107 protein-coding genes and 1 riboswitch (2 of these 108 cut by a window edge) are annotated in these 113378 nt (G+C 64.3%); of the genes, 39 read left to right on the top strand and 68 right to left on the bottom strand.

Going from position 1 to position 113378, the window contains the following annotated elements:
• On the bottom strand, positions 1-782 hold the 5' portion of the coding sequence (locus F7R11_RS02190; RefSeq protein WP_064805969.1) for an FAD-dependent oxidoreductase. Its footprint begins 355 nt before the window's first position; 782 of the gene's 1137 nt are visible here — the first part of the coding sequence; its start codon is at positions 780-782; the stop codon falls past the left edge of the window.
• A 24-nt stretch (positions 783-806) separates the two neighbouring features.
• Positions 807-2702: a phosphomethylpyrimidine synthase ThiC gene (thiC, locus tag F7R11_RS02185; protein WP_021197003.1), complete on the bottom strand. Its 1896-nt coding sequence runs from the start codon at positions 2700-2702 to the stop codon at positions 807-809.
• 93 nt (positions 2703-2795) lie between these two features.
• Positions 2796-2897: riboswitch (TPP riboswitch) on the bottom strand.
• 238 nt (positions 2898-3135) lie between these two features.
• On the opposite strand from thiC, the gene F7R11_RS02180 reads away from it, so the two are divergent.
• Positions 3136-4284 carry an NAD(P)H-dependent flavin oxidoreductase gene (locus F7R11_RS02180; RefSeq protein ID WP_064805968.1) on the top strand — a complete coding sequence of 383 codons (1149 nt, stop codon included), beginning with the start codon at positions 3136-3138 and terminating at the stop codon, positions 4282-4284.
• A gap of 109 nt (positions 4285-4393) precedes the next feature.
• Here F7R11_RS02180 and F7R11_RS02175 read toward each other — a convergent pair whose 3' ends face one another.
• Positions 4394-9988 carry a putative Ig domain-containing protein gene (locus tag F7R11_RS02175; protein WP_231973129.1) on the bottom strand — a complete coding sequence of 1865 codons (5595 nt, stop codon included), beginning with the start codon at positions 9986-9988 and terminating at the stop codon, positions 4394-4396.
• A 669-nt stretch (positions 9989-10657) separates the two neighbouring features.
• On the opposite strand from F7R11_RS02175, the gene F7R11_RS02170 reads away from it, so the two are divergent.
• The 3 genes from F7R11_RS02170 (at position 10658) to F7R11_RS02160 (ending at position 14496) form a co-directional block, all read left to right on the top strand.
• On the top strand, positions 10658-12319 hold the full coding sequence (locus F7R11_RS02170) for an acyl-CoA dehydrogenase family protein (RefSeq protein ID WP_064805963.1): 1662 nt from the start codon (positions 10658-10660) through the stop codon (positions 12317-12319).
• A gap of 117 nt (positions 12320-12436) precedes the next feature.
• Positions 12437-13333: an amino acid ABC transporter substrate-binding protein gene (locus tag F7R11_RS02165; protein WP_064805961.1), complete on the top strand. Its 897-nt coding sequence runs from the start codon at positions 12437-12439 to the stop codon at positions 13331-13333.
• Between the two features lie 257 nt (positions 13334-13590).
• On the top strand, positions 13591-14496 hold the full coding sequence (locus F7R11_RS02160; RefSeq protein ID WP_064805959.1) for an amino acid ABC transporter substrate-binding protein: 906 nt from the start codon (positions 13591-13593) through the stop codon (positions 14494-14496).
• Between the two features lie 284 nt (positions 14497-14780).
• Here the strand turns inward: F7R11_RS02160 and F7R11_RS02150 are convergent, their stop codons facing one another.
• Entirely contained in the window at positions 14781-16499 is a 1719-nt protein-coding gene (locus F7R11_RS02150) for a GMC family oxidoreductase (protein ID WP_064805957.1), read from the bottom strand.
• A gap of 181 nt (positions 16500-16680) precedes the next feature.
• On the opposite strand from F7R11_RS02150, the gene F7R11_RS02145 reads away from it, so the two are divergent.
• Positions 16681-17589, top strand: coding sequence for a LysR substrate-binding domain-containing protein (locus F7R11_RS02145; protein ID WP_064805954.1), 909 nt, complete (start codon positions 16681-16683; stop codon positions 17587-17589).
• A 17-nt stretch (positions 17590-17606) separates the two neighbouring features.
• On the opposite strand, the gene F7R11_RS02140 is transcribed toward F7R11_RS02145, so the two are convergent.
• From F7R11_RS02140 to F7R11_RS02120, 4 genes are all read right to left on the bottom strand, one after another.
• Entirely contained in the window at positions 17607-18263 is a 657-nt protein-coding gene (locus F7R11_RS02140; RefSeq protein WP_064805952.1) for a VOC family protein, read from the bottom strand.
• Between the two features lie 629 nt (positions 18264-18892).
• Positions 18893-19114, bottom strand: coding sequence for a hypothetical protein (locus F7R11_RS02130; protein ID WP_021197014.1), 222 nt, complete (start codon positions 19112-19114; stop codon positions 18893-18895).
• Positions 19115-19242: 128 nt separating this feature from the next.
• Positions 19243-19683 carry an acyl-CoA thioesterase gene (locus F7R11_RS02125; RefSeq protein ID WP_048935238.1) on the bottom strand — a complete coding sequence of 147 codons (441 nt, stop codon included), beginning with the start codon at positions 19681-19683 and terminating at the stop codon, positions 19243-19245.
• Between the two features lie 59 nt (positions 19684-19742).
• Complete coding sequence (locus F7R11_RS02120) at positions 19743-20531, bottom strand: IclR family transcriptional regulator (protein WP_048935239.1); 789 nt, start codon at positions 20529-20531, stop codon at positions 19743-19745.
• 204 nt (positions 20532-20735) lie between these two features.
• Here F7R11_RS02120 and F7R11_RS02115 point away from each other — a divergent pair, with 204 nt between their 5' ends.
• From F7R11_RS02115 to F7R11_RS02095, 5 genes are all read left to right on the top strand, one after another.
• A complete protein-coding gene (locus F7R11_RS02115; protein WP_064805949.1) occupies positions 20736-21500 on the top strand; it encodes an ABC transporter substrate-binding protein in 765 nt (254 codons plus the stop codon).
• A 28-nt stretch (positions 21501-21528) separates the two neighbouring features.
• Entirely contained in the window at positions 21529-22200 is a 672-nt protein-coding gene (gene ehuD, locus F7R11_RS02110; RefSeq protein ID WP_064805947.1) for an ectoine/hydroxyectoine ABC transporter permease subunit EhuD, read from the top strand.
• On the top strand, positions 22197-22970 hold the full coding sequence (locus tag F7R11_RS02105) for an amino acid ABC transporter ATP-binding protein (protein ID WP_064805945.1): 774 nt from the start codon (positions 22197-22199) through the stop codon (positions 22968-22970). Before ehuD ends, F7R11_RS02105 begins: the two co-directional genes overlap by 4 nt.
• Complete coding sequence (locus tag F7R11_RS02100) at positions 22967-24286, top strand: NAD(P)/FAD-dependent oxidoreductase (RefSeq protein WP_064805942.1); 1320 nt, start codon at positions 22967-22969, stop codon at positions 24284-24286. Before F7R11_RS02105 ends, F7R11_RS02100 begins: the two co-directional genes overlap by 4 nt.
• 84 nt (positions 24287-24370) lie before the next feature.
• Entirely contained in the window at positions 24371-24772 is a 402-nt protein-coding gene (locus tag F7R11_RS02095) for a hypothetical protein (protein ID WP_064805940.1), read from the top strand.
• 29 nt (positions 24773-24801) lie between these two features.
• On the opposite strand, the gene F7R11_RS02090 is transcribed toward F7R11_RS02095, so the two are convergent.
• On the bottom strand, positions 24802-25431 hold the full coding sequence (locus tag F7R11_RS02090) for a DUF1963 domain-containing protein (protein WP_064805938.1): 630 nt from the start codon (positions 25429-25431) through the stop codon (positions 24802-24804).
• Between the two features lie 172 nt (positions 25432-25603).
• On the opposite strand from F7R11_RS02090, the gene F7R11_RS02085 reads away from it, so the two are divergent.
• From F7R11_RS02085 to F7R11_RS02070, 4 genes are read left to right on the top strand one after another with little or no spacing between them, the layout of a single operon-like run.
• Positions 25604-26392, top strand: a complete 789-nt coding sequence (locus F7R11_RS02085) for a COG4705 family protein (protein ID WP_064805936.1) — start codon at positions 25604-25606, stop codon at positions 26390-26392.
• A gap of 10 nt (positions 26393-26402) precedes the next feature.
• A complete protein-coding gene (locus F7R11_RS02080; RefSeq protein WP_064805935.1) occupies positions 26403-27167 on the top strand; it encodes a COG4705 family protein in 765 nt (254 codons plus the stop codon).
• Between the two features lie 18 nt (positions 27168-27185).
• A complete protein-coding gene (locus tag F7R11_RS02075; protein ID WP_064805932.1) occupies positions 27186-27851 on the top strand; it encodes a response regulator transcription factor in 666 nt (221 codons plus the stop codon).
• Positions 27827-29182 carry an ATP-binding protein gene (locus tag F7R11_RS02070; RefSeq protein WP_064805930.1) on the top strand — a complete coding sequence of 452 codons (1356 nt, stop codon included), beginning with the start codon at positions 27827-27829 and terminating at the stop codon, positions 29180-29182. Before F7R11_RS02075 ends, F7R11_RS02070 begins: the two co-directional genes overlap by 25 nt.
• A 20-nt stretch (positions 29183-29202) precedes the next feature.
• Here the strand turns inward: F7R11_RS02070 and F7R11_RS02065 are convergent, their stop codons facing one another.
• The 3 genes from F7R11_RS02065 to F7R11_RS02055 form a co-directional block, all read right to left on the bottom strand.
• Positions 29203-30063, bottom strand: a complete 861-nt coding sequence (locus F7R11_RS02065) for a DMT family transporter (RefSeq protein WP_064805927.1) — start codon at positions 30061-30063, stop codon at positions 29203-29205.
• Positions 30064-30426: 363 nt separating this feature from the next.
• Positions 30427-30828: a hypothetical protein gene (locus tag F7R11_RS02060; protein ID WP_064805925.1), complete on the bottom strand. Its 402-nt coding sequence runs from the start codon at positions 30826-30828 to the stop codon at positions 30427-30429.
• A gap of 38 nt (positions 30829-30866) precedes the next feature.
• The gene (locus F7R11_RS02055) at positions 30867-31139 is read right to left on the bottom strand and encodes a metal/formaldehyde-sensitive transcriptional repressor (protein ID WP_064805923.1); all 273 of its coding nucleotides are present in this window, start codon (positions 31137-31139) and stop codon (positions 30867-30869) included.
• A 102-nt stretch (positions 31140-31241) separates the two neighbouring features.
• Between F7R11_RS02055 and F7R11_RS02050 the strand changes: the two genes are divergently transcribed.
• Both F7R11_RS02050 and F7R11_RS02045 read left to right on the top strand, forming a co-directional pair.
• Complete coding sequence (locus tag F7R11_RS02050) at positions 31242-32363, top strand: nickel/cobalt efflux protein RcnA (RefSeq protein ID WP_064805921.1); 1122 nt, start codon at positions 31242-31244, stop codon at positions 32361-32363.
• 230 nt (positions 32364-32593) lie between these two features.
• Positions 32594-32965 (top strand): hypothetical protein, encoded by a 372-nt coding sequence (locus F7R11_RS02045; protein WP_064805919.1) that lies wholly within the window; start codon positions 32594-32596, stop codon positions 32963-32965.
• 64 nt (positions 32966-33029) lie between these two features.
• Here F7R11_RS02045 and F7R11_RS02040 read toward each other — a convergent pair whose 3' ends face one another.
• Positions 33030-33929 (bottom strand): LysR family transcriptional regulator, encoded by a 900-nt coding sequence (locus tag F7R11_RS02040; RefSeq protein WP_064805917.1) that lies wholly within the window; start codon positions 33927-33929, stop codon positions 33030-33032.
• A 101-nt stretch (positions 33930-34030) separates the two neighbouring features.
• Between F7R11_RS02040 and tam the strand changes: the two genes are divergently transcribed.
• The gene (gene tam, locus F7R11_RS02035) at positions 34031-34810 is read left to right on the top strand and encodes a trans-aconitate 2-methyltransferase (protein ID WP_064805914.1); all 780 of its coding nucleotides are present in this window, start codon (positions 34031-34033) and stop codon (positions 34808-34810) included.
• A gap of 70 nt (positions 34811-34880) precedes the next feature.
• Here the strand turns inward: tam and F7R11_RS02030 are convergent, their stop codons facing one another.
• Positions 34881-35717 carry a bifunctional allantoicase/(S)-ureidoglycine aminohydrolase gene (locus F7R11_RS02030; RefSeq protein ID WP_021197035.1) on the bottom strand — a complete coding sequence of 279 codons (837 nt, stop codon included), beginning with the start codon at positions 35715-35717 and terminating at the stop codon, positions 34881-34883.
• Positions 35718-35876: 159 nt separating this feature from the next.
• Positions 35877-36797, bottom strand: coding sequence for an N-acetyl-gamma-glutamyl-phosphate reductase (gene argC, locus F7R11_RS02025; protein WP_064805911.1), 921 nt, complete (start codon positions 36795-36797; stop codon positions 35877-35879).
• A gap of 134 nt (positions 36798-36931) precedes the next feature.
• On the opposite strand from argC, the gene F7R11_RS02020 reads away from it, so the two are divergent.
• Entirely contained in the window at positions 36932-37828 is an 897-nt protein-coding gene (locus F7R11_RS02020) for a LysR family transcriptional regulator (RefSeq protein WP_064805909.1), read from the top strand.
• A 20-nt stretch (positions 37829-37848) separates the two neighbouring features.
• Here F7R11_RS02020 and F7R11_RS02015 read toward each other — a convergent pair whose 3' ends face one another.
• Positions 37849-38364, bottom strand: a complete 516-nt coding sequence (locus tag F7R11_RS02015) for an RNA polymerase sigma factor (protein ID WP_021197038.1) — start codon at positions 38362-38364, stop codon at positions 37849-37851.
• A 17-nt stretch (positions 38365-38381) separates the two neighbouring features.
• Positions 38382-38609 (bottom strand): YgaP family membrane protein, encoded by a 228-nt coding sequence (locus F7R11_RS02010; protein ID WP_021197039.1) that lies wholly within the window; start codon positions 38607-38609, stop codon positions 38382-38384.
• 294 nt (positions 38610-38903) lie between these two features.
• Here F7R11_RS02010 and F7R11_RS02005 point away from each other — a divergent pair, with 294 nt between their 5' ends.
• Positions 38904-40202 (top strand): MFS transporter, encoded by a 1299-nt coding sequence (locus F7R11_RS02005; RefSeq protein WP_064805906.1) that lies wholly within the window; start codon positions 38904-38906, stop codon positions 40200-40202.
• An 18-nt stretch (positions 40203-40220) separates the two neighbouring features.
• Here the strand turns inward: F7R11_RS02005 and F7R11_RS02000 are convergent, their stop codons facing one another.
• From F7R11_RS02000 to F7R11_RS01975, 6 genes are all read right to left on the bottom strand, one after another.
• A complete protein-coding gene (locus tag F7R11_RS02000) occupies positions 40221-40646 on the bottom strand; it encodes a hypothetical protein (RefSeq protein WP_021197041.1) in 426 nt (141 codons plus the stop codon).
• 161 nt (positions 40647-40807) lie between these two features.
• Entirely contained in the window at positions 40808-41245 is a 438-nt protein-coding gene (locus F7R11_RS01995; RefSeq protein WP_064805904.1) for a cupin domain-containing protein, read from the bottom strand.
• A 10-nt stretch (positions 41246-41255) separates the two neighbouring features.
• Positions 41256-41693 carry a carboxymuconolactone decarboxylase family protein gene (locus F7R11_RS01990; RefSeq protein WP_021197043.1) on the bottom strand — a complete coding sequence of 146 codons (438 nt, stop codon included), beginning with the start codon at positions 41691-41693 and terminating at the stop codon, positions 41256-41258.
• Positions 41694-41772: 79 nt separating this feature from the next.
• The gene (gene pdxR / locus F7R11_RS01985; RefSeq protein WP_064805902.1) at positions 41773-43230 is read right to left on the bottom strand and encodes a MocR-like pyridoxine biosynthesis transcription factor PdxR; all 1458 of its coding nucleotides are present in this window, start codon (positions 43228-43230) and stop codon (positions 41773-41775) included.
• A 70-nt stretch (positions 43231-43300) separates the two neighbouring features.
• The gene (locus tag F7R11_RS01980; RefSeq protein WP_064805899.1) at positions 43301-44512 is read right to left on the bottom strand and encodes an NnrS family protein; all 1212 of its coding nucleotides are present in this window, start codon (positions 44510-44512) and stop codon (positions 43301-43303) included.
• Positions 44513-44535: 23 nt separating this feature from the next.
• On the bottom strand, positions 44536-45741 hold the full coding sequence (locus F7R11_RS01975; RefSeq protein WP_064805897.1) for a globin domain-containing protein: 1206 nt from the start codon (positions 45739-45741) through the stop codon (positions 44536-44538).
• 221 nt (positions 45742-45962) lie between these two features.
• Here F7R11_RS01975 and F7R11_RS01970 point away from each other — a divergent pair, with 221 nt between their 5' ends.
• Together F7R11_RS01970 and F7R11_RS01965 are read left to right on the top strand one after the other, a co-directional pair.
• The gene (locus F7R11_RS01970) at positions 45963-46445 is read left to right on the top strand and encodes an RrF2 family transcriptional regulator (RefSeq protein WP_021197047.1); all 483 of its coding nucleotides are present in this window, start codon (positions 45963-45965) and stop codon (positions 46443-46445) included.
• A 234-nt stretch (positions 46446-46679) separates the two neighbouring features.
• Entirely contained in the window at positions 46680-48347 is a 1668-nt protein-coding gene (locus tag F7R11_RS01965) for a hypothetical protein (RefSeq protein WP_064805895.1), read from the top strand.
• A 30-nt stretch (positions 48348-48377) separates the two neighbouring features.
• Here F7R11_RS01965 and F7R11_RS01960 read toward each other — a convergent pair whose 3' ends face one another.
• Positions 48378-49835 carry a sensor histidine kinase gene (locus tag F7R11_RS01960; RefSeq protein WP_064805893.1) on the bottom strand — a complete coding sequence of 486 codons (1458 nt, stop codon included), beginning with the start codon at positions 49833-49835 and terminating at the stop codon, positions 48378-48380.
• Complete coding sequence (locus F7R11_RS01955; protein WP_064805891.1) at positions 49813-50493, bottom strand: response regulator; 681 nt, start codon at positions 50491-50493, stop codon at positions 49813-49815. Before F7R11_RS01955 ends, F7R11_RS01960 begins: the two co-directional genes overlap by 23 nt.
• Positions 50494-50645: 152 nt before the next feature.
• Here F7R11_RS01955 and F7R11_RS01950 point away from each other — a divergent pair, with 152 nt between their 5' ends.
• Positions 50646-51707, top strand: a complete 1062-nt coding sequence (locus tag F7R11_RS01950) for an ABC transporter substrate-binding protein (protein ID WP_064805889.1) — start codon at positions 50646-50648, stop codon at positions 51705-51707.
• Positions 51708-51725: 18 nt separating this feature from the next.
• Here F7R11_RS01950 and F7R11_RS01945 read toward each other — a convergent pair whose 3' ends face one another.
• Positions 51726-52856 (bottom strand): porin, encoded by a 1131-nt coding sequence (locus tag F7R11_RS01945; protein WP_021197052.1) that lies wholly within the window; start codon positions 52854-52856, stop codon positions 51726-51728.
• A gap of 287 nt (positions 52857-53143) precedes the next feature.
• On the opposite strand from F7R11_RS01945, the gene F7R11_RS01940 reads away from it, so the two are divergent.
• Positions 53144-53578 (top strand): PaaI family thioesterase, encoded by a 435-nt coding sequence (locus F7R11_RS01940; RefSeq protein ID WP_031330039.1) that lies wholly within the window; start codon positions 53144-53146, stop codon positions 53576-53578.
• A 64-nt stretch (positions 53579-53642) separates the two neighbouring features.
• On the opposite strand, the gene F7R11_RS01935 is transcribed toward F7R11_RS01940, so the two are convergent.
• The 3 genes from F7R11_RS01935 to F7R11_RS01925 form a co-directional block, all read right to left on the bottom strand.
• Positions 53643-55148, bottom strand: coding sequence for an MmgE/PrpD family protein (locus F7R11_RS01935; protein WP_064805887.1), 1506 nt, complete (start codon positions 55146-55148; stop codon positions 53643-53645).
• Positions 55149-55191: 43 nt separating this feature from the next.
• Complete coding sequence (locus F7R11_RS01930) at positions 55192-56277, bottom strand: porin (protein ID WP_064805885.1); 1086 nt, start codon at positions 56275-56277, stop codon at positions 55192-55194.
• 64 nt (positions 56278-56341) lie between these two features.
• Positions 56342-57232, bottom strand: coding sequence for an HpcH/HpaI aldolase/citrate lyase family protein (locus F7R11_RS01925; protein WP_064805883.1), 891 nt, complete (start codon positions 57230-57232; stop codon positions 56342-56344).
• Between the two features lie 221 nt (positions 57233-57453).
• On the opposite strand from F7R11_RS01925, the gene F7R11_RS01920 reads away from it, so the two are divergent.
• The 5 genes from F7R11_RS01920 to F7R11_RS01900 all read left to right on the top strand — a co-directional run bounded on the left by F7R11_RS01920 (position 57454) and on the right by F7R11_RS01900 (position 62746).
• Positions 57454-58203, top strand: coding sequence for an IclR family transcriptional regulator (locus F7R11_RS01920; RefSeq protein WP_064805880.1), 750 nt, complete (start codon positions 57454-57456; stop codon positions 58201-58203).
• 48 nt (positions 58204-58251) lie between these two features.
• Positions 58252-59529: a CaiB/BaiF CoA transferase family protein gene (locus tag F7R11_RS01915; RefSeq protein WP_064805878.1), complete on the top strand. Its 1278-nt coding sequence runs from the start codon at positions 58252-58254 to the stop codon at positions 59527-59529.
• 43 nt (positions 59530-59572) lie between these two features.
• Positions 59573-60592, top strand: coding sequence for a cyclase family protein (locus F7R11_RS01910; protein WP_064805876.1), 1020 nt, complete (start codon positions 59573-59575; stop codon positions 60590-60592).
• Between the two features lie 19 nt (positions 60593-60611).
• Positions 60612-62060, top strand: coding sequence for an MFS transporter (locus F7R11_RS01905; protein WP_064805874.1), 1449 nt, complete (start codon positions 60612-60614; stop codon positions 62058-62060).
• Positions 62061-62152: 92 nt separating this feature from the next.
• A complete protein-coding gene (locus tag F7R11_RS01900; protein ID WP_064805872.1) occupies positions 62153-62746 on the top strand; it encodes a hydrolase in 594 nt (197 codons plus the stop codon).
• A 4-nt stretch (positions 62747-62750) separates the two neighbouring features.
• Here the strand turns inward: F7R11_RS01900 and F7R11_RS01895 are convergent, their stop codons facing one another.
• A complete protein-coding gene (locus F7R11_RS01895; protein ID WP_064805870.1) occupies positions 62751-63596 on the bottom strand; it encodes a helix-turn-helix transcriptional regulator in 846 nt (281 codons plus the stop codon).
• A 124-nt stretch (positions 63597-63720) separates the two neighbouring features.
• Between F7R11_RS01895 and F7R11_RS01890 the strand changes: the two genes are divergently transcribed.
• Positions 63721-65187 (top strand): MFS transporter, encoded by a 1467-nt coding sequence (locus F7R11_RS01890; RefSeq protein WP_064805868.1) that lies wholly within the window; start codon positions 63721-63723, stop codon positions 65185-65187.
• Between the two features lie 132 nt (positions 65188-65319).
• Positions 65320-66108 (top strand): aquaporin, encoded by a 789-nt coding sequence (locus F7R11_RS01885; protein WP_082932891.1) that lies wholly within the window; start codon positions 65320-65322, stop codon positions 66106-66108.
• A gap of 10 nt (positions 66109-66118) precedes the next feature.
• On the opposite strand, the gene F7R11_RS01880 is transcribed toward F7R11_RS01885, so the two are convergent.
• The 14 genes from F7R11_RS01880 to F7R11_RS01825 all read right to left on the bottom strand — a co-directional run bounded on the left by F7R11_RS01880 (position 66119) and on the right by F7R11_RS01825 (position 82151).
• Positions 66119-66766: a response regulator gene (locus tag F7R11_RS01880; RefSeq protein ID WP_021197065.1), complete on the bottom strand. Its 648-nt coding sequence runs from the start codon at positions 66764-66766 to the stop codon at positions 66119-66121.
• 290 nt (positions 66767-67056) lie between these two features.
• The gene (locus F7R11_RS01875; RefSeq protein ID WP_031330048.1) at positions 67057-68271 is read right to left on the bottom strand and encodes an EAL domain-containing response regulator; all 1215 of its coding nucleotides are present in this window, start codon (positions 68269-68271) and stop codon (positions 67057-67059) included.
• 925 nt (positions 68272-69196) lie between these two features.
• Positions 69197-70015 (bottom strand): MetQ/NlpA family ABC transporter substrate-binding protein, encoded by an 819-nt coding sequence (locus tag F7R11_RS01870; RefSeq protein ID WP_021197068.1) that lies wholly within the window; start codon positions 70013-70015, stop codon positions 69197-69199.
• A gap of 191 nt (positions 70016-70206) precedes the next feature.
• Positions 70207-73062 carry a sensor histidine kinase gene (locus tag F7R11_RS01865; RefSeq protein ID WP_064806503.1) on the bottom strand — a complete coding sequence of 952 codons (2856 nt, stop codon included), beginning with the start codon at positions 73060-73062 and terminating at the stop codon, positions 70207-70209.
• A gap of 551 nt (positions 73063-73613) precedes the next feature.
• Positions 73614-74231, bottom strand: coding sequence for a potassium-transporting ATPase subunit KdpC (gene kdpC, locus F7R11_RS01860; protein ID WP_064805865.1), 618 nt, complete (start codon positions 74229-74231; stop codon positions 73614-73616).
• A 15-nt stretch (positions 74232-74246) separates the two neighbouring features.
• The gene (gene kdpB, locus F7R11_RS01855) at positions 74247-76448 is read right to left on the bottom strand and encodes a potassium-transporting ATPase subunit KdpB (protein ID WP_021197071.1); all 2202 of its coding nucleotides are present in this window, start codon (positions 76446-76448) and stop codon (positions 74247-74249) included.
• A 34-nt stretch (positions 76449-76482) separates the two neighbouring features.
• A complete protein-coding gene (kdpA, locus tag F7R11_RS01850; RefSeq protein ID WP_064805863.1) occupies positions 76483-78255 on the bottom strand; it encodes a potassium-transporting ATPase subunit KdpA in 1773 nt (590 codons plus the stop codon).
• A gap of 19 nt (positions 78256-78274) precedes the next feature.
• The gene (gene kdpF / locus F7R11_RS01845; RefSeq protein WP_004628487.1) at positions 78275-78364 is read right to left on the bottom strand and encodes a K(+)-transporting ATPase subunit F; all 90 of its coding nucleotides are present in this window, start codon (positions 78362-78364) and stop codon (positions 78275-78277) included.
• Positions 78361-78486 carry a hypothetical protein gene (locus tag F7R11_RS27405; RefSeq protein WP_021197073.1) on the bottom strand — a complete coding sequence of 42 codons (126 nt, stop codon included), beginning with the start codon at positions 78484-78486 and terminating at the stop codon, positions 78361-78363. Before F7R11_RS27405 ends, kdpF begins: the two co-directional genes overlap by 4 nt.
• A 27-nt stretch (positions 78487-78513) precedes the next feature.
• Positions 78514-79329 (bottom strand): TorF family putative porin, encoded by an 816-nt coding sequence (locus tag F7R11_RS01840; RefSeq protein WP_021197074.1) that lies wholly within the window; start codon positions 79327-79329, stop codon positions 78514-78516.
• Between the two features lie 214 nt (positions 79330-79543).
• Positions 79544-79693: a hypothetical protein gene (locus F7R11_RS26975; protein WP_156669027.1), complete on the bottom strand. Its 150-nt coding sequence runs from the start codon at positions 79691-79693 to the stop codon at positions 79544-79546.
• Between the two features lie 949 nt (positions 79694-80642).
• Entirely contained in the window at positions 80643-81434 is a 792-nt protein-coding gene (locus F7R11_RS01835) for a hypothetical protein (RefSeq protein WP_021197077.1), read from the bottom strand.
• Positions 81435-81536: 102 nt separating this feature from the next.
• Entirely contained in the window at positions 81537-81803 is a 267-nt protein-coding gene (locus tag F7R11_RS01830; RefSeq protein ID WP_021197078.1) for a hypothetical protein, read from the bottom strand.
• 99 nt (positions 81804-81902) lie between these two features.
• Positions 81903-82151 (bottom strand): hypothetical protein, encoded by a 249-nt coding sequence (locus F7R11_RS01825; RefSeq protein ID WP_064805861.1) that lies wholly within the window; start codon positions 82149-82151, stop codon positions 81903-81905.
• A 503-nt stretch (positions 82152-82654) separates the two neighbouring features.
• On the opposite strand from F7R11_RS01825, the gene F7R11_RS01820 reads away from it, so the two are divergent.
• Together F7R11_RS01820 and F7R11_RS01815 are read left to right on the top strand one after the other, a co-directional pair.
• Positions 82655-84001 carry a GGDEF domain-containing protein gene (locus F7R11_RS01820; protein ID WP_021197081.1) on the top strand — a complete coding sequence of 449 codons (1347 nt, stop codon included), beginning with the start codon at positions 82655-82657 and terminating at the stop codon, positions 83999-84001.
• 89 nt (positions 84002-84090) lie between these two features.
• Entirely contained in the window at positions 84091-84657 is a 567-nt protein-coding gene (locus F7R11_RS01815) for a nucleotidyltransferase family protein (RefSeq protein WP_064805859.1), read from the top strand.
• A gap of 196 nt (positions 84658-84853) precedes the next feature.
• Here F7R11_RS01815 and F7R11_RS01810 read toward each other — a convergent pair whose 3' ends face one another.
• The 13 genes from F7R11_RS01810 to F7R11_RS01745 all read right to left on the bottom strand — a co-directional run bounded on the left by F7R11_RS01810 (position 84854) and on the right by F7R11_RS01745 (position 93487).
• Positions 84854-85093, bottom strand: a complete 240-nt coding sequence (locus F7R11_RS01810) for a hypothetical protein (protein ID WP_064805857.1) — start codon at positions 85091-85093, stop codon at positions 84854-84856.
• An 81-nt stretch (positions 85094-85174) separates the two neighbouring features.
• Complete coding sequence (locus F7R11_RS01805; protein ID WP_151180497.1) at positions 85175-85519, bottom strand: hypothetical protein; 345 nt, start codon at positions 85517-85519, stop codon at positions 85175-85177.
• A gap of 102 nt (positions 85520-85621) precedes the next feature.
• Entirely contained in the window at positions 85622-86071 is a 450-nt protein-coding gene (locus F7R11_RS01800) for a hypothetical protein (RefSeq protein ID WP_064805852.1), read from the bottom strand.
• 59 nt (positions 86072-86130) lie between these two features.
• Entirely contained in the window at positions 86131-86643 is a 513-nt protein-coding gene (locus F7R11_RS01795; protein ID WP_064805850.1) for a DUF2199 domain-containing protein, read from the bottom strand.
• A 106-nt stretch (positions 86644-86749) separates the two neighbouring features.
• On the bottom strand, positions 86750-87157 hold the full coding sequence (locus F7R11_RS01790; protein WP_064805848.1) for a hypothetical protein: 408 nt from the start codon (positions 87155-87157) through the stop codon (positions 86750-86752).
• Between the two features lie 55 nt (positions 87158-87212).
• The gene (locus F7R11_RS01785) at positions 87213-87743 is read right to left on the bottom strand and encodes a GNAT family N-acetyltransferase (protein WP_231973250.1); all 531 of its coding nucleotides are present in this window, start codon (positions 87741-87743) and stop codon (positions 87213-87215) included.
• 64 nt (positions 87744-87807) lie between these two features.
• Positions 87808-88236, bottom strand: coding sequence for a GNAT family N-acetyltransferase (locus F7R11_RS01780; RefSeq protein WP_064805846.1), 429 nt, complete (start codon positions 88234-88236; stop codon positions 87808-87810).
• A 20-nt stretch (positions 88237-88256) separates the two neighbouring features.
• Positions 88257-89033, bottom strand: coding sequence for an alpha/beta hydrolase family protein (locus tag F7R11_RS01775; RefSeq protein WP_064805844.1), 777 nt, complete (start codon positions 89031-89033; stop codon positions 88257-88259).
• Positions 89034-89577: 544 nt separating this feature from the next.
• Complete coding sequence (locus F7R11_RS01770) at positions 89578-90141, bottom strand: hypothetical protein (protein ID WP_064805839.1); 564 nt, start codon at positions 90139-90141, stop codon at positions 89578-89580.
• 315 nt (positions 90142-90456) lie between these two features.
• Positions 90457-91710: an Hsp70 family protein gene (locus tag F7R11_RS01760; RefSeq protein WP_064805837.1), complete on the bottom strand. Its 1254-nt coding sequence runs from the start codon at positions 91708-91710 to the stop codon at positions 90457-90459.
• 239 nt (positions 91711-91949) lie between these two features.
• Positions 91950-92654: an NAD(P)-dependent oxidoreductase gene (locus tag F7R11_RS01755; RefSeq protein WP_064805835.1), complete on the bottom strand. Its 705-nt coding sequence runs from the start codon at positions 92652-92654 to the stop codon at positions 91950-91952.
• 22 nt (positions 92655-92676) lie between these two features.
• Entirely contained in the window at positions 92677-92976 is a 300-nt protein-coding gene (locus F7R11_RS01750) for a 2Fe-2S iron-sulfur cluster-binding protein (protein ID WP_064805833.1), read from the bottom strand.
• Between the two features lie 187 nt (positions 92977-93163).
• A complete protein-coding gene (locus F7R11_RS01745; protein ID WP_064805831.1) occupies positions 93164-93487 on the bottom strand; it encodes a hypothetical protein in 324 nt (107 codons plus the stop codon).
• A gap of 256 nt (positions 93488-93743) precedes the next feature.
• Between F7R11_RS01745 and F7R11_RS01740 the strand changes: the two genes are divergently transcribed.
• Entirely contained in the window at positions 93744-94736 is a 993-nt protein-coding gene (locus tag F7R11_RS01740) for a DUF2804 domain-containing protein (protein WP_064805829.1), read from the top strand.
• A gap of 15 nt (positions 94737-94751) precedes the next feature.
• Here F7R11_RS01740 and F7R11_RS01735 read toward each other — a convergent pair whose 3' ends face one another.
• Together F7R11_RS01735 and F7R11_RS01730 are read right to left on the bottom strand one after the other, a co-directional pair.
• Positions 94752-95993 (bottom strand): serine hydrolase domain-containing protein, encoded by a 1242-nt coding sequence (locus tag F7R11_RS01735; RefSeq protein WP_064805826.1) that lies wholly within the window; start codon positions 95991-95993, stop codon positions 94752-94754.
• A gap of 44 nt (positions 95994-96037) precedes the next feature.
• Entirely contained in the window at positions 96038-96946 is a 909-nt protein-coding gene (locus tag F7R11_RS01730) for an alpha/beta fold hydrolase (RefSeq protein ID WP_064805824.1), read from the bottom strand.
• Between the two features lie 561 nt (positions 96947-97507).
• Between F7R11_RS01730 and F7R11_RS01725 the strand changes: the two genes are divergently transcribed.
• Positions 97508-98506 carry a lysozyme inhibitor LprI family protein gene (locus tag F7R11_RS01725; RefSeq protein ID WP_064805821.1) on the top strand — a complete coding sequence of 333 codons (999 nt, stop codon included), beginning with the start codon at positions 97508-97510 and terminating at the stop codon, positions 98504-98506.
• Between the two features lie 76 nt (positions 98507-98582).
• On the opposite strand, the gene F7R11_RS01720 is transcribed toward F7R11_RS01725, so the two are convergent.
• On the bottom strand, positions 98583-99101 hold the full coding sequence (locus tag F7R11_RS01720) for a GNAT family N-acetyltransferase (protein WP_064805819.1): 519 nt from the start codon (positions 99099-99101) through the stop codon (positions 98583-98585).
• Between the two features lie 535 nt (positions 99102-99636).
• Here F7R11_RS01720 and F7R11_RS01715 point away from each other — a divergent pair.
• The 3 genes from F7R11_RS01715 to F7R11_RS01705 all read left to right on the top strand — a co-directional run bounded on the left by F7R11_RS01715 (position 99637) and on the right by F7R11_RS01705 (position 102857).
• The gene (locus tag F7R11_RS01715) at positions 99637-99942 is read left to right on the top strand and encodes a hypothetical protein (RefSeq protein ID WP_021197094.1); all 306 of its coding nucleotides are present in this window, start codon (positions 99637-99639) and stop codon (positions 99940-99942) included.
• Between the two features lie 141 nt (positions 99943-100083).
• A complete protein-coding gene (locus tag F7R11_RS01710; protein ID WP_064805817.1) occupies positions 100084-101049 on the top strand; it encodes a hypothetical protein in 966 nt (321 codons plus the stop codon).
• Between the two features lie 671 nt (positions 101050-101720).
• Complete coding sequence (locus tag F7R11_RS01705; protein ID WP_064805814.1) at positions 101721-102857, top strand: DUF8189 domain-containing protein; 1137 nt, start codon at positions 101721-101723, stop codon at positions 102855-102857.
• A gap of 114 nt (positions 102858-102971) precedes the next feature.
• On the opposite strand, the gene F7R11_RS01700 is transcribed toward F7R11_RS01705, so the two are convergent.
• The 5 genes from F7R11_RS01700 to F7R11_RS01680 form a co-directional block, all read right to left on the bottom strand.
• Positions 102972-103511 (bottom strand): peroxiredoxin family protein, encoded by a 540-nt coding sequence (locus F7R11_RS01700; protein WP_064805812.1) that lies wholly within the window; start codon positions 103509-103511, stop codon positions 102972-102974.
• Positions 103501-104562 (bottom strand): hypothetical protein, encoded by a 1062-nt coding sequence (locus F7R11_RS01695; protein ID WP_064805810.1) that lies wholly within the window; start codon positions 104560-104562, stop codon positions 103501-103503. Before F7R11_RS01695 ends, F7R11_RS01700 begins: the two co-directional genes overlap by 11 nt.
• 130 nt (positions 104563-104692) lie before the next feature.
• Positions 104693-105130: a DUF2946 domain-containing protein gene (locus tag F7R11_RS01690; RefSeq protein WP_231973127.1), complete on the bottom strand. Its 438-nt coding sequence runs from the start codon at positions 105128-105130 to the stop codon at positions 104693-104695.
• A 268-nt stretch (positions 105131-105398) separates the two neighbouring features.
• Positions 105399-106760 (bottom strand): ABC transporter ATP-binding protein, encoded by a 1362-nt coding sequence (locus F7R11_RS01685; RefSeq protein ID WP_021197101.1) that lies wholly within the window; start codon positions 106758-106760, stop codon positions 105399-105401.
• A 43-nt stretch (positions 106761-106803) separates the two neighbouring features.
• Positions 106804-108576, bottom strand: coding sequence for an ABC transporter permease (locus tag F7R11_RS01680; protein ID WP_021197102.1), 1773 nt, complete (start codon positions 108574-108576; stop codon positions 106804-106806).
• Between the two features lie 274 nt (positions 108577-108850).
• Between F7R11_RS01680 and F7R11_RS01675 the strand changes: the two genes are divergently transcribed.
• Together F7R11_RS01675 and F7R11_RS01670 are read left to right on the top strand one after the other, a co-directional pair.
• On the top strand, positions 108851-109138 hold the full coding sequence (locus F7R11_RS01675; protein WP_021197103.1) for an acylphosphatase: 288 nt from the start codon (positions 108851-108853) through the stop codon (positions 109136-109138).
• 138 nt (positions 109139-109276) lie between these two features.
• Positions 109277-110863, top strand: a complete 1587-nt coding sequence (locus tag F7R11_RS01670) for an inorganic phosphate transporter (RefSeq protein WP_064805808.1) — start codon at positions 109277-109279, stop codon at positions 110861-110863.
• A 40-nt stretch (positions 110864-110903) separates the two neighbouring features.
• Here the strand turns inward: F7R11_RS01670 and ppk2 are convergent, their stop codons facing one another.
• From ppk2 to F7R11_RS01655, 3 genes are all read right to left on the bottom strand, one after another.
• Positions 110904-111803: a polyphosphate kinase 2 gene (ppk2, locus tag F7R11_RS01665; RefSeq protein WP_021197105.1), complete on the bottom strand. Its 900-nt coding sequence runs from the start codon at positions 111801-111803 to the stop codon at positions 110904-110906.
• A gap of 130 nt (positions 111804-111933) precedes the next feature.
• Positions 111934-112791, bottom strand: a complete 858-nt coding sequence (locus F7R11_RS01660) for a 23S rRNA (adenine(2030)-N(6))-methyltransferase RlmJ (protein ID WP_021197106.1) — start codon at positions 112789-112791, stop codon at positions 111934-111936.
• A gap of 66 nt (positions 112792-112857) precedes the next feature.
• Positions 112858-113378: the final stretch of a CoA transferase gene (locus F7R11_RS01655; protein ID WP_064805806.1), read on the bottom strand. The gene runs 910 nt beyond the window's last position; 521 of the gene's 1431 nt are visible here — the last part of the coding sequence; the start codon falls outside the window, past its right edge; its stop codon occupies positions 112858-112860.

Below are 113378 nucleotides of genomic sequence, written 5' to 3'. Positions count from 1 at the left end.
ATTACGTAGACGTTGCCCGGCTTGGGCGCGATGTACAGCGGATAGCGCGGATGCAGCATGCGCACCGGCCGCGTGAGCGACACATCGGGTGCGTGGATGCGCGCGACCTCGCCGCGCAGACCACGCAGGCGCGGCCATTGGGGCTTGGCACCGAGGCCACGGCAATCGAGCACGAGACGTGCGCCAAGGCCATTGGCCGCGAGGGCATCGGGGCGCGGATCCGCAACGTCCGTGTTCCAGCGCAGTTGCACGCCCACGGCTTCCAGCTCGGTCGCCATTGCATTCAGCAGGGTGCGGTTGTCGAGCTGGCCTTCGCCCGCCAGATACAGCCCTTGCGTAAAGCGTTGGGCGAGCAGCGGCTCCAGCGTGCCGATGCCCGCAGCATCGACCGCGCGCAGATCTGCGGCCACACGTTCCGGCGGCGCAACGGCGCGCACGCGAGAGGCGAATAGCGATGCCTCACCGCGGTCCGCCGCGTGCCACACGACCAGCGTGCCGGCTTCCTGGAAGAACACCGGCGTACGCAGCTTCGGCAGCCACGCGCGCCACAGCGCCAGGCTTGCCAACCCCAGATCGACGACAAAACGATCCGCCACGGCGGCTTCGGCCAGCGGCGCCAGCATGGCTGCCGCTACGTACGCAGCGGCACTGCTGCCGTCGCGCGCGCCGCGCTCCACCACGGCAATGCGCGCTGCCGGCACACCGGCTTGCACCAATTGCCAAGCACACAGGCGGCCAGCGAGGCCGCCACCGAGGATCGTTACGTCGAAAGGCGTTGGCATTGCGCCAGTCCAGTTGGTTATGGGTTAGCTGTAGATCTTGCTGCCCGTCTTGCGGAACTCGATCGACTTCTCTTCCATGCCCTGGGTTGCGGCCGTGGCGTTGGCGTCGAGCGAAGCCGCGTAATCGCGCACTTCCTGCGTGATCTTCATCGAGCAGAACTTCGGACCGCACATCGAGCAGAAGTGCGCAATCTTGGCGCCCTCGGCCGGCAGCGTTTCGTCGTGGAAGGCGCGTGCCTTTTCCGGATCGAGGCCGAGGTTGAACTGGTCTTCCCAGCGGAATTCAAAGCGCGCCTTGGACAGTGCGTTGTCACGCAGCTGCGCGCCCGGCCAGCCCTTCGCCAGGTCAGCCGCGTGCGCAGCGATCTTGTAGGTGATGATGCCTTCGCGCACGTCTTCCTTGTCCGGCAAGCCCAGGTGCTCCTTGGGCGTGACGTAGCAGAGCATGGCCGTGCCGTACCAACCAATGTTGGCCGCGCCGATGCCGCTGGTGATGTGGTCGTAGCCGGGGGCGATGTCCGTCACCAGCGGGCCCAGCGTGTAGAACGGCGCTTCGAAGCAGTGCTTCAGCTCTTCGTCCATGTTGGCCTGCACGCGCTGCAGCGGCACGTGGCCCGGGCCTTCGATCATCACCTGCACGTCGTGCTCCCACGCCTTCTTGGTGAGCTCGCCCAGCGTGTGCAGCTCGCCGAATTGCGCAGCGTCGTTCGAGTCGGCAATGCAACCCGGACGCAGACCATCACCCAGGCTGAACGACACGTCGTACGCCTTCATGATTTCGCAGATCTCGTCGAAGTGCGTGTACAGGAAGTTTTCCTTGTGATGCGCGAGGCACCACTTGGCCATGATCGAGCCACCGCGCGAGACGATGCCCGTGATGCGGTCGGCCGTCAGCGGCACATAGCGCAGCAGCACGCCGGCGTGGATGGTGAAGTAGTCAACGCCTTGCTCGGCCTGCTCGATCAGCGTGTCGCGGAACATCTCCCACGTCAGGTCTTCGGCCACGCCGCCGGTCTTGTCCAGCGCCTGGTAGATGGGCACCGTGCCGATGGGCACCGGCGAGTTGCGCAGGATCCATTCGCGCGTTTCGTGAATGTGCTTGCCGGTGGACAAGTCCATGATCGTGTCGGCGCCCCAGCGGATTGCCCACACCATCTTTTCCACTTCCTCGGCCAGCGACGACGTGACCGCCGAGTTGCCGAGGTTGCCGTTGATCTTCACGCGGAAGTTGCGGCCGATGGCCATCGGCTCCAGTTCCGTGTGGTTGATGTTGGCGGGGATGATCGCGCGGCCGGCGGCGATTTCTGCGCGCACGAATTCCGGCGTGATGTCTTCCGGACGCTGCGGCAGGTTCGCGCCGTACGAGAAGCCCGGATGCTGCTTGAGCAGTTGGCGGTACTCGGGCTTGTCTTGCAGCGCTTGCAGGTTCAGCGATTCACGCAGCGCGACATATTCCATTTCCGGCGTGATGATGCCGCGGCGCGCGTAGTGCATCTGGCTCACGTTGGCGCCCGGCTTGGCGCGGCGCGGGTTGGTCAGCTGTGCAAAGCGCAGGTGAGCCGTAGCCGGGTCATTGGCACGCGTGCGGCCGTATTCGGACGACAGCCCCGAGAGGATTTCCGTATCACCGCGCTCGTCGATCCACTTCGCGCGCAGCGGGGCCAGACCGGCCTTCAGGTCGATGTGCACGTCCGGGTCCGAGTACGGGCCCGAGGTGTCGTACACCGGCACCGGCGGGTTCAGCATCTCGCCCTTGTCGGTGCGCGTGGCGGTCTGCTTGATGGTACGCATCGGCACGCGGATGTCCGGGCGGCTGCCGGCGATGTAGGTCTTGCTGGAGGCCGGGTAGGCAAACTTCTGGTCGAGCTCGGACTGCAGCGAGTCGAATGAGGCGGCGGGGGCGTTTTTGGCTTGGGGCATGGTCTCGTCCTTTGATTCTGTGGCCTGGTGGAGCAGGCTGTGGACGAAACCGGGAGGAGAGGCGGGGCCCGAAAGATCGGGTTGCCAGAGGCTCGGTGTTCTGAAGAAACTTCCCACGCCGGTACGAACCGGATCGGGTGCTAAGGGACTCTCTCAGCCGCACGGCCCATCCGTACGGCACCCCTGTTTCATCCAACGAGGGTGCATTTAAGCACAGCCGGATCGACGTTGCCAGCAAGAAAACCCGGCAGGTGACGGTCAGCCAGTCATTTCAGTCCAAACCCCCATGCAACGCGCTGCAAATGTGCTGCCTTCCGCACGGACACCGCCTGCCTTGATCTGGCGCAATCCAGCCGCGTTTCACCTATGCGACGCTCGAACCCATTTTCTATTGCATCGCATTATGTTGCGGTTGAGCCGCAGGGGAGTTGTCATGCTGGAACGTCGGTTCACACTCGCGGGGCGCAGCCTCGTGCCCATCGTGCAGGGCGGGATGGGGGTGGGTATTTCGGCGCACCGGCTGGCCGGCGCCGTAGCGCGCGAAGGCGGCGTGGGCACCATCGCCAGCATCGACTTGCGGCATCACCATGCGGATCTCGTCGCTGCGACTGAGAAATCGCATGACAAGGACGCCATCAACGCGGCCAACCTCGTCGCACTGGATCGGGAGATCCGGGCCGCGCGCGAGGGTGCGCAAGGCAACGGCCTGATCGCAGTGAATGTGATGAAGGCCGTGGAATCGCACGCGGCGCTGGTGCGGCAGGCGTGTGAAAGCGGCGCGGATGCGATTGTCATGGGCGCGGGCTTGCCGCTCGATCTGCCGGAGATGACGGCGGAGCACCCGAAGGTGGCGCTCATTCCGATTCTTTCCGACGCACGTGGCGTGGGCGTGGTGGTCAAGCGGTGGATGAAGAAGGCACGGTTGCCGGATGCAGTGGTGATTGAACATCCCTCGCATGCGGGTGGGCATCTGGGTGCGGCGCGCATCGAGGACTTGCGTGACGAGCGGTTCTCGTTCGCGCGCGTGCTGGACGAATGCCGCGAGCTGTTCGTCAAGCTGGGGCTGGCGGCGGAGCAGATTCCGATCATCCTGGCCGGCGGCATCGATTCACATGCGAAGGTGCGGCATTGGCTCGACAAGGGCGCGGCTGCGGTGCAGCTCGGCACGGCGTTTGCGGTGACAGAGGAAGGCGATGCGCACCCGCGCTTCAAGCGTGTGCTGACGGGCGCGGAGGATGGCGACATTGCCGAGTTCGTCAGCGTGGCAGGGTTGCCTGCACGTGCGGTGATGACGCCGTGGTTGTCGCGTTATCTGTCGCGTGAGAGCGCCTTGCAGGCCAAGGCCAAGGTGCGGGATTGCCTGCAGGGGTTCGATTGTTTGCAGACGTGCGGGCTGCGGGATGGCATCGGCAAGGTGGGGCAGTTCTGCATTGACCTGAAGCTGGCGCAGGCGCTACGGGGGGATGTGGAGCGGGGGTTGTTTTTCCGCGGCGCAGGCAAGCTGCCGTTTGGGGAGGCGATCCGGCCGGTGCGGGAGTTGATGCACTACTTGCTGACTGGGGAAAAGCCAGCGATGGGTTGAACCGGTGCGGCTCAGCCCTTATTTCATCCCCTGCCGGGGCCGATACAGGGGATGGACCACCAACAAAAAACCAGCCCGAAGGCTGGCTCTTTGCCAAACACACACCGCGTCAGAACGGCGCACTAAACGTCAGCCGCACCCCCTGCTGCAGACCACCCATCCCCAGCATCACGTTGTAGTCGAGACCGAACGTGAGCGGCCCGGTACGGAACTTCGTACCCAGCCCGATCTGCATGCGATCACGACCAAACGGCGTGCCCGGCACGTAGTACGCTGGGCCAGCCGACGCCAGATCCGCATACGCCAGCCCCGCATTGCTCTGCCCGTTGAAGTCGTGCTGATACTCCACGCGAGCGAACGGCAGGAACGTGCCCCACTTGGTCTTTTGCGCGTACTCCGCGCGCAGGCCCAGCGTGCCCGACACCGTCGTCACCGTCTGCTCGAAGTACGTCAGCGCGTTGATGCCCGCCCCCGATTCGCTGAACTGATCCAGCGTCGATTGCGACACCGACAGGCGGCCGTACGGCGAGATCAACCACGTGCGATCACGGTGTTCATAGCCGGCTGAGACCGACGCGAACATCTGGCGGCCGTTGCGCTTGCCGGTGGCGAAATCGCTGGCGTCCGTCACCCAGCGGCGCGAGTCGAAGCTGAGCGTGCCGATGCCTGCCACGCCATCCACGAACAGCGACGGCTGCGGACGGTAGCTGCCGTAGAGCGCCAAGCTGTAGCTGTCACCCGTGCTCTTGGTGCCGGCGTTGCCGATGTCGGTGGAATCACGTCCGTAGCCGAAGCCCGCACCGACCGAGAGCTGATCCGACACACGGTAGTCCGCACCCGCCGTCACCCCACCGGTGGTAAAGCGGAAGCCCGAGCGCTGCGCCCCCGCGTTGGCAAAGCCGAAGTCGAGCGTACCGGCGCTCCAAAACGCGAGGCGCGGGTCGGTGCTGTCTGCACCGGTGCTTGCGGCATCGGCACCCGGCAGGTCGGGGCCGGTGTCGGCGTTGGACGGGTCGTCTTTGTTGGCCGTCGCGTCGGGGTCGCGCTTGCCGCGTGTGAGCGAGCGGCCCGGGCCGTCACCGCGCAGGCAGGCGTCACGCGCGGCAATGCCGGCTACGTCCTGGCAACGCGCCTGCGCATCGGCTGCGCGTACACCCGGCAGGGCCACCGTCAGACCGTTATCCGACGGCGCGCGGCCGGTGCCGTGCAGCGCTTCGAGACGGCGGTTGTAGTTGTCGATCTGCGTGGTGGCAAAACGGCGTGCCGCCTGGACCTGCGCGTTGATAAGGCCCGCCACATCCGGATCGGCCGACGGATCCTTACGCGCCGTCACACTCACCTGCAAGGAGGCCGGCATGGACGTGGCGTACGCGTTGGACAGGGTGTACGTCAGCACGGCCGGGCCGCTGTAGGTGCTCGACGGCGTGAAGTTCAGCAGGTAGGTCGATGTGGCGGCGGCCGGGGTCTTCACACCGGCCGGGGCCTGCACCGCCTTCTGCACGATGCTGGCCGTGCCCGCGTTGGACGGCACCACCGACACCAGCGTCGCCCCCGTGAACGGGCCGCCCGTGGCGCCTTCGGTCAGGTCCACGCTCACCGCCTGGCCAGATGCCGTGGTGGCTTGCTTCTGCGGCGCCGCAACCGGCACCCCGTTGACGTTGACCGTGACCGGAATCGGCGCCGACGTGCCCGCCGTGTTGATCAGCGCGTAGGTGAAGTTGACCGCGCCCGAGGTGGTCAGCGCCGGCGTATAGACGATGTCCAGACCGTTGATGACCACCGAGCCGCTGGGCGGCGCACTGACGATGGCGATGGACGAGAACGGCCCGCCTGTCGCATTGGCCGTCGCGTGCACGGTGACGGGCGTGCTGGACAGCGTGGTCACTGTCACAGCCGGCGCGGTGCCGATCACCTGGCCCACCACGATCGCGTAGCTGCGTGTGCCGCGATACGGCGCACCGGTGCCGGTGCTGCTGTCGGTGGCCTGCACGGTGAAAGTGTTGGTGCCCAATGCGGTGGGCGTGCCCGAGACCACGCCGGTGCTGGCGTTCAGGCTCAGGCCCGCCGGCAGCGTACCGGTGGACACCGCATACGTGTATGGCGCGGTGCCGCCCGTGGCGCTGAAGGTCTGGCTGTAGGTCGTGGTGACCTGGGCGGCCGTCATGGCGGCGGGGCTGACCGTCACCGTCGGTGCGCCGATGTTGAAGCTGTAAGCGCGACTGGCCGTGAAGCTGTTGGCGTCGGTGGCCGTGACGGTGAAGTTGAACGTACCCCCCGCGGTAGGCGTGCCGGTGATGGCACCGGTGCTGCCGTTCAGGTTCAGGCCCGCCGGCAGTGCACCGGCACTCACCGTATAGGTGTAGGGCGCCGCACCGCTGCTGGCACTCACGGTCTGGCTGTAGGCCGTGGCAATCGCGGGGGACGGCAAGGTGGCCGGCGACACCGAGATGGTCGGTGCCGACACCGTCAGCGCATACGTGCCCGTCACAACATACGGGCCGCTGCCGGTGCTGCGGTCGGTGGCGGTCACCGTAAAGTTGACCGTGCCGGCCGTGGTGGGCGTGCCCGACAGCGTGGCCGTACTGGCATTCCAGGTCAGGCCCGCGGGCATCGTGCCGGAGGAGACCGCCATCACGTAGGTGTAGGGGCCAACGCCGCCGTTCGCACTGAAGTTGCGGTTATAGGCCGTGCCTGCCACGCCGTTGAGCGCGCCGGAGGCGGGCGTGATCGTCATCGTGGGCGACGCTACCGTCAACGTATAGGCATGGTTGCCGGAGTACGGCCCGGTGCCCGTGCTGCTGTCGGTACTGGTGATGGTGAAGTTGAAGGTGCCGCCGGCCGTGGGTGTGCCCGACAGCATGCCGGTAGACGTGAGCATCAAGCCCGCCGGCAGCGCACCGGCCGTGATGGCGTACGTATAGGGCGCCGTGCCGCCGCTGGCCGTCACGCTCTGGGAGTAGGCCGTGCCGACCGTTGCACCGGACAGGCTGCCCGGGCTCACAGTGATTGCGGTGGCGGCGATGCTCAGGCCCAGGTTGCGTGTGCCGGAATAGCCGTTGGCATCAGTGGCCGTGACGGTGAAGCTGAACGTGCCGCCCGCCATGGGCGTGCCGGCGATGGCGCCGGTACTGCCGTTCAGGCTCAAGCCGGCCGGCAGCACGCCGGTGGTCACCGTGTAGGCGTAGGGCGCCGTACCGCCGCTGGCCGATACCAACTGGCTGTAGGCCGTGGCGATCGCCGGGCTGGGCAGCGTGGCCGGCGACACCGAAATGGTGGGCGCAACGGCGGTCAGCGTATACGTGCCGGACGTGCTGAACGGCCCGGCCCCCGTCGAACTGTCGGTGGCGGTAATCGTGAAGTTGACGGTGCCTGCGGTCGTGGGCGTACCGGCCAGCGTGCCGGTGGCTGCGTTGAACGCCAGGCCGGTTGGCAACGTGCCGGTGTTGATGCTGATGCCGTAGTGGTACGGCGCCGTGCCACCGCTGCCAGCGAAGACCTGGCTGAAGGCTTGGCTGAGCGTGGCGTTCAGGCTGCCGGACGACGGCGTGATCGACAGCGTAGGCGAGCCCACAACGATCGCGTACACACCGGAGGACGAGAAACCGTTGGCGTCCGTCGCTTTGATCGTGAAGTTGAACGTGCCGCCCGCGGTTGCCGTGCCCGACAACGTACCGCCGGATGACAGGGTCAGGCCGGCCGGCAGACTGCCCGCCGTGATGGCATACGTGTACGGCCCGGCGCCGCCGCTGGCGGTGATGGCTTGGCTGTAAGCCGTAGCAACCACCGGATTGGGCAGCGTGGCCGGCGACACCACGATGGTGGGCGCAACGGTGGTCAACGTATACGTGCCGGACATACTGAACGGCCCGGTCCCCGTCGAGCTGTCGGTGGCAGTCACCGTAAAAGTCGTCGCACCCAGGGCAGTGGGCGTGCCGGACAGCACGCCCGTGGCGGTGTTGAACGACAGCCCGGGCGGCAATGCGCTGATGGTGTAGCCATACGGCGCTGTACCACCGCCGGCAGTGAAGGTGCGGCTGTAGGCCTGGCCAGCCGTGGCGCTCAGCGCGCCCGAGGTCGGCGCAATCGACAGCGTGGGCGTAGCAACGTTCAGCGAATACGCCCTGCTGCCCGTATAGGGGCCGATGCCGGTTGAGCTGTCCTGGGCTGTCACGGTGAAGTTGAACGTGCCGCCCGCCGTGGGCGTGCCTGACAGCGTGCCATTGGACGACAGCGTCACGCCCGCCGGCAAACTGCCCGTCGAGACAGTAAAGGTGTACGGCGAGGTGCCACCGCTGGCCGACAGGCTCTGACTGTAGGCAGAAGCAACCGTCGCGTTGCTGAGCAACGCGGGCGACACGCTGATCGTCGGCGCATTGATGGTCAGCGTGAGCGGGCCGCTCGTGGCCGAGAACGGACCGGTGCCGGTGCTGCTGTCCGTGGCTGCGACCGTGAAGTTGAACGTGCCGGCCGCCGTGGGCGTGCCCGACAGCGTGCCGTTGCTGTTCAACGTCAGGCCGGCGGGGAGCGCCCCCGTGGCCATCGCATAGGTATACGGCCCCGTGCCGCCACTGGCCGCCGGGGCCAGCGTCTGGAGATAGGACGTGCCCACCGTGCCGGCTGCCGGCGACGATGGCGCATAGGTGACCGTTGCACTCGACACGGTGACTGTGACGGTGGCCGGCGCGGACGTGCCGCCCGCATTGGTGACCGTGTAGGCAAACGTATCGGTGCCCGAATACGACGCGTTGGGCGTGTAAGTAATGTTCAAGCCCGAAGCGGTGGCCGTGCCGTGGGTGGCCTGCGTGGAGACGGTCGAACTGGTCGGCACACCCATGACGCTCAGTGGAACGGTGTTGTTGGTGCTGCCGTGTGCCACGGTGGTGCTGGTCGGGCCGGCCATCGGTGCCGCCGTGTAGGTAAACCGGTCCGCCGCGCTGATGCTGCTGGTGCCAACGGGCGTCCCGACCGCCACGTCGACAACGTTGTTGCCGGACGGCGCCACCGCCGTGATTTGTGTGGCGCTGTCGATATTGAAGCTCGGAGCGCTCTTGGCACCGAAAAAGACCACGGTGGCGCCGGTGAAACCGGTACCGGTGATGGTGATGGGAATCCCGCCGGCAAGCGGTCCGGCGCTCGGGCTTACGGCCGTCACGGTGGGTGGTGGGGGCGTCGTAACGTTGACGAGCACGAAGCTGTTATAGGGGTAGCAAGAGTTGCCGCTCGAGCACCCGTAGAGGGTGAACGTCCATGGCCCCTTGTTGCCGGCCGCGGGCGTGAACACCAGATATTCGTGATCAAGGGCACGCACGTCGACGAACAGCGACGAACCATCCAGCGCAGTCACCGGAAAGGTATCGCCCTGGGAGTTGGAAAAGATGCCGTTGGACGCGTTCGGATCGCACGCGGCGTATTCGGCGGACGTCAGTTCCCGCCTGTACACGCCGTTCCCCTGCTTTTCCGAGTCCTGGATGTTCCAGTTGATGTTGCAGATCGCCCAAGCCGCGGAGGCGGGCGCCCACAGTACGAGCATCACCATCAGCGCGCGCAGCCATCTCCACCCCGTGCGGCGATGCGCTCGCGCAAGCCACGGGGACACGGTACGGCTCCCTCCCCACACCGGCGCCGTCATGCCCAGGCGCCAGAAGATCGACCACCTGGCATCCCCACGCCGGCCCAACGGGCTGTGTTGTGTCAGCACGCGCATGACTCCCTCGTTCGCCCGCTGTGTTGCGGGCTGATTTCTTTTGCGTTCGGGGAAACTCAGACCTGATTGCCATCAGGCTCCCCCGTTGCAGGGGAAAGGCATGCGGAATTCAACACCGACAACCCATTGTGTAATACACCACGACACAATCGTTGTTCGCTGTGAATGACCCGTTAAAAATCCCCCGTGAATCGATGCGGCCTTTTTATTTTCACGTGCACATCCATTCCGGACGCGATACTAGAAAAAGCCACTTACCCAGTCAACACAAGCGCCCCGCAAAAACCCTTATCAGACAATGATTTATGCGGTTTCGATGACCTTTTCAGGGTGTCATGACCGCATGAAACAGCGCATATTGAGACAGCGTGACCAGCGCTTGAGACGCCAGGACCATTGTTCGCAAAAATATCCATCCCCCATTATTTTTTATTTCCTGAGTAAATCGATGCGACATATTGCAACGCGAATGCGATTCCTCAGCAGACCTTCGGCACCAAACGGGGGGCTTGGGTCAACCCGTCGCAACACGGCAGCGGCGACGTGTATTGCGCAGTCACGTGTAAGCGGTGAAGAGCGGGCAGGGCTGAGATGGGCCGGTTTCCAATCGCTTCACGAGAGGCCTACCATGGACCCACAACCGACAGCGACACCCCAGGAGACCCCCCAATGCCCACCGAGGCCACGCACCGCGTCTTCAACCAGGTCCCGGACCTGACCGGCTTCAATCCCTTCACGTCCGACACCACGCTGCAAGGCGCACTCGAACGCCTGGGTGGCGGCTGGAACGCCAGCGCGCTGCAAGCCTTCGGTGACCAGCTCGGCGCCCCCGAGACCCTGCGGTGGGCCACCGAAGCCAACCAGTACCACCCCGAACTCCACACCCACAGCCGCACCGGCGAGCGCATCGACAGCATCCGCTTCGACCCCGCGTGGCACGCGCTGCTCGGCCTGATGCGCAGCCAGGGCCTGCAAGCCCTGCCGTTTGCCAACCCGCGCCCCGGCGCATGGGCCGCGCGCACAGCGGGCTACTACATGCAGGCGCAGATCGAATCCGGCACGCTATGCCCGGCGACGATGACGTTCGCCAGCATCCCCGTGCTGCAGAAAGAGACCGCGCTGTTTGCCGATCTCGCCCCGCGCCTCTTCGCCCGCGAACACGACGCACGCGACCTGCCGTGGCGCCAGAAGACAGCCATCCTCATCGGCATGGGCATGACCGAAAAACAAGGCGGATCGGATGTGCGCAGCAACACCACGGTGGCCACGCCTTTGCGCGGCGAGGGACGCGGCGCCACCTACGCCATCACCGGGCACAAGTGGTTCTTCTCCGCACCGATGTGCGATGCGCACCTGGTGGTCGCGCGCATGGGCGCGGAAGACGGCCCGCTGTCGTGCTTCTTCGTGCCGCGCTTTCGCGATGACGGCAGCAAGAACCCCATCCAGATCCAGCGCCTGAAAGACAAGCTCGGCAACCGCTCCAACGCCAGCAGCGAGGTGGAATTCCGCGGCGCGGAGGGCATCCTCATTGGCGAGGAAGGGCGCGGCATTCCGACCATCATCGAGATGGCGACACACACGCGGCTTGACTGCGTGATCGGCAGCGCAGGCATCCTGCGCCATGCGCTGATGCAGGCGCTGCACCACGCGCGGCACCGCATGGCGTTCGGCCGCTTGCTGGCCGATCAGCCGCTCATGCGCAACGTGCTGGCCGACCTTGCGCTCGAGTCACAAGCTGCGACCCTGCTCATGATGGAACTCGGCAGCGCCTTCGAGCGTGCGGAGGCCGACCCGTTGGCCGCCGCCTGGAAACGCATCGTCACACCCGCCGCCAAGTTCTGGGTCTGCAAACGCGCCATCGAAGCCACGGGCGAGGCGATGGAAGTCTGGGGCGGCAACGGCTACGTGGAAGAGGGCCCGATGGCGCGCCTTTACCGCGAGGCACCGGTCAACTCCATCTGGGAAGGCTCGGGCAACGTGATGTGCCTGGACGTGCTGCGCGCCATCGCCCGCACGCCGGACGATGCGCTGCGCCTGCTGCAGGACATTGGCGAGCGCGCGCAGGGGCACCGTGCCGTGCGCGCCGAACTGGCCGCGCTGCAGGCGATGCTGCATCAGCCGGGCGACATCCAGGAGACCTCCGCACGCCGCATCGCGCAGGGGTTGGCACTCACGGCGCAAGCTGCGCTGATGCTGTCTCACGCCCACCCGGAGGACGCCGAGCGCTTCATCGCCAGCCGCTTCCACCATCAGCATGGCCGGGTGTTCGGCACGCTCGATGGGCACGCGCAGGAACTGGGCGCCGTGCTGCAACGCGCGTGGCCCGTGTGAAGAATCCGTGAAGCACAAACCGCGTGAAAGCACGATGAAAGTCTGCATCGCCTAGGGTAGGTGGGCCGTGCGCCCACGCCCGGCACAAAAAGAACAAACAAACAGGAGACATCCCACGTGCCGCACCCGACCCGCGCCTTGCTCGCGGCCGGCCTGGCGTTGTGCGCATTCCAGGCGTTGGCTGCATCCCCCGTGCTTGACCGCATCCGCGACACCGGCATTGTCCGGCTGGCGTATCGGGAGAACTCCGTACCGTTTTCCTATCTCGACGGCGGCAAGCCGATGGGGTATTCGATCGACCTGTGTGCGCGGCTGGTCGACGCGATCAAGGTGGCGGTCAAGCGACCCGACCTGAAGGTGCTGAAGGTGGAATACGTGGCCGTGACACCCGCCACGCGCATCGCCGCCATCACCGAGGGCAGGGCGGACCTGGAATGCGGCTCCACCAACAACACGCGTGAGCGGCGTGAAAAGGTAGCGTTCACTATCCCGCATTACATTGCCAGCAGCCGCATGCTGGTGAAGACCAGCTCGGGCATCCACCGCTGGGAAGACCTCAACAACAAGACGGTGGTGTCCACACGCGGCAGCACCAACGGCGGGCAGATCAAGGCGATGGCCGATGCGCGTGTGCTCAAGGTCAACGTGATCGAGGCCAAGGACCACGCCGAGGCCTTCGGCATGGTGGCCGCCGGCAAGGCTGACGCCTTTGCGATGGACGACGTGCTGCTCTTTGGCTTTCGGGCCACCTCGCCCAACCCGGCGGACTACGTGGTGGTCGGCAGCAACCTGGCGGTGGCGCCGTACGCGATCATGCTGAGCAAAGACGATACCGAGTTCAAGAAGGTGATCGACCTGGCAATGTCACGCACGATCCTCGATGGCGAGGCCGAGAAGCTCTACAAGAAGTGGTTCCAGCAGCCCATTCCGCCCAACGGCGTCAAGCTGGAGATTCCGATGAGCTTCCTGCTGCGCGACTCGTTCAAGTTCCCGACCGACAAGGTGGCGGACTGACGCAACACCCGGAATCCATGCACCGCGAAGGTGCTTGAGGGTATACCCGCAATCAGGCCATAATGCGCGCCCATGGCGGCGCGTGACATTGCTTCACGTTTTGGCATTCCCCGGGGGAGTGGCGGCGCGCAAGCCAGTTCTGCGCAATCGAGCCGGGCCCCGCCCAGCAAACGATTGCTCAGATGGCCGCGTCGACAGGGCAGCGACACGGTCAGCCGTGCCCAGATAGCCCTAACCCTCTCCTAGGACCTTTGACGATGCTGTTCCCTGCGCGCACGTGGCTGCTGGCCGCGCTTGCCGTTCCTGCGGCGTTCTTTGCTGTTTCTGCTTCCAACGCAATGGCCGCTACCCCGACGCTCGATCGCATCCGCGATTCCGGCACGGTGCACGTGGCCTACCGTGAAGACTCCATCCCGTTCTCGTACCTCGACGGCAGCAAGCCGGTCGGCTACACGATCGACATCTGCTCACGGCTGATCGATTCGCTGCGCACCTCGCTCAAGCGCCCGGACCTGAAGGTGCAGTACGTGCCGGTGACGGCCGCCACCCGTATGGACGTGATCGCCTCGGGCAAGGCCGACATGGAATGCGGCTCGACCAACAACTCGCCGGATCGCCGCGAGAAGGTGGCCTTCACCATTCCGCACTACATCACCAAGGGCCGCATGCTGGTCAAGGCGAATTCGGGCATCCAGCAGTGGGAAGACCTGAACGGCAAGACGGTGGTGGCGGCGCGTGGGTCGACCAATGCTGAACTGGCACGCAAGCTCAACGAGAGCGGCATGACGGTGCGCGTGGTGGATGCCAACGATCTGCGCAGCGCGTTCGCCATGCTGGCGGATGGCCGTGCCAATGCGTTTGCGGGGGATGACATCCTGCTCTCGGGCATGCGTGCTACGTCGAAGAACCCGGCGGACTTTGCGGTGGCTGGCAAGACGCAGCTGGTGTCGTCGTACGCGATCATGCTCAGCAAGCAGGATCCGGAGTTCAAGAAGATGATCGACCAGTCGATGACGCGGCTGATCGTGGATGGTGAGGTGCCGAAGCTTTACAAGAAGTGGTTTCAGCAGCCGATTCCGCCGAATGGCGTGAATTTGGAAGTGCCGATGAGCTATTTGCTGCGGGACTCGTTCAATACGCCGACGGATAGTGCTGGTAACTGATCCGAGCGGGGATGGATGTTGTTGGTTCATCCCTTGTTTCATCCCCTGCCGGGGCTGACTCACTTTCTCTGTCTTGCCAGAGAAAGTAAGCAAAGAGAGGCGCGCCCGAGATGGCGACTTCCCCTTGAATTTATGTCGCAGGGAGGGAAGGGAGGCAAACTCGCTGCGCTCAAACAGCCTCCCTTCTTTTTCCTCCCTGCAACAGAAATTCAAGGCGCCATCTAGGGCAGGGTACGGCCACACCGTCGGTGTGCGAGCCTCACCGCCAAGGCATGTTCTGTTGCTTAGTGCACCGCGGCCGGCGTGGTTTGCGCAGAAGTCCCTGCCACTACATTCAGCGTCGGGCGCCCGCCTTGGCGGATCAGGTCTGCCACGCGCTCGGCAATCATGATGATGGGCGCGTTGGTGTTGCCGCCAATCAGCGTCGGCATGACCGAGCCGTCGATCACGCGCAGGCCGCTCACGCCGCGTACGCGCAATTCCGGATCGACCACGGCCATCGCATCGTCTGCACTGCCCATCTTGCAGGTGCCGACCGGGTGATAGATGGTGTCTGCGTGCTGGCGGATCAGTGCGCGCACGGCTTCGTCGTCGGAGCCGTCTCCACGGATGTCTCCCGAATACAGTTCCCGCCCGCCCAGCTCGGCCAGCGGCTGCTGCGCGAAGATGCGCTTCACCGCGCGGAAGCCTGCCAGCATGCCATTCATGTCGTCCGGGTCGGAGAGGAAGCGCGGGTCGATGAGTGGTGCGTCACGCGTATCGGTGGTCGCCAGGCGCACCTCGCCGCGGCTCTTCGGGCGCAGCACGCAGACGTGGCACGAATAGCCGTGGCCGTAGTTGAACGTGCGGTTGTGGTTGTCGGCCATGGCGACCACGAAGTGCAGTTGCAGATCGGGTTCGGCCAGATCGGGGCGGCTCTTGATGAAGCCGCCGGCCTCGGCAAAGTTGGTGGCGATCATGCCGCGCCGCTCGCGGCGATAACGCAGGATCTCGCCCAGCATGTGCACGCTGCCGCGCAGTGAATAGCCGATCAGATCCAGGTTGAAGGTCTTCTTGTGCAGGATGATGTCGAGGTGGTCTTGCAGGTTCTGGCCGACGCCGGGCAGGTCCTGCACCACCGGAATGCCGAGTGAGCGCAGGTGCTCGGCCGGCCCCACACCCGAGGCCATCAGCAACTGCGGTGAGCCGAATGCGCCGGAAGACACGATCACCTCGCGCCGCGCCTGCAGGGTCTCGGTGCGGCCACCGCGATCCACCACCACGCCCGTCGCGCGCTTGCCTTCGAACACGATACGTAGCGCCTGCGTGTCGGGCAGCACCGTCAATTGGCGGCGGCCACGGTTGTAGGTGGCATCCGTCTTGTCGCCACCATGCAGATAGGCGCGTGCAGCGTTCCAGCGCTCGCCGTTGTATTGCGTGACTTGGTATGGGCCCACGCCTTCCTGGTCGGGACCGTTGAAATCGTCGTTGCGGCGATAACCCGCGGCGGCGGCGGCATCCACAAAGCGGCGGGCGATCGGGTTGCCGGTGCGCAGGTCGCTCACGTGCAGCGGGCCGGTACCGCCGTGCAGTGCGTCGTCATCGCGGCCGGCAACGCGCTCGTTGCCCTCGGAGCGTTTGAAGTAGGGCAGCACGTCGTTCCAGCCCCAGCCGGTGCAGCCGAGCGCAGCCCAGTGGTCGTAATCGTTGTGCGTGCCGCGGATGTAGATCATCGCGTTGAGCGACGAGCTGCCGCCCAGCCCGCGTCCACGCGGCTGGTAGCCCTGGCGCCCGCCCAGGCCGGGCTGGGGCACGGTCTCAAACCCGTAGTTGCGCTTGTTCTTGAACGGCAGCGATGCGGCACACCCCGCCGGCACCCACACTGAGAAGTGGTGGTCGTGCGGCCCGGCTTCGAGCAGGGCAACCGTCACTTCCGGGTCTTCGGTCAGGCGAGCAGCCAGCGCGCAACCAGCCGAGCCGGCGCCGACGATGACGTAGTCGAAGGTGAGCGAATCGTTGGCCATGGATGTCTCCGGAGCGGTCTTTTTTTTTGGACTCGACCTCACATCGTAGACGCCATGGGTTGTTTCAAACGGTGGGGGTTACCCCGCATTAGAGGCATCGTTCGGTGGCAGGCTGTGCACCGCCAAGGCATTAGCAACGGTAAGATTTTCGTGCCGATGCATTAGCACCTAGAATGCATTGATGGCCAAGAACCTCGACATCACCCTCGTCCGCACCTTCGTTGCCGTGGCGGAAAACGCCAGCATGACGGTGGCGGCCAACGCGCTGCACCTCACGCAGGGCGCCGTCAGCCAGCAGATCAAGCGGCTCGAAGATGCCTTCGAATGCCGCCTGTTCGAGCGCGACGGCCGCCGGCTCGAACTTACCCACGCGGGTGAGCGCTTCCTCGGCCGGGCCAAGCGCCTGCTCGCCCTCAACGATGAAGTCTGGGCTGATATGGCCGCACGCCCGCTGCAGGGCCCGGTGCGTTTGGGCGTGCCGTATGACCTGGTCGGCACCGTCTTCCCACCCATCTTCAAGGCGTTTACCGAAGCGTGGCCATCGGTGGAGTTGACCATCGTGTGCGGCACCTCACCCGAGCTTGCGGAGGGCATCACGCGCGGCGAACTGGACGTCGCCGTGGTCGAAGCCCCGGTGGATGAAGCCACCGGTGAATGCCTGTGCGTGGAGCGTCTGGTGTGGGTGGGCGCGCGCGGCGGCAACGTGCATGCGAAGCGGCCGCTGCCCCTGTCGATGGTGGATGAGAGCTGCGCCTTCCGCGCCCGCGTGCTCAAGGTGCTGGGCGAGCACGGTATCGAATGGCGCACGGTGTTTGAGAGCGGCAACATCGAAGCGACCACCGCCACGGTGCGCACCGGCTTGGCGGTAACGGCATGGCTGACGCCGACGGTGCCGGCCGATCTCGACATCCTCGGGCCGGAAGCCGGCCTACCGGAACTGCCGATGTTTGCGATCAGTCTGCTATTGCCCGCGCAGGGCGCGAGTACAGCGGCGCAGGCGTTGGGGCAATGTATTCGTGAAGGGTTCTCTACGCGGCACCGGGTCGGAGAGCGGCGCGTGGTCGGAACCGGTTGGGATCGCGCGGCCTGACCGGCCCGCGCGTGCTCTTACACGCCGCCGCCTTCGATCTGCACGCGCCCATTCGGCGTGTCGAGCACGAGCGTCAATGCGGGCCGCGCCGCATCGGCAAATGCGACATACCGATTCTCCGGGCAGGCAGCATCCCAGCCCAGTCCATCCAGCTTTGCGCGAATGGCGGCCATCTCCGGATGGGCGAGCTGGAACTGATTCAGGTGGAGGCCGACATCCTGCATGTTGTCGACGGGGCTTTTGCCTCCGGCCCAGTCGATCATGGCCGGCAGGCATCCACCGGCTTCTGCCTCGCCATCCTTGCGATGAAAGAAGTGCCATCGCAAATCACCGCGAGATACCTCAAGCAACTCGTGTTGCGATAGATCGGTCGCGTTGCGCGCCAAACCGGGAAGGCTGGCAACCCAGCCGAACAATCGGGGCCCGTCTTCCAGCTTGCCTTCCTGCATAAGGCGGTCCAGCGCAAACCAGCGGGTGCGGTTTGGCACAGGCGCCTCCGGGTCAATGGCAATGAATTCGAGGAAGATGCCCGGCGCAATCCGCGTCACCAGGTTGTGCGTTCCCATCAAGGGATGCTTGCCGCCGGCTGGCAGCTTCACGCCGAACCTCTGCAAAGCATACGCGCGCGCCTGGTCGAGAGATTGCGCAGCGAAGGCGATGTGGTCGATCTTCAAGACAGCTCCCGTTGGATTGCGTCAGAAATCTGCGGGGCTCAGGATGCCACAGGGCACTGCATGGCGTTTCTTGGGAAGCCGTTTTGGCCAGCGAATAGCTCGCCGAGCGAGCTTACGAAGACTCCCCGCCCCCGAACCCTGACGCCCCCACTGAGGGCGATTGATTTCCCCAACCCAGGCTCGGAGAATGTGCGCGGCTTTCTCTCAACCACCTCGCACAGCAGTGCCCGTACACACCTACATTCACCCCGTCCTTTCGGAACGCAAGGTCAAGACCGGCCTCCACTGGCCCGCTCTTGCGTGCGGCACGTTCTGGGCATTCTCAGAGGGCTTGGTCGAGCAGGGTGGCCGATTGACCGCTATTGACGCCACCGCTGGACTGCTGTGGACCCTGGGACAGCCTATGGTTGCGGCGCTCCTTTTTCTGGTGAAGAACATCTATTGCGGGGTTCGCGGAGGTGCATGGCTTGAGGCTTCGCTTGTGCGTACCGGATATCGGCGACTGGCTTGAGCGGTTAAACGCAACGCAATATAGCTAGTCGCAGGGCACTGTTAGAGACCGTCTCCACACAAACAAAAACCCCGCCAACCGGCGGGGTTCCCCAAATCCTTTCGAGCCTGCAAGCGCATCAAGCCTGCGGCGCAGCCCCATCTTCCGGAGCAGCCTCGGCGCCATCGGCCTTGGCTTCGTCTTTCTTTTCCACCATCTCTTCCAGTGCGCCCGCGCCCTTGAAACCGGCAATGGCGGCGATGCCCTTGGTCAACAGACCAGCATCCGGATCGACTTTTTCAGCGGCTTCAACAGCGGCGACGGCGCCGGCGATCTTGCCCACTTCATCCAACAGTCCCATGGTCACCTCCGCATGTTTGAACAGGGAGAGCCATCTTCCCACCGGCGAGTGACAGAAGCGCAAACAAAGTTAAAAATTTTCGCGCGCTGTCGTTTGCGTCGACCGGGCGTCACGCAGCGCGCGTTCGCTTACTCGGTTTCCGCGCCGGCCGGGGTCACAACCAGGGCGGCCAGTCGTGCCCGTGCGCTATCGGTAATCGCCGCCGATTGGCGCGTGGCGACGTCGATCTGCACGATCACCGACTGCGAGGTCGCAGCGCAGCGGCCGTTCTGGAAGATGGCCTGCTCAAGCTTGACCGAGCTGCGCCCGATGTGCGCGACGCGCGTGCCGATCTGCACCGAGCCGGGCCAGAGGATCTCGTTGCGGAAGTCCAGCACAAGCTGCGCGATGACGAACTCGCAGCCGGGTGCGGCCAGCGGGTTGTCGGGATTGAAGAGCAGTTCAACGCGGCCGGTTTCCAGGTAGGTGGCAAAGACGGCGTTGTTGATGTGGCCCTGGCGGTCGGTGTCGCCGTAGCGGAGCTTGTCGGTGGCCTGCAGGGGGAAGTCGTTGAGCAGCGGGAGGGTCATTGTGATGTTCGGAACGGCCAAGGGTGCGTGCATTGTGCCGGGCTTTGCGCGGCGCTGCCTTACCCCAACGCCCGCACCGACGTACAGATCGCCCGCGCCGACTGCAGCAGCGCCGGCCCCAGCTTGTTCTCCATCTCCTCCGGCGTCCAACGCCCGGTGGGTGCAACGAGGTGAATCGCCCCGAGCGCCCGCCCGTTGCCGCTCACGATGGGCGCGGCGATGGTCATGTCGCCCAGGAACAGTTCTTCGCGGTTGATGGCGTAGCCGCGCTGGCGGGTTTCGCGCAGCGTTTCCATGATGTCGGCCACCTCGGTGCGCGTATGCATGGTGTGCGCAACGCGGTGCGATTTCTCGACAATGGCCTGTGCCTCAGGTACGGGCAATGCGGCCAGGTAGGCGCGGCCCGATGCCGTGCAGTACATCGGGATGCGGCTGCCGATGGGCATGTGCACCGGCACGAAATGCGCGCTCACGAAGCGGGCGACGTACACCATCTCGTCCTGGTCGGGCTCGGTCAGGCAGGAGGTTTCCGTGGTCACCTTGGTCAACTCGGAGAGGAACGGGTTGGCCACATCGATGAGCGTGTCGGCGGCCAGGTAGTTGAAGCCGATCTTCATGACCGCGGGGGTGAGCTGGTAACGGCGCGTCTGCGGGTGCTTGCGCAGGTAGCCGAGCTGCTCCAGCGTGTAGACCATGCGCTGCGCCGAGCTTTTATTGATGCCCACAGCGGCGGCCACTTCGGCAATCGTCATGGTGCGGCGCTGCGCGTTGAAGGCGCCCAGCACGGCCAGCCCTTTCTCCAGCGACTGGTTGAACAGCAGGTTGGGCGCGTCGTCAGTGTCAGTCATGAAAGTGGCGCCTGAGTGGCTTGTGCGTGGTCTTGGAACACCCAAAGAATCGCATATCGATTCACATACGTCGATTAGTGGTTTTCCATAGTTATATATCGATGCTGTGCGTTCGAATATTGGCACAAGCATTGCATCACGTTGAGCCAGTCCCCGTACATGCGCGTTCGGGGTGCACCTTTTTCCGTTGCCTGGAGGATTGCCATGTCTGTTGTCACCACCTTCCGTCGCGCCGCACTCGTTCTGTGCATGCTCGGCACCGCATCGTTCGCCTGGGCGCAGGGTAGTGCGCACACCTACAACGTGGGTGCCACGGCCACGGGTGTGCCGTTCACCTTCCTCGATGTGAAGACGAATTCCATCCAGGGGATGATGGTCGACACCGTCACTGCCGTGGGCAAAGCCGGCGGCTTTAACGTGAACGTGCAGCAGACGGTGTTCTCGGCGCTCATTCCGTCGCTCACGTCCAACAAGATCGACATCATCTCGGCGGCGATGTTGAAGACGCCGGCGCGTGCGCAGGTGGTGGACTTTTCCGACCCGGTGTACTCGTACGGCGAGGGCCTGATCGTCAAGGCCGACGACGCCAAGAACTACGCCACGCTCGATGACCTGAAGGGCGAAGTGGTGGGCGCGCAGGTGGGCACGGTGTTCCTCGACATGCTCAACAAGAAGGGCATCTTCAAGGAAGTGCGCAGCTACGACTCGGTGGCCGACATGACGCGTGACCTGGCGCTTGGCCGCATCAAGGCCGGCCTGGGCGATCAGCCCATCATCGCGTACCAGATCCGCCAGAAAACCTTTGAAGGCGTGAAGCTCGCGCCCAACTACAAACCCGCCAACGTGGGCGATGTGTGCCTGGTGGTGCGCAAGGGCGATACCGAAACGCTCACCCGCATCAACAAGGCCATCGCCAAGATCAAGGCCGACGGCACGCTGGACGCCATCGTGAAGAAGTGGGGCATCTGACGCTGACGACACGGACAGGTGATGCGCCATGAGTGTTACAACGTTCATTGAACACGCGCAGGAGTTCCTGCCGATCCTGCTGCAGGGGGCGATGGTCACGGTGGAGGTGACCGTGCTGTCGTTCCTGCTCAGCAGCGTGATTGGTCTGGCGCTGGCGCTGATGCGCTTGTCGCCCATCAAGGCCGTGTCGACGGCGGGGGCGACCATCGTCAACGTCATTCGCGGGCTGCCGATCATCGTGCAGCTCTTCTACATCTACTTTGTGCTGCCGGACATCGGCATTCAGCTCACCGCGTTCCAGGCGGGCGTGATCGGGCTGGGCATTGCGTATTCCGCGTATCAGGCCGAGAACTTTCGTGCCGGCATCGAGGCGGTGGACCCCGGCCAGCGTGAAGCCGCCGAGGCAATGGGCATGCGCGGCGCACTCATCATGCGGCGCGTGATCCTGCCGCAGGCGTTTCGCATTGCACTGCCGCCGTACGGCAACACGCTGGTGATGATGCTCAAGGATTCATCACTGGTGTCCACCATCACGGTGGCAGAGATGACGCGCGCGGGGCAGCTCATTGCGTCGTCCACGTTCCAGAACATGACGGTCTACACGCTGGTGGCGCTGCTGTATCTGGTGATGAGCCTGCCGCTGGTGTATGGCCTGCGCCGGTTGGAACACCGCATGGGCGCAGGGAGGGCCAAGCGATGATCGAGATCCGTGATCTGCAGAAGCACTTTGGGGACCACCACGTGCTGCGCGGCGTGAGCCTGCACGTGGACAAGGGCGAAGTCGTCTGCCTGATCGGCCCATCTGGCTCGGGCAAGTCGACGGTCCTGCGTTGCATCAACGGGCTGGAGTCGTACGACGGTGGGGAGATCCGCGCGTTTGGCGAGCGTGTGGACCGCAACAGCAAAGCCATCCACACGCTGCGCAGCCGCATGGGCATGGTGTTCCAGCGCTTCAACCTGTTCCCGCACCGCAGTGTGCTGGAGAACGTGATGGAAGGCCCCGTCTACGTTAAAGGTGAACGGCCCGACGCGGCGCGTGCCAAGGCGATGACGTTGCTGGAGAAGGTGGGCCTGGCCGCCAAGGCGCAGGCGTATCCGAACCAGCTCTCCGGCGGCCAGCAGCAGCGCGTGGCGATTGCCCGTGCGCTGGCGATGGAACCCGAGGCCATGCTGTTTGATGAGCCCACGTCTGCACTCGACCCGGAACTTGTCGGCGATGTGCTGGAGGTGATGCGCGCACTCGCCCGCGAAGGCATGACGATGATCGTCGTCACACACGAGATGGGCTTTGCGCGCGAGGTGGCCGACCGCGTCTGCTTCCTGCACAGCGGCACCATCGTCGAGGAAGGGCCATCTGCACAGGTGCTGGGCGCGCCGCGTCAGCCGCGTACGCAAGACTTTCTGCGTCGCGTATTGCATAAGCCTGCAGACAGTGTGGCCAACTCGCCGGCCGGGGACCTTGTGCCATGACGCTGCCGCAACTCGATATCGCATCCGGTACTGTCGGCGGCGAGCCGTTGCCGCCGTCGCTGTGGGCCGCCACCGCACCCGCTGCACCGCCCACGCCGCCGTTGCTGGATTCGACCCGCACCGACGTGCTCGTCATCGGCGGTGGGTACACGGGGCTCTCGACCGCGCTGCATCTGGCCGAGCGCGGCGCACAGGTCACGGTGCTGGAAGCCAACGACCCGGGCTGGGGTGCCTCCGGTCGCAACGGCGGGCAGGTCAACCCGACGCTCAAGCATGACCCCGATGAACTGGTGAGCCTGTTCGGCGCCGCACGCGCCGAGCCGTTGATCGACGCCGTCTCGCGCTCCGCCGATCTGGTGTTCGATCTGATCGAGCGGCACCAGATCGACTGCCAGCCGGTGCGCGCGGGGTGGCTGCAGCTCTCGTACTCCGACAAGGCCGTGCCGGCGCTGCATGCCCGCGCACGGCAATGGGAGAAGCGCGGCGTATCGGTGGAAGTGCTCGACCGCACCGCCGTCGCGCGCCGTGTCGGCACCGAGGCGTTTGCGGGCGCGTGGCTCGACGGCCGTGCCGGTGCCATCCAGCCGATGGGGTATGCGCGCGGGTTGGTGCGCGCTGCACAGCAAGCGGGCGCCGCCGTGCACGGTCACACTGCCGTCACCGCGCTGGAGCGGCAGGGCACGCAATGGATTGCCACCACCAGCGCGGGCGCCCTGGTACGCGCCCAGCGCGTGGTGATTGCCACCAACGGCTACACCGGCCCGCTGTGGCCCGGGTTGGCGCAGACAGTGCTTTCCGCCAACAGCTTTATCGTCGCAACCAAGCCGCTCAGGGCGGCGGATGCGCAAGCCATCCTGGCGCGTGGCGAGACGGCTTCCACCTCGCAACGGCTGCTGCTGTACTTCCGCAAAGATGCAGCCGGGCGCCTGCTGATGGGTGGACGCGGCTTTTTTGCCGAGCCGCGCCACGCGCAGGATTTTGCACACCTCGAACGCTCGCTGGAGCTGCTGTTTCCGCAGCTGGGGCCCTTGGAGTATGAGTACCGCTGGGCCGGCCGCATCGCCATCACGCGGGATTTCATGCCGCACATCCACGAACCCGCGCCGGGCGTGACGATGGCGCTCGGCTGCAACGGGCGCGGCATTGCGCTGTGCACCAGCCTGGGCCAGCACATTGCTGCGCGGCTGTCGGGCAGTGGGGAGGCGTTTCCGTACCCCGTGTCGCCCATCACGCCGATCCCGCTGCATGGGCTGCAGCGCTTCTACATTGCGGCCGGCGTGGCGTGGTACAGCCTGCTCGACAAGTTGGGCGGGTGATAGGACGGCTGACGGTTGTCACAACCGGGCGGTGCAGCATGGTCTAGGATGAAGGCACCTTTCGTCACATCCTAAGGACACGCCATGCTGCTTCGCCACCTTCCTGCCCGTCGTCTTGCCCTCGCCCTGACGGGCGCCGCGCTGCTTGCCGCGGCCACGCCGTCGTTCGCGTACTTCCGCAATGTGCTGGCCAGCACCATCATCGGGTCCATGAGCGAGACGGAGGTGAAGTCGTTCACCAAGGCCATCGGCAGTGTGCTGGTCAACACTGCGGACAACACACCCGCGCAATGGACGTGGCCTGCCAAGGGCAAGCAACCGGCCATCGAGGCCACCATCACGCCGCTGGAGAGCAAGACCGACGCCGGCCAAGCCTGCCGACGCCTGCAGAGCGAACTGACGCGCGGCTCCAGCAAGGAGCAATGGACGGCCTGGCTGTGCAAGCAACCGAGCGGGGAATGGAAGCTGCGCCGTCTGGTCCAGTAAGCCCCCCAGCAAGCGCTTGCGCTAACGCGTCAGCACTGCCACAGGAACTTCACCTGCCCCGCGTGCTTGGCGCATTGGAAGAGGTAGGCGCAGCCGCCGCCAAAGTTCATGGCGGTGTGCGCGTCGGGGCCTTCCTCCAACTGCGCGGTCAGGTGCATGGGGGCACCGCAGGCGGGGCAGCCAGGGGTCTCATCCGCCTGTAGCCAGGACGGCGCACCGTGCAGTTGGCCGATCACCTGGCAGCCGGGCTGGCCGGTGCGCTCGCACCATTGGCGGCGGGCGGCTTCGTAGTCTTCCGCATCTTGTGTTTCCGTGCGTGCGCCGTTCGTGGTTTCGCGCAGGGTCAGGCCCTCGGCGGGCGGCTCGGCCAGCGTGAGGGCACCCGCCGGGACAAACACCGCAAGGTTGCCGCCTTCGTTTGGGTCCCACTCGTCACAGCAGCCGGGGTCGTTCTGGCACATGAAGACCAGCAACAAGCCGGCTGGATGCTCGGCCGTGGCCTCCACACCAATCTGCCCCTGAAACTGCATCGGCTGCTCGCACGCGGCGCAACACGGCCACGTGAAGGGGGCATCGGCCGGCACCAGCGGGCGTCCGCCAAAGCGGGTCTGCGCGGCATGTTCGTCGGGGGCGGGGGCATTCAAGAGCAGCGTCACCATGGCAATTCCTCTCGGTGGGATGAAGGAAGACAGGCCGGCAGAATCGGTTGGCAATTGTGCCGCACGCATGTGACGCGGTAACACCATATTGCGCGGCCATTTTCAGGGGCTATGGGGCATCTAAGTCTGGCCCCGCAGACTGCGGTGGAATCTCCCCATCCCCGTCTCCCATATGGACGCCGCATCACACCACGGCCGGCGCAACAAGGTGCCCGAAGTCACCGCCCTGTTCTGGGTCATCAAGATGATGGCCACCACGGTGGGTGCAGCCGCGGCCGATGCACTCAACCTTGGCTGGCAGTTCGGGCTGGGCGGCACCACGGCCGTCATGGGCGCGCTGTTTGCGGCGGCGTTGACGGGGCAACTCCGCACGCACCGCTATCTGCCGTGGCTGTACTGGATCACGGCGCTGCTGGCGAGCGTGTTCGGCACGCTCGTCGTGGATCTGCTGATTGCGCGTGCCGGCTTGCCGACGGGGGCATCGACCGTGGTGCTGTCAGTGGCCTTGCTGGCCACGCTGGTGCTCTGGCGCCGCCGCGAAGGCACGCTCGCCCTCGATGCCGTCGACACCCCCGTGCGCGAGCGCCTCTACTGGCTCGCGGTACTGCTGGCCTTTGCACTGGGCACCGCATGCGGCGACTGGCTGATCGAAAGCCTGCGCCTGGGCTACGCACAATCGGCACTGGGCTTTGGCGTGCTGGTGGCCGTGGCGGCCATGGCGCGCTTTGGCTTTGGCGTGGGCGCTGCACCCGCGTTCTGGTGGGCCTTCGTGCTGACGCGCCCGCTGGGCGCCGCCTGCCGCGACCTGCTCGCCCAGCCGGAGGCCAACGGTGGCCTGGGCTTGAGCACAGGTGCCGTCAACGCGCTATTCCTGGCGGTGGTCGTGGGGCTCGTGGCCTACCTGTCGGCGCTGGAGCACGCAGCAGACGCCACACACGATTCTTCGGCTGCCTCCCGTTAAGGACACGCGCATGACCCCATCCCGCACCCTCCCCAGCAAACTGCCCGAGATCACGCTGGCGTTCTGGATCATGAAAATCTGCGCCACCACCCTGGGCGAAACCGCCGGCGACCTGCTCTCGATGACGCTCAAGGTCGGCTACGCGGCCAGCTCGATGCTGCTGCTCGGCATCTTCTTCATCACGCTGGGCGCGCAGTTGCGCAGCAAGACGTACAACCCGCTGCTGTACTGGGCGGTCATTCTCTCCACCAGCACGGCCGGCACCACACTGTCGGACTTCATGGACCGCACGCTGGGCCTGGGCTACGCCACCGGCTCGACCATTCTCGCCAGCCTGCTGTGTGCGGTGCTCGTCTACTGGAAGCTGAGCCAGAAATCGCTGTCGATCGCGAACGTGCGCAGCGGCAAGCAGGAGCTGCTGTACTGGGGCGCCATCCTCGTGTCCAACACGTTGGGCACGGCGCTGGGCGACTTCCTGGCGGATTCGTCTGGGCTGGGTTTTGCGGGTGGGGCGCTGCTGATTGCCAGCCTGATTGCACTGATCGTGGCGGCGTATTATCTGACCGGCATCTCGCGCGTGGGACTGTTCTGGATGGCCTTCGTGCTGACACGGCCGCTGGGCGCCACGGGCGGTGACCTGCTGACCAAGCCGATCAGCGCGGGCGGCATGAACCTGGGCACGGCGGGCGCATCGGCGGTGCTGCTGGCGGCGCTGCTCATCACCATCGGCTATACGAGCTGGCAGGCGCGGCGCGGTGCCATGCAATCTGCTTGAGCCACCACCAGAAACCGAATGCGCGTTCTCCTTGTTGAAGACGACCCGATGATCGGCGCGGCCGTGGATGCCGCGCTGCGCGATGCCGCCTATGCGGTGGACTGGGTGCGCAACGGCCAGACCGCGCTGGACGTAGCCGCGCATCAACACTACGACGTACTGCTGCTCGACCTTGGCTTGCCGGGCAAGGATGGCCATGCCGTGCTCAGCGCGCTGCGCGCCCGCGATAACCCGGTGCCGGTGCTGATCCTGACAGCGCGCGATGCCGTGAACGAGCGCGTGCGCGGCCTGGACGGCGGCGCGGATGACTACATCCTCAAGCCCTTCGAAATGGTCGAGCTGCTGGCCCGCATGCGCGCCGTCTTGCGCCGCAAGGGCGGGGCTGCCAGCCCGGTGCTGACCAATGGCCTGCTCACGCTCAATCCTGCCGCGCATGAAGCGCGCATGGGCGATGGCGAAGCGGTGCGCCTGTCGGCGCGCGAGTTTGCGTTGCTGCAGGCGTTGATGCTGCGCCCGGGCGCCATCCTCTCGCGCTCGGAACTGGAAGAGCGCATCTATGGTTGGGGCCACGAAGTGGCCAGCAACGCGGTCGAATTCCTCATCCACGCGCTGCGCAAGAAGCTCGGTGCGGAGGCCATCAAGAACATCAGGGGCGTGGGATGGATGGTGTCCAAGGGTGGGTGAGGGCATCACTGCAGCGACGGCTGTCGCTGTGGCTCTCCATCATCATCATCGGCGTGGCGGTGCTGGCGGGCGGCTTTGCGTTCGTCTCCGCCTTTAGCGAGGCCCATGAACTGCAGGACGACGTGCTGCGCCAGGTGGGCGCGATGTTCGACCCTGAGCATCTGCCCGCGCCGCCCACGAGTCCCGAAAGCGCGCCACCCGTTTCCGATCAGGAAGCCCGCGTCATCGTGCAGGTGCTGCCCGGCCCGGATGGCACGGTTGCGGCCGGCACACCTGCACCGCGTCTGGCATTTCCACCTGACCTGGTGGACGGCATGCAGACCGCGCACGCCGGCAAGCGCGAATACCGCGTGTGGGTGCGCACCCTCGACAACGGCCAGCGCATTGCCGTGGCGCAGGAAACCGCCGTGCGCGACGAGACCGCACGCGACAGCGCCATCCGCACGCTGATGCCGTTCCTGATCCTGGCACCGATCCTGTTGCTGGCGGTGGCCGACGTGCTGCGCAAGATGTTCGCGCCCATCAAGCGCCTCGCGCACGAGGTGGACCAGCGCGACGAGCGCCAACTGCACGCGATTGCGCCCGAAGCCGTACCCGACGAGGTGCGGCCCTTCGTCGTGGCCATCAACCGGCTGCTGGCGCGCGTGGGGCAATCGATGCAAGCGCAACACCGCTTCGTGGCCGATGCCGCGCACGAGCTGCGCACGCCGCTCACGGCGCTCTCGCTACAGGCCGAACGGCTGGGGCAGGCACCCATGTCTGCCGATGCCCATGAACGCCTGGCAACCCTGCGCCAAGGCATCGAGCGCAGCCGTGGGCTGCTCGAACAGTTGCTCACGCTCGCCCGCGCGCAGGAAGCCACCGGCGTGCCGGAGAGCACCGTCTCCGTCCAGCGCATCTTCCGCAGCGTGCTCGAAGACCTGATGCCACTGGCCGAAGCCAAGCAGCTGGACCTGGGCGTCACCACCGAGGCGGATGCCCACGTGCATGCCAGTGAGCTCGACCTCTTTGTCGTGGTGCGCAACCTGGTGGACAACGCCATCCGCTATACGCCCGTCGGCGGCAGCATCGACCTGTCGATTGCGACTGCGGCACACGTGGTGTCGATTGCCGTGCAGGACAGCGGCCCCGGCATCCCCGCCGATGAACGTGTGCGCGTGTTTGATCCGTTCTACCGTGTGCTCGGGAATGAGGCGACCGGCTCGGGGCTTGGGCTGTCGATCGTGAGCACAGTGGTGCAGCGGCTGGGTGGAGAGGTAGCACTGGAGGATGCGAACAGCCCAACGGGTGGGCTGCGGGTGACGGTGCGGCTACCCCAGGCACCCGCCTGAAAGCAGCCGCCGCGCTTCACCTAACGCTGCGCGCGAAACACCGCCGCCAACCCCAGCAGGATCATCCCCATCCCCGCCATCGCCACACCGGAAAGACGATGGCCCAGCACCACATCGTCAAGCAGCGCCGTCACCACCGGCACGAGGTAGAACAGGCTCGTCACGTTGACGAGGTTGCCGCGCTGCATGAGCCGGTAGAACAGCAGTTGCGCACCGACGGACATGACCACGCCCATCGACAACAAGGCGACGATACCGGGCATGCTGGGTACGAAAGCACCGGGCAGCGGCTGCGCGAGCAGAAAGCCCGCGCACAGCACCAGGCTCACCGCGTTCTGCAACGGCAGCACATCGATAGGCGCCTGGCCCAGGCGCTTCTGCCAGATCGCCCCCACCGTCATGCTGGCAAGTGCGGCCAGCGCGTAGCTGAGGCCCGCCATCGGCACCTGCTGCGCACTGGCACCACCCACGACAAGCGCGAGCCCACCCAGTGCCAGCACCAGCCCCGCCATGCGTCGCGCGGACCAAGCGCGCTCCGTTGCCAGCAGCGTCAGCAACGGCTGCACACCGAGCACCGTGGCCAACAGCCCCGGCGTCAGCCCACGGTCAAGCGACAGCAGATAGCAGATCGCATAGCCGCCGGTCAGCAGCACACCGGTGCCCGCGACCTGCCACCGCGTACCCGGCGCAGGCCACCATCGCCCGCGCCAAACGCCCAGCCCCACCAGCACGAACGAGGCCAGCGCAAACCGCCCCACCAGAAACGCAAACGCCGGGACATGCTGCACCCCGATCTCCGCAAAGATTGCACCGCTGCTCCACAGCAGCACGAATAACACCGTCGCGCCGGACCCTGCCAGCGCGGCTTGCATTGAAGGCATACCACTCACCTGTCGAAAAGGAATGTCGAATTCCGGCGCGCAGGCATGCGCCTGCGTCGGGTTCAAGCCCGAGCCTGGATCAGGTCAACCGGAAACGAAGCGGCTGAAGGTCAGCCGCGAGCGAACAGGCACGGCGGCGGAGCGCCGACCATGCCGTGGCCCGGAGGGGCCGCAGGTGGGGAAAGCGGAGGGAAGGGCCCAGGCTGCACGCACACGTCATCCACGCGGGCACGACGGCCGGCGGCGAGGAAGGTGGCGTGAAGTCGGGACATGGATACGAAGAATCAGAATTTGCCGAAGGCGATGCAGCAGGTTAGCGAGGTTGGCCGCACCGCGCAAGTGACACGCGGCCTTCGCGCAAAGTCAGCCCGCCGCGTGTGGGGACTGCAGATACACCTCGTGCCACAGGCTGACCTTGCCGGCATCGTCAAAGCGCAGCAGCAGCATGGCCTCGAACTGGTCGACTGCACCGTGGGTGCGCGTGACCGATGCGCGCATGCCGAGCACCACGCCTGCGGCGTCCGCTACGGTCTGCGTCACCTTGTAGTCGATCGAGGCGATGGCGTGCTTGAAGCCATCAAGAAACGTCTTGTAGTTCGCGTAGTTGGCATCGTAGTGCCGACCGTTTGCGAACACGGTGAACTGCGGCGCAAAGCGTTCAGCGATGACCGCCTCGGTCAGCACCGTGTCGTGGCGCAAATGCGCACGGTTCCAGTCGAGCAGAGCGTGCGCGTGCTGGAGGTTGCGTTCAGCTTGCGTTGTCATGGGAAGGAAGGGGAAGGAAACGGGCAAGCGCCGTCTTTTTACTTCAGATACGACTTGATCACCTGCATCACGGCGTCGAAGTCCTCGTGACGCTGCGCCTCGGTGGGCTCCTTGACCACGTGATCCATCAGGTGGCCTTCGAGAACCGCCGCCATCAGCCCGTTGACCGCGCCGCGAATGGCTGCGATCTGCTGCAGGATGGCCGTGCAATCCCCCTCTTCACCGAGTTGTTTTTCCAGCGCGGTCGCCTGCCCCTGGATGCGCCGCACACGCGCCAGCAGCTTGGCTTTGTCGCGGATGGTATGGGCCATGAGTCGGAAGATTGAGGTGGGTGAAGGACGAGAAAGGGTAGCATCAATATACTAGGGGGGAGTATAGTTCGCCCACCTGAGATCACCATTGGCTACCTCTCCATGACCGCGTTTGCCACCCTGTTGCAGCAAGGCAATGCCTGGCTGTTCGTCCCCAGCGCCATCCTGCTGGGCGCATTGCATGGCCTGGAGCCGGGGCACTCCAAGACGATGATGGCGGCGTTCATCGTTGCCATCCGGGGCACGCTCTCGCAAGCGGTGCTGCTGGGGCTGTCGGCTACGGTTTCGCACACGGCGGTGGTGTGGGCGGTGGCCATGGCGGGGCTGTACTTTGGCCGCAACTGGAATCCGGAGACGACGGAGCCGTACTTCCAGGTGGCCTCCGCTGTGCTGATCGTTGCGGTGGCGGGGTGGATGATGTGGCGCACGTGGCGCAGCACCCGCGCATCGCATGACCATCACCACGATCATGATCACGACCATGACGAGGTCAAACGCATCGACACCGGCCACGGCTTGGTCCGGCTGGAAGTGTTTGAAGACGGTGTACCGCCGCGCTTCCGGCTGGTGCGCGAAAGCACGCATGGCCACGCATGGTCGGCCGACCAGGTGGAGGTGGTAACCGAGCGACCAGACGGCAGCCGACAAACCTTCAGCTTCGTGCAGCGCAATGGCTTTCTCGAATCAGAGCAGACCATTCCCGAGCCGCATGCTTTCACGGCCCGCCTGTCACTCGGGCACGCGCACCATCGGCATGACTATGACGTCGACTTCGTGGAGCATGACCACGCACATGCTGCACATGACCACGGCGGGCTGGACGTGTCTTCCGGTGGCTACGAAGATGCGCATGAACGCGCGCACGCCAACGATATTCGCCGCCGCTTCGCCAACCGCGAGGTGACCACCGGCCAGATCATCGTGTTCGGCCTGACCGGCGGGCTGGTGCCATGCCCGGCATCCATCACAGTGTTGCTGCTGTGCCTGCAGCTCAAGAAGGTCACCCTGGGCGCGGCACTGGTGCTGTGCTTCAGCATCGGCCTGGCGTTGACGATGGTCGCCTCGGGCGCGCTCGCGGCGCTGAGCGTGAAGCACGTGTCACGGCGCTGGAGCGGTTTTGGTGAGTTCGCGCGCAAGGCGCCCTACTTCTCGGGCGGGCTGATCGCGCTTGTTGGCCTGTACGTGGGCTGGCAGGGTGTGCAAGGGGTGATGCAGTTGACGTGAGCGCCGCGTGTGGGGCGCGTGTGGGGTTGCGCGCACGTTTGACCGATGCTGCATCCACTGCGGCATGGCCTGCGTATCTGTGCATACCGGTTGGTGCAAAAGATTTCTCGTGCAGGCCGTGTCAGGTTTGCTCTGATGCCGCGACCAACAGGGGAGGTCGATGCCATCCGGTAACGATCCGTCAGACTGCCATCCACAGATGGCGCACGCTCAATCATGAGGAGTTCACCATGCACACCACCCGTTCCTTCGCACGCACCCGCCGTCTGTCACTCGCCTTGCTGGCCACGCTGACGGCCTCCGCCGCCCTGTTTGCGGCGCAACCCGCTGCAGCCGCCCGCAGCTTCGACCCCTATACCCAAGGACAGAGCCGCCTGGACAAGGTGGATGCCTACACACAAGGGAACAAGCAGGACAAGGCGGATCCGTTCACGCAAGGCGCAGATCGCAAGGCCGATACCTACGGCTATCTGTCGTGGAGGCGCGACCGCTTCGATCCGTACGCGCAAGGCGCCGACCAGCAGCGCGCCGGCACACAGGACGCGCTTGCATGGAACCGCGATTCCACCTACCCCAGCACCCCGCAAGGCGCACGCGCATGAGCCGTGCTGCCGACGTAGGAAGGGCACACCCATGCCGGTGGCCCTTCTCATTCGTCATCGCAGATCAACGCGCCAGCGTCGCGCCTTCCTCGACGATCATCTCGTAGAGCGCACGCGCCGCCGGCGACAACTGCGCCGCCCTGCGCGTCACGAGCACCAGCGTGCGCGACACCTGCGGCTCGACCAGCTCAATCGTCCGAATCATCGGGTACGCGTTCTTCTGGATCGCGAGCCGCGGCACCACTGCCGCACCCAGTCCTTCGGCCACAAGCCCGAGCGCTGTCGAACTGCGCTGGACTTCATAGAACGAATGCAGCATCACACCGCTGCTCTTGAGCGCGCCCTCAAGCAGGCTGCGGTTGCCGCTCACCTCGCCGGCAAAGATCAGCGGATGCGGTTGCAGTGCCTCCCAGCGGATGCGGCGTCGCTTGGCGAGCGGATGATCGTCGCGGCAGATCAGCACGTAAGGGTCGCTCGTAAGCGGCACGCTGGTGAGTTCAGGGTGTTGATCGCCCGCAATGCTGATGCCGAACTCCGCCTCGCGCCGCAGCACCGCCTGCAGCACCGATGCAGAGGCGTGATCGAGAATCTTCACGCGATCGTGCGGCCGGTGCGAGGAGAACGCCCGCAGGATGCGCGGCAGATACTGCACACCCACCGTCGGCACGCAGGCGATCGTGATGTCACCACGCTGGCTCAGGCCGGTCTCGCGAATTTCCGTCAGCGCATCGGACAACTCGTTCAGCAGCCGGCGCGCCTGCGGTAGAAAGCGCCGGCCGATTTCCGTCAGTTCTGTGCGACGCGTCGTGCGCTCGACCAACGCAACGCCCAGAAACGCTTCCAACTTGCGTAGCCGTTGCGTGATCGCCGTCTGCGTCACGTGGAGCGTGTCGGCGGCCTGCGTAAAGCTGCCGCACTCCGCAATCGCCACGAATGCCTGCACACCGAGCGTATCGATCTTCATTAGATAAATGAATCAATGAGAACAATGAATTCATTTTACTGATCCAGCGGGAAACCACAGAATGCCGCCAATCGATCGCAACCCTGGCAAGGAGAACCGTGATGACGACACCACACGATTGGAGCGCAAACCAATACGTTCAGTTTGAAGAAGAGCGCACACGGCCCGCCCGGGACTTGTTGGCGGCCGTGCCGCAAACGCCCATCCACAGTGCCGTCGACATCGGCTGTGGCCCAGGCAACTCGACCGAGGCCCTGATGGCACGGGCACCCGGTGCGGCCATCCACGGGATCGACTCCTCGGCTGACATGATCGACGCCGCACGCAAGCGCCTGCCTGATGTGCGCTTTGACATCGCCGACATTGCCACGTGGGATGAACCCGGTGCGGTCGACCTGATTCTCGCGAACGCCGTGCTGCAGTGGCTGCCCGCGCACGACACGCTGCTTCCGAAGCTGATCGGCAAGCTGACGCAAGGCGGCCATCTGGCAGTGCAGATGCCCGACAACCTGGACGAACCCACCCACCGGCTGATGCGCGAGGTGGCCGTTGCCGGCCCGTGGGCAGCGAAGCTCAAAGGGGTGGAGCGGACCGAGCGGTTCGACCCGCGCCGTTACTACGCAATGCTGTCACCGCTGTGCGCACGCGTGGATGTGTGGCGCACCACGTACTACCACCCACTGGGTGGTGGCGCGGATGCGGTGGTCGAGTGGTTGAAGGGCACGGGGCTTCGGCCGTTTCTAGCCGAGTTGAACGATGACGAACGCGGCACATTCCTCACGCGCTACCGTGATGCGATCGCACAGGCATATCCGGCACAGGACGACGGCACAGTGCTCTTGCCGTTCCCGCGCCTGTTCATCGTGGCGACGCGCAAGTAGGTATTGCGGCCCCAATGAAAAAGCCCGCCGGCATATACCGACGGGCTTTTTCGTCTGACCTGCGCTGCGATTAGCGCGCTGGGTTCAGCAACAGGTTCATGTGACGGTTCACATCCTTGTACAGCAGGTAGCGGAAGCGGCCAGGGCCACCTGAGTAGCAGGCCTGCGGGCAGAACGCGCGCAGCCACATGAAGTCGCCTGCCTCCACCTCAACCCAATCCTGGTTCAGGCGATAGACCGCCTTGCCTTCCAGCACGTACAGGCCGTGCTCCATAACGTGCGTTTCCGCAAACGGAATCACGCCGCCCGGCTCGAACGTCACGATGTTCACGTGCATGTCGTGGCGCATGTCGCTCATGTCGACAAAGCGCGTCGTCACCCACGTGCCGTTGGTGCCCGGCATCGGGATCGGCTCGACGTCCTGCTCGTTGGTCACGAAGGCTTCCGGCAGCGGAATCCCGTCGACGACCTGATAGTGCTTGCGGATCCAGTGGAAGCGCACGGCCGCATCGCTTACGTTGTGCAGCGTCCAGTCCGCGCCCGGCGGAATGAAGGCGTAGCCGCCCGGCTTGAGCGTGTGCTTCTTGCCTTGCAGCGTCAGCTCGGCTTCGCCTTCCACGACGAACAGCACGGCTTCGGCGTTCTTGTCTTGCTCGGGCTTGTCGCTGCCGCCGCCCGGGTTCACTTCGACGATGTACTGCGAGAAGGTTTCCGCAAACCCCGACAGCGGGCGGGCGATCACCCACAGGCGCGTGTTCGTCCAGAACGGCAGCCAGCTCGTGACGATGTCGCGCATCACCCCCTTGGGAATCACCGCGTACGCCTCGGTGAACATCGCGCGATCGGTCAGCAGATCGGTCTGCGGCGGGTGGCCGCCATGCGGCGCGTAATACGTGGTCTTAGACATAAAGCATCCAGCAATGGGTTGGTCCCGGCGCATGACACGGTTCAGTTCCGTACGCGGGCGGCGTTGACGATAGCGAAGTCGCCAACAATCGACCAATTAAATGTTGCGATGCCATTCATTCGATTTCCCACTACCTGCCGGCGTCAGCACGCCTCAGATTCAGGCCAGCATCAGCCCCAGGTTCTGCACCGCCGCACCTGAGGCACCTTTGCCCAGGTTGTCGAACACCGCCGCCAGCAGGACCTGGCCGTGGTCGTTGCTGAACACGCCCAGGCGCATGTCGTTGGTGCCGTTGAGTGCCTGCGGGTCCAGATGCGGCAATGCAGACGACACCTGCAGCGGCATCACCTCCACATGCTGTGCCCCTGCGTAGTGGCCGGCCAGACACGCATGCAGCCGGACGGCATCAACGCCCGGCGCCAGCAGGCGCAATTCCAGCGGCACCGTCAGCACAATGCCCTGGCGATACGCGCCATACGCGGGCACGAACATCGGCCGCTGCGAGAGTCCGGCATGCTGCTGGATCTCCGGCGTGTGCTTGTGCGCTAGGCCAAGCCCGTACACCTGGAACGGCAACGCGTTGGCGGCCTCGGGGCCTTCGTAGGCTTGCACCGCCGCACGCCCACCGCCGGAGTAACCCGACACGGCGTGGATGCTGATCGGGTAGTCCTTTGGCACCAGGCCCACTTGCACCAGCGGGCGCAGCAATCCAATCGCTCCGGTCGGGTAGCAGCCCGGGTTCGTCACGCGTGATGCGACTGCAACACGCTGCGCTTGCCCCGCGCTCATCTCCGGAAAGCCATACGTCCAGCCCGGCGTGGTGCGATGTGCGGAGCTGGCGTCGATCACGCGCACATCCGGGTTGACGATGGACGCCACCGCTTCGCGCGCGGCCGCATCCGGCAGGCACAGGATGGCGATATCGCAGGCGTTGATGGCCTCGGCACGGCGTTGCGCATCTTTGCGGGCGTCTGCCGGCAATGTCAGCAGTTGCAGATCGGTGCGGCCACGCAGGTGCTCATGGATCTGCAGGCCCGTGGTGCCTTGGTCGCCATCGATGAAGATCAGGGGTGCAGCCATGCCGGTGTCCTCCAGTACAAAAATACGGTGCGTGCAAAACGATGCGGGAGTCGCTATCTTCACGGCATGCCCGAGATGTGAAAAGTTGAATTTCATAACGCTCATCTTCAGATTTTCTGAACTGGAAGCCCGCCATGAGAGAGATCAGCCTGGACCGCCTGCGCACCCTGGTGGAGGTGGCCGACCGCGGCTCGTTTGCCGATGCCGCACGCGCGTTGCACCTGGCGCCGCCCACGGTCAGCCTGCACATTGCCGAGCTGGAGGGCCGCGTGGGTGCACCGCTGCTGTCGCGCAAACGCGGGCAGGTGCGCCCCTCAGCGATCGGGGAGGTGATGGTGGAACGCGCGCGCCGCCTGCTGGCGGATGCGGAGCAGGCGCTGGACGACATCCAGCGCCAAGTGCAGGGCCTAAGCGGGCGGGTGCGGCTGGGCGCATCCACTGGTGCCATTGCGCATCTGCTGCCGCAGGCGCTGGAGGTGCTGCGGCAGGATCATCCGGGCGTCGACGTGCAGGTGGCGGTGCTTACCTCGCAGGAGACGCTCACGCGGCTGGCCGACGGTGCGCTCGATATCGGGCTGGTGGCGCTGCCGCAATCGCAGGTGGCGGCGCAGGGGACAAAACTTGCAATCAAGCCGTGGCGGCGCGACCCGGTCATGGCGTTTCTCCCAGCACACTGGCAAAGCCCGGCGCGTGTTACGCCGGCGTGGCTGGCAGCGCAGCCGCTCATCCTCAACGACGCCACCACACGGCTCTCACGGCTGACGACGGAATGGTTCGCCACCGACGGCCATCACCCCGCGCCGCGCATCCAGCTCAACTACAACGATGCGATCAAGAGCCTGGTGGCAGCGGGCTACGGCGCCACGCTGCTGCCGCACGAAGCGGCCACGCCGGTGCCGGATGCGCGCATCGTCATGCGGCCGCTGCGGCCGGCGTTGTGGCGCCAGCTTGGCATCGCGCATCGGGCAGGGCACATCGAACGCGCCACGCAGCATGTGCTCGACGTGCTGTGGGGCATGCGCGCGCGGTAGGGCGGTGTTCGGTTGGGGCCTCAGCCGAGCAGGTATTCGCGCGTGAGTTGCCGCGCCCGATGCAGGCGGCTCTTCACGGCCGCGCGGGATTCGTTCAGCTGATCGGCAATCTCGCCGATGGTCATCTCATTCAGATCGCGCAGCACGATGATCTCGCGGTAGTGCGCGGGCAAGGATTCCAGCGCGGCGGCCACGTCGTGCCGCAGGTCGTCGACGGGCATGCGCGCGAGCCACGCTTCCACCTTGTCGTCGTCCCACGGATCGGTCGAGAGCGCCTTGCGCGCCATGCGATGACACTCGCGGCGCACGATGGCGAACAGCCAACTGGAGAACGCCGCCGCCGCGCGCAGCGAGCCCACCTTGCGTGACAACACCAGCAGGCTCTCCTGCACGGCGTCATCCACGTCGGAGATCAGGCAGTTGCGCTGCGCATAGCGGCGGATGTCGGGCTGACACACGGCCAGCAGGCGCTCAATGGCCGATACGTCACCCGCACGGGCGGCATCGAGCAGCGGTTGGTGACGGACAAGATCCATGGCGTCAGTCGCGCAGGTTACCGCTTGGGCGGCTGCAGCCGGCGGCCGACCAGCGCACACGCCGGGCAAAAGCCAACCACGCCGGTCAGGCCAAACCCGGCGCCGGCTGCGGCCAGCAACCAGTTCCAGGGCGCAGCCGCCAAGGCCAGCCCGCCAACCACGACGGCCAGCGCCAGTACGATGCGCACGGCACGCTCCCAGTTCGGCACGTTCTTCACATACAGGGCAGATTTCAGAAACGACATGATGTTCTCCAAAGGGGTCGGACGAAAGGTGAGGACAGTCCTCGCCCCCTAAGAGGCGCCGTTTGCCCGAACGGATTCGCGCCCCTCAAAAAAATCTGCGCCGCACCCGTACGACAGGCGCATGATGGCCGCCGTTGTATGCGCGTCACGCAAATTCGGGTTGACTTCGCCGGCTGCGATAACTATCTTAAGATATGTTTTTAGACATAACGCGGCGCAACCATCACCCGGGCGATTCCCGCCACGGAGACAAGCGCCTTCTCTTCGTTTTCTCCGCTTTCTCCGTTCTCTCCCATGCCCTTACTTGAACCCAAGCGCGAGCGGCATCTGCTCTGGCTGCTCGCGCTCACGCAATTCACCGTCATCATGGATTTCATGGTGATGATGCCGCTCGGTCCGCAGATCATGCATACGTTTGGCATCGGCCCGGCGGCGTTCGCCACGGCAGTGTCGGTGTATTCGCTGTGCTCCGGCGCCTCGGGCCTGCTGGCCGCCACGTACACCGATCGCTTTGACCGGCGCCGGCTGCTGCTGACCGTCTTCGGCCTGTTCACGCTGGCCAACCTGGCCTGCGCGCTGTCGGGCAGCTACAGCATGCTGCTGTTTGCGCGCGCGTTTGCGGGGCTCACGGGCGGCGTGCTCGGCTCGCTCGTGCTCGCCATCCTGTCGGATGTGATTCCGCCCGCGCGGCGTGGCGCGGCCACCGGCGTGGTGATGTCGTCGTTTGCGCTGGCGGCCATGGCCGGCGTGCCGGTCGGTATTGCGCTGGGCGCGCACCTCGGCTGGACGGCGCCGTTCTTCCTGCTGACCGCACTCACCGCGCTGACGTGGCTGGGCGCGCGGCACATCATCCCGCCGCTGACCGACCACCTGAGCCATACCCGCCAGACCCCCGGCCAGATCCTCGCGGGCCTGTGGCAGTTGCTGAGCAACCCGCGCCATCTGCGGGCCTTCCTGCTGACCTTCGTGATGATGGGCTCGCACATGCTGGTGATCCCGTTCATCTCGCCGGTGCTGGTGGCCAACCACGGCATCGCGCCGCAGGATCTGTCCTGGCTGTATGTGGCGGGCGGTGCGGCGTCGTTCTTCACCTCGCGCGCCGTCGGCAAGCTGGCCGACCGCTATGGCCGTCGCCGTGTGTTTGTGGGGGCGGCACTGCTGGCGTTCATCCCTGTGCTGGTGATGACGCATCTGCCGGACTGGCCCTTCATTGGCCTGCTGCTGTTCTTCCCGTGCTTCATGGTGCTCCTCTCCAGCCGCATGGTGCCCATGCAAGCGCTGATGACCACCGTGCCCGATGCGAAGGTGCGCGGCGCCTTCCTCTCGGCCAACAGCGCGGTAATGTCGGTGGGGACGGGGACGGGCGCGTGGATTGGCGGGCTGCTGCTCTCCACCAGCGCGGGTGGACACATCGATGGCTACGGGCTCAACGGCTGGCTGGCCGTGGCGGCGGGGCTGTTCTGCGTGTTCTGGGTGAGCCAGGTGAAGGGGTCGGATGCGCAGGGCGATCCGTCGCTCGGCGCACCATCGGCACCGGCCGCCTCATCCACCTTGCAGACCGCCCCGCAGGCTGCACAGGCGGACAAGGCTTGAGCCAGGGCGCTCTTGCGCTTACTCCGCTTCCACCACCGTCTTCAGCTTCACCAAGTCACGCTGCACCCATTCGGCATCGGCCTCGAACTGCGCATCGTCCATGCCGGGCAGTTGAAACAGCGTAAGCGAAACCGTGGTGCCGGCGCCGTTGCGCACCACGCGCAGCGGCACGTAGATGACGGTGTTATCCGGCAGACGCACCCAGTGGTCGGCAATGCCAAACGTGTTGGGCGGGCTGAAACGGATGAACACGTTGCCTTCGCCAGCCCCTGGCGCATCGGCAATCCATTCGTCGGGCGCCGCACCCGAGCCCTGCGTGCTGGGCGCCAGGCCGGTCGACAAACCCGTCGCCCAGGTGGGGTAGTTCAGCGGCTCGGCCAGGAAGGCGGCCACATCGTCAAAGTGGCGCTCGATGTTGATGCTGAGTGTGCGAACGGGATGCATGCGGGCTCCAGGGCGGGGCACCGTCAGGCGAGAGCCGTGCCGGTCGCTGGAGTATAGGCGGCAGGGCATCCGTCCTGCATCTGCCTTAGCGCCGCCAACAAGATCCTCTTGGCGTTGCTACGCTTGGCCAGGACCGCTGCGCTGGGTTTAGTGAGTCGCGCTTACTGCGATGCCCCGATCGGCACCGTCAGTTGCTGCCCATCGGCCACGATGCCGAACACCAGCAGCGTGGCTGGCTTGTCGGCGCTGGCGTTGTGCGACACCAGATGATGTGTACCAGCCGGCTCGTACCAGGCCTGGCCCTGCGTGAAGACCTGCTCCTTGCCGCCGCCCAGTTGCGAAACCACGGCACCCTCCAGCACATACGCGAACACCGACCCCGGATGCATGTGCGCTGCGCTCGTGCCACCTGGCGCGTAATGCACGGTGGCCAACAGCACGCTGCTGTTCGGCAGCTCAGGCACACGCTCTTGCATGACCGGCTTGACGGCACTGCCGGTGGCAGCGTGATCGCTGTTGCCGTGCGCCTGCGCAACACCCATTGTGGCGAACACCAAACCCGTAGCCAGCCCCATCCCGATCGATTTGCATGATTGCATGACGCCCCCTTTAAACCGGCAGCTTGCGAAAGCTGATCGCCAGACGGTTCCACGCGTTGATGGTGGACACCAGCAGCGTCAGGTCGACCAGCTCGGCATCGGAAAACTGGGCGCGCACGGTCTGCCATACGTCGTCCGGCACGCGGGTTTCAGCAACGAGGGTGACGGCCTCCGTCCACGCCAGCGCGGCGCGTTCGCGATCGGTGAAGAAGGGCGTTTCGTGCCAGACGGACACGGTGGCCAGACGGCGGTCGTCTTCACCGCTTTTGCGCGCATCGCTGGTGTGCAGGTCGACGCAGTAGGCGCAACCGTTGATCTGGGAGGCGCGCAGGCGCACGAGTTCGGTGAGCGGCTTTTCCAGGGTGCTTTTGCTCAGCGCTTTTTCCAGCCCCATCACGGCCTGGATGGCGGCGGGATTGGCTGCGTAGAAGTCGAGGCGGGGTTCCATGATCAGGCTCCGTTGCGTGGTGACGGAAGCCAGATTAGGGGCCAAAGTGGCTTGAAAAAAGCACCACTTCTGGCGAGTTTCAGGTAGCCAGCTCGGCAAGCACCCGCGCCAGCCGGGCGAAGCCGGCGTCGATCTCCGCCACGTTCACGTAGCCGTAGCCAATCAGCAGGCCCGGCTGTGGTGGCCGCGCGGCGTGCATCTTGGTCGTGCCATACAGGCCCACGCCCACGCTCTCGGCCAGCTTCAGCACAGCAACCTCTTGCAGCGGCGCGTGCAATTGCGCGGCCATATGAATGCCTGCTGCAGACGGCAACGGCGTCATCCAGGTGCTAAGCGGCCCACGCAGATGCCGCAGCAGCGCATCGCGCCGCGCCGCGTATTCCTTGTGCATGCGGCGCAGGTACTTGCCGAAATCGCCGTCGAGCATGAACTTGGCAAGCGCGGCCTGCATAAGCGATTCGCTATGCCAGTCGGCCACCTGCTTGGCCCGCCGCAGCGGCGTCAGCAATGACGCTGGTGGCACCACATAGCCGATGCGCAGTTCCGGAAAGATCGTCTTGGAGAACGTGCCCACGTAGGCCACACAGCCAATCGCATCCAGGCTCTTGAGCGATTCCATCGGCCGGCCATCGAAGCGGAACTCGCTGTCGTAGTCGTCTTCCAGGATGAGCGCACCGTGGCGCTGCGCCCAATCGAGCAGGTGCGCACGGCGCGCGAGGCTCATCGGCATGCCCAGCGGAAACTGGTGCGACGGCGTGACGTAGACGAGCTTGGCCTGCGGTGGCAACGCATCCACCACCAGGCCCTCGGCGTCTACCGGCACGGGCACCACGTTGGCACCCAGCGCCTGCAGTGCGATGCGCACAGGCGGATAGCCGGGGTCTTCAATGGCGACCGTATCGCCCGGGCGCACCAGCACGCGGGCAATCAGATCGATGGCCTGCTGCGCGCCCTGCGTGACAACGATATCGCCCCACGCGCAGACCACGGCGCGGCTGAAAGCGAGGTAGCGTGAGATCGCCAGGCGCAGCGTCTGGTCACCGGCCGGGTCGTGGTACGCGCCGCGCCCGCGTGCCTGGAGACGCAGCCCATGCGCCACGCAGCTGCGCCACTTGTCGAAGGGAAACAGACGCTTCTCGGTCACGCCACCCACGAAGTCGTAGACGATGCTCGTGCGCGGCGGCGGCAGCACGTCGGGCACGTCGTTCCAGGGTGTGGCGAAGGTGTGTGTGGCCGGCGTAGGCGCAGCCATCTGCGCGGCGGGGGACACGCGCGGCGCACGGCCTGCCAGCCCCTGCGTTGCTTCGGCCACGAAGGTGCCGGAACCCGCGCGTGAACGCAGGTAGCCCTCGGCAATCAGGCGCTCGAACACATCGAGCGTGGTCTTGCGCGACACGCCAATCTGCAGTGCGAGATCGCGCGTGGAAGGCAGCCGCTCGCCGGGCGCAAGGCGGCCGTCCAGGATGGCGGTGCGCAGCTGGCGGTAGAGCTGGCCGGCAAGATCATGCCGGCCGTGGATCGTCAAATGGACATCCATCGTGGACGCAGGAAGCGTTGGGCTGCGCCATTCTACGAAAGCCGCCGAGGCGGCGGGCAATGTTGTGCGCTCAGCCCTCGCGGCCATCCACGCGTGGCGCCAGCAGCCACGGCGCGTAGCGCCAGAGATAGACAGCAAAGGCCGCCACCCACAACGCACTCGCCGCGCTGATCCACACGCCACGCGGCAACAGCATCGGCCCGACCACACGCACCAGTGCCGCCAGCGCAATCGCCGCGTAGGCACAGGTCTCTGCCCGGCCCGCGCGCAACTGCCGCCCGGTATGGCCGAGCGCGGTGCGCGTGACCATCGCCACGATGGCGCAGCCGATGGCCCCGGCGGTGAGCGCATGCAGCGCGGTCGAGCGATCGCCCCAGCCGAGCGCGGCGGCGCCCAGCATGGCAAAGCCGAGCGGCAGGAAGGCGTACGCCACATGCAGGATGGCGACGATGGGGGTGCGCAGTGTGCGGCGCGTATCCCAGCCACTCCAGCGCACCGCTTGCACTACGGCGGCGGCGACGAAAACAGCAGCCGGCACAATGCCCTCCACAGGCGCAGCGAGTGCCGCAACCGCCAATACCGTCAGCGGCACCACGGCGCGCTCCGCCCGCACAAAGCGCCGAATGCGCACGCCTGGGACGGCATTGGCCGTGAACATCGGGATCACGCGCCCGCCGATCACCGTGACAAACACGCAGACCAACCCGGCTGCTGCATCCAGACAGCGCAACGCAGCGAGCGGCGCGCCCATTGCCAGTTCCGCATGAAAGCCTGCGTTGACGGCGCCAAGCACCAGCAACGCAATCGCCAGGCCGTAGTTGCGGGCGCTGCCAGCGCGCCGCAGAATCAACAGGAACAGCACACCGCACGCCGGCAGGAAGACCACATCGGCAGCCACCGCCAGGGGCAGCGGCCCCGTCCACATCAACACACGCGCCGCGAGCCACAGCCCAGCGAGCGCGGCCAACGGTTTGCCTTGCGGCGTCTGCAACCCCGTCCAGTTCTTGCCTGCGGTGAACAGGAAGCCAACCACCACCGCCGCTGCAAAGCCGAACACCATCTCGTGTGCATGCCAGAACAACGGCGCCAGCGCCGGGCCGTGTGCAGACGACAGGCCACCCAGCAGCAACACCGCCCACGCTGCCATGCCGATGGCCGCAAACGCCGCGGCCAGCAGGTAGAACGGGCGAAAGCCGAGCGCGAACGCTGGATGCCCCGCATACGACACGCGGCTGGCAGGGTCAGGTTGGCCGATGGTCAGCAGCGGGGCAGGGCGGGGCATGGTGGGCCTCCTGAGTGGCGGGCTTACAGGATGTCGTCCAGCAGATCGGGCCCGAACACCTCACGGTGGATGCGCTCTGCCGGCACACCGCCCGCAAGCAGCGCGGCACGTTGCGCCTGCATGAAGGGCAGTGGGCCGCAGAGGTAGAAATCCGCATCTGCGGCATGCGCTTCGAGGAAGGTATCGACTGCCATGCGGCCAGGTTGCGCCGGGCGTGAAGCGAACTCCGCAGCCTCGCCGGACTCCAGGAACACATGCGCCTCGAAATCGGGCAGGGCTTGTGCGGCACGCGCCAGATCGTCGGCGTGCGCAACATGGGCTGCCGCACGATCGGCATGACTGAACACGATCTTGCGTGCGCTGTTCTGCTGCGCAAGTGTGTTGAGCGTGGCAATCATCGGCGTGATGCCCACACCGGCGGACATCAGCACGATCGGGTTGTCGGTGGCGAGCTGCGGAACGAAATCGCCATACGGTTGGCTGACGAGCAGGACCTCGCCTTCGCGCGCCTGGGCGTGCAGCCAGTTCGACACGGTGCCGGCGGGGCGATCCGCATCACCGGTATCGCGCTTGACCGAGATGCGCCACGAGCGGCCATTCGGCGCATCCGACAGGCTGTACTGGCGTTGCTGCAGCACGCCCGGCGCCAGCTCCACCTGCACCGAGATGTACTGCCCCGGCAGAAAGCCCGCCAGCGGCGCATCACCCACGGCTTCCAGCGTGAAGGAGACCACGTCTTCCGCCTGCTGACGGCGCTCGACAATGCGCACCGGCTGGCGGTGGTCCGGACCGCTGCCGGCGTGTTGATAGAGGCGGGCTTCCGCGGCGATCAGCTCGGCGGCCAGCAGCCAGTAGGCCTCGTCCCACGCAGCCAGCAGTTCCAGCGTGGCGGCATCACCCAGCACCTCGGCAATCGCGCCCAACAGGTGCCGCGCAACTATAGGGTAGTGGCTCGGCTTGATGCCCACGGCCGCATGCTTGTGCACGATGCGCCCGACCACCGGAGCCAGCGCCGCGTTGTTGCCGTGGTTGGCCGCATACGCAAACACCGCAGACGCCAGCGACTGCTGCTGCGATCCATTCGCCTGGTTGCCCATGTTGAACAGGTTGGTCAGCTCGGGGTGGCTGGCAAACATGTTGCGGTAGAAGGTCTGCGTGATGGTCAGGCCGTGTTCACGCAGCACGGGCACGCTGGCATCAATCAGGGGCTTGGAACGTTCGGACAGCATGGGAGACTCCAAATATGTGTATCAAATGCAACAAATAAGACGGGGGCCGCCGTTGCAATTCGGGTCTGCTACAGCGTGTTCCTACGACTTCTTGATACCGATTCTAATAAACGTGCATTTTATATACAACAATAAGACCTGCGGCAAACCGGCGCATCCAAGGCGCGCGCTTACCCGTAAGATGCGTCTTTCATGAATGTTTTACGCACAACGCACCTGCCATGCGACTGACCGACTACACCGACTACGCCCTGCGCACGCTGATCTACGTGGCCGTGCACCCGGACGAGCTGGTCACGATCCAGCGCATTGCCGATGCGTTCGACATCCCCAAGAACCACCTCATCAAGATCGTGCAGCAGCTCGGGGGCGATGGCTTCCTGCACACCGTGCGCGGGCGCGCGGGCGGCATCACGCTGGGCCGGCCCGCTGCCGAGATCAACCTTGGCGACGTGGTGCGCGCCACCGAACCCGACTTCCGCTTGGTCGAGTGCTTCCGCGCAGACGACAACCACTGCGTCATCACGCGTGCATGCGGGCTGCGCGGCGTACTGAACGACGCGCTGCGGGCGTATTTCGCGGTGCTCGATACGTACACGCTGCAGGATCTGGTCGATAAGCCCAATGCGTTGAGCCGGGCGTTGGGTGAGGGCGTGGCGTTGCCGATGCCGCGGGCGCGCGCCAAGCCGGCCTCGCGCCGGTAGCAGCGTCGCTGCAGTTCCACCCGCCAGAACGCTTCCCCGCACGCAACCCGCTGACCAGAACAACTCAGCGTTCTCTAAGCAAAGCACGCAACTGCCTGCGCTGAATTCACCTGAGCGTCATCGTCCGTCACCAAGATTCGGCCGCGCAAACGTTTCAGTTGTACACGAGCCACCCACACCGCATGGGTGGCCGGAAGCATTTGCCCGACCTCATCACTTCGACTGGAAACCACGATGCTCTCAACCAAGAAGACGCTGCTCGCGATTGCTGTGCCCGTGTGCCTGTCCTTCGGCCTGTACGCGTGCGGCGGCAGCGACGACACCAAGACCGCCGGCCCCGACACCGCACCGGCTAACCCGACGCCCACCAACCCAACCACACCGACCCCGCCCGCCAAGCCGCAAGGCGTATGGACGACGGGCGACCTGCACGTGCACACGGCCGAGTCGGTCGATGCCGTCACGCCGCTGGCGGCCGTGCTCGATCACGCATTCAACCTGAACAGCCTGGACTGGATGGCGGTGTCGAACCACCTGCGCCCGTCGCCGCGCGATGCCACGGGCGCCACGCTGCCGGGCGGTTCGATTGCCGCATCGGCAGGTATCGCGCAGTACGAGATGCCCGCCATTGCGCAGGCACAAGCCGCCGGCAAGTACACGGGCAAGCTGATCTTCTCGGCCACCGAGTGGGACATGCCGACACACGATCACCTGAACGTCGGCATCTTCGAGGGCACCGACAAGCTGCAGACCTCGGCCAAGGGTCTGAACAAGTTCGAATACGTCTTCACGCAGCAGGCCGCCTCGCTGTTCAACCCGAACGATGTGGCCGCATGGCAGCAGGAAGGCCCGCGCGCCGGCAGCACGCACGCTGATGTGGTGAACGCCTTCACCTGGCTCAAGACGAACTACCCGAACACCAGCTACGGCCTGATCAACCACCCGTCGCGCAACCCGGGCAAGTACACGGTGGCGGATTTCCGCCAGTTCAACGACACCGCGCCCGACATCATGTTCGGCATCGAGGGCATGGTCGGCAACCAGATGGAGCCCGATCGCGGCGGCTACAACAGCGCCTACATCGACGCCAACCTGCCCAACCGCACCTACGGCGGTGTCGACTACGTGGTCGCGCAAGTCGGTGGCGTCTGGGATGCACTACTGGGCGAAGGCCGCCGCGTCTGGAACTTTGCAGATTCCGACCACCATTTCCAAGTCGACGCCACGCAGCAGTTCAGCAGCGGCTACTACCCCGGTGAATACGCCAAGACCTACATTTGGCTGCCGGGTACCAGCACCGACCTGAAGACACTGCTGGGCGCCATGCGCTCGGGCAAGTCGTTCGGCGTGTTTGGCGATCTCATCAACGCGCTGGATTTCCACGCCGACAACGCCACCGCTTCGGCTGACATGGGCGGCACGCTCACCGCAAAGGCCGGCGACAAGGTGACGATCACCATCCGCTTCAAGAGCCCCGATCACAACAACTACGCGTACCCGCTGGGCAGCGGCTTCAAGGCCAACATGCGCCCCGTGGTCGACCACGTTGATCTGATCGCCGGTGACGTTGGCCCCAAGGCCGCCCCCGGCACGCCCGCGTATGCGAAGGCCACTAACGACTCCACCAAGGTCGTTGCCACCTTCACCAAGGCGGACTGGAAGGTCGATGCCGACGGCTACAACAGCGTCACGTACACCACCACCGCAACGAAGAACCAGTACTTCCGCCTGCGCGGCACCAACCTCGGCATGAACGTGTCGGGCGAGACCAGCAACGGCAACCCGCTGCCCGACCAGAAGACGGTCGTGACGGAAAACGTGGCGCGCTTCAACGCCATCAATGACCGCAACTACAACGATCTGTGGTTCTACTCCAACCCGGTGTTCGTGTCGGTGCAGTAAGGCCGGTGTCAAGGCAGCAGCGGCAGCAACTCAGGCGGCGGCCGGCGCCCCGGCCCGCCGCAGCCACACCGTCACCGCCAGCCCGGCGCCACCCGGCCCGGGCGCCAGCGCAATCTGCCCACCCATGCGATCGACGATCTGCCGCACGATCGCCAAGCCCAGGCCGCTGCCCTGGGTCTGCGTGTTGCCCAGGCGCGTGAAGCGCTCGAACACGCGTGCGTACGCCTCGGGCGGAATCCCGGGCCCGTTGTCGGTCACGGTCAGCATGGCCCAACCATAGTCGGCCGACACCTGCACGGTGACGTGGCCGCCTTCCTGCGTGTAGCGCACAGCGTTATCCACCAGGTTGAACAGCAGGGCCGCAACCAGCGTGCGATTGCCCAACGTCCAGACCGGCTGCTCTGCCGACTCCATCCCCAGGTCGATGCGGCGACCATCGGCCAGCAATGCGAGGTCTTCGAGCACGGTGCGCGCCACCTGCAGGAGTTCGACCGTTTCGCTGGTGGCGGCCGAGGCTTCGGCCTGCGAGAGCAACAGCAGATCGTTGATGAGATCGGCCAGATTGCGCGTGCTGGTGCGCGCGGCTTTCAGCACCTCATGCAGCGCATCGTCGGCATTGGTTTGCGCGGCCACCTGCATCTGCGTGTCGAGAATCGCCAGCGGTGTGCGCATCTGATGCGCAGCGTCGGCAATGAAGCGCTTCTGCGTGAGCGCGTTGTCCGCAATGCGCTGCAGGTATTGATTGAACGCACCGGCAATCGGCTGCAGTTCGCGCTGCAAGCCCTCGGGATCGAGCGGTGCCAGATCGGTGGGCGCGCGCGCCGACACATTGCCGGCCAACCGCAGAATCGGCCGCAACTCCAGCGTCAGGCCGATCAGGATCATCGCCAACGCCAGCCCCACCAGCGCCAACTGGCGCACGGTGGCGGGCCACCACAACTGCCGGATCATCGCGTCGCGGCCGTTCATGGTTTGCGCCACGCGCGTGACGACGCGCTCGGTGCGCCCGGCGTCGTACATGGTGCGCACCACGGCGGCCACGTGCACGGGCTGGCCTTCCAGCGTATCGGTGTAGGTGCCGGTATCGGCCAGGCCTGCGGCATCAAAGGCGGGGCGCGTGCCGAAATCCAGCCGCCCCGCCAGCAGGCGACCATCTTCGGTGCTGACCTGATACGCAATCTGGTCGCGCACGGGGGTCTCGGGTGCGGCGAACACCGCCAACGCAGCCGGCGGCACTGACACGCGCAGGCGGCCTTCGTCCCATTCGATCTGGCCGCTGATCATCTGCGCGGCGGTGTCCAACGCGTGGTAGTGCACGAGATCGGCGTTGTGGCGTGCGGCCGCCAGGTCCAGCCAGGCATCGGCCGCCACATAGATGACCAGCGGCAACGCCAGCCACAGCAGCAGCCGCGCACGCAGGCTGCGCGCGCGTGAGGTGGCCGGTGCCTCCTGTACCGCCGGTTGTTCAGGATTGCTGGGTTGAAGCATCGCGCAGCAAGTAACCAAGGCCGCGCAGCGTGACGATGGTGGCGGCGGAATGCTCCAGCTTCTTGCGCAGGCGGTGGATGTAGATTTCGATGGCTTCGGGGCTGGCTTCGTCGTCCAGGCCAAACACACCGTTGACGAGCGCTGGCTTGGACACCGTGCGCCCGAGCTTGAGCATGAGGATTTCCAGCACGGTGTGCTCCCGCGCGGGCAGCACCAGCGGCTGACCGGCCAGCACAAAGGTGCGGCTGCCCGTGTGGTAGGCCAGGTCGCCACAGTGCAGCTCGACGGATTGATCGGGCGTGCTGCGCCGCACCAATACCTGGATGCGCGCGATCAGCTCGCGGATCTCAAACGGCTTGACGAGGTAATCATCAGCACCGGCGCCCAGGCAGGCAACCTTGTCGTCAATGCCGCCGCTAGCAGTCAGGATCAGCACCGGTACGGGGTTGCGGCGACCGCGCAAACGTTGCAATACGCCTTGCCCCGACAGGGTCGGCAACTGCAGGTCAAGCAGCACCACGTCGTAGTGCTGTGTGAGCAGCAGGGTATCGGCGGATTCGCCATCCGTGGCGTGATCCACCGTGAAGTGCGCGCGGCGCAGAGCTTCTGACAGCCAGTGCGCCAGCGGGGCGTTGTCTTCGATCAGGAGCAGCTTCATACGAAAACAGCGCGTCCGAAAAATGAAAGCGATTTGTGGGTTGCCGCTTCCTAGAATGGTGACGGCTGCCTACGCGTGCGCTGGGGGCATCACTCGCTGATTGCTGCAGCGCGCGCGATACCGATATCTACAAAAGAGCCGGAGACAACTCAATGGGTGTTTTTACCTGCAGGGGCAGGGTGCGAAACCAGCGCACCCGCAGCCCCCGGGGCTGGATCACGCCGTTGCTCGCTGCCTGCCTCGCGCTGGCAGCTACGCACGCCTTGGCGCAAGACCCCACACGCCTGACCATCATGGTCAGCGGCACGGCCAAGATGATCTACCTGCCCGCCACATTGGCACAGCGCCTGGGCTACTTCCGTGACGAAGGGCTGGAGGTGGAACTGCTCTCGCAGCCCGCCGGCGTGGATGCCGAGAGCGAACTGCTGACCGGCTTCGCGCAGGGCGTGGTCGGTTTTTACGATCACACAATCGACCTGCAGGCCAAGGGCAAGGAAGTGCGTGCCATTGTGGTCTTCAGCCAGGTACCGGGCGAGGCGGAAGTGGTGTCCACGCGGCTGCTCGCCACGGTGGAATCGATGCGCGAGCTGCGCGGCCGCACGCTGGGCGTGACGGGCCTGGGCGCCTCCACCAGTTTTCTCACGCGCTACCTGACGGCACAGCAGGGCCTGTCTGCGGGGGACTACACCATGCTGCCGGTCGGCGCGGAACACAGCTTCGTCAAAGCGCTGCGCAGCGGCCGTATCGATGCCGGCATGACCACCGACCCGACCGTCTCGCGCCTGGTGCGCAACGGCGAAGCCCGCGTGCTGCTCGATCTGCGCACGCTCGAAGGCACGCGTGCCGCGCTGGGCGGCCCGTACCCGGCGGCATGCCTGTATCTGCAGACCGAATGGCTCGAAGCCCATCCGGAACTGGCCACCAAGCTGGCCCGCGCTTTCGTGCGGACCTTGCGCTACATGCACACGCACAACGCGGAGGACATTGCCGCACGCATGCCGGCTGAATTCCGCCACGAACATCCCGAGCTCTACGTCAAATCGCTTGCCGCCGCGTTGCCCACCTTCAGCGCCGACGGACGCATGCCGGACGACGGCCCACCCACCGTCCTGCGCGTCCTCGCCGCCAGCAATGCCAACGCGCGCGACAAGCACATCGATCTCTCGCGCACCTATACCAACAGATTTGTCGATCAGGTGCGCGAGCAACGCTAACTACGTCAGGCGCTTCGATCAGAAGCGGGTGCGCATACCGATGGCAAATTCCGTCTGGCTGTTATGGCCGTTGGTCGAGCCCACGATGTACTGATCCTTCAGCTTCATGTAGTCAGCCGCCACGTAGAACTCGGTGCGCTTGGACACGTGATAGAACACCGAGCCGTACAGCGTGCTCTTGCGGCCGCTGCCCGAGGCCGTGGCACCCAGCACGCTGGCGTACGCGTTGAGCGTGTTGCCGTTGGCGTCGAAGGCAGCGTTGTTGGCCTTCATGATCTGGTAGCCAATCTCGTAGTCAAAGGCGCCTTGCGGAGCGATCTTCAGCGAGACGGTGTAGGCGTTGTCGCTACGGTTACCGATCGCGGCCGGCTGCTCGCCGGTGTAGTGGAAGTAGCCCGCATTGATGCGGAAGATGTCGATGATCACGTTGCCGCCGATCGAGTACGAGCGATCGGTAAAGCCGTTGACCTTGGCCTGTTGCGCGAAGCCCGCCAGGTGGAAACTGTCGCCGTTGTAACCCAGGGCCAGCGATTCGGTGGAGCCTTGCGAGAACTGGCCCGGCACTTCACCAAACTGGTAGCCCAGGGCCGTCAGGAAGCGGCCGTCCCACATCTTCTTCCACACCACACCGTTGTTCAGGCGCGTGCCCGTGGCGCTGCCTGCGTAGAAGATCAGTTGCTTGAAGTTGTTGACGTTGGTGTAACCGCCTTCGTCCAGGCCCACCTTTTCGCTGGTGTACGGGTCACCGTAGATGGCCGAGATATCGCGCGCGATGGCGTTCTGGCGGCCGAAGGTCAGCTTGCCCAGGGCTTCGCTCGACAGACCCACCCACGCATCGCGGTTGAACAGCACGCCCGGGGTGTCCATGTTGCCGGTCGGCGTTTCAAACTCGGATTCCAGTCGGAAGATGGCCGACGTGCCGCCGCCCAGGTCTTCCTTGCCGGTCAGGCCCCAGCGGCTGCCCGAAAACCAGGGCACCTGGAAGCCAGTGGTGCGTGCGCCGGCCGCGTTGGTGTTGTTGACGGTGCTGATGGTGGTATCGATCAGGCCATAGAGCGTCACGTTCGACGCTTGTGCATGGGCGCCGGGGGCGGCCAGGGTGGCCACGGCTGCAGCGGTCGCCGCCAGGGCGAACTTGGTACGGGACATCGAAGTCTCCTTCCTTTGTGGGTAATGGTGTCCGGTCGTGATGCCGGCTTCGGGTAACGCGCGAGGGCGGTGAATCCAGTCAATCAGGCCGCCCGATGCAATCGCTGGGCGAGCGTAGAGGGGGCGACCTTTCTGGAGCCTTTCGCGTCGGCGTGCGCGCAACGCTAGGGTTCACCCGCATTGGAGGGGCGTTGTTGCGCCGGCCGCTGCAACGCATTGCAGTCATGGAAACCCGGCTCGCGGTAGAGTGCGGAGTCGTTCCACCCCAACCCCATCTGACTCTTCCCATGCATCCGTCCCAAATGACCGGTCTGCAATTGCTGCAGGCCATGTCGCGCGGTGAGCTGCCGCGCGCGTCCATCAGCGAAACCATCCCGATGTCGATGGACCTCATCGAATCCGGCACCGTGCACTTCGGTGCCCAAGCCGACAAACGCCACCTCAATCCGCTGGGTGGTGTACACGGCGGTTTTGCGGCCACCGTGCTGGATTCCGTGACCGGCTGCGCGGTGCACACCATGCTCGAAGCCGGCGTCGGCTACGGCACAGTCGACCTCAACGTGAAGATGGTGAAGGCGGTGCCGGTGGATACGCCGCTGGTGGCGGTGGGCCGCGTGCTGCATGTCTCGCGCACGATCGGCGTATCGGAAGGCACGCTCAAGACGCAGGACGGCACGCTGCTGGCCCATGCCACGGCGACGTGTGTCATTCGCCGTCCGTAAGGGGCAGCAACAAGAAAGGGGGCATCAACGCCCCCCTTTTTTGTGAATGCAGCGCCGGCTACATTCAAGCCGCCCGCTCTGCCATGGCGGCCTCGAACAGGGGATCGACACCGCGCAGCCGCTCCATTGACCAGATGCGCTGGATCAGCGCCTCGCCATTCGCGCGGGTGATGGCCGTGCCCGCAGTACGCCAGAACTTGGCTTCAATCGCCTCGCGCGTCAGCGGCATATCGGGCGCGCCCGGCAGGTCGTCAACGCGCTCGGTCAACACCTCTCCCGAACGCAAATACACCGAGATGCGGTTCGGGATGTGCCGCGGATACAGCGCGGTGAGCGCCGGGTCCTCCTCGACGCGGATCTTGGGCATCAACGCACGCACATCTGCGGCGGCGAGCTTCTCGGGCGCGTAGCTTGCATTCGTCAACGTGCCGTCGATGAGGGCGCGCGCCACGACGTAGGGCATGCTGTGGTCGGCCGTTTCTTTGGTGGCCGGCGCCCAGACATATGGCCCGCTTCCGGTGATCTTGTAGCCGAGCTGCGTCGTCGCAACGACGACCTTGTCGATCTGTGCAGGGTCGTGAATCCGCCCCGACAGCCGGATGGCCGCCTCCACCGCAGTCAGCGTGTGGCCTTGCGCCGGATACGGTTTCACCAGCACATCGGCAATACGGAACGCACGGCCCGGCCCGCCGAATGCCGCCGTATCGATGGCAATCGGTTGGCCCGCGACGAGCTTCTCGAACCCGTAGGTGCCCTCGAAGATGGGGCTGGGGCCGGTAATGCCCTCCCGCGCCAGGCTGGCCGCAAAGACACCGCTTTTTGCCGCCGACGCATCGGCCAGCCCTTTCCAGTTCGACAGCACCTGGGTTCGGGTCTGGTTCATCGCAATGTGGTCGATGAGCGCGATGTTGACGGCCTGCGTCAATTGCTCGACCGAGAGCTGCATCAGCTTGCCGGCGGTCAAAGCGGCGGTCACCACGCCGTAGCTCGGGTTGTCCCAGCCGCGCGGGCTGATGGCGGCGGCGTCGAACAGCCGGCATTCGATTTCGTAGGCAACGAGCGAAGCCAGGATGAAATCCTGGATCGAACGCCCCTCCGATTGCGCTACGGCAAGACTGACCGAGATGAAATCGCTCGGATGCCCGATCTCTTTGGCGGCGTAGCCATCGTTGAGGTCGTAGTAGCGGATGGCCGCGCCGTTGGCGAAGGCGGCTAGCTCCGGCGTCGTGCGGTGCGTGGTTCCGATGAGCGCGGACGCGTGGCTCGCACCGGCCTGCGCAAGCTGGAAGCAGCGCTGGACTACCGGCTCCTTCAACGCTGCCAGCGCGCAGCCGAACGTATCGACCAACCGCAGCTTCAACGCTTCCAGCGCACTGGCGTCGATGTCTTCATATCGCAGGCGGTGCACGTATTCCGCCAGGCGGTTGGCGATGGGCGGCACGGCGTTGGCGACAGGCTTTGCCGCGTCGGCAAGGGCTTGCGCCGACGACGCCCCCGCAAAGGCAACGCCCGCCGTACCGGCAAGCGCACGCAGCAGAAACGCGCGACGGCGCGCAAGCGTGATGGACATGTCACGATCTCCTGATCAGGGTCTTTTTTGAGTATCAGAACAGTCAGAACAGCTTGCGCATACCCAACGCCACGCCCGTGCTGACGGAGCGGTCGCTGGCGAGTGAGTAGTGCAGGAAGCTGTAGTTGTAGTTGTCGAAGTCCAGCGCGGCGCGGTGTGCGGCACCGGCCGCGAGATAGAGCGTCGTCGTCTTGGACGGGAAGTAGTTGAGCTGCAGGGTGACCTGCTGCGGATTGGTCAGCTGCGGGGCCGGCTGCCCAGGCGAGGGGTTCTGCGCACGAACGTTCTCGTAATAGAACGCGCCGATGGCCTGTAGGCGCTCGGACAGGCGATAGCGCACGCCCGTCCACAGGAACGTGTAGCGCGTGACCACCAGCGGCGTGGTCACGTTGCCGTTGCCCTCGGTCAGGCCGACGATCCACTCGGCGCGGCCAAGCGCCACCATGGCGGCAGCCGAGTAGCGCCGGAAATGCGTGACGTTGCTGAGCTGCGAACCGTTGACGTTGTCATAGGCCGCGGCAAACGACAGCGGGCCGCTCGCATAGTCAAAACCGGCGCCGTAAGCTGCACTGGTCTGGAACGTGCCCGGCGTGCCGCCCAGGGCGTAGTGCGCCTGCACGGCCAGCGGGCCGGTCTCGAACCGGTATTTCACGACGCTGTTCTCGCGAAAGTTCAGGCCGACAATGGCGCCGGCGGGCTCATACAGCGTGGAGTACGCGCCGGTGGGCGAGTACTTCTCCATGACGTCGAACAGCGTGGTGTACTGGCGGCCGAGGCGCAGCATGCCCCACTGGTCGCTCTCCAGCGCCACCCATGCGGAGCGGTCGAAACCACCCCCGCCCGAGCCCGTTCCGGTGCCGTTGTTGAGGTTGATGCCGCTCTCCAGGCGGAACGCGGCCCGCCACCCACCACCCAGGTCTTCCTTGCCCTTCAAGCCCCAGCGCGAGCCGCTCTTGCCGCCCGAGGCCATGCGCGTCTGCGTGACGGCGCGACCGTCGCCCGGCGCTGCCTGGCTGGTCAGGAATTCGGTATAGACGTCGGCAACGCCATACAGGGTGAGGGTGGACTGTGCGCTGGCGCTGGCCGAAAGAAGGCCCAGTCCGCATAGCGCGAACATTCGCGTGGTCATGCTTGTCTCCTGCTGTTTTGATTTTTGGGGTACGGCAAGTGCCGGCGGCGCCGGCAAATCGGGGCTACGGCATGCGCCTCTGGCTGGCGGCATGGCGGGCAAGCACACGGCGCGCGCGCGTGACGCCGGGGGCGTCGACCATCCGTCCGTCGAACCGGAGCGCGCCTCGGCCCTCAGCGCGCGCCGCATCGAAGGCAGCGAGCAGTGCGCTGGCGTCGGCAACCTCGTCAGCCGAGGGCATGAATGCGCGGTTGAGTACCGCCACTTGCGCGGGATGGATGCAAGTCGCGCCAGCAAAGCCCATGTCGACGGACTGCTGTGCCGCACGCTCGAAGGCATCGAGATCGTCCAGCACATCCAATCCGCCGGTCAGGCCGAGGGGCAGGATGCCGGCGGCCCGGGCGGCAATCACCAGTAGCTGCTTCGGCACGCGCAGCACCTCGGCGCTGGCGCGGCTGTCGCAGGACAGCGCGAAATCACCGCCGCCAAGCATCAGGGCGGCAATACGCGGCGTGGCGCGCGCAATGTCGCTCATCACCTCGAAGGCGCGCGGCGTTTCAATGATCGCGATGATGCGGGTCTGGCCAAGCGGGGCGCCGCACACGTCCTCCAGCAATCCCAGCTGTTCATCGATGGCTTCCAGATGCGCTGCGCCACGCACCTTGGGCAAGACGACGCCGCTCGCTCCTGCCAGAACGGCGGCGCGCAAGTCCGCCGCCATGGGTTCCAGCGGGCCGTTGACGCGCACCAGCACGTCGTAGCCAATGCGGGCCAGGCGTGGAATCGCATCAACAAGCCCGCCACGCGCCTGCGCCTTCTGCTCGGGCGGCACACCGTCTTCCAGATCGAGGATGACGGCATCGGCCCCGCAGACTTCGGCCTTGGCAACGTAGCGGGGGACATGGGCGGGCACGTACAACAGCGAGCGCCAGACCGGCAAGGGTGACGAAAACATGTCGACTCACTAAAATGAAAGTAACTTTCATTTTTTGTGTTTGGCGCCGAATTCGTCAAGACTATCGTTAACCCTTGTGATCACTTGCATACGCGAACCGGCGCATCACCCGGGAAGATCCAAACGGCTATTGCCAAACTCGTTGTCACAAATATAATGAAAACAACTTTCATTTTTTTGCGACGCCACCAGCGCGTCGGCCGGCACGTCACGAGGTCCACATGAACATGCAAACAGAGGGCGGCGTCTCCGCAGTCAATCGCGCCCTGACCGTCCTGCTCGCCTTCGGCAACGCCCCCAATGGGCTGATGCTGGCGCAGGTGAGCGAAGCCACCGGGCTGAACATGAGCACGCTGCTGCGCATGTTCGAATCGCTGGAGCAGTTCCGCTTCATCAAGCGGCTGCCGGATGGGCGCTACGTGCTGGGGCCCGCCAACTTTCACCTGGGCATGACGTATCGCGAGTCGTTCCAGCTGCGCGAGCACGCCGCGCCGATCCTCGCCCGACTGTCGGAGGAGACCGGCGAAACCGCTGCGTTCTACGTGCGCGAAGGCGACCAGCGCGTCTGCCTGTTCCGCTTCCATGCCGAGCGCTCGGTGCGGACCAATCTGCGTGAAGGTGATCGTTTCCCGCTCGATGTGGGTGCCGCAGGGCACGTGCTGCTGGCGTTTTCCGGCACACGCAGCGCGGAGCACGAGAAGGTCGTGGAGCAGGGGTACGCCGTCTCCATTGCAGAGCGCGATGCGGAAAGCGCGGCGATTGCCTGCCCGGTGTTTGGCGTGGGCCGTGTGCTCAGCGGCACGATCTCGCTGGGCATCCCGCGCTATCGCTTCAATAAGAAAGTGCAGAACGACTACCTGCCGCGCGTGCTGGATGCCGCCGCCGAGCTGACACACGCGCTGGGCGGAGACCTCCCGTCTTCCGGCGCTGCCACCACCCAGGCCGACCCGCTCGGCGCACTACAGGCGTAGCGCAGGCGCCCAGGCGCGCCACACCAGTTACCCATCCCGGAGACACCGATGTCCGTTGAACACATGCCACCCCAGGCGGGGAAGGCCCCCTTTCGCGCGCCGACTGGCCCGATCCACATGAAGCAGTTCGATGCCGATGCGCGCGGGCCACTGGCCGGCGTGCGCGTGATCGATCTGTCGCGCTTGATGGCGGGCAACATGCTGAGCGTGCAACTCGCCGATTTCGGCGCCGACGTGATCAAGGTCGAAGGCGAGCACGGCGATACGCTGCGCGCGGTGGGCGCCGGCGGCATCAGCACCAACTGGAAAGTCTACGGGCGCAACAAGCGCAGCGTGTGTGTGGATCTGCGCTCGCCGGAAGGCATCGATATCGTGCACAGGCTCGTGCGCGAGGCCGACGTGTTCATCGAGAGCTTCAAACCCGGCGTTGCCGAGCAGATGGGGCTCGGCCCCGAGGTGCTGCTGGCGCTGCGCCCGCAGCTGGTGATCGCGCGTATCTCCGGCTGGGGCCAGAGCGGCCCGTACCGGCACAAACCCGGCTTCGGCACGCTGGCCGAAGGCTATGCGGGGTTCGCCGCCATCAATGGTTTTGCCGATCGCGAACCGGTGCTGCCGCCGATGTTCCTAGGCGACATGACGGCCGGCCTGTCCGGCGCGATTGCCGTGCTGGTGGCACTGCGCGCACGCGACGCCGAGGGCGCGATGGGCCAAGTGATCGACGTGTCGCTGTTCGAACCGCTGTTCTCCATTCTCGGGCCGGCCGCCGCCAACTACGCGCTCACTGGCAAGGTCAAGCCGCGCACCGGCAGCCGCTCGACCAACACCGCGCCGCGCAATACGTACCGCACCCGCGACGGCAAATGGCTGTGCATGTCGAGCTCTACGCAGGGGATGGCCGAGCGCCTGTTCCGCGCCATCGGGCGTGCCGACCTGATCGACGACCCGCGCTATCGCACCAACGTGCAACGCGTGCAGCACGCGGAAGAACTGGATGCCATCGTGGGCACCTTCATTGCCGAGCGCGATCTGGACAGCAACCTCGCCTTCTTCGAGGCGGCGGGCGTCACGGTTGGGCCGATCCACGATATCGCGCAGATCGTGCACGACCACTACGTGATCGAGCGCGAAGCCCTGGTCGAACTGCCGGACGACGACGCGGGCAGCCTGCCCATGCACAACATCGCGCCGCGGCTGTCCGGCACGCCGGGCGTGTTTCGCCGGCCGGCACCCGCACTCGGCGAGAACAACCGCGAGATCCTGCTGCCGCTGCTGGGCGAGGATGACTACGCCCGCCTCACGGCGCAGGGCGTGATCCTGCCACGCTAGCCAACAGCACCGCCAGAACACAAATCAAAAACGAGGAGACTGCATGAACCCGCGCTGGACCCACCGGCCGCCCGGTTCCAATTGGGGCGACTTCGGCATCGATGATCAACGAGGCAGACTGAACTGGCTGACACCGGATCGCGTCTTGCGCGCCGTCGCAGAGGTGCGCGAAGGCGTGGTGTTTTCGCTCAGCCTGCCACTGGACGTGCCGCGCGGCGGCGGACTCAACGCGCGGAGACAACCGCCGACAATCAGCCCCGCACTGCTGCAGGGCAAGCCGTACTTCGGTTATCGCGCCGAGGAAGCGGCGCGCAACGCAACGGATGTCGTCTGCGACGATGCCTTCTGCATGCACTCGCAGTTCTCCACGCAGTGGGATGCGCTGTCGCACGTAGGCTCGCTATTCGATGCGGACGGTGATGGCAACGCAGAAGCCGTGTTCTACAACGGCTACCGCATGGGCGAACACGTGCGCGTGCCGCAAGCCGGCGCATCGACAGGCGGGGCGCACGCGCTGGGCATTGAAGTCATGGCCCAGACCGGCGTGCAGGGGCGGGGCGTGCTGATCGACCTACGGCACCACTTTGGCGATGCCCGCCGCAAGATCGGCTACGACGATTGGATGGCCGTGCTGCGCGCCGACGCTATCGTTGTCGAGCGCGGCGACATCGTCTGCATCCACACCGGCTTTGCCGATCGCTTGCTGCAAGCCGATGCCGCCGGCGAACGCGCCGTGCCCGATGTCTGCTGCGTGCTCGACGGCAACGACGCGCGGCTGCGGAACTGGATCGACGCCTCGGGCCTGGCCGCACTGGTCGCCGACAACCACGCGGTGGAAGAACGCCCGCAGCAGCTTGCCGACCGCACCAGCCCCGGCGCGATGATGCCGCTGCATGAGCTGTGCCTGTTCAAGCTGGGCATCCACCTGGGCGAGCTGTGGCACCTGACGCCGCTGGCGCAGTGGCTGCGCGCACATCAACGCAACCGTTTCCTGCTGACCGCGCCGCCGCTGCATGTGCGCGGGCTGGTGGGGTCGCCGGTCAATCCGGTCGCAACGGTCTGAACCCTGCAGGAGACACCTCATGTCTGCAACCTATGCGCAGTCGATCGCTGCGCGCATCGACCGCCTGCCGGCCACCGGCACCATCTGGCGCCTGGTGCTGCTGCTGAGCGTCGGCGGCTTCTTCGAGGTCTATGACCTCTTCCAGATGACCTACCTGCCGCCTGGGCTGATCCGGGACGGCATCTTTCACGCGGGCGCCCACGGCACATTCGGGATGTCGGATCAGGGGGCACTGGGCGCGGCCACATTTGCCGGCCTCTTCATCGGCGAGATGTTCGTCTCGCGCCTGGCCGACCGCATCGGGCGGCGCACCGTGTTTACGGGCGCGCTGCTGCTGTACACCGCAGCCAGCGTGGCGATGTGCTTCCAGAACACGGCGCTCGGCATCCACCTCTGCCGCTTCGTAGCCAGTTGCGGCGCGGGCGCGGAGTTGATCACGATCGGCGCGTTCCTGACCGAGCTGGTGCCCAAGGACATGCGCGGGCGGGCCTTCGCGGTGTGCTTCGGCATCAGCTACCTGGCCATGCCTGTGCTCGCGCTGGCGTCCTGGCTATGGATTCCGCAATCGCCGCTGGGCATCTCGGGTTGGCGCTGGGTGGTCGCAGCGGGCGGCAGCGGTGCCATCGTCGCCTGGTGGCTGCAGCACCGCCTGCCGGAGTCGCCGCACTGGCTAGCCATGCGCGGACGCAGCCGGGAAGCCGAAGCCATCGTCCAGCAGATCGAGGATCGTGTTGAGCACGAATCCGGCCGCCCCTTGCCGCCCGTCCGGACACAGGCCGCCCAGGCACCGGGCAGCGCACCTGCCGCGCAATCGATGTGGGATCAGCGCTACCGTGGCCGCACGATCATGCTGATCACCTTCAATGCGTTCTTGAGCATCGGCTTCTTCGGCTTCAGCCAATGGCTGCCGACGCTGCTGGCGGCACAGGGCGCGTCCATCTCCAAGAGCCTCTGGTATGCGTTCGTGATTGCCTTCGCGTATCCGGTGTCGCCCTTCATCGGCGGGCTGCTGGCAGACCGCATCGAGCGCAAATGGCTGATCGTTGCAACGGCCATCGGCGTGGTCGTGTTCGGCACGGGGTTCGCCCTGTCAGGGCAGGCGCCGCTGGCGATCCTCTTTGGCGTGCTCATCACCCTGTGCAACACCGTGATGGCCAGCAACGCCACCGCCTATCAGGCCGAAGTGTTTCCGACGCAGATCCGCAGCCGCGCGCTGGGGTTCGTGCACGCATTCGGGCGGCTGACGGGCATTGCCAGCAGTTTCATCATCGCCGTGCTGCTTGAGCGCGCGGGCGCACCTGCGGTGTTCGTGCTGATCAGCGCGAGCATGCTGATCGTGATGCTGTCGATCGGGATCTTCGGGCCCCGCACGAACAACCGCTCGCTCGACGAGATTGCCGGCGCGGAAGAACCGCGCGCAAACGACGCGGCACCAGCCTTCAGCACGCTGCCGGCAGGCCGGTCCTGACACACCACGGCACACTTACACTTCCCGCTGGGGCGGCGGAACCGTGCCGCCAGCCCCATGTCTGATTCGTCCCGTCCCCAGGAGTCACACCGATGTCTGCCGAGCAACCGCTGGTCTTGTCGCCCCAATCCACCGCGCTGGTACTGATCGACCTGCAACGCGGCATCCTGCCGTTTGCGCAGGGGCCGCATTCGCCGGAACAGGTGCTGGGAGCCTCCGCCCGTCTGGCCAAGCGCTTTCGCGAACTGGGCGCGCCCGTGGTGCTGGTGCGCGTGGGCTGGGCGCCGGACTATGCCGATGCCCCGCGCCAGCCCGTCGACCGCCCGGCACCCACCGTGCCGGGTGGCCTGCCGCCGCAATGGTGGGAGCAGCCCGCCGAACTGGAAGTCGCGCCCACCGACATCCAGATCACCAAGCGCCAGTGGGGCGCGTTTTACGGCACCGAGCTGGACTTGCAACTGCGCCGACGCGGCATCACCACGATCGTGCTGGGCGGTATCTCGACACATGTGGGGGTGGAATCGACCGCGCGCGCCGCATGGGAACACGGCTACGCGCTGGTGCTGGCCGAAGATGCGATGAGCTCGAACGATGCCGCGCTGCATCGCTCTTCCGTGGAAAACGTCTTCCCGCGCCTGGGCCGCGTGCGCAGCACGGACACCATCCTCGCGGCGCTGACGGCCTGAGCGTTCAGGCGCCATCCTCCATCGGCACGTACAGCACCATGCGCAGGCGCGGGTCTTCCATCACCGGCAGGCCGATGTAGTCGTAGCGGACGACCTTGCCGCCGGGCGTGCGAATCAGCTTGTGCTCGGCACGCTGGGCACGCACCTCGTGCTGGCGCCACCAAGTGTCGAACTCGCGGCTCTCGGTGCGCAGGCGGTCGACCAGCGCCGCGAGCACGGGGTCGTCCGCATGCGGGTCGTACACCGCACGGAACTTCGCCAGCATGCGGCGCGCCTCGGTCTCCCACTCGACAAAACGCTCGCGCGCGTTGTCGTACAGGAACATGTAGACCAGCGAGTTGCGGTCTTCCGGCGGCATCGTGCCGAAATCCATGAAGAGCTGCGTGGTGGCCTCGTTCCAGCACAGCAGCTCGGTGCGGTAACTGCGCACGTGGGCGGGCAGGACCATGCCGGCAACGGCCCGGCGCAAGACATCGGGCACCGCTTCCGCCTGTGCGTGCCCGACCGTCCCAACCCCGGGCCCCGTGAAAGCCGCTTCGGCACGCGCCAGCCCACGCATGTGCGCACGCTCATCGGGCGACAGCCTCAACGCCCGGCTGATCGCCTCGATGGTCGCCACCGAGGGCCGCACGTCGCGCCCCTGCTCGATGCGCACATACCAGTCGATGCTGATGTTGGCGAGCTGCGCGACTTCTTCCCGGCGCAGGCCAGCGGTACGGCGGCGCCCGCTGCCCTCGGGCAGCCCCACATCCTGCGGGCGCAGGTGGCTGCGACGGCTGCGCAGGAACTCGCCCAGCTCGCTACGGGGCGCGGCGGGGATGGGGGCCAGATCAGCAGTGAAATCGTCCATGGCGACATTACATACGACGGCACGTATCGATGGGAGGGACAGCGCAATCCTAGGTTAATCCTAGCTCTGAATCGAATCGGCACCGGCGCCTACGCTGCGTCCATCCCTCTTTCCGGAGCCGATCGTGACCCACGTTTCTTCTGCGTCTTCCTCGCTGGAACCCCGCCGCTGGCTGGCCTTTGGTGTGATGGTGGCAGCGCAATTCATGTTCATCGTCGATGCGTTCATCGCCAATGTGGCGATCCCGAGCATCCGCACGAGCCTGCATGCCACGCCCGCGCAACTGGAGGCCGTGCTGGCCGTCTACCAGCTTGGCTACGCGATCCTGCTCATCACCGGCGGCCGACTGGGCGACCTGTTCGGGCGCCGTCGCGTGTTCCTGCTGGGGCTCATCGCCTTTACCGCCACCTCGGCCGGCTGCGGGCTGGCGGGCAGCGCGGCGGCGCTCATCGCGTGGCGCTTTGCGCAAGGCCTCTCCGCCGCGATGATGGTGCCGCAGGTGCTCGCCAGCGTGCAGGCGCTCTTTGCCGGCGCCGAGCGCGACCGCGCGCTGTCGATCTTCGGGCTGGTGATGGGCACCGGCGGCGCGGCCGGGCTGCTGGTGGGCGGCGCACTCACCAGCGCAGACATCGCCGGGCTGGGCTGGCGCACGGCCTTCCTGATCAACGTGCCGGTGGGGCTGACTGCCGCGCTGCTGGGCTGGCGCTGGATTCCGCGCCCAGCCGCTGGGGCTGCGAAGATCCACCTCGACACCGCCGGCGTAGCGTGGATGGCCATCAGCGTGGCGGCCGTGCTCGTGCCGCTGCTGTTCGGCCGCGAACTGCATTGGCCAATGTGGAGCCTGGCGTTGCTGATCGTGGGCCTGCTCGGCATGGCAACGTTCCAGCAGCTTGAGGCCCGCGTCGACCGTGCGGGCGGCACGCCGTTGCTGCCGCCAGCGCTGCTGCAACATCGTGCCTTCATGACGGGCCTGACGGCGTCTGGGCTGCATTACATCAGCATGATGGCGTTCTTCCTGGTGCTGACGTTGTATCTGCAGAACGGGCGGCAACTGTCAGCGTTGCGCATGGGCGTTGTCATTCTGCCGCTGGCGCTTGCGTTTCTCATCACGTCGCGTGTGGCCAATGCGCTGGTGCGGCGCTATGGCATCCGTTCGCTGCTGGGCGGTCTCGGCTTGATGGCGGCGGGTCTGCTGACGCTGCTGTCGGGCTTCGGCACGACGTGGGCGCACCCGATCGCGCCCAGCATGACACGCATCAGCCTCGCCCTGGCCCTGCACGGCGCGGGGCAGGGGCTGGTCATCGTGCCGCTGATCGGCCTGGTGCTGACCGGCGTACCGCGTGCGCAGGCCGGCGCTGCAGCGGGGCTGTTGATCACGGCGCAGCAACTGGCGGGAGCGCTGGGCGTGGCGTGTATCGGTGGGCTGTACTTCACCTTTGCCGCCGATGGCAGTGCAACGGGCATGACGCACGGCACGGTGGCCGGATGCATCGCGATGCTGGTGGCGCTGGGCGCCGCGGCAACTGGCTTCATGCGCCTGGGTGCAAGGCAACGGCAACTGGCGGCGGCTGGTGTAGCAAGCCCGGCCTGAGTTCTCGCCATTCGATACTGCATTCCATACCAAGGAGAGCGACACAAGCGCGCCGCAGTGCATTGATCGGCCCAGGCGGGCGTCCCACACTGCCGCGCGATGCGCTTTGCATCGTCCGCATTCCGTTCCCGCATGGCCACCGTTTCTCCGCTTCGCACCGCATCGTCGGCAGCGCCCGCCGCATCGGCTTCCATCTCCCTGGCCCGTCGCCTTGTTGCGGAGGGGCTTGGCACGGCGTTGCTGATTGCCGTGGTGATCGGCACAGGCATCCACGCAAATCGCCTCTCCGGCGGCGACGCCACGTGGACACTGCTGGCGCAATCGCTGGCAGGCGGGGCAGGGCTGTGCGCGTTGCTGACGGCGTTCGGGCCGATATCGGGCGCACACCTGAACCCGGCGGTCACGCTGTCGGCGCTGGTGCAGGGGCGCCTGCAATGGCGCGAAGCGCTGGCCTATGGCGTCGCCCAGGCACTGGGGGCGGTGCTCGGCGTGATGGCAGCGCATGCGATGTACGGCATGCCGGCGCTGGCAGCAGGCACCCACGTGGCAACCGGCCCCGCGCTGTGGTGGAGCGAGGCCTTGGCAACGTTTGGGTTGATGGGGGTGGGCATCGCCTGCGGCCGTCACGCACCAAAGCAGTTGCCGCTGGTGGTCGCCACCTACATCGCCGCCGGGTATTGGTTCACGGCATCGTCTTCGCTGGCCAATCCGGCACTCGCACTGGCCTGCGCGCTGACCGATGGCCCCTCGGGCATCCGCCCCGGTGATGTGCCTGGCTACATGCTGGCGCAACTGGTCGGTGCACTGGTAGCGACGCCGCTGTTTGGTTGGCTGATGGACGCCCGCGCCGCAGAAGCATCGTCCGCCACCGCAACGCCGGCAAAACCACTGCCGCTGTCGGCCCGCCGCCGCACCGTCTGACGCGCCGCGCTCAGTGGAGCTGGGATAGCCCGTTCGTTCGGGCAAACTGGAAAAGATCGATCTCGCGCGCCAAGCCCAGCTTGCGCAGCGCGGCCGTCTTCTGGGTGCTGACGGTCTTGACGCTCGAACCGAGTTTGCGCGCAATCTCCGACACGGCCATGCCGTCGGCATACAGGCGCACAACCTCACGCTCGCGCGCGCTCAGGGTCTCAAAAACGTTGCGCACGTTGGGATTGAGACCACTCTCTTCCAGGATGCTGGGGCTGTAGTAGTGCACACCACGCGCGGCCGCGGCGATGGCGTGGCCGACATAGACCAGGTCATCGCTCTTGCTCACGATGGCAGCCACGCCCTGCTGCCGCATGCTGCGCAGCAGAGCCGGATTGTGGAGCATGGTACAGACCACGATCGCCCGCTTTGGATGCTGCTTGCGCAGACGTGCGAGCAGCGACATGCCGTCGAATGCCGGGTCCCCATTCATGCGGTAGTCCGTGACGATGACATCGCAATCGATATGTTCAAGCACCTGCAGCAACTCATGCCCATCATGCGCCTGCGCAACAATGCGCTGCTGCGGAAACTGCGCGATGGCGGCCGTCAGCCCCATCAGGATCACCGGATGATCGTCTGCCGCCACGATCGATAGGAATGGGGACATAGTGTGCGATCAGGTAAGCGCAGGCTGCGCGGACGCCTGGAGGCGTCGTGGCCCATCGTCGATCAGGGCGCGGCATTGACGCGGCGAAGCGAAGCAGAAGCGAGCGATCTGCAAGCGCAAGCGCGGTAGAGGGGAGGCAATCGGAGCCGTCATGGGTGTGGAGAGCCGACAAAGAGTGCCGGTAACCATACCCACGCGTGATGCCCAATGGGATCAGACTTTTCTTACTTTGGCCGCCCCGTAACCTTTCGGGGCAGAAGCCGTTTCAATCAGGGCTGCACGAAACTGAATCAGGCCGCTGCCTGCACATGCGCCAGGAAGGCCGTGGTCGACAAGGGCGCCGCCCACAGATAGCCCTGTCCCGTCGCACAGCCCAGTGTGCGCAGGGTCTGGCGCTGCGCATTGGTTTCCACCCCTTCCGCGATGCACTCCAGGTGCAGCGTGCGCGCCAGCTCGATCATGGTGCGGCAGATCACGCCGCGCTGGCTGGTCTGGTTGACGGCAGCCGTGAACGAGCGGTCGATCTTGAGGATGGTAAAGGGCAGGTCTGCCAGCAGCTTGAGGGTGGCAATGCCCACGCCAAAATCGTCGATGGCCAGCGGATGGCCAAGCAGGCGCAGGCGGTTGAGTGCGATGATCAGTTGCGTGGCATCCGGCACCGGTGAATCTTCGGTGAGTTCCAGGCTGATGGAGGCCGGTGCAATGCGGGCCTCCCGCACGATGGATTCGACCCGCTCGATGGTGCCAGGGCGGCTGAGCGTTTGCGCAGAGGCATTCACGCCGATCGGCACCGGATGCGCGTGCGCGGCCAGCGCGTGCTGCACACGCACGCAGTGCTCCAGCACGTGGAAGAACAGGCCATCGGCCAGCCCCAGTGCCTCCAGGCGCGGCACAAATGCGGCAGGCGACACGCGCCCATGCACCGGATGGATCCACCGGCACAGCGCCTCGGCGCCGACAATCTGATCGCTGGCGAGATCATGCTGCGGTTGCAAGACCACGTCGATCTGCTCGGGTGTCTCGTTGATCAGGGCGGCAAGCTCGTCGTCGGAAAATTGCGGCGTGCCAAGCGGCGCGGCGGGAGCGGGATTGCGTTCGCGCGCGGCGGCGTCTTCCAGCAACGGCAGTACGTGCGCGGGGCGCAGCGGCTTCTGCACGCCGTGCGTGTGGGTCAGGCCAACGGCATCGGCCAGGCTCACGTGCGACTCGACGATGGGTGCATCCATGGCGCTGACCCACGCCCATACGGGCGCCTGCCGGGGGAACACCTTGCCGCCGCGTAGCAGCAGCTGTTCCATCAGTTGGGGGCCGTTCATGCCAGGCATGTCGATATCGCACAGGACAAGGTCGACATGGCAGAGCTGGAGCAGGTAAAGCGCCTCGCGGCCGTCGCAGGCGGTCAGGATCTGCTGCACGCCCAGCGTATGGAGCAGCTGCCTTGCGGCGGCGCGTTGCACGGGGTGGTCGTCCACCACCAGCACGGCGAGTTGTGCGAAACCTTCCATCGACCAGTCCTTCTTGTTGTAGGTATGAGGCGGAGGGCGCATCCCGTTTTGCGCCGTGCTGCATCCGCTGCGTGCCGTCATTGAAGCACTGCGCGCGCCCCTTGTCAGGCGGCGACGCCAGAAAAACAAAGCCCGCGCAGCTTTTCAACTGCGCGGGCCTTGAGCGATTCCCCCAACCTTTTGAGCTTCCGACATCCGGTGTCGACGGTGTCGGGATGTCAGAAATCGTGCCTTAAAAAAATGAAGCCCGCAACAGGGGCGGGCTCAAAAGGGGGGGAGTGCTCTCTAAAGAGAGAGCAAGGTGAAGTTTAGTGGAGGGGCCCCCATCGGACTGTCCGGATGACGCCGAATCGCTTGTAGGACAAAAACTGACGCGGTTTCGCGATGTTAAAAGCACAAAGCGCGTGGTTACGCACAAATTCGAGACACTAGCGTGATTCAAACGACGCTTTCAATGGCGCTCTCCGACACACGGCCCTTGGGCTGGAATGGCGGCTTAAAGCAGGCGATTGAAAAAAGTGCTCGTTGCGATCGGGCAACGCCCAGAGATTTGGGACCAGGAAAACAGCGTAGCCGGAATCGGCCAGGAGGCAAGGCGGCCGCGAAGAACAGCAATCGGACGCGCCAAAGAAAAAAGCCCGAGCACCAGGTGCTCGGGCCACAATCCACCAAGGAGGGTGGAGGAGACAGTTCCTACTATAGCGAATGATTTGCTGCGTTGCAATAACGTAGAACTACTTAATGCAGCAAAGCGGCCACAAGCGTTGCGAGGGCGCCACGGGTGGCGAAAACGATTGCACCCGCCAGAAGATGACGCGGCGCAACAAATGACGCGGCGCGCCGTGAGAATTCAGTCTTCCCACAGCGCGCCGCCAACAGTTTCTAGTTCAAGCCAGAAAGTATCCGCTCACTCAGAGCGTATCGATTAAAACGCCGGCAGGATCGCGCCCTTGAACTGCGTATCGATGAACTTGCGCACCTCTTCCGACTGGTAGGCGTGCACCAGCGTCTTCACCCACGGCTGGTTCTTGTCTTTCTCACGCACGGCGATCAGGTTGGCGTACGGGCCCTGGCGGTCTTCCAGCGCAATCGCGTCCTTGGTGGGCGACAGGTTGTTCTTGACCGCGTAGTCGGTGTTGATGGAAGCGGCGTCCAGGTCATCCAGGGAGCGCGGCAGCTGGGCCGAATCCAGCTCGATCAGTTTGATCTTCTTCGGGTTCTCGACCACGTCGCGCGGGGTGGCGTTGTTGCCGTTGGTGCCCGCACCAGCTTTCAGCTTGATCACGCCAGACTTCTGCAGCAGCAGCAGGGCACGGTTGCCGTTGGACGGGTCGTTCTGGATACCGACCTTGGCGCCTTCCTTGAGCTCGGCAAACGACTTGATCTTCTTCGAGTAGAAGCCCATCGGCGCCACGTAGGTCAGGCCCACGTTGACGATCTTGTAGTGGCGCGCCTGGATCTGGCTGTCGAGGAAGGGCTGGTGCTGGAAGCCGTTGGCATCCAGGTCACCTGCGTCGAGCGCGGGGTTGGGTTGGGCGTAGTCGTTGAACTCGATGATCTTGACGTCCAGGCCGTCCTTTTTGGCGACCTTCTGCACGACTTCCCAGATTTGCGCATCGGGGCCGCTCATGGTGCCGAGCTTGACCTGCTTGGTGTCGGCGTTGGCTGCAGCAGACAGGGTGGCAGCAGCGGCAAACGCAATGGCCGGTACGGCCACACGCGCAAGGCGGGAGAACAGAGACATAGAGAAACCTCGTCGATTTTGTCGTGGATACGTGAACGAAAGCCGCCCGCGGGTAGCGGGCGGTGTGTAACGTGATCCTGTCATAGAGACGCCGACAGCCGAACGATATTTTCGGTATGTCGATATGCCGAGCAACGGTGCAAAGCCAAGCACCATGCCGGTTTGCGGTAGGCGGTGATGTTGCGGTTGGCCTACTCGGTCTCGTCCACTTCCACGGGCGGCGGCTCAGCGGCGGGCAGGGCGACGACGAAGCACGCACCGCCATCCGCGGGCTTCTCGACCCAGATGCGGCCGTTGTGCGCGCTGACGATCGCCTCGCACACCGCCAGGCCCAGGCCGACGCCGGTGGTGGCCGATTCCTTCTCGCCGCGCGTGAACTTCTCGAAGATGATCCGCTCACTGCCAGCCGGCACGCCGGGGCCGTGGTCACGCACCTGCAGGCGCAGTTCCTGGCCGCGCTTGTCGTCGTGCACGATCGCCGCGGAGATACGCACCTCGGTGCCGGCCGGCGCAAACTTGCCAGCGTTCTCCAGCAGGTTGGACAGCACGCGCTCCATGAGCGGGCCGTCGCAGCGCACCAGCGGCAGGTCTGCCATGTCGTCCACCACCACGCGGTGATCGGGCAGGGGAATGGTCTGCAGCGCCGCACCGACCAACTCTTCGATCGACTGCCACTCCTGCCGGAGCTTGACCTCGCGGTTCTGCAGGCGCGCCATGTCGAGCAGGTTCGTGACCATCGTGCGCATGCGCTGCGCCTGCTGGCCGATAGCGGCGGCGGCTTCCGCCTGCAGCGGCGAAAGCGGTGGCTGGTTCGGCTGCGGGCGCGTGAGCGTCTCGGCCATGCCCACCAGCCCGGTCAGCGGCGTGCGCAGGTCGTGCGACACCGCCGCCAGCAGTGAATTGCGCAGACGCTCCGATTCAATGCGCACCAGCGCATCCTGCGCGATCTCCACGTAGTGCACGCGCTCGATGGCAATGGCGATGAGCGTGGCGCAGGCGTCGATCTGGCGGCGGCTGTCGGGCTGGGCGAGCACCTGGAAGGCCTCGGGCTCCACAGCCAGCACACCGCGAATCGCCATCGGCGCTTTCAGCGGCAGGTACAGCACCGAGCCCGAGGGCAGCGTGTGGGTGCCGGTGCCTGCAGGCTGGCCATGCTGATACGTCCAATCGGCCAACACGCGGTCGAGGTTGGGCATGCCCGAGGGTGCCGAATTCTGCGCGGCATTGGACACCCCGGACATCGCAGCGGCGCCCTCTGGCTTGGCGATTTGCGGTGCGCCCAGCCGGCCATCCAGCCCGACGAAGAAGAACGCGCAGCGCCCACCAAACGTCGCGTTGACGAAGCGCCCGCCAATGCTGACGATCTGGTCCAGCGTGAGCGCGGCAGACAGCTCGCGAGCCGCCTCATACAGCGCACGCGCGGCGGCCTCGCGCTGCACGGCAGCTTCCGCCTGTTCACGCAGGCCCGCCGTGAGCTGCCCCACCAGCAAACCCACCGCCAACATCACAGCAAAGGTCAGCAGGTACTGCACGTCGCTCACCGCAAACGACCAGCGCGGCGGCACGAAAAAGAAGTCGAACAACGCCACCGACAGCACCGACGCCAGCGCCGCCGGCCCGCGCCCGTGGCGCATCGCCACCGCCACCACGGCAGCCAGGAACAGCATGACGATGTTGGCCAGGTCGAACACCGGGCGCACCAGGCTGGAGAGCGCGGTGGCAATCCCCACGTACACCCCCGCGGCCAGGTAACCCGGTGTCAGCCAACCGGGTTGGGCGTCGGCCGCACGCTCGACCTCGGTGCGCACATCCGCACGCCCGAACGCGGCTGCCTTGGGCGTGAGCTGGATGCGCGCCGGGTCCGCCGCCGCGCGAATCACATCCACCTCCGGGCAATGCCGCGCGAGCGCTTCCGCAAAGTCGCCGCTGGGCAGGCGGCGCTCCAGCCCGATGGCGAGGCGCAGCGCCACAACCACAGCACGCGGCGAGCGCCAGCGCTTCTCCGGCGGCCGCCCGATCACCGCCTTGGTGATGTTGTGGCGGCGGATGTAGCCCGTGATGGCCTCGATCGCGTTGGTGCCGGCCAGTGTTTCCACCTTGGCGCCGGCATCTTCGGCCAGCTTGAGCAGGGCGTGCAGGCGTTCTGCGCGGCCATCTGCAGCGCGCAGATGCGGCATCACCACCGCCACGGCGTGCCAGTCGCATTCGAGCTGGGCGGCCAGGCGCGCGGCGCTGCGGATCACCTGTTCGCCATCGCCCTGCGGGTCCAGGCACGCGACGATGGTCTCGCGGGTGCGCCAGACGTTTTCGATGCGGCGGGCGCGGCGGTAGGCCTGCACGTCGTCGTCCACGCGGTCGGCGGTGCGGCGCAGGGCCAACTCGCGCAGGGCGATGAGGTTGCCCTTGCGGAAGAAATTGCGCGCGGCGTGCTGCGCCTGCTCGGGCATGTAGACCTTGCCCTCGGCCAGGCGGCGCAGCAGTTCGTCAGCGGGCAGGTCGACGAGGATGACTTCATTGGCGCTGTCGAACACCGCGTCGGGCACGGTCTCCCATACGCGGATGCCGGTGATGCTGCCGACGGCCTCATTCAGGCTGTCGAGGTGCTGGACGTTGACGGTGGTCCAGACGTCGATGCCTGCAGCGAGCAGGTCTTCGATGTCTTGCCAACGCTTGGGGTGGCGGGAGCCGGCCACATTGGAGTGGGCAAGCTCGTCGACGAGGATGAGGGCGGGCTTGCGCGCCAGCGCGGCGTCGAGGTCGAACTCGGGGAGGGCGCGGCCCTTGTATTCGATCTGGCGGGTGGGGAGGTGTTCCAGGTCGGCGACCAGCGCGGCGGTTTCGGATCGGCCGTGGGTTTCGACCAGGCCGATGATGACGTCGATGCCTTGTGCACGTGCCGCCTTGGCTGCGGACAGCATGGCGTAGGTTTTGCCTACGCCTGCTGAGGCGCCGAAGTAGATGCGCAGCTTGCCGCGGGAGGCGTGCTCCTTGTCGGATTGGAGTTCGGCCAGGAGGGCGTCGGGGTTGGGGCGCTGGTCGGCTGTCATGCGGTTCATTTTGTAGGTTTGGGCCTTGGTGGTCCATCCCCTGTTTCATCCCCTGCCGGGGCTGACTCACTTTCTTTGTCTTGCCAAAGAAAGTAAGCAAAGAAAGGCGCGCCCGATGCGGCGAAAACCTCCTTGAATTTATGTCGCAAGGAGGGAGGGGAGGCAAACTCGCTTCGCTCAGACAAGCCTCCCCTCTTTTTCCTCCTTGCAACAGAAATTCAAGGCGCCGCATAGGGCAGGAACGTCAAACGACAAAAACCAAACCGTTGGTCCACTTGCGTTGCCGCTTGTGAACCAACGGTTTGGCCGTTCATGCCCTTGATGGCGCCTTGGATTTTTGTAAGCGGGCGGAAAAAAGGAGGACCGCTGTCTGAGGCCCTTTAGGGCCGAGTTTCGGTTCTCCTCCGACCGGTTACAAAAATCCAAGGGGAAGTCGCCATCTCGGGCGCGCCTTTCTTTGCTTACTTTCTTTGGCAAGACAAAGAAAGTGAGTCGGGCCCGGCAGGGCACGAAATAGGGGACGTACCATCGGCGCCCGACTCAAAAAACGCTCACTTCAAATCATCCAACGCCAGGTTGAGCTCCAGCACGTTGACGACCGGCTCCCCAAACAGCCCCAGGATCGGCCCCTTGGTGTTTTCAGCCACGACCTTCTTCACGGTATCGACCGGCATGTTGCGCGCCTTCGCCACACGCTCAACTTGGTACGCAGCAGCCGCCGGGCTGATATGCGGGTCCAGGCCGCTACCCGAAGCCGTTACCAGGTCGGCCGGAATCGGCGCCGTGTTCGTCGGGTCCGCTTCCTTGAGCGCCGCAATGCGCGCCTTGGCTGCATCCGTCAACGCCGGGTTGCTCGGGCCGAGGTTGGAGCCGCCCGAAGCCTGCGCGTTGTACGGGTTGGGCGAGGTGGCCGAGATGCGCCCCCAGAAATACTGCGGCGTATCAAAGTTCTGCCCGATCAGCGATGAGCCCACCGGTTTGCCATGACGCTCGATGATCGAGCCACCGGCCTGCGCCGGAAACAGCCCCTTGCCGATGCCCGTCACCACCACCGGATACAGCACGCCAGTGATGAGCGACAAGCCAACGAAGACCACCAGCGCCGCGCGCAGCAGCCCACCTTGTTGCGGCACGTCAGCCTGCACAGGTTGCGTTGTTGTGGTTGCCATGAATGCACTCCTTGCTTACACCCAGCCCATTGCGGCCAGGAACATGTCGATGATCTTGATGCCCGGGAAGGGCAGCAGCAGGCCGCCCAGGCCGTAGATCAAGAGGTTGCGGCGCAGCAGCGTGGCGGCCCCAAGCGCGCGGTACTTCACGCCCTTCAGTGCCAGCGGAATCAGGAACACGATGATCAGCGCGTTGAAGATCACCGCGCTCATCACGGCCGATGCGGGCGTTGCCAGATGCATGACGTTCAGCGCTGCGAGTTGCGGATACGTCGTCGCAAACGCCGCCGGGATGATGGCGAAGTACTTCGCCACATCGTTCGCGATCGAGAACGTGGTCAGCGAGCCGCGCGTCATCAGCATCTGCTTGCCGATCTCAACAATCTGGATCAGCTTGGTCGGGCTGGAATCCAGGTCGACCATGTTGCCGGCCTCCTTGGCAGCCTGCGTGCCACTGTTCATGGCGACGGCCACGTCGGCCTGCGCCAGGGCAGGGGCATCGTTGGTGCCGTCACCGGTCATGGCGACGAGGCGGCCTTGGGCTTGCTGCTCACGGATCAGCGCGAGCTTGGTCTCGGGCGTGGCCTCGGCGATGAAGTCGTCGACGCCCGCTTCGGCGGCGATGGACGCGGCGGTCAGGCGGTTGTCGCCGGTGATCATCACCGTCTTGATGCCCATCTGGCGCAGTTCGGCAAAGCGCTCGCGGATGCCGGCCTTGACGATGTCCTTCAGCTCCACCACGCCAAGCACGCGGTCGTTGTCGGACACCACCAGCGGCGTGCCGCCTGCGCGGGCCACGTCATCCACCGCAGTCGACACGGCTTCCGGAAACTTGCCGGCCAGCAGCGTGACGTGCGTACGGATGGCATCAGCCGCGCCCTTGCGGATCTGGCGCGCCTCGCCGTTGTGGCCCACGTTAATACCGCTCATGCGCGTTTGCGCAGAGAAGGCGACGTACACGGGCTGCGTCTTAGCCAGCGCTGCCTCGTCGATGGACGCCTCACCCAGATTGCGAGCGAGCGTGACGATGCTGCGGCCTTCCGGCGTTTCATCGGCCAGCGACGACAGCCATGCGGCTTCGGCCAGTGCCTTGGCACTCACGCCCGGCGCTGGAATGAAGCGCGACGCCTGACGGTTACCGTGCGTGATGGTGCCGGTCTTGTCGAGCAGCAGCACATCCACGTCACCAGCGGCTTCCACTGCGCGGCCCGACGTGGCGATCACGTTGGCTTGCATCATGCGGCTCATGCCTGCCACGCCAATGGCTGACAGCAGCCCGCCGATGGTGGTCGGGATCAGGCACACCAGCAGCGCCACGAGCACCGTAATCGTGATCGGCGAGCCCGCCTTCATGGCTTCCACCGAGAACAGCGAGTACGGCAGCAGCGTGACGGTCGCCAGCATCAGGATGATGGTCAGGCTCACCAGCAGAATCGTCAGCGCCAGCTCGTTGGGGGTCTTCTGGCGCTTGGCGCCTTCCACCATCGAGATCATCCGATCGAGGAAGCTCTCGCCCGGGTTGGCGGTGATGCGCACGACGATCCAGTCCGACAGCACGCGCGTGCCGCCCGTCACCGACGAGAAGTCACCACCCGACTCGCGGATGACCGGTGCGGATTCGCCCGTGATGGCGCTTTCATCCACCGAGGCCACGCCTTCGATCACCTCGCCGTCGCCGGGGACCATGTCGCCGGCTTCGATGAGGACGATGTCGTCGCGGCGCAGTGCGGTGGCGGCGCGGGCTTCCACGCGGTCACGGCGGCGCGCATCCGACAACACCTTCGCTTGCACCGTGGTCTTGATGCCGCGCAGCGATGCCGCCTGCTGCTTGCTGCGGCCCTCGGCCAGGGCTTCAGCAAAGTTGGCGAACAGTACCGTGAACCACAGCCACACCGACACGGCCAGGATGAAGCCCGCCGGGGCTTCGGCCTGACCGCGCAGGGCCATGATCCACAGGATGGTGGTGAGAATGCTGCCGACATAGACGACAAACATCACCGGGTTCTTGGCCTGCGCACGCGGCGACAGCTTGCGGAAGCTATCGACAATGGCCGGCTTGACCAACGCCGACGAGAACATCGACAGCTTGCGCACTTCCTTGGCCGACAGCGGTTGATGGCCGCCATGGTGCACAGCGGTGGTGGCAGCGGTACCGCCATCAAGCTTGTGCTTGACCGTACGCACGGCAGGTTCTGATTCTGGGTAACGGATAGCCATAAGGCACCTGTTGATATTGAGTTTGCAGTGCGCGTTAGCGTGCGAGGTGTTCTGCGATGGGGCCGAGCGCCAGCGCCGGGATGTACGTGAGCGCACCCACCAGCAGCACCGAACCGATCAGCAGCACGACAAACAACGGCCCGTGCGTGGGCAGCGTGCCGACCGTCACCGGCAGGCGCTTCTTGGCGGCAAACGTGCCTGCCATGGCCAGCACCGGCACGATGATCCAGAAGCGGCCCAGCCACATGGCAATGCCCAGCGCCACGTTGTAGAACGGCGTGTTGGCAGACAGGCCCGCAAACGCGCTGCCGTTGTTGTTGGCGGCCGAAGAGAACGCGTACAGCACTTCAGAGAAGCCGTGCGTGCCGGGGTTGAAGATGCCCGCCTTGCCACCCGCAGCCAGCACGGCAACGGCTGTGCCCACGAGCACCAGCAGCGGCGTGACGAGAATGGCGATGGACGTCATCTTCATCTCGAACACTTCGATCTTCTTGCCGAGGTATTCCGGCGTGCGGCCGATCATCAGGCCCGCAATGAACACGGCCAGGATGGCGTACACCAGCATGCCGTACAGGCCCGAGCCCACACCGCCAAACACCACTTCGCCCAGCTGCATCAGGAACATCGGCACGAAGCCGCCCAGTGCAGTCAGCGAGTCATGCATGGCATTGACCGCACCGCACGACGCCGCCGTGGTGATGGTGGCAAACAGCGACGAGGCCACGATGCCGAAGCGCGTTTCCTTGCCCTCCATGTTGCCCACCGCCTGGTCGATGCCGAGGTTGGCGAGCATCGGGTTGGCATGCAGCTCCGCCCACGCCAGGAAGATGGCCAGCACCACAAACAGCACCGTCATGGCCGCCAGCACCGCCCAGCCTTGCCGGCCATCGCCCACCATGCCGCCAAACGTAAAGCACAGCGCCGCCGGGATGATGAAGATCGCCAGCATCTGCACGAAGTTGGTCAGCGCGTTGGGGTTCTCGTACGGGTGGGCCGAGTTGGCATTGAAGAAGCCACCACCGTTGGTGCCCAGCATCTTGATCGACTCTTGCGAGGCAACCGGGCCCATCGGCAGGGTCTGCGTTTGCGTGGTGGCCTTTTCCGTCACGGGGTTGCCCTGGGCATCCTTGAGCGGCTGGCCGCTGGCGTCCAGCTTCGGGTTGTCGTACGTGGTGGCCGTGACGGTGGTCACGTCCTTGTACGCATCGAAGTTCTGGATCACGCCCTGGCTCACGAAGAACACCGCCACGATGATCGACAGCGGCAGCAGCACGTACACCGTGGCGCGCGTGAAGTCGACCCAGAAGTTGCCGATGGTCTTGGCCGAATGGCGCGCAAAGCCGCGGATGAGCGCAATCACCACCGCAATGCCCGTGGCGGCCGACAGGAAGTTCTGCACCGCCAGCCCGAGCATCTGCGTGAGATAGCTCATCGTGGACTCGCCCGAGTAGCCCTGCCAATTGGTGTTGGCCACAAAGCTGATGGCCGTGTTGAACGACGAATCCGGCGTGACCGCGCCAAAGGCCTGCGGGTTGAGCGGCAGCCACTGCTGCAGTCGCTGCAGCGCATACACCGCCAGCGCACCCAGCACGTTGACGACGATGACCGCCACCGCATAGCGCTTCCAGCCCATCTCTGCCTGCGGGTTAACGCCGGCAATGCGATAGAAGAAGCGCTCGATAGGACCGAGCCAGTGGGTGCGCGAAGGCTTGTCGCCAAACACGCCGGCCATGTAAGTGCCGAGCGGCCTGGCCAGAACCAGCAGCACGACCAGGTAGATCGCCAGCTGGAGGAGGAACGCATTCATGGTGTGCCTCGCGTTGTTATTAGAAGCGTTCGGGCCACAGCAGGGCCACGAACAAATAGACGAGCAGGACCACCGTGATGGCCCCGGACAAGACGTAGAGCCAGGTCATTGCTTTTTCTCCGTGGCGTGCGTGGTGGGCTGATCACGCGTGGCAAGCCGGGCAGTCAGGGCGAGCAGCCCGCCCACTGCCAAGGCCAGCACCGCGAGGCCGGCGAGGTAAACGAAGTCCATGAGCGCTCCCCTTTTTCTGTCAGGTGGTTAGAACGTTTTGGTGACAGCGAGCAGGGCGGTGGCCTTGCCCATGTAGCTGCCCCGTGTATTGGTGTAGGCCAGACGCGATGCGTTGGTGTCGATGTAGGACAAAGACGCTGTCCAGCCCGAACCAAAATCCTTCGTTACGCCCACTTTCCAATCGGCATAGGACGTGCGCACCACTTGGTGCGGCACTTGTTGATAACCCACGTGCAGGTTCAGGGTCAGGCCCCAGAAGCCGGTGTCGAAGTTGCCCGACAGGTCGAAGTACTGGCTGTGGTGGCTATCCGCAAAGCCGAACAGGTTGGAGAACGCGTGCGAGTACTTGAACGAGACCGGGCCATAGCCGATCTGTGCATAGCCTTCGGTGGTGTGCGGGCGGGTGTAGCCGTCGGGGTAGCTGCCCGGGTAGTAGTACTGCAGCACGCCCACGTCGATGGGCACGTCCTTCATCAGCTCGGTCTTGTAGCCGCCGTAGAAATCCATCTCGATGGGGGCCGACACGTTGGGGTTGGAATCCCCCAGCCAGCTGATCGACGAGTTCCAGTTGCCGACATAGAAGCCCTCGGGCAGCACGCCGCCCGGAATGGCGTAATCAACGCCGCCCTGGATGGCCGGCTTGTTGTTGGTTTGCATGATCCCGCGATAGCGGTACTGGCTGGCCAGCGTGACGTTGGCCGTCAGCGGGCTGGCGGGTGCCGCGGCCGGTGCCGGGGCTGCATCGTTGGACTGCGCAAAAGCGGCCGCGCTGGAGAGCGCTGCGGCACACATGACAACGCCACCGATGACGGTGGCGCGCAAAGAAACCTGCTTGGCTTGCATGGACCTTTCCCTTGTTGTTTTTGGTGCCGCCCGGCCCGGCGCTCAAGCGCCCGACTGGAACCGGATGCGGCGTGCACGCGGGCTCCCGTCAGTGGGCCTGCGTGCAGTGCAACATTAGGGAAAGGGGGGTAAAAACGGGGTAAAGGTTGGGGGGAGGGGTGTAAACGCGGTGTAAAAATGGGCGGATGCCTAGGCCACTACTGATCGCACCGGACTAGGCTTGCTTGAATCGCAGGCTGGCGATCGATTCGGTGGACACCATAAGCGCGCGAACTTGCTCGGCAGCACTCGGCTCAAGCCCAGGATGCTCAGTGTTCAGATAGTCGACCGTTTCTTCCACGGACCAAGGTCCGAGGGAAGTCATGTAGTCGGCAACCTCCTCCTGAATTTGCTGCCACGACTCATAGTTCTGCCGCGACAGGAGAACTCGATCACCTCGCGAGTAGATCACGTAAAGGTTCACCGACATCCCGTTAGCCCCCCCCAGCGCTACCGTTGATCGGACACAGAATGCTTCCGCTCGCGATACTTTTTTGAGAGGCGACTTGCGACAATCCACGATGGGATCAATGCAACAATCAGAACACCCAAGGCGTCAGGGCCCGCCCCCCATCCAATCACGAATGCGGCGGCGAGACTAAGCCAGTTGTATACCGATGCGCCGTTCACGGTTGGTCGCCCACTCACTCTGTCGATGAGACGCCCAATCTCGTAAAAGATCCAAGCCAGAATCGGTAGCAAGAAAATTAGAATCGGTCCGATCAACTGCCAATTGGTTTTCATTATCTGTGCACGGCTTAGGGGCTTTGTAGATCGAATGTTATGCGTCACTTCTTGGTCGGTAATCCGACCACCCCAAACTCATCACGGAGTATCAAGACGATGATTTCGACGCTTGCAGGAGTGCACGCCATTTCCTCCAAGCAACGACTCGGCCAGCAATACCACCAACGACGATGCTGCCCAGATAGACGAGATGCTCATTCAGAGACAGCTCGGACAGCACAGTATTCAGCAAGACGAATGCAAGGCCCAGGCAAACGACGCAGCCCACGAGACCATAGATTCTCGAGTCAACCAACTGGGCGCCCTGAATGTATGAGGTGGAGTGCCCTTTGGCTTCATAGATAAGGGTCGTTCCGCATTGGATGCAGTTCACGCTGGTTGCGGAATTTTGGGTATTGCATGCTGGACAGAACATATGGCTCCAGAGCGATCATGTTTTGAGGTGACATACGGTACTACGTTACACGTTCACGAAGTATTGAAGATGGCCTCATCATTTTCCAGCACGTCAATCCTATCCCAAACCGTCAGCGCCGAATCCCGACCTTCAATGCATCCAAGAGATATGACATCGGGCAAAACGCTACTACGCGAGATGTCGGGTACCAAGAGCTCTGCACACCTATAAGCCAGTACCGCAGTACGCCGTCTACTTCCTTAATCCCAAATACCGGAGCACCACTCATACCATCAATGTCGTTGACAGAAGCACCATCGATATCTGGCCGCTCTACAAGCTTGCCAAACACTTTTTCCGTCGTGGCTAGCGGTGCCGAAGAAGGCGGTGCGGCCGAGGGCTGAAGCGGCACGATTGTGAGTTTCACTATGTGCTTGTTGCCGACGTGAGTGTGCGTTTCCGAGGGAATCCCAGCAAGCAACCACGGTTTATATAGGTCAAGAGGTGGCGGGCCCCAAGCCATCTCTTCAATTGCCTTGACTCCACCTACGCGCAGGTTGGCAACAAACAATGCAGAGAGTGGTGCCGCCGCGAAATCAACACCGATGGCATCGTCGTCGATCACCATCCAATCGCCTAAGTCAAAAGCGTACGGGACCCCGAATGGATGGTCGTTGCCAGCCAGCTTGTCCTGCAACCTGAACTCAGTAAGAGCGATCCCATTTTCTTGGGCTGCCTTGAGCCCATTAATCACGTGACCGGCAGTGCAGAGAAACCAAAGCCCCTCGATTTCCACGACAAAACATGATGCAAAGCCGAAACCAGGCTCTCCGCGCTGATGCACCGCCTTGTAGCTCAAGCACAGGAAGTGTTTGGCCGCGTTGTGACGAAGAAAAGCGCAACTAATGTTCTCTTCTGCCATTTACGATCTCCAGTACGAGAGTTTACGGGCAGGTGGATACGGTTGTGACTCGTCGATGAGGTTATTCGGATTGAGCTGTGGATGACCCACACGCCCTCCTTGCTACTTCTGCACCCAAACACCGCCAGTTTTCACGGGAGACTGGCTCACCACAACCTTCGTGCAGGTCCACTTGCCGAACTTCGTTTCGGCGGTCGCCCCGATCGGGTAGGCACCCGAAACACCGTCAACAGCCGCGGCTTCCTGTAGGAGGCAAAGCGCGTCCAGCGCGGGGTAACCCCACGGCACAGGTGTCGGAGACATCGCCAGCGCTGCCGCCGTGAAGGAGGCAACGACAACCATTGCCGCGAGTTTTCTGTAATTGCTCATGGTTGCCTCCTTGCTCTGTTAACACGGCACCTTAAAGCCGGATTTCGATGTAGGCAAACACACCGCAATCCGGATACCCGTCGATGGAAGCTCAGCACCCTAGTGAAGGTCCTCCTGATTCACCACATCCATCCCATCCCAAACCGTCAGCGCCGTATACGCCCCCTCCGCATAATCCAAACACGTCCACAGGTATTCCGCCTGCCGCGTCTCATCCATCGCGCGGAAATGCTCAAAGCCACTGGCGTGCAGCATGCTCAAAAACGCCCGCAGCTTTGAAAGCTTGTCGAACAACTCAGCATGCGCTTGATAGCGGCGAATATCGGGAACGGCTTGGGGGTCTGTCATGGCGATGTCTCCGTCGAATTGAGGAAACTCGCCACCCGGGGGGAGGGTGGGCGAGCACTGACAAGGTTGGAACCCGAGTAACACCACTCGATCGGCGCGAGGCCGTCCCTGCCAGGCTCGCCCATAAAGGGGGAGCGGCCACGGGAGATTGACGACAAGGATCTATGCTCGATCCTTGCCGGGTGTTACCGAGGGTTCCAATCCTCGGCCGCTTTCTCTCATGGCACGAAAGCGGCACCCGGAGTCTACGAGGCCGCTTTCAACTGAAGCAATGGTTTGCGGGACAAATCAGAGTTTGCTGATGCACCTGATATGTGTGCAGCGCTGTATCCCGCAGGCATAAGGCGCGCATTATCGCGCAGCAAACCGTGCAGCCTGAAATTCAGGGACAGAACGCACCCATGCAGCAAAACACACACACAAACTTTTGAACGACTGTGCGGCGCAGCCAGAACCATGGACAATCTCCCTCGAATCCCGCCCCGCAAACCTGCAGCTTAGGCATGACAGAAAAAAATCCCTCGGAGACCGCTCGGCACGCCCTCAAGCTGCTGGCCTCACGCAGGTTGCTTCCCACGCCAGACAACTTTGCCTCGATTTACCACGAAATTGCCGGCAGCAAGCCCAGCCTCCACCCCCACGAAGCGGAGCGGATGGCGCTGGTGCGGGAGTTGTGCGAACAGCTCGCACGCACGGTTGAGTACTGTTTGCCGGCGCTGGGCGATGACAACACCTCGATCGGCCCCTCGGCGCGGGTGCTGATCAAGGCCTGCCGCTCAGAGTCGGAAACCCTTGGCAGCCTGAACACCAAGCTAGCGACGTTCAACCAGCGGCTGTCGCTGGCGGCGGCAGATCAGAACGAGATCCGCAAGTCGTTGCTGAATCTGCTGCAGCTCGTGTTTGAGAACATTGGCGAGCTATCGCTCGATGACCACTGGCTGCGCGGGCAGATCGAGGCCTTGATGAAGGCCAGCGAGGCGCCTGTGAGCCTGCGCCGGCTGGAAGACGTGCGGCGGCGCCTCAAAGAGGTGATCCAGAAGCAGGGCGCGCTGAAGGCGAAGTCGCTCGAAGCCCAGGAAGAGATGAAGTGGCTGCTGGCGTCTTTCCTGGAGCGGCTGTCCTCGGCGGCGGAAAGCTCGGGCGAGCACCACCGCCACATGGAGGCGTGCATCAAGAAGATCGAATCGGCCCGCACGATCTCCGACATTGCGCCCGTGATCCAAGACGCGCTGGCGGCCACGCGTTGGATGTCGTTGGTCTCTGCACGCCATCACGAAGAACTGTCGGCGATGAAGAAGCGGGCCGAAGAAGCCGCGGCGGAAGTGGCGCGGCTGCATCAGGCGCTCGACCTGGCATCGGCCTCTGCGCGCCATGACTTGCTGACCGGCGCGCTCAACCGCAAGGGCCTGGAAGAAGCGCTGGCGCGCGAGGTTGCCCGCGCCGCGCATTTGAAATCCGCGCTGTCCATCGCCTTCATCGACATCGACAACTTCAAGTCGATCAACGATGCGCATGGGCATAGCTTTGGCGACGATGCCCTGTCGCACCTAGCCCAGGTCGCGCGTGAAGCGATGCGCCCCCAAGACACGCTCGCACGCTTTGGCGGCGAGGAGTTCGTCATCCTGATGCCCGACACGTGCCTGGAAGACGGCGTGCAAGCCATCGTGCGGCTTCAGCGCGCGCTGACGCAGCGCTTCTTTGTTGCCGGCAATACGCGGCTCTTCGTTACGTTTTCTGCAGGTGTGGCAGAACTCGGCAAGGATGAAGCGCCCATGGACGCAATCCAGCGGGCCGATCGCGCCATGTACGAGGCCAAGCGTACGGGGAAGAACAAGGTTGTTGGTGCGTGAGGTGGCTTGCGGGCGCGCCATGTTTTACGTGCACCGCAAGCAACGCGTACGTTTGATTGTCAGGCCAGCAACCCATTCAGGTCGCCCCAATGCGTCTTGAAGCACGCCTGGTGACTATTGCGCAGCAGTCACCGTGGTTTTCTTCCGCGCTTGTCGCTGCCCGCAATCTACAACTCGATTCATGGTGCATCGGGGCAGGCGCCGTTCGCAACCTTGTCTGGGACGCGCTCCACGCGTTCAGTTCGCCCTCGGCTCTGGCGGACCTCGATTTAGCGTACTTTGATGAGAGCGATCTTTCGCCCGAGCGAGAGCGCGACATTCAACGTCAGCTCGTTGCGACACACCCATGCGTGCAGTGGGAGGTGGCCAACCAGGCGGCCGTACATACTTGGTTTCAGGCCACCTTCGGATACGCCGTACGGCCTCTTGTGTCGCTTGAAGATGCGGTGGGCTCATGGCCCGAGTACGCCACGTCGGTAGGGCTCACGCTCAATGCAGACGACTCGATCACCGTCATTGCGCCTCACGGCCTTGATGATCTTTTTGGCATGGTCATCCGCCGAAACCCCGCCCGTGTGAGCATCGAAACATATCGGGAGCGCATCGCGCAGAAACGGTACACGGAACGTTGGCCCCGGGTGACCATCGTCGCCTAAGCAGGTGGCCCTCCCGCCGTGCGGGTGTCTGGTTGAGCGGTACAGCGGTGTGTTGTGTGACCGTGAAAACGCCGTACTCGGAACGGATTGCCATGTTCCGGCTGGGGTCGATATTCAGTCGATAACGGTGACGAGGTCTGTGGATACGTGAACGTCTGTTCTTGGCCGGAAGTGGTCATAGGCCTAAGCCCACTGTCTACTGCGCCCCCGCTCGCTCTATCAACTCGTATTGCAGGCGGTCGATTTCGTCTCCGTATAGAAGCGCATCGTTAAAGAGTCTATTGTCATGCGGCACAGGTTCAGGGGATTCGCCGTCCCCATAGAAGCAAACGTAAATCTTCCTTGCTTGATGGTCCCATCGAAACATCACCTCCTCAAAGGGATAGTCGATAAAGACATCTCGAGCATCGAACGTAGAACCTTTTTCAACTGGCATACGAAATCCTCTGGAAGACTACTTTGGGGGCGGCAGGCGCTTCTTGGGCATCTTCAGGCGACCATTTTTGGCCGAACTCGGTCAAAGCTCGCCTCGCTGGCGGGCCGTCTCCAAAAGCGAGTCAACGTCCACGATGGCATCTTCAGCCTTGACCTGTTCCCAAGACGGAATCGGGCAGCCGGGCTCTTGTACCAAGATGAACAGTCGACCGCCTTCGCACAAGCAGTCGACGTAGAAGCCTTCGGCGACGCAGGCGGCAATCTCGGACTCAACCTCTCTGGCATCAACGTCCTTGGCGTTCGGCTTGTCGACTCCCGCGTAGTGCACAAGCCGGCACGACGATGTGGAAAGGACCGAAGACCTGAACGCCGCAATCGCTTGCTGGTAATTCCCACCCGGTTCGATGTGCTTAAGGTCGTTTGGCATTTGCATCCGGCAAAGGTTGATGAATGTCTGGTCGTGGCCGAAAGCCGCCGCTCGTGCGCCGAGAGGTCGACGACGACTGCCATGCGCAGAGTCTCGCGAGCATCACGGCCGCTGCCGGGGCGAACTTGCCAATAATTTCATCACAGCTCGACTGTTCTGCAACTCGAAATACATGCCACCGGCACCGGAGGCTACAACAAACGTTCCGAACGCCAACGCGGCGACCGGTATCTGGAGCTCATTTCGCTCCACCAAGAGCAGCCATAGAAGCACTAGGGTAGCCAAGCACAGCAGGCACAGATAAATCAGATCGGCTACTGGCGAGATTGACACCACGACTTTGTTTCGGTCATCGAATCGCCAAGCTTGCAACGTCTGCCAGTTTCCCGGCTCGCCCAAGACAACGGTAATGCGCATCCCCGGCTGTATATCCTGGTGCCCAGGAATCTTGACCCAACGTTGCCGAATATCTCCCGCCGCAAAGTCGAATTCTGTGAACACGCCTTGGCGAGATGACTCGTGGCGCAACGACGAGACCTCGTCGAGTGTCATCGAGATAGTCTGATACGTGTATCGCACAATCAGAGGAAGTCAGTGGTGAATCGCTAGATTCAGTGAGGTGAGCCCTGGCGATGCAGCATCATCTCGAAAATTGCCTGTGCCCGTTCCGCTGCCATCCCGTTGTGGAAATCCTGCGATAGCTCATGGTCGGAAACTTCGAGCCGGACCAGCGGCCTGTCGTTTCCCGGCTGTGGAAAGGTCTGCGCCTTCAGGCCGACTGGAGATGGATAGCCGGGAAGTATGTTCCCGAGCCAGCTAAAGTACGGTCCGTCAAATTGCCCAGACTTCAAGCCTGCGGTGTAGTCGGCAAAGCTACGCTCGCTCAGTGACACCCAGATACCCCAGAGAAACGGCTCCGGCGCACCAGCGATAGGGACCTCCATGCAGGCTCGTACGAAAAAGTATTGGTTGTCGATGACGCAAAGGTCTTCGGACCACCATGCCCGTGCATCTCGCTCAGCTTCAGGAATGCCGAGAAGATAGTCCGGCAACTCGAAACCGATGCTGGGCTCACTCTCGTGCCATTCATCGCATTGGGCGCACTGGAATCGAAATTTGGTCATGTGACTGATGCCTCAGGCGCTTGAACCTCGCACTTGCGCCGCCTGCCACGCGCTGACTGCGGTATTCGCTTGGGCTTCCTCTTGAGGAGACTCTTGCTTCTTCGTTCTAGCGAATGTGATTGACCTTACTGAACCATCCACGGCTAGGTTTTACGAACAGTAGAGCAAGCGCACAGAATTGCAATCCGAACTGCACAACTGTCAACGCGCCCACCAAGGAGCTCCTAGAAAATTCCCGGGCTAGTGTTGCTGGCGTCAGGAGTGCCCCCACAGCAAAAAGGACCAGCAGTGTGAGGCGAGCCCAATTTGCGCCGGATGAAGTCTTCAAAATAAGCCATGCCATGATGACCACGGTCAGAACAGCAGTCGCTATGAACGTCTTCAGGGTGGCCGGGGCGAACAAATGGCTAAAGTCGAGTAGCGCTTTCGCCAAACCAAAGCCGATGGATGCCCATAACATGTTCACAGCTGCCCGAACCGTTTGCGGTCTTTCCGAGGTCTCTCTTGCGTCCATTGCGTGCTCCTTTGTTAGGCAGGAAAACTGAGGCCAGAAGCGTACAACCGGGCTGCTATTGCCCCTCTACGACCCCGGCCGAAAGTGAGCCGGCCGGTTTCTCGTACAGTGAATCGATATAGTCGTTGTGCTGGGCTTTGAGTCCGGCTCCGACTCGACGAAAACCCAGCGATTCATAGTAGGCGCACAGCTTGATGTTCCTTGCATCGCAGCCAAGTCTTACGAAACGCCTGTTCCGAGCGATTACCTGAGAGACGCACCAATCAATCACGAAGCGCCCAAGGCCAAGACCATTGAAGCCCTTTCTCACAGAAAGGCCATGCACATAACCCGCCACTGGCTCTTGCGCCCCCCAGTACGCCTCATCGCTCCAATCGAGAGAAAACGTCGCCACGAGTAGGCGGTCTTGTTCGACAACGTACACGTCTCTTCGGGAAAGACTGTTTTGTACCCAACCCTCGGAAAATCCGTCTCCCTCCTTGCCCCATGCATAGTCTCCGTACGCCACCTTCTTTGCGTGCGCATCGTTCCGAATCTGCGTAAGTACTGGCACATCATCTGGAGTCGCTAGGCGAACGCTTCTCATAGTCATCAGACTGCCTCCAATGGAACCGTAAAGCTCGTCTTTCACCATGTCAGAACGGGGGCGGTCATGGCTTCAGCGCTTTCTTCATGTGAGCGAGGTAGAAGCCCTTAACGTAGTTTTCGAGGCGTGCAAACTCTTCATAGCCTTGCTTGACATAGAACGCTCGCGCTTGCCACTCGAACGTTTCCAGCACGGCGTGCTTTGCACCGAGTTTCCAGGCTTTCTCTTCGGCATCTTCAAGAAGCCGGCGGCCCAAGCCCGTCCGTCGCACGCCCTCATCGACAAACAACAGTTCGATACGAAGCCAGTCGAGAAACACAAAGCCGCGTACGCCGCCAACTAGCCTTCCGTCATCAGTTCGGGCGCTTGACCAGACGGGCTGCACTTGCCCATATTCGCCGACGAATTGATAGTTGAACTGTCGCAGGCGGTTCCCCAGCTCACCCGAGCGCACTTCTTCGGTCGTCGGAGTGTAAATCTCAAAATTGCTCATACATGCTGGTCGGGTTGCGTTCATGCGACTGCTGCCAAGTAGCTCGCTACCAAGTCAGCCCATAGTCGCGGCTGTGCGACAAGCCCGTGCCCACCCTTGAGAGCGTGGAACGAACCTTGACCACCAGCAGCGAGGAAGGCCGCAAAGTTGTCGCGACAATGGCCGATGCGGTAGTACTGGTCATAGCTGCCGTGAAGCCACAGTGTCGGTTTTGCAAAACGTGCACCGCGAACGAAAGTTGCTCGATTCACTTCGGTGTGGGTCGGACACAAGCGCCCAAGCCAGCCGCCATTGAAGTTGATTGCACCCTTGAATACGTTCGGTCGCTCGCCAGCGTAGGCAATCGCCAGGACGCCTCCACGTGAGACACCTGCAATGAGCATCTGCCCCGTGTCAACGTCAGACCGAGCTCGGAGGTGGTCCATTGCGGCGTCCAAATCCTCGATGGCGCGGTCCACACCTGGCAGTGATAGCTCCGGCTCGCATGCGTATCCACTTCTATCGAGCTTGAACCCTTCGTCATAGGTGCCACCGGATTTTCCACGCCCTCGCCGCTGTGGAAATACCACCATCCAGCCTAGGTCGTTGAAGAAGTTTGCAACGGAAGCGCTCGCTACCGTGCGACGAAACAACGCTGGCTTGTCGCCCGAGCCGGTAGAACCATGGTTGAAAACCAGTGTCGGATACGGCCCAGACGCAAACGGCCGGCGAATTACGAGTTCCAGTTCGACTGCTTTTCCATCGTCGACGAGAGGCGTCTGGATGATTTCGGAGATGAAACCGCCATAGCTGCTCATACTGCAGGAACTCCTCGTCCGGTGGTTTTTCGGAGATGCACGTTGGACCGAGCTTGGCCGAGAGCAGACTCACCCCAACACGGTAGCTTCGCTAGTCGCCTACGATGCGGTCTGCGAGCGCCATTGCGAACTGGTCGGGGTCTGTCATCGAACTAGTCGAGCCAGTGTGAGTGCGATAGTCGTCCCAGGACTCATGAACCTGTGAGTCAAATGAATCATTGAACTCCATTTGCGCGGCGACGATGTCTTGCCATGTCCCGTCTCTGTTGTATGTGGCTCTGAGCTTTGGCGTCATTCCTTCCAACGCCGCCCGTTGCGTTCCATCGAGTTGACCGATTCTGTCCAAGATGTAGCACTCAATCAGGCGTAAAAAAGGCTTCCCAGCGTAACGGGTCACAGATACCTCCTCTAAGAGTAGTTCTTCCCGCTTCTGACATCACGATGGCGCTGGCCAATCAGCGGTTCCACAAATGTTAGAGCGAGTCGCGACAACAGCGTCGAGCGGCCCGTCTTGGCCGGGAGGAGACGATGCGCTTCCAAGCAATTAGCGAACACTGCCAGCAACGAAGAGAAGCATGACGACAATGACCAGCCCCGCCGAAAATCCTCCGAGCATTGCCCGCTTGCGAAACCAGGTTGGGCCGAATGCCAACGGGGAAAGGCGTGCCACTACCTGACTGCGTCCATTGCTGACGTCACCGAGCCGTCTGGCTACCGTTTCGAGATTGGACAAAAACCTTTCGCCGCCAGTCGAGTCGCCGTCAATCGTCGCTTTCCAGGTATTCACGCGCGCTTGCAGCGACGCATCATTCCACTCGATGGCCCACGCATAGTTCGTGAGCAACGTATCCAGAGCATTGCAAAGCTCGCCGTCCGCAGCGACGGCCTGCGCAAGGCTGGGGGCTTGTTTTCCATATGCGAAAAGCCCAGGGCGGATTTCTGCCTTCGTCAGAAAAGACAGCGGGTTGATTAGTCGCGCTTTCTCTTTCGCATAGAACCCCACATCGACTCTCTTGGTGCAGTCGACTGGAATAGTCGCAACCTGGAGTGCTCGCAAGCGATATATGGAAACGTTGTGCCGCCGAGCCATCTCGTCAATTGAAAGCATACGGTGCAGCCTCCCAAGCAGAACCCGATGCGTACTCCCTTGTTACCGAATGGCGGCTCCTGGCTGCAGAGTCAACCGGCCAATGCAACGTATTGATGGAATCGCTCCGCTGGCGTATCGAAGTTTAGAGTCTTGCGCGGGCGCTCGTTGAGCCGTCTGGCGACGGCATTGAGCGTAGCCTGCGAGCTGAGTCCGTCGCTTTGCGTTGGATCGCCTCTAGCATGGCGTGGTCCGCGTCTCCGACGACAGCAATATCCCAACCCGGATGGTTCGATACGCTCGAAACGTCCCGCCGCCCCTCAGCCTTTCAGCCCGTCAGCCAAACTTGCGCGCCGCATCGCGCGCCAGGCCAGAACCGATCCCGCCGAACAGGTCGCCTTCGACGCGCCGCGCCGACGGCAGCACTTGCGCCAGTTGCTCGCGCAGCAACGGCACCCCGCTGGAGCCGCCAGCGAAGAGAATGGTATCGACCGCTTCCGCTGCGACGCCCGCCGTCTTCAGCATCGCCTGCACCGTCGAGACCGTCTTGCCGACCAGCTTCCCAATCGACTGGTCGAAGTCCTCGCGCGTGACGGGCTGCTTCAACTCGGGCGCGATGCGGTGCAGGTCGATCTCCGCCACTGGGACGTCGGACAGCGCGATCTTCGCGGCTTCCACCTGGATGGCCAGCCAGTGGCCGGCGCGCTCGCGGATCAGGCGGATCAGGCGGTCGAGTTTTTCGGTGTCGGCGGCATCTCGGTAATTGTCCATCACCACCGCCCACGCCTTGCGCGTGTACACATGGTTGATGGTGTGCCAGCTCGCCAGGTCGAAATACTGGCCGGACGGCATCGCCTTGCCGTTGCGCAGCGTGCTGTTCAGGCCCAGTAGCGGCATCACGCTGGCCAGGCTCAGGGCGCGGTCGAAGTCGGTGCCACCGATGTGAACGCCGCCGTTGGCGAGGATGTCCTCGCGGCGGTCAAGGCGTTTCGCGCGGTCGGGCGACAGGCGCACCAGCGAGAAGTCCGACGTACCGCCGCCAATGTCCGCCACCAGCACAAGTTCTTCACCGCTGATGCCGGCCTCGTAGTCGAACGCGGCGGCGATGGGCTCGTACTGGAAGGCGATCTCGTCGAAGCCAGCGTCACGCGAGATTTCCGACAGCGTGTCTTCGGCGAGCTGGTCGGCCTTGGGATCTTCGTCGATGAAGAACACCGGGCGACCCAGCACGGCGCGGCGGAATTCATGGCCGGCGGCGCGCTCGGCGCGGCTCTTGAGTTCGCCGATGAAATGCGCCAGCAGCTTGCGGAAGGGCATGGCCTGGCCCATGACCTCGGTGCTGTCGTCCATCATCGACGTGCCGAGCAGGCTCTTGAGCGAGCGCATCAGGCGGCCCTCGTAGCCAGCAAGATAGTCGGCCAGCGCGGCACGGCCGTAGCTGACCAGCGGGTCTTCGGCGTGAAAGAAGATGACGGAAGGCAGCGTAACCTTGCCGTCTTCGAGCGGCAGCAGGGTGGGTGCGTCCGATCTCAGCCAGCCGACGGTGGAGTTCGACGTGCCGAAATCGACGCCGCAAGCGTTTGACTTCATAGGAGTGTGGCTTCTCGAGTGCAGCGGGAGGCATGCGCCTGCAGGGGAATCAGGAGCGGGTGCCACCGGTGAAGGGGCGCTATTGTAGTGGCTTTGTGCGACGGATCCCCGGTCGCGAGCTGAACGAGGCGGTTCTCGCGTGTCCACTCGGGACCGGAGAAACTAACGGCGCTATGCGCGTTGCTGGATGGCACGGAAAACCTGCCCCCCGGCGGCCCGCGTTCGCTCCGAACGTGGGATCAGTTTCGCTGCCGCGACACCTTCGGCGCCTGGCGTACGAACGCGTTCGCCGCCGCTTCTTCGAGCATCCATCTTCCCATTGCGTCATACGACACCGGCATCAGGCTGTTGTTGCGTGTGCCGTTCGCGTCGACCGACGCGGCCGGGCGTTCGTCCTTGCCGCGCGCATTGACGGCCGCGCGCACGAGCGTCCAGCGCAGCGACGCGAACGCGCCGTTGCCGAGCGCGTCGACAACGGCCTGCAATTCGGCCGCGCCTCGGCCGATCCGGCCGGGCACGTGCGAAAAGAACCGGATCGCGCGACTCGGCGGTTCGCCCGGCGGCGCTGTCAGCAGCGTATTGACCACGACGATGCGGTCGACATCCGCTGCACGCATCGACGCGTTGACCGCGTCCATATTCGCGGAAAGCCGCGAGGACGGATCGTCGCTCGTCGGCGTGACGCCGAGCGCGGTGAGCACCGCGTCGGTGCCGGCGAATGCATCGGTGAGCGCGGCGCGGTCCGCAAGCGAACGGACGACGGCGACGCGGCTGCCGGCCGGCACGTCGGCGATCCGCTCGGGCCTGGAACGGACGATGGCGGTGAAACGGATGCCCTCGGCGCGGCAGATGCGCAGGATGGCTTGGCCGAGGCCGCCCGCTGCGCCGATCACCGCGACATGACGCGGGAGCGCGGGCGGCGGGCTGGTGGGTGGATTCGTCATGAGCGTAATGGAGGCTGAGGACTTACGCCACGGTCGCATCGGGCACGTCGACGATGACGTCCGACGTCGCGATCGCGACGCACGGCAGCGTGTAGCCGTTGGCTTTTTCCTCGCGGCTCAGGCCCGGCCATTCGATCGTGTAGCGGACGGTGCCGCTGACGATCCGGCAGAAGCAGCTTCGGCAGGTGCCGTTGCGGCACGAGCGCGGCAGCGACACACCGGCGAAGCCAGCGGCTTCGAGCAGTGTCAGCGATTCCGGCGCGTCGAAGCTGACGCCGAGCGGTTCGATGCGGACGCGGTGGGATGGGTCGGTTTCGGTCATGCGGCAGGCAAAGGCCGACGGGCGGGTAACAACGCGAAGCGGCAAGGATAGCTGAAACGGCGAGTGCGTCAGGCGGCATCTGTGCCCGTCGAAATAGCCCAAACAGATGTCGCTATTTCAGCTGCAACCGTAGCCGATTGTTAGCTCCACTCACTTTGAAGTCCAGCATTCACCCAACCGCACTGATCTACGCTTGCCACACCGCATACCCTTCCTCGCGCAATCCGATCGCCAGTTCCACTTCCATCTCCCGTGCCGCTTCGTAAGGCATCGGGTTGAAGCACTCGTACAGCTCCGGCATCAGGCGCAAGCCATACTCCCGCACAAACCGGTTCGATTTCAGCCCCGCTTTGTGTTTGTCAAAGCGCACGTCCGGCGACTGTCCTGTCATGCCGACATAAACGCAAGGCTTGCCGCCGAGGTAATCGGGATTGGCTTTCACGAAGCGCGCTTCGGCCAGCACTTGCCGCGAGAGTTCGACAACGTAGACGTGGTGGTGGTGACGTGGCATTGAAGAAGTCTTCGACGGCGAAGAAGCAGGCGGTGAGCATAGATCGTAGCGCCCGGGCACGTCTTCGACCACTGCGAGCCAGGCGCCGGAGCCCGGAGTGCCCGTAAGGCACCGCTCAGGCGCGGGGTGGGGGCAGGGCACGCTCACCCCGGCATGGCTGCAACGCACGTCCATACACCCACTTCAAACGCCACATGCCGCGTCAGGTGGCGTGTAGAGTCAGCGCATCTCCGACCCAGGACCAACGCGACACGCCATGACTCCATCGCGCCTACCCGCCGCGCCCAGCCATCTGGTGCTTGAACAGGGCCTGCCTGCGTTTGGCATGTATGAAGGGATCGTGGAACAACTGGACTGGCAGCCGCTGCAAACCACGCTTTACCAGCGGCTGACCCGCAAGCTGCATCACAAGCGTTGGCAATATGCCGCGATTGCGCATCCGGATTACTTCATCGGTGCGGCGATTGTTGACGTGGGTTGGACGGGCACCGCGTTCGCCTACCTGTTTGACCGGCAACGCCGGCAAGTTGTCGGCGCGACCAGTGCGAATGGATTGCCGGGGCTATCCGCAAAGATAGAAGACCGCGCTTTTGGTAACGCGTCTTTCACGGCCGGACGTTGCCGCATGGCCTTCCAGCGCAAACGCGATCGGCTGACCCTGACCATTCAGTCACCCAAGCTGCGGTTGGCCGCAGACATCGAACTGGCTGGCATGCCGCCTGTGCTGGCATCCATTGCCCCCGCAAATTGGCTTGCACACTCGACGCACAAGAGCGGTGGGCTGATGGTCAGTGGCACTGCCGATTGCCCAGACAAACGCTATGGGATGGATGGCGCCGTGGCGTCGCTGGACTACTCGAACGGCCTGCTGGCGCGGGAAACGCATTGGCGCTGGGCCAGCGCGCACAGTCATGACATGGGTTTCAACCTGCAGCAAGGCTATATGGCGGATGCTGAAAACGCCGTGTGGCTGCATGGCAAGCTGATCCGCGTCGGCGCGGTCGAGTTTGATTTCGATGCGAAGCAGCCGCTTCAACCGTGGCACATCCGCAGTACCAATCGCCTGGTCGACCTGACATTCACACCGGAAGGCGCGCGCAGCGAAAACAAAAACCTGCTCATCGCCGCCAGCCGCTATATCCAGCCGATCGGCCATTTTGATGGCGAGATCGTGGATCCGGACACGGGCATCCGGCATGCCGTGCAGGGGCTGACCGGCGTGACGGAAGACCACACCTCGCGCTGGTAAGGGCGCAGATTCGCTTCAGCGCGCAAACCGCTCAACAACACCGCGCCACAACGCGTCCCGCTCTGCGCCCAGGTGGGCACCGCTCGCATCGCCTGATGCGTCCTGCCCCACGGCAAGGTGGACCATGGTCAGCCTGGATTGCGGATCCACGTAGATGGCTTGTCCGTGGATGCCCAGCAGCACGAACCGCCGTGCGTCTCCCGGGAGTAGCCAGACCTGAAAGCCATAGCCGTAGTAGCGGCTACCGTGATAGACCATCTGCCCGGGGCGAAACGGCTCCGGTTGGCGCGATGCGTCCGTCATGTTCAACAGGAAGTCGCGCGGCACCACTTGTCGACCCTGCACCACGCCGTCGTTGGCAAGCATGGCTCCAAGACGAGCGTAGTCGCGCGCCGTTGCGTTGAAGCCGCCTTGGGCAAATGCTGATCCATCGGATTGGCGCACCAGATAGGTCGCCTTGGATTGCGCGCCCATCGGCTTCCATAGGTTTTCGTCCACGAAATCGCACAGGCTGCGTTGCGTGGCTGCCTGGAGCACCAAGCTCAGTACTTCGGTTTGCGCTCCCGCGTAGTTGAAACGCGTACCCGGCGGATCGGCTCGCTCGCTCACTTGTGCGGCTGCCGCAAGCACCCCTTGCTTAGCGGCCGTGCTGAGGAATCGCGCGCGATCATCCGTGGGGGTGTAGTCCTCCACATACTTCGCGCCGGAGGCCATGCGCAGCAGATCGACAATGCGCGTTGCACCGTACAAGGTGCCGGCAAGCCCGGGCACGTACTGGTCTGCGCGATCCTCCAGCGCGTGCAGGCTGCCGTCCTCCAACGCCTTGCCGATCGCGAGCGCCAACAGCGTCTTGGCCATCGAGTTCGACAGCATGCGCATGTCTTGCGTGCGGTCATAGCCGTAGTGTTCCGCCAGGAGGGTGCCGTCCTGAACGATCAGGACGGCGGTCGCGCGCTGGTGTTGCATGTAGTCCGCCAGCGTGTAGTCACCACCACGAAAGCGATACCGGAAGTCGGCTTCCTTGTCAGCGCTCTTGAACGGCACAGGTTTGTCTGCCGGCGCGAGTTCGCAGGACGGTGAGAGCCGGTCCATGCCGCTAAAGGAACCCACGATGTAAGGGGTCTCGTAGATGCGCGTCGCGCTTGGCGCCAACGGATAGCCTTGCTTCTGGCCCAGCAGGTCTGCATCGGGTGATGCCGTAGCGATGCTGCAGGCGAGCAGCCCGCACGCAGCGGCGTAGAGCTGGCGTGTCTTCATGAATGGAGCGGAGATTGGTTTGCCGGGCGCGTAAAAATCAGACGCTATTGCGCGAGGAATTTCACGATCGCGCTCACGGTAGCTTGCGGCTGTTCTTCCATCAACCAATGCCCGGCATTGGGAACCACCAGCTCTTGCACATTGGTGGCGGCATTGCGCATGACGATCGCCTCGTTCGGGCCGAAGGACTTTTCACCGCCGATGGCCAGCACCGGCATGGTCAGCTTGGTCGGGAGCGATTTCTGGTTGTCTTCCGCGTCTTGCGGAATCGACAGGAACTGCGCGAACGCAGAATGCATGGCACCGGGCTTCGCATAGAGGCGCGCATAGTGCACGCGCGTTGCCTCGTCGATCTTCGTGCGGTCTCCGGCAAATTCATTCCAGAACCGATCCAGGTAGATTCGCTCGCGGCCTTTCACCAGACGCTCCGCATCGGGGCCGCCGAATGAGAAGTGCCAGAGGGCAGGCGAGCGGACGATCTGTTCCCACGGGGGGACGCCCGGCACCGGGGCATCCATCACGACCAGCCGCGTCGTCTTGTCCGGATAGCGTGCCGCATAGGCGAAGGCAACCATGGTGCCGATGTCGTGGCCGACCACGTCGGCCTGATCGATGTTCAGGTGCGTCAGCACAGCCCGGATGTCGCCCGCCTGTGTGCGTTTGTCGTAGCCGCCGTCAGGGTGCGACGACAAACCCATACCACGCAGATCCGGCACCACCACGGTATGGGTGCGTGCCAGCTCGGTGGCCAGCGGTGCCCACATGTCGCCCGTGTCGCCAAAACCATGCAGCAAGACCACCGCCGGCCCGCTGCCGCACACACGCACAAACAAGGTCGCCCCGTCAGTCTGGATGTTCTGGTGGCGACAACCCGGCGGATAGGGCTTCACCTGAGCCTGCACAACGGGCGTCATGGCCAGCAAGAGTGCAATGGCTGCAAACAGTTTTCGCATGGTGTGTTCTCTGGGGAGGAAACCGGTGTCGATCGGGAGACGGCACGCTGACTTTGCGCGGGCCGTATGACAGTGCGCTACGCAAACCTCACCAAGCGTAGTACGCGCCGTGCATGGTGCAAGGACGAAAGAGAGGGGGGTTGCCGTATTCAAAGCGCAGTCGATATTCACATGCCCGATCGAACGACGCGCCCCATAGCGGGTTTATAGGTTTACTTCTTTATGTATACAGATAGTAGTAATAGATAACGGTGGATAAGTTCTGTGGATAGGTAGCAAAAGTGCTTTTGGATCAATGACTTGCGGAACGGACAACCTATCGGAGAGTGTGTGCGGTTACGTGGATGAGTCCGGGCAATTGCATCAGGCTCCATCGCCACGGGTGGAAGTTGTTCCTGTGCTGTGGACACGCTAACCCCGGAGAGCCAACACGCTTTTCCCTGGTGTTATGCACAGGTGGGGGTGGAGTTGTCCACAGAGGCGTCGGCAAACGGTCTTGATGCGGCCGGGGACAGGTACCATTCCGCTCGCCCGACCACCCCTGCGTGCATCGATACTCCAATGACACCGATCTCTGCCATTCGCCCAGGCGTAGCACTCGCCATTGCATTGCTGACAGCAACCAGCGCACACGCGGCCAGCTTCGATTGCGGCGCGGCGCGCAGTCCCATCGAGCACGCCATCTGCAATGACCCCCAACTCTCCGCGCTCGACAGTGAGCTGGCAAATGCGTATCGCGCTGCGTTGAACAAGCGTGGTGCCGACACCGATGCGTTGAAGGCCGGGCAGCGCGAATGGCTGAAGCAGCGTGCGCCGTCTGGCGAGATCGATGTGGCGGCGTTGAAGACCGCGTATCGCGCGCGCATTGATGAACTGCAATCGCAACCAGAGTTCCCGAGCTCAAGCGCGGCGGTTGATGGTCCGGTCTTTTCAATGAAGACCATCGCGAAGCAACACGATTTCGTACTGCGCATGCTGGAGGCATGTCCAGAGAGCAATGCAGACAGGGATGCAACCTGTGAAGGGCCTGCCCAGTTGCTCATCTATGACAAGGGCCAGCGGACGGTGCGCCAGACCATCAATCTGCCGGCGGTCTTTGTCACGCTACCGCAAGGGGGCAAAGGGCCGCTGGTCAACTCGGCCCGGCGCTATGACTATCAGGGCGTCATCAACGTGGGCGATTTCAACTTTGACGGCCAGGAAGACTTCGGCATCCAGACGGGCAACAACGGCAGCTACGGTGGCCCGAGCTACGACATCTATCTGTTCAACGCGCGCACGCAGCGCTTTGTCCGCAACAGCAAGATGACGGAGCTGATTCTCGAAACACTCGGGTTCTTTGAGGTCGACGCCAAGAACAAGCGTCTACGCACGTGGGCGAAGGGTGGTTGCTGCTATCACGAGCGCACCGTGTACGCCGTTGAACGCGATGTGCCCGTCGCCGTTGAGCGCCGTATTGATGACGCGCAGGGTGGGGGTGACAAGATGAAGGTCACCGTGGAAACGCTTGTCGACGGCAAGTGGCGCAGCAAGGTGCATTACGAGCCGATGCCGAAGTGAGTTGCTCGTAGCGGGCAAGAATGCCAATCGCTGATACCCCACCCAGATGTCGCAGTGTGATCCGGCTGGACGAATGCTACGAGCCAGATTGACGAACAAACCGCGCCATGGACAGATCAGCAATATACGACCCGTCGGGCAGCCGTATGCGCTTCTCGAACCGTCCTTCTTCCACAAATCCAAAGCGCTTGTACAAGGCAATGGCACGAGCATTCGTCGCCCGGACTCGAAGCTCTATCTTTTCGATGCGGGGATGGCTTTCCGCCCACGCTATCAATTCGGTCATGAGAGCAGTGCCGACCCCGCGCTCGAGGTGACCGGGGTGGACGACGATCGTGAGACTGAAGACGTGAGAGAGCGCGATGAGCGTCATCGGCTCCAGAAACGCGTGCCCGATCGGGGTGCCCTCGTGCTCTGCCACGAGGTACAGCCCGTCCTGCTCAAGCAGCGCGATCTTTTGTTCGAATGCCTCAACCTGCAGCTCGTGAGGTTGTGACACCAGCAGCCCCGGGGTGAGTGCGGTGGCCTTTTCAGCGGCGCACAACGTGGCGGCATCGGCTTGGCTTGCTCTTCGAATGGTGGTGCGTACCGTCATGGTGGCCTGAGGCTAAGTGCTGCTATCCAAAGAACGAATGTTATCCCCACAAGTTGTCCACAGCGGTTATCCACAACAGCTGTCCACACGGGTGTTTCAGATCTGCAAAGGTTTCGACGCGAAACACGCGCCCCTTGCTGGCACGCCAGTCGCAAGACCTGACAGCACAACCTGTGGCGCGACTTTTGCATCGCGCACGGCGGCGTTGCCAAGTCCCGTTTTGAATGTGCGATACCGGGTTCACCCATATGGGGTGGCGCCCGCTTGCTGCGTTGTCCAACCACGCGAGTCGCAGCGATCTGCTGTCGTGCATGTTCCGGCCATCACGCGTTAGGCCGGAACACTTCAAGGCGCCATGCACGTGAAAGAGTCCACGACTCAAAGGGGCGCAGCATGCAACTCACATCCAAGCCATCGTGCGGGGCGACGTCTCTTTGCCGCGCGCTGCCCGGCGGCGCCAGCAGCCAGGTGGCTGGCAGTTCCGGTTTGCACGCAGTGCTGTGGAATCCACGCTAACGCACCCAGGAGAACAACCATGCGCATGCTCATGAACGTGCGAATCCCGCACGAGCCCTTCAACACCTACGTGCGCGATGGCTCCATCGCCGAGTTGATCCCGCGTGTGATGGCGGCGATCAAACCCGAAGCCGCTTACTTCACGGAACAAGCTGGTACACGCGGTGCGGTGCTCGTCGTCAACTTGGATGCGCCCTCGCAGATTCCCGCACTCGCCGAGCCGTGGTTCCTGCTGTTCAACGCTGATTGTGAGTTCCGCGTGGTGATGAGCGCGGAGGATTTGCAGAAGGCGGGGTTGGCGGGGATTGGGGAGAAGTGGAAGTAAGCGAAGGAGGAATCGGGGCGGTACACACATCACGCCCCGACTGCATCCGGCCAGCAAAATTGTCACAGACAGACGTGCGCCAGGAACTTGCCGGCGTACGGCGGACTCCCTTTTGTCATACCCATTCATGGAGAGTCCGTCATGCGCAGCACCCTTGCTTGCGGAAAACACCTGTTCGCCGCGCTGGCCCTGACGTGGGTGTGTGCCGGTGCGGCAGCCAGTGAGCTGCGTCATTTTCTCTACACCGGCTCCGATGAGTTGGCCAGCATCGAGCCGCTGCTGCAACGCCCCGATATTGAGGGCGTGCAAATCGTCTACAGCTGGAAGTCACTGGAGCCTGAGCCGGGCCGCTACGACTTCTCCGGCATCGAGCGCGATCTTGCGTATCTGCAGCAACGCAAGAAGCAACTGTTCGTGCAGGTACAGGATCGTTTCTTCTTGCCCACTGCGCGCCATATCCCCTCGTATCTGCTGACCGACCCCGCGTATGGCGGCGGACTGGTGCGTCAATCCGATGACTCCGAGGTCAACCCAGGCGGCAGCGGGTGGGTGGCACAGCAATGGAATCCGGCATTGCGCCAGCGCTTCCAGGCGCTGCTGACCGCGCTGGCCAAGCAGTTCGACGGCCGCATCCTGGGGATCAATCTGCCGGAAACCGCCATCGACATCGATCGCAAGCGTGACAAGACGCGCTTCAGTTGCGATGGTTACTTCAACGCCACGCTGGAGAACATGCGCTTCGCTCGGCAGCAGTTCCATCAGTCCGCGGTTGTGCAGTACGTCAACTTTTGGCCGTGTGAATGGGATAACGATCACCAGTACATGTCCCGCACGTTTGCCACTGCTGCGCAGGAAGGCATCGGCCTTGGCGGGCCGGACATCGTCCCCTGGAAGAAAGCGCAGATGAAGAACGCCTATCCGTTCTTCCATCAATACAAAGGCAAGCTGCCGCTGGTGGCGATGGCGGTGCAGGAGCCCACGCTGCGCTACGTCAACCCCAAGACCGGCAAACCATTCACACGCGACCAGTTCGTGAGCTTCGCCCAGGACTATCTGGGAGTGGATGTGATGTTCTGGGCGGTGGATTCGCCTTGGCTCAGGCGGTAGGGGTGCAGGCTGGGGCTGGTGATCCTTACAGGCCCCGGCGCACGCCGCATGACACCCCCGCATGGTCGTAAAGCAATGGCCCTAACCCTCTACAACCGACCAAAGGTTGGGGTCTGCTTTCGCCCCCGAACCGAGTTGATCAAAACATTCATCCTTTCCGCCGACAAACATTATCTGGCAAACGATTAACTCAAAAATCCGCTCGCAAATAAATAATCTTCACAACAGGAATCAAGCGACGGAATTTGCAACCCTGTTGGCGTCAACATAACCTTCCCCTCGCTTCACAGAATAAGCGCTGTTTCTCGGAAAACAGATCGCACAGAGCACGCACCCCGCACAACGCATGGGCTGGCCCTAACGCCAAGGGAGTGGGATTCACACGCCGCACGACAGGCGGCGCCTGAAGCACGCACGGCAGTTTGTTATGGATGCATACATTCCAGACGGAACTGGAATGCGGATTCGTGCGCGCCGACATTTTTCACCTTGAATATCACCGCGCTTCCATCGGATTTATTGAAATGAAATCCAACGGGATTATGTCGCTATAACTTTCTGATTTCATCGAGCAACATTACGGCGCCGGCATTACCCCCAGATCAGGTCGCCACTATTTTCTGCGCCCGACGGCCGGCAGGTGCAGCTCTCACAGACCGGAGACGTTGAACATGAACAAGCCTTTTGAATTTACGGAAGTCGATTTGTCTGCAGTGAGCCTGGCCGCCACGACGGATTGGGCCAACCTGGGCGGTGCGTTCCGCGGTACGCCGCAGCAGATCTTCTACGGCGGCTCGATGTACGTCTTCACGCGCAATACCGACAACACGCTGGGCATGTGCACGGTGGCTACCTCGGGTGAAAGCGGGAGCTGGTCGAAGTGGGGCGGCACGCTGCAGTTCAACCCGTCTGTGGCACCGTCGCCCAACGGCACCATCGCGGTCATCGGTCTGATGCAGGCAGGGCAGGTGCAGGTGTCGTACATCAACCCGTTCATCGGCTCGTACACGCCGTGGACGACCATCGGCGGCGGTACGCCGACCACCTTTACCGGCGCGCCGGTGCTGGCGGTCAACTCCAACCAGCGGCTGGAAGCGTTCTCGCTCGATACCAGCGGCAACCTGTGGCACGCGTACCAGACCGCCGTAGCCCCGACCATCACCTGGTCGAACTGGTCGAAGCTGGGCGGCGGGTTCAACCCGCAGGCGCAGGAGTTCAATGTGTTCCTGCTGCAGAACAGCGGCCAGTTGCAGGCCGTGGTGCTGGGCAAGGACAACAACCTGTATCAGTCGACGCAGTACGCGGGTGGCGGTGCGGACAGCTGGAGCGCATTTGCCGTGGTGGGCGCAGGTTCCAACCCGATGCCGCAGTTCGTCAACGGCCCGGCTGCCAACTTCTGCTCGAACACCAACAACGCCACGTATGCGGGCTGCAACAGCCAGTCGGCTCAGGGGCAAAACCCGCTGGTGTTCTGCGCACCGTCGAGCAATCCGTCGTACAACTTCCCGACCTGGGGCGGCGTGGGCAACCTGACGGCGGATCAGTATCCGATGCTGTCAGTCGCACCGCTGATCGTCAGCAACGCGGGCACGCCGCAACTGGTCTGGATGACGAACGCGCGGCAGGTGCTGCTGGTGTCGCAGTCGCTGGCATCGCCCACGTTCTGGATGAACAACGTGCAACCGGTGGGTAGCGCCAACCCGCGCTTCACGGGCCTGATCAATGCCGTGATCAGCAACGGCGCAGTCAGCCTGGCGCAGGCCAACGCCGACGGCACGCTGTCGTATATCAACTACCTGCCGCAGTAACGATCCCTCGTACGCGGCGTTGCCCAACGTTGCGTCGTTGACCGGGCCGGAGTGCGTCTCCGGCCCGTTTTTATTGGCGCGCCGTGCATGCCAACGCGCCATGCGATTGGCCCGTCAACGCAGCAACGGTGTAACGATGCGTTCAAGCCGTTCGGTCGTCCACGCAGGCTCACGCGAGTCCCAACCGTTGTCGGCCAGCAGGCCATTGCGGTCGATCGTGAAGTTGACCGGAATCCGCCACACCCGGCCATAGCCGCCGGCGTAGGCGCTGCCGAGCAACCCCACGGGAAAACTCCAGGCCGCTGCCATCTCCCGCACCGCGGGCAATGAGGCCGGCTCATCCAGGCTGAAGCCGAGAACGCGCAGGCCCCGGTCAGCGTGTTTTGCTGCGTAGTCGGAAAGCAAGGGCAGCTCCTGGTGGCACGGGCCGCACCATGTCGCCCAGAAGGTCAGGATCACGACGTGGCCACGCAGGTCTTCGGTGGAGATGCTGTGCCCGTCGATCGTGCGCAGCACCAGCGCCGGCGCCGGCCGGCCGACTTCAAGACTTGCGGCGTGTGCCTCGTGAGCTGGACTGCCCAGCCCGGCACCCAGCGCCGCCGCACCGGCCGTCTGCAGCCACGCGCGCCGCGACCATGCTCGATCAGAAGGCATAGCTGGCTCCGACCGTGCCCGACCAACGCGGGAAGAGTTGATACCCCTGCAGGTTGCTGTAGAGCGCCTTCTGCAGGAACGCATAGATCTGCACGTTATGCGCCACGCTCACCGTCACGCCCGGCGACAGGTAGACCACCGTCCCTGCCGTGTTGGTGGTATCAGCCAGCGCGCCCTTGTCAGCGTTCTTGCGCGTCACGTTGAACTGCAGTTGCGGCACGATGTGCGGATTCGCCTCGTAGCGCACGCCAAAGCTCATGGTGGCGAGATTGCCCGGACGGAAATCCGCCCCAGTCTCGTTCAAACGCTGATGCACGGCGGCCTGGAATTGGCCGTTGATGAAGGCATCGAAGTCCTGGCTGACGGGCTGGTAGTAGTAGGCGCCCAGGATCACATCGGTACTGCCTGTACCGGGCTGCAGGCTGGTATCCAGTGCCTGCCCGCCCGCCGCGTTCGGGCCGCTGTTGAAGAACACCGGGTTGCGCCCGACAGTGTTGCCGGTCAGCACGTTTTGCCCGCCGTAGCGGCCGGTCGGCAGCTTGATACCCAGCTGCACGCCCAGGTTGTGCGTCGGCAGAAAGCCCTGATAGCTGGTGATCAGTTTGATGTCGCCCAAGCCGCTGGCGGTGGCGCCGCTCAGGTTGTCCGGCGTGAGCTGATCCGACGTGACCGCGCCGTAAGTGGTATGGCTGCGGTCCACATACGGCACGATCGCGCTGAAGTTCCAGCTGCTGTTTGGGCTGTAGTTGATGCCGAGGTTGATGTAGCGGTTGATGGTCTGGTGCTCGACCTCCTGGTTGCCGCCCGCGTCGTTGATGCTGGCGGCCTGTGCCGGCGTGACTGCGTGGGTGCCACTGCGCAACTGGTTCTGCGGGAGGTAGGTGTAGTCGAAGCTGATGCGCCAGCCCGGGATGGCCGAATAGCCCATCGCGGCATCGGTGCTGAGCGAGCAACCACAGGTGGCGCATGCCTGCGCTGCGATGGGTGCAAACATACCGGCAGCGCAGGCGAGCAGTGCCGCGCGCCGGAGCATGTTGGATGGTGTTGTCATGGGTGTTCCTCACGCTGATGCGTACGTGCGCACCCTGATCAATAGTCGGTGCGCCGCACGGCGTCTTGTCTGAAAACGGCTCGAGCCGGGCGCGAGTGCGCTGTGCAGTCGCAGCCCTGGTTTGACGTGGTCAGAGGAGGAAGGGTGAGTCGCGCGGCCGCCCGGCATGGCGCGCTTGATGCGCGGCCAGACGACCGGGTTCCGCGGGCCATGCCGTTGCATGGGTGGGTGCCGGCTCCGCCATCGGCGGAAGGGTTGTCGGCACCAGCACGTGGTCTGCCAGCAGATCACAGTAGCCGCAGGCCGCATGGTGGTGGCCGGCTGGCATCTCGTGCCCGATGGGCAGGGCGGTGCTGGCGGCAGCTGACGGTTTGGCTTCACAAAGCGGCGCAGCCTGCTCAAACGCCTGCAGCGCTTGCGCCTCCAGCGCCTGGCTCACCGTTGGCACAAACAGCACGAGCACCATCGCCACCAGGCCAAGCCAGGCGGTCAGTCTTTTGCGGGTGCGGGCGAAATGCATGATGGCCAATGAGGCTGCCGGGCGTCCCTGTGTGGACAGCGCCAGCATGTGCGGATGCGCGGTATTACACCGCAAAACAGCATCGGTATCCAGATCGGCGGCAGGGGGGTGTTGCCGGCCGTTTTACCCCCAGGCGTGCTGCCGATCCGCATCCGGTTGAAGCGTGCGGCCAGGCGCGCTTTTTCGAGACCTTCCTTGTCGAGGCAACCGTTGAATCTGCGTTGGCGGCAAACCGTCGCACCGCGTGAACCACGCCTGGATAGGACAAGAGCCGCATCGCGCGGCTCTTGTTCAGGGGAACGACGTGAGCACCGTCTTACGCCCCGGCCGCCCCATCCCCACCTTCCTGCGCTTCACGCTCTTCACGTTCCTCGCGCTCTTCACGGGGCAGGGTCAGCATGCCGGTGTTGTACACGTATTCGTACACCTCGCCGTAGCGGCCCCATTCAATACCGATCTTGAGCACGCGTTCGGCTTCCTCGGGCTTGAGGTAGGCCTCCAGCTCGCGCAGGACTTGCTCTTCGCGAATCTCGCCGTCTTCGTTGGCCTCCAGCTCGGCACGGATGTGCGAGGCCAGGGCCACCTGTTCGAGCAGCTTCTGGCCGAACAGCACCTTGCGCTCGGGCGGTTCAGTTTCCATGTAGGTCTTGCCGAACGGCGTGACGATGATGTCGCCGCGCTCGATGGTGGCAAGCTGCAGCAGGGCCAGCGCTTCACAGGCGGGGAGCAGGTCATCGTCAGTCACGCCGGCTTCTTCGGCCAGGTGCGGCAGGTCGGCGCGGCCGTTGAACGGCGCTTCGACCAGCAGGTCGAGAATGGCCTCCATCTGGCCGATCTCGGCTTCCGGCAGGCGGTAGGCCAGTTGCTGCGCAGCAGACTCGGCGCCCACGTGCACACCCACGCGCTCGGGCGAGGTCATCAGGCCGTACACCTCGTCGATGAGGTTGCGCACAGCAGCCGAGTCACGATTGCGCGGGCGCGGGAAGGGCACACGCACTTCGGCACGGATGCGCCCCGGGTCGCTGGAGAGGATGACGATGCGGTCCGCCATCATCACCGCCTCTTCAATGTTGTGCGAGACGATCAGGATGGCCTTGATCTTGGTGCGGCGGTCTTCCCACAGGTCGAGCATTTCGTCGCGCAGGTTCTCGCCGGTCAGCACGTCGAGTGCGGAGAATGCTTCGTCCATCAGCAGCAGGTCAGGCTCGGTCACCAGTGCGCGCGCAATGCCCACGCGCTGGCGCATACCGCCCGACAGCTCGCGCGGCAGGGCGCTGTTGAAGCCGGACAGGCCGATCAGGTCGATGGCCTGCTCGGCGCGCTCTTCACGTTCAGCCTTGGGCACGCCCTGCGCTTCCAAACCGAGTTCCACGTTCTGCTGCACCGTCAGCCACGGGAACAGCGCGAACGATTGGAACACCATCGCAATGCCCTGCACCGGGCCGCTGTACTCACGCCCGCGGAACAGCACCTGGCCACGGTCGGCACGCACCAGGCCCGCCATGATGCGCAGCAGGGTCGACTTGCCCGAGCCGGACTTGCCCAGCATGGCGACGATCTCGCCCTCGCGGATGTTGATATCCAAACCCTCGAGCACCGAGCGGTCGGTGTGGTCTGCGGTGCGGAAGATTTTCGAGACGCCGCGCAGCTCGATGACAGATTCGCCGTTGGTGGCCATGTTGATGCTCTCTGCTAGGTAGTCGGATTACAAGCGCGTCGGCTTACAGGCGGGTGCGCTCTTGCGCGATGTCATACAGGCGGTTCCACAGCAGGCGGTTGAAGCCGACCACGAACAGGCTCATCACCACAATGCCCAGCGCAATGCGCGGGAAGTCACCCTTCGATGTCATCTCGGCGATGTAGCTGCCCAGGCCCGTGGCCACCAGCGTGCGGTCGCCCCACGTGACGTATTCGGAGACGATGCTGGCGTTCCACGAACCACCCGCGGCCGTCACCAGGCCCGTGAGCAGGTTGGGGAACACCGCGGGAATCAGGAAGCGCTTCCACAGCAGCCAGCCGCGCAGGCCGAAGTTGCGCGCGGCCAGCCGCAGTTCGGTCGGAATGCCTGTCGCACCGGCAATCACGTTGAACAGGATGTACCACTGCGTGCCGAAAATCATCAGCGGAGAGAGCCAGATTTCCGGGTTGAGCGAAAAGCGTGCGATGAGCATCACCGCCAGCGGGAACATCAGGTTGGCCGGGAAGGCCGCCATGAACTGCGCCACCGGCTGCGCGATGCGCGCCACGTTCGGGTTCAGGCCGATGCGGATGCCGATCGGCACCCAGATCACTGCGGCCAACGCAATCAGCAAAATCACGCGCGTCATGGTCAGGAAGCCAAGCCACAGCACGTGGCCCACTTCGGCCCAGCCCACCTCGGAACGCACGAACTGGAGGATGTGCACGACGGCGGCCAACGCAGCCAGGATGATGATGACGTCGGCCACGCGGTTCCACCACGGGAAGCGCGCAAAGCCGTTGCTGCTGCTGGCCGTCGGCCGGGTGCGCTCGGCGCCCCAGGAGAGCGTGCGCTCGGCCAGCGCAGCGGTGCGCTCCAGCAGCGCCTTGACCCACTCGGAGCGGCGCAGCAGATCCAGCAGCCAGGATTGCGGCTCGCGCTCCGACGACATCGCATCGAAGCGGAAGCGGTCTGCCCAGGCCACCAGCGGGCGGAACAGCAATTGGTCGTACAGAAGGATGCCGATCAGCATCGTCAGGATGGCCCAGCCGATGGCGGCCAAGTTCTGCTGCTGGATCGCCAGCGAGATGTACGAACCGATGCCCGGCAGCTTGATGTCGTGGCCCGACACGGAAATGGCTTCCGATGCCACCACAAAGAACCACCCACCCGACATCGACATCATCATGTTCCACAGCAGGCCCGGCATGGCGAACGGCACCTCCAGGCGCCAGAAGCGCTGCCACTTCGACAGGCGGAACACGGTGGCCGCCTCTTCCAGATCGGTCGGGATGGTGCGAAACGACTGGTACAGCGAGAACGCCATGTTCCACGCCTGCGACGTGAAGATGGCGAAGATGGCCGCGCATTCCACGCCCACCAGGTTGCCCGGGAACAGCGCAATGAAACCCGTGACGGTAATCGACAGGAAGCCCAGCACCGGAATCGATTGCAGAATGTCCAGCGCCGGCACCATCACCTTCTCGGCCGTGCGGTTCTTGGAGGCAATGGCCGCAAACGCAAACGAGAACGCCAGCGAGGCGCCCAGTGCCAGCAGCATGCGGATGCTGGTGCGCAGCAGGTAGTAGGGCAGTTGCGCCACGTCCAGGCTGACGTCCAGTTGCGTCTCGCCGGGCGTGTACGGCACGTTCATCTGCTTGGCGGCAAACGCCACGAGCACGATGGCGGCCAGGATGATGGGCAGCAGCGCCAGGTCAAAGCGGTTGGGCGGCGCCGTCAACAGGTTGCTGATGTTGACGCCAAAATTGGCACCGAAGGGGCCCCGGACGGTGGTTTCGTTGTCGTTTTGCTGCATCTTGAATGACCGGGACAAATCGCTGAACAAGTCGCGCTGACGAAAGTCATGAGGCCCGCTGTCTGGACCAAGGCGCGATACGTGGCGTGGGTGGCAGGGCGCGGCGCTTGGCACCCGGCGGCAAGCCGCCTAGTTTACCTTGCGTAACGCCCGATCTCGCCGTGCGGTTGTCAGTCTGCCTACGTCACATTCCAGAAATGTGACAGAGATGCGACAACGTTGGTTTGTCATCATTCTTCCAACATTCTGCCCGCCGCCTGCCTGGAGCCGCTCCATGTCCGCCATCGAACAAGTGATCGTTACCGTACAGGGCCGTGTGCAGGGTGTGGGCTATCGAGCAGCCTGTGCCGACATGGCCCGCGCGCTGGGCCTGCGGGGTTGGGTACGCAACCGTCGAAGCGGCACGGTCGAGGCCTTCCTGGCCGGCCCCGAAGCCAATGTGCTGCGCATGCGCGAGTGGATGTGGGAGGGGCCCGCCGGTGCCCAAGTCACCGAACTGGACGTTGCTCCGGGCACCGACGAGGCGCTGGTGCCCGGGTTCGAGATCCGGCCAACGGTGTAGACCATACCGCTAGGTTCTTGCCACGCCAGTCCCTACATCGGCAATCAACGGAAACAAACGCGACACGAAACCGTCACCTACGGGCCCAGGGCGACTCCTAGAATCGATCACTCCCCCAGCCCCGCCTTGGTGACCCCCATGTCGCATCCCCTTACCGTGCAACCCGGCGCCGTGCCCGCGCGCTTTCGCAATGCCGGCATTGCGCTGTTTCTGCTGATCCTGGCGGCCGGTGCCGCCTACGTGATCAGCCATCTGGTGTCCGACCTGGAAAGCGTGGCCGCCAGTTCGGTGTTTCCGTTTGTCCTGCTTGGCATTGCATTGGTGATCGCGCTGGGCTTTGAGTTCGTCAATGGCTTCCACGACACGGCCAATGCGGTGGCCACGGTCATCTATACGCATTCGCTGTCGCCACACTTGGCGGTGGTGTGGTCGGGCTTGTGGAATTTTGCGGGGGTGCTCACCTCCAGCGGTGCAGTGGCCTTCGGCATCCTGCAACTGCTGCCGGTGGAACTGATCCTGCAGGTCGGCAGCCACTCGGGCTTTGCGATGGTGTTTGCGCTGCTGATCGCGGCCATCATCTGGAACCTGGCGACGTGGTACCTGGGGCTGCCGTCGTCGAGCTCGCACACGCTCATCGGCTCGATCATCGGTGTGGGGCTCATGAACCAGCTCCTGCGCGGTGCCAACGGGACCAGCGGGGTGGATTGGAGCCAGGCGCTGGGGGTGGGCAAGTCCCTGCTGCTCTCGCCCATCATCGGCTTTCTGCTGGCGGCGCTGCTTCTGCTGCTGCTCAAGGCGCTGGTGCGCGTGCCGGCGCTCTATGCCGAGCCCGAGGGCAACCAGCCGCCGCCGTTCTGGATTCACGCGCTGCTCATCCTCACCTGCACGGGCGTGTCGTTCGCACACGGCTCCAATGACGGGCAGAAGGGCATGGGCCTGGTCATGCTGATCCTGATCGGTACGGTGCCCACCGTCTACGCACTCAACCGCGCTGTGACGCCGGCCGAGACGCAAACCTTCCTGGCCGTGTCGCACCAGGCGTCGGCCGCCTTCGGCAGGTACGCCAACGGTGTGGCGCCGTCGGCCAACCCGCGTGCGGATGTGCAGACCTACGTGCAGTCACGCACGCTCACGCCAGCCACGCTGCCCGCCGTGCAGGCACTGGCGGACACCATTGCCGCACAGGTCAGCCAGACGGGATCGATGGCCACCGTGCCGCAAAACGAGGTGGATAACGTCCGCAACAACATGTACCTGGTCTCCGAGACCATCCGCTTGCTCAAGAAGAATGGCCAACCCGCCATCAGCAAGAGCGATCAGGCTGTCATCGACAACTACAAGCAGCAGCTCGATCACGCCACCAAGTTCATCCCCACGTGGGTGAAGGTGGCGGTGGCGATTGCGCTGGGCCTGGGCACGATGGTGGGCTGGAAGCGCATCGTCGTGACGGTGGGCGAGAAGATCGGCAAGCAGCACCTGACGTATGGGCAGGGCGCCTCAGCTGAACTGGTGGCGATGGCGACGATTGGCGCGGCCGATGCGTATGGTCTGCCGGTGTCGACCACGCATGTGCTGTCGTCGGGTGTGGCGGGCACCATGGCTGCCAACGGCTCGGGGCTGCAGTGGAATACGGTGCGCAGCCTGCTGCTGGCATGGGTGCTGACGCTACCCGCGTCGATCGTGCTGGCAGGCGCGCTGTACTGGGTGTTCAAGGCAATCTTCTGAACCCGCACAGCGCGCTGGCGTTGTTGCTGGTACCGGTGCCTCAGTAGACGTTCGGGACGATCATCTCGTCGGGCACCGGGTGGCGGATGTATTCCGCGTGGTGCACGCGCTCGGGCAGCACCACCGGCGGGTGCGGCACCGGGTGATACGGCACCTGGCGGAGCAGGTGGTCGATGCAGTTCAGGCGCGCGCGCTTCTTGTCATCGGCCAGCACCACCCACCATGGCGATTCGGGAATGTGCGAGCGCTCCAGCATCGCTTCCTTGGTGCGCGTGTAGTCTTCCCAGCGGCGGCGGCTTTCCAGATCCATGGGGCTCAGTTTCCACTGCTTGAGCGGATCGTCGATACGGCTCTGGAATCGCACTTCCTGCTCTTCGTCCGTCACCGAGAACCAGTACTTGACGATCTGGATGCCGGAGCGCACGAGCATCTTCTCGAACTCGGGCACGGAGCGGAAAAACTCTTCGTATTCCTCGTCGGTGCAGAAGCCCATCACGCGTTCGACGCCGGCGCGGTTGTACCAGCTGCGGTCGAACAGGACGATCTCGCCGGCGGCGGGCAGGTGCGCCACGTAGCGCTGGAAGTACCACTGCGTGCGTTCACGGTTGGTGGGAGCGGGCAGCGCGGCCACGCGGCACACGCGCGGGTTCAGCCGCTGGGTGATGCGCTTGATGGCGCCCCCCTTGCCGGCGGCGTCGCGCCCTTCAAAGATCACCACCAGCCGGTGGCCGGTCTCGATCACCCAGTCCTGCAGCTTGACCAGCTCGCCCTGCAGGCGGAACAGCTCGCGGAAGTACATGCGTCGAGTCTCGCGAGACTCTTCGCTGATGCTCTCGCCGCCGAGCAGGTGGTCGTCGATTTCCATTTCCAGCTCCTCGTCCAGGGTGTCGAGGAGGTCTTCCTGCAGCCGCGCCTGTCGCGCTGCGTCGCGTTCACTCATGGTGTGTTGCTCCTGCCGTCCTACTGCCAACTGAATGGGGCACGCCGCCCCGGGGGCGACGCATGTTCAAGCATACGCCCGAGTAGGTAGCACACCCATGTGGCAGGGCAGTGACATGGGGCCGCGATGCTTAGCTTGTCTGGGCTTCGAGCGTGAACTTGGCGGCGTTGTCCTGGCCGAGCAGGCGGACCAGCGTAGGCATGGCTTCTTCCAGCTGCGCCTTGAGCGTCCACGGCGGGTTGACGATGAACATGCCGCTGCCGTGCAAGCCCAGGCCGCCCGCCACCGGTTGCTTGACCGTCAAGGTCACGTGCAGCCAGTCGCTTGCTCCCAGCCGCTTCAGCTGCGCGGGCAGCTGCACCGATTCACGCCGTTGCACCTGCGGATACCAGACCGCATACATGCCGGTGGCAAAGCGCTGCAGGCTGTCCTGCAGGGCCTGCACAGTGCGCGCGTAGTCCCGCTTGTCTTCGAACGAGGGGTCGATCAGCACCACGGCGCGGCGCGGCGGCGGGGGCAGGATCGCCTTGATGCCGGCAAAGCCGTCGCCGTCGTACAGCATGACCCGGCGGCCCGCACCGCGGAAGTTGTTGGACAGCACCTTGATCTCGGTGCTGTGCAGCTCGAACAGGCGCAGGCGATCGGCATCGCGCAGCATCTGCCAGGCCAGCCACGGCGATCCGGGGTAGTGCTTGAGATCGCCCTTCGGGTTCAGCTCGCGCACCTGGTCGAGGTAGGCATCGAGCAATGCGGGCATCGGCTCGCCCGCGGCGGCGGCGCGCCATAGTGGGCCGATGCCGGTGTCGAACTCGGCCTTCTTCTGCGCCCACTCGTGGTCCAGCGCGTAGAGGCCGGCGCCGGAGTGCGTGTCGATGTACCAGAACGGCTTGTCCTTCTGCGTCAGGTAGTCGAGCAACTGCGTCACGACGGCGTGCTTGAGGACATCGGCATGGTTGCCGGCGTGAAAGGCGTGGCGATAGCTGAGCATGGACAGGCCAAGTGCGCCAGAAAGCTCCGGCGCACGGGCGGCAGAAACAAGGGTAAGGCGCGAATCCTACCACCGCGCGGGATGTGTCCCCAGCGGCACGGCGGGCAGCGCCCAATGCGGTGGCGTGTCGGAAAGCTGCCCCGCGTGACGCATCGCCGTCAGCGTGCCAAAGCCGGACGGCGTGGTCTCCAGATAACCACCGACATCTTCGTAGCGCGGGTCCGGCACGTCGAAGCCATTCGCCACGCGACCGAGGCCGCGCAGCCAGTGCCCCGTTTGCGCAAGCGACACGCGCACGTGCCAGCTGCCGCCTTCGGTCATGCGGCGGGTGAGTGCCGTCATGGCACCCGCAGCCATCAGGTAGCCCGTGCCGTGGTCCAGCGCCTGGGCAGGCAGTGGGTACGGCCTGTTCTGGCCGGCGGCTTCCGCTTCAGCCCAGTTGAAGCCGCTGGCGGTCTGCACTAATGAATCGAACCCACGGCGATTCGCCCACGGCCCCTCATAGCCGTACGCACACAGGCTCACGTAGACGATGCCAGGGCGTGCCGCAGCCGCTTGCTCGGGACTGAAGCCGAGCGCAGCCACGC

Source organism: Ralstonia insidiosa (assembly GCF_008801405.1).
GTDB classification, from domain to species: Bacteria; Pseudomonadota; Gammaproteobacteria; order Burkholderiales; family Burkholderiaceae; genus Ralstonia; species Ralstonia insidiosa.
The sequence above is the reverse complement of the archived record's forward strand: the minus strand, read 5'-3'. Positions and strand labels throughout refer to the sequence as shown.

Bases quoted from the DNA above. Each gene is read 5' to 3' on its own strand.
- F7R11_RS01925 (WP_064805883.1), bottom strand. From the start codon at position 57,232: ATGTTTTCGTCACCCTTGCCGGTCTGGCGCTCGCTGTTGTACGTGCCC.
- F7R11_RS01820 (WP_021197081.1), top strand. From the start codon at position 82,655: ATGACAGAAAAAAATCCCTCGGAGACCGCTCGGCACGCCCTCAAGCTG.
- F7R11_RS01920 (WP_064805880.1), top strand. From the start codon at position 57,454: ATGAACATGCAAACAGAGGGCGGCGTCTCCGCAGTCAATCGCGCCCTG.
- F7R11_RS02085 (WP_064805936.1), top strand. From the start codon at position 25,604: ATGGACGCCGCATCACACCACGGCCGGCGCAACAAGGTGCCCGAAGTC.
- F7R11_RS01800 (WP_064805852.1), bottom strand. From the start codon at position 86,071: ATGACACTCGACGAGGTCTCGTCGTTGCGCCACGAGTCATCTCGCCAA.
- F7R11_RS01910 (WP_064805876.1), top strand. From the start codon at position 59,573: ATGAACCCGCGCTGGACCCACCGGCCGCCCGGTTCCAATTGGGGCGAC.
- F7R11_RS02030 (WP_021197035.1), bottom strand. From the start codon at position 35,717: ATGTCTAAGACCACGTATTACGCGCCGCATGGCGGCCACCCGCCGCAG.
- F7R11_RS01790 (WP_064805848.1), bottom strand. From the start codon at position 87,157: ATGGACGCAAGAGAGACCTCGGAAAGACCGCAAACGGTTCGGGCAGCT.
- F7R11_RS02120 (WP_048935239.1), bottom strand. From the start codon at position 20,531: ATGACTGACACTGACGACGCGCCCAACCTGCTGTTCAACCAGTCGCTG.
- F7R11_RS01830 (WP_021197078.1), bottom strand. From the start codon at position 81,803: ATGAGCAATTACAGAAAACTCGCGGCAATGGTTGTCGTTGCCTCCTTC.
- F7R11_RS01825 (WP_064805861.1), bottom strand. From the start codon at position 82,151: ATGACAGACCCCCAAGCCGTTCCCGATATTCGCCGCTATCAAGCGCAT.
- F7R11_RS01785 (WP_231973250.1), bottom strand. From the start codon at position 87,743: ATGAGAAGCGTTCGCCTAGCGACTCCAGATGATGTGCCAGTACTTACG.
- F7R11_RS02070 (WP_064805930.1), top strand. From the start codon at position 27,827: ATGGATGGTGTCCAAGGGTGGGTGAGGGCATCACTGCAGCGACGGCTG.
- F7R11_RS01950 (WP_064805889.1), top strand. From the start codon at position 50,646: ATGGGTGTTTTTACCTGCAGGGGCAGGGTGCGAAACCAGCGCACCCGC.
- kdpF (WP_004628487.1), bottom strand. From the start codon at position 78,364: ATGACCTGGCTCTACGTCTTGTCCGGGGCCATCACGGTGGTCCTGCTC.
- F7R11_RS02015 (WP_021197038.1), bottom strand. From the start codon at position 38,364: ATGGATCTTGTCCGTCACCAACCGCTGCTCGATGCCGCCCGTGCGGGT.
- F7R11_RS01840 (WP_021197074.1), bottom strand. From the start codon at position 79,329: ATGCAAGCCAAGCAGGTTTCTTTGCGCGCCACCGTCATCGGTGGCGTT.
- F7R11_RS01680 (WP_021197102.1), bottom strand. From the start codon at position 108,576: ATGCAGCAAAACGACAACGAAACCACCGTCCGGGGCCCCTTCGGTGCC.
- F7R11_RS01835 (WP_021197077.1), bottom strand. From the start codon at position 81,434: ATGGCAGAAGAGAACATTAGTTGCGCTTTTCTTCGTCACAACGCGGCC.
- F7R11_RS01815 (WP_064805859.1), top strand. From the start codon at position 84,091: ATGCGTCTTGAAGCACGCCTGGTGACTATTGCGCAGCAGTCACCGTGG.
- F7R11_RS01710 (WP_064805817.1), top strand. From the start codon at position 100,084: ATGCGCAGCACCCTTGCTTGCGGAAAACACCTGTTCGCCGCGCTGGCC.
- F7R11_RS01705 (WP_064805814.1), top strand. From the start codon at position 101,721: ATGAACAAGCCTTTTGAATTTACGGAAGTCGATTTGTCTGCAGTGAGC.
- kdpC (WP_064805865.1), bottom strand. From the start codon at position 74,231: ATGGCAACCACAACAACGCAACCTGTGCAGGCTGACGTGCCGCAACAA.
- F7R11_RS02000 (WP_021197041.1), bottom strand. From the start codon at position 40,646: ATGCATCCCGTTCGCACACTCAGCATCAACATCGAGCGCCACTTTGAC.
- F7R11_RS02180 (WP_064805968.1), top strand. From the start codon at position 3,136: ATGCTGGAACGTCGGTTCACACTCGCGGGGCGCAGCCTCGTGCCCATC.
- F7R11_RS02130 (WP_021197014.1), bottom strand. From the start codon at position 19,114: ATGGGACTGTTGGATGAAGTGGGCAAGATCGCCGGCGCCGTCGCCGCT.
- F7R11_RS02145 (WP_064805954.1), top strand. From the start codon at position 16,681: ATGGCCAAGAACCTCGACATCACCCTCGTCCGCACCTTCGTTGCCGTG.
- F7R11_RS01715 (WP_021197094.1), top strand. From the start codon at position 99,637: ATGCGCATGCTCATGAACGTGCGAATCCCGCACGAGCCCTTCAACACC.
- F7R11_RS02160 (WP_064805959.1), top strand. From the start codon at position 13,591: ATGCTGTTCCCTGCGCGCACGTGGCTGCTGGCCGCGCTTGCCGTTCCT.
- F7R11_RS01770 (WP_064805839.1), bottom strand. From the start codon at position 90,141: ATGCTTTCAATTGACGAGATGGCTCGGCGGCACAACGTTTCCATATAT.
- F7R11_RS01865 (WP_064806503.1), bottom strand. From the start codon at position 73,062: ATGACAGCCGACCAGCGCCCCAACCCCGACGCCCTCCTGGCCGAACTC.
- F7R11_RS02175 (WP_231973129.1), bottom strand. From the start codon at position 9,988: ATGCGCGTGCTGACACAACACAGCCCGTTGGGCCGGCGTGGGGATGCC.
- F7R11_RS02115 (WP_064805949.1), top strand. From the start codon at position 20,736: ATGTCTGTTGTCACCACCTTCCGTCGCGCCGCACTCGTTCTGTGCATG.
- F7R11_RS02100 (WP_064805942.1), top strand. From the start codon at position 22,967: ATGACGCTGCCGCAACTCGATATCGCATCCGGTACTGTCGGCGGCGAG.
- ehuD (WP_064805947.1), top strand. From the start codon at position 21,529: ATGAGTGTTACAACGTTCATTGAACACGCGCAGGAGTTCCTGCCGATC.
- F7R11_RS01955 (WP_064805891.1), bottom strand. From the start codon at position 50,493: ATGAAGCTGCTCCTGATCGAAGACAACGCCCCGCTGGCGCACTGGCTG.
- F7R11_RS01675 (WP_021197103.1), top strand. From the start codon at position 108,851: ATGTCCGCCATCGAACAAGTGATCGTTACCGTACAGGGCCGTGTGCAG.
- F7R11_RS01900 (WP_064805872.1), top strand. From the start codon at position 62,153: ATGTCTGCCGAGCAACCGCTGGTCTTGTCGCCCCAATCCACCGCGCTG.
- F7R11_RS02020 (WP_064805909.1), top strand. From the start codon at position 36,932: ATGAGAGAGATCAGCCTGGACCGCCTGCGCACCCTGGTGGAGGTGGCC.
- kdpB (WP_021197071.1), bottom strand. From the start codon at position 76,448: ATGGCTATCCGTTACCCAGAATCAGAACCTGCCGTGCGTACGGTCAAG.
- F7R11_RS01795 (WP_064805850.1), bottom strand. From the start codon at position 86,643: ATGACCAAATTTCGATTCCAGTGCGCCCAATGCGATGAATGGCACGAG.
- F7R11_RS01670 (WP_064805808.1), top strand. From the start codon at position 109,277: ATGTCGCATCCCCTTACCGTGCAACCCGGCGCCGTGCCCGCGCGCTTT.
- F7R11_RS01750 (WP_064805833.1), bottom strand. From the start codon at position 92,976: ATGACCGAAACCGACCCATCCCACCGCGTCCGCATCGAACCGCTCGGC.
- F7R11_RS01875 (WP_031330048.1), bottom strand. From the start codon at position 68,271: ATGGAAGGTTTCGCACAACTCGCCGTGCTGGTGGTGGACGACCACCCC.
- F7R11_RS02075 (WP_064805932.1), top strand. From the start codon at position 27,186: ATGCGCGTTCTCCTTGTTGAAGACGACCCGATGATCGGCGCGGCCGTG.
- F7R11_RS01945 (WP_021197052.1), bottom strand. From the start codon at position 52,856: ATGTCCCGTACCAAGTTCGCCCTGGCGGCGACCGCTGCAGCCGTGGCC.
- F7R11_RS01915 (WP_064805878.1), top strand. From the start codon at position 58,252: ATGTCCGTTGAACACATGCCACCCCAGGCGGGGAAGGCCCCCTTTCGC.
- F7R11_RS02150 (WP_064805957.1), bottom strand. From the start codon at position 16,499: ATGGCCAACGATTCGCTCACCTTCGACTACGTCATCGTCGGCGCCGGC.
- F7R11_RS27405 (WP_021197073.1), bottom strand. From the start codon at position 78,486: ATGGACTTCGTTTACCTCGCCGGCCTCGCGGTGCTGGCCTTGGCAGTG.
- F7R11_RS01780 (WP_064805846.1), bottom strand. From the start codon at position 88,236: ATGAGCAATTTTGAGATTTACACTCCGACGACCGAAGAAGTGCGCTCG.
- F7R11_RS01775 (WP_064805844.1), bottom strand. From the start codon at position 89,033: ATGAGCAGCTATGGCGGTTTCATCTCCGAAATCATCCAGACGCCTCTC.
- F7R11_RS02010 (WP_021197039.1), bottom strand. From the start codon at position 38,609: ATGTCGTTTCTGAAATCTGCCCTGTATGTGAAGAACGTGCCGAACTGG.
- F7R11_RS01905 (WP_064805874.1), top strand. From the start codon at position 60,612: ATGTCTGCAACCTATGCGCAGTCGATCGCTGCGCGCATCGACCGCCTG.
- F7R11_RS01995 (WP_064805904.1), bottom strand. From the start codon at position 41,245: ATGCAATCATGCAAATCGATCGGGATGGGGCTGGCTACGGGTTTGGTG.
- F7R11_RS01870 (WP_021197068.1), bottom strand. From the start codon at position 70,015: ATGTCTCTGTTCTCCCGCCTTGCGCGTGTGGCCGTACCGGCCATTGCG.
- F7R11_RS01740 (WP_064805829.1), top strand. From the start codon at position 93,744: ATGACTCCATCGCGCCTACCCGCCGCGCCCAGCCATCTGGTGCTTGAA.
- F7R11_RS01885 (WP_082932891.1), top strand. From the start codon at position 65,320: ATGGCCACCGTTTCTCCGCTTCGCACCGCATCGTCGGCAGCGCCCGCC.
- F7R11_RS02005 (WP_064805906.1), top strand. From the start codon at position 38,904: ATGCCCTTACTTGAACCCAAGCGCGAGCGGCATCTGCTCTGGCTGCTC.
- F7R11_RS01660 (WP_021197106.1), bottom strand. From the start codon at position 112,791: ATGCTCAGCTATCGCCACGCCTTTCACGCCGGCAACCATGCCGATGTC.
- F7R11_RS01810 (WP_064805857.1), bottom strand. From the start codon at position 85,093: ATGCCAGTTGAAAAAGGTTCTACGTTCGATGCTCGAGATGTCTTTATC.
- F7R11_RS01695 (WP_064805810.1), bottom strand. From the start codon at position 104,562: ATGACAACACCATCCAACATGCTCCGGCGCGCGGCACTGCTCGCCTGC.
- F7R11_RS01935 (WP_064805887.1), bottom strand. From the start codon at position 55,148: ATGTCCATCACGCTTGCGCGCCGTCGCGCGTTTCTGCTGCGTGCGCTT.
- F7R11_RS02105 (WP_064805945.1), top strand. From the start codon at position 22,197: ATGATCGAGATCCGTGATCTGCAGAAGCACTTTGGGGACCACCACGTG.
- F7R11_RS01685 (WP_021197101.1), bottom strand. From the start codon at position 106,760: ATGGCCACCAACGGCGAATCTGTCATCGAGCTGCGCGGCGTCTCGAAA.
- F7R11_RS01940 (WP_031330039.1), top strand. From the start codon at position 53,144: ATGCATCCGTCCCAAATGACCGGTCTGCAATTGCTGCAGGCCATGTCG.
- F7R11_RS01990 (WP_021197043.1), bottom strand. From the start codon at position 41,693: ATGGAACCCCGCCTCGACTTCTACGCAGCCAATCCCGCCGCCATCCAG.
- thiC (WP_021197003.1), bottom strand. From the start codon at position 2,702: ATGCCCCAAGCCAAAAACGCCCCCGCCGCCTCATTCGACTCGCTGCAG.
- F7R11_RS02125 (WP_048935238.1), bottom strand. From the start codon at position 19,683: ATGACCCTCCCGCTGCTCAACGACTTCCCCCTGCAGGCCACCGACAAG.
- argC (WP_064805911.1), bottom strand. From the start codon at position 36,797: ATGGCTGCACCCCTGATCTTCATCGATGGCGACCAAGGCACCACGGGC.
- F7R11_RS01755 (WP_064805835.1), bottom strand. From the start codon at position 92,654: ATGACGAATCCACCCACCAGCCCGCCGCCCGCGCTCCCGCGTCATGTC.
- kdpA (WP_064805863.1), bottom strand. From the start codon at position 78,255: ATGAATGCGTTCCTCCTCCAGCTGGCGATCTACCTGGTCGTGCTGCTG.
- F7R11_RS01965 (WP_064805895.1), top strand. From the start codon at position 46,680: ATGCTCTCAACCAAGAAGACGCTGCTCGCGATTGCTGTGCCCGTGTGC.
- F7R11_RS01725 (WP_064805821.1), top strand. From the start codon at position 97,508: ATGACACCGATCTCTGCCATTCGCCCAGGCGTAGCACTCGCCATTGCA.
- F7R11_RS01735 (WP_064805826.1), bottom strand. From the start codon at position 95,993: ATGAAGACACGCCAGCTCTACGCCGCTGCGTGCGGGCTGCTCGCCTGC.
- F7R11_RS01690 (WP_231973127.1), bottom strand. From the start codon at position 105,130: ATGCTGGCGCTGTCCACACAGGGACGCCCGGCAGCCTCATTGGCCATC.
- tam (WP_064805914.1), top strand. From the start codon at position 34,031: ATGACGACACCACACGATTGGAGCGCAAACCAATACGTTCAGTTTGAA.
- F7R11_RS02095 (WP_064805940.1), top strand. From the start codon at position 24,371: ATGCTGCTTCGCCACCTTCCTGCCCGTCGTCTTGCCCTCGCCCTGACG.
- F7R11_RS01805 (WP_151180497.1), bottom strand. From the start codon at position 85,519: ATGCCAAACGACCTTAAGCACATCGAACCGGGTGGGAATTACCAGCAA.
- F7R11_RS02170 (WP_064805963.1), top strand. From the start codon at position 10,658: ATGCCCACCGAGGCCACGCACCGCGTCTTCAACCAGGTCCCGGACCTG.
- F7R11_RS02080 (WP_064805935.1), top strand. From the start codon at position 26,403: ATGACCCCATCCCGCACCCTCCCCAGCAAACTGCCCGAGATCACGCTG.
- F7R11_RS01730 (WP_064805824.1), bottom strand. From the start codon at position 96,946: ATGCGAAAACTGTTTGCAGCCATTGCACTCTTGCTGGCCATGACGCCC.
- F7R11_RS26975 (WP_156669027.1), bottom strand. From the start codon at position 79,693: ATGACTTCCCTCGGACCTTGGTCCGTGGAAGAAACGGTCGACTATCTG.
- pdxR (WP_064805902.1), bottom strand. From the start codon at position 43,230: ATGGATGTCCATTTGACGATCCACGGCCGGCATGATCTTGCCGGCCAG.
- F7R11_RS02090 (WP_064805938.1), bottom strand. From the start codon at position 25,431: ATGGTGACGCTGCTCTTGAATGCCCCCGCCCCCGACGAACATGCCGCG.
- F7R11_RS02040 (WP_064805917.1), bottom strand. From the start codon at position 33,929: ATGAAGATCGATACGCTCGGTGTGCAGGCATTCGTGGCGATTGCGGAG.
- F7R11_RS02055 (WP_064805923.1), bottom strand. From the start codon at position 31,139: ATGGCCCATACCATCCGCGACAAAGCCAAGCTGCTGGCGCGTGTGCGG.
- F7R11_RS02050 (WP_064805921.1), top strand. From the start codon at position 31,242: ATGACCGCGTTTGCCACCCTGTTGCAGCAAGGCAATGCCTGGCTGTTC.
- F7R11_RS01895 (WP_064805870.1), bottom strand. From the start codon at position 63,596: ATGGACGATTTCACTGCTGATCTGGCCCCCATCCCCGCCGCGCCCCGT.
- ppk2 (WP_021197105.1), bottom strand. From the start codon at position 111,803: ATGAGTGAACGCGACGCAGCGCGACAGGCGCGGCTGCAGGAAGACCTC.
- F7R11_RS02060 (WP_064805925.1), bottom strand. From the start codon at position 30,828: ATGACAACGCAAGCTGAACGCAACCTCCAGCACGCGCACGCTCTGCTC.
- F7R11_RS01970 (WP_021197047.1), top strand. From the start codon at position 45,963: ATGCGACTGACCGACTACACCGACTACGCCCTGCGCACGCTGATCTAC.
- F7R11_RS01980 (WP_064805899.1), bottom strand. From the start codon at position 44,512: ATGCCCCGCCCTGCCCCGCTGCTGACCATCGGCCAACCTGACCCTGCC.
- F7R11_RS01700 (WP_064805812.1), bottom strand. From the start codon at position 103,511: ATGCCTTCTGATCGAGCATGGTCGCGGCGCGCGTGGCTGCAGACGGCC.
- F7R11_RS01930 (WP_064805885.1), bottom strand. From the start codon at position 56,277: ATGACCACGCGAATGTTCGCGCTATGCGGACTGGGCCTTCTTTCGGCC.
- F7R11_RS01760 (WP_064805837.1), bottom strand. From the start codon at position 91,710: ATGAAGTCAAACGCTTGCGGCGTCGATTTCGGCACGTCGAACTCCACC.
- F7R11_RS01745 (WP_064805831.1), bottom strand. From the start codon at position 93,487: ATGCCACGTCACCACCACCACGTCTACGTTGTCGAACTCTCGCGGCAA.
- F7R11_RS01880 (WP_021197065.1), bottom strand. From the start codon at position 66,766: ATGTCCCCATTCCTATCGATCGTGGCGGCAGACGATCATCCGGTGATC.
- F7R11_RS01975 (WP_064805897.1), bottom strand. From the start codon at position 45,741: ATGCTGTCCGAACGTTCCAAGCCCCTGATTGATGCCAGCGTGCCCGTG.
- F7R11_RS01960 (WP_064805893.1), bottom strand. From the start codon at position 49,835: ATGCTTCAACCCAGCAATCCTGAACAACCGGCGGTACAGGAGGCACCG.
- F7R11_RS02045 (WP_064805919.1), top strand. From the start codon at position 32,594: ATGCACACCACCCGTTCCTTCGCACGCACCCGCCGTCTGTCACTCGCC.
- F7R11_RS02065 (WP_064805927.1), bottom strand. From the start codon at position 30,063: ATGCCTTCAATGCAAGCCGCGCTGGCAGGGTCCGGCGCGACGGTGTTA.
- F7R11_RS01720 (WP_064805819.1), bottom strand. From the start codon at position 99,101: ATGACGGTACGCACCACCATTCGAAGAGCAAGCCAAGCCGATGCCGCC.